Origin of the sequence: Desulfonatronovibrio hydrogenovorans DSM 9292 (assembly GCF_000686525.1) — a bacterium.
Taxonomy (GTDB): Bacteria; Desulfobacterota; Desulfovibrionia; order Desulfovibrionales; family Desulfonatronovibrionaceae; genus Desulfonatronovibrio; species Desulfonatronovibrio hydrogenovorans.
Map to the genome: position 1 here is coordinate 1 of NZ_JMKT01000001.1, position 113,961 is coordinate 113,961.

The following is a 113,961-nucleotide window of genomic DNA, read 5'->3' on the forward strand; positions in this document are numbered from 1 at the left end:
TGGTTTTCTAAGCCGCCTATGCGGCGGTTCACTTCATCCCGCTTGCCATTATCGGCGGCATGGATTTCTAAGCCGCCTATGCGGCGGTTCACATTGAAGTGATGTGGTCTAGGCCAAGGAGGCATTTCTAAGCCGCCTATGCGGCGGTTCACATTAACACAACCACCAACCGGATTGACATCAATTTCTAAGCCGCCTATGCGGCGGTTCACTAGAATATTTAGTTATAACATTCTGTTAAAACAAAAAGTTACGCTGATATTGGCAACAATACCTTCCACTATAGATGCATCAGCTAACAATTTGAATTTATGAAGTAAATTATCAAAACTCCAGGACCAAGGTTAATCAAAAGTATTCCACCCCAGCGGAAGAATTTATGCCAAAGGTGTTGAATCTCCCTTGGCCGGGAGAATCCAGAAAATGACGTTTTATATAGAATGGATAAACATTATTACCCGTGCTTGTACTGCGGATCACGAAAAAGGGGCAGTCAGGAAAAAAATCTTGCTTATAATCAGCGTAGAACTCCTCTGCCTCTTCCCTGGTCATATCATGTCGTTTCATCCTCCTTCTTATGAGTTTTTCTTTACCATGGTCATGTCTGAGCCTGGAATAGGCAACGTAACCTTTAATCCTTGATCCGGGTATCGGCCGTGGTGCAGTAACGTGCAGATAGTCCCGCAGATTGGACAGGGCGCCTGGAATATCCATGGAGGAAAAGTCTTTCTCCCAACCATGGACATATACCTTGTCTCCAAGCACGGGTCCGTCCTCGTCATATCCAGGAAAGGACACGCCAAAAGGAACTGTTTCCCGGCTGTCCTTTATCCGGACAAAATGATTGTGCAAGGCCTGCATAACATGACTCATCAACACCGGACCGGTTACTCCGGACCCCTCATCAGGTATCAAGCTGATCTGGACATACTTTCGCATGGCATTAATCACCCCCCTCTCCAAACACACCGCCCCTGACCAGCATGGCCATCATGTATTTCTGATCGTTGATATCAAGTTCGCTCAAACCCTGCTGCACGGCCTTGTCAAACAAGGTGTAAAAATCATTATTCTTTGGTTCCCGATAAGCCTTTCCTTCATTAGTAACCGCTCCATAAGAATTAATAGAAATAGGCTTGTCCGCCTCTGGATGATACCAGTCATCAATGGTGTGAATTGCGTTGGTCACTTTCTGAGGATGCAGGGCGGCTGCCTGGAAGTCCTTGCCCTGATATTTATAATTCGCCTGAAAAAGATGCTTGCTTTTCTTGCCCTTGCCCCTGGAATTATCCAATACTAACTCCTGGCTTGGATAAACCTCCATCCCTGGAAAACGCTTTACGCAGGCATCTATCTCCAGATTGATATGACTATTTTGACCGGACAGCACGTCAGCCATTTTCTTGCCCAACTCATTAGTTTTTTTTCCCACTTCATCTTCCAACTCGCCGAATTTCGTAAGAGGAATATTTAAAAATACATAGTCCTTGCCATCAGCTTTTATCGTTATTTCAATCTGTTCTGCTCCCAAGCGGTTACGCCACAGGAAACGGCCGTTGGCCAGATTAACAGCATATCTCCTGGCAAGCTCCATAAACCGGTCATTTTTGGCAAACTCGGAAACAATTCCCTCGATTTTTTTCTTCACAGCGGGGTTGTTGCAAGCGCACGGCTCCACTTTTCCAGCCACCTGGATATTAAAACGGACCCTGAGGGTGTCTTCGTCCATGCCCAAGGCGCAGTAGTCAACAGTCTGCAAGTTTGGATTCTCAATACTCGCTTCCACTTTGGTCTGATTTTGATCCTTGTCCTTCAAGCGATTATCAATCACTCCCCGTACTGATTTTTCCTGAATAGGCAGGGGGCGACCAATACCATTTTTTCTTTCATCCCATTTAACACCGAAAAAAAGTGCATTGGAGCTGGACAAACGGCGGTCAAAAGCCAATACAGATGCCTTGTTTTCGTTTTTTGCCATGACTATTCTCCTTTATTTTGATTTGTATAAACATACATTCCATGGGCTTCGTCCACGCTCGGCTGCCATAGAACTTCTCTCAGCCTACCAAGACGAATGGGCATAACAAACTCGCCCAATGTAATTACATTCTCTGCAAAACAATGCAGGCATTCAGGGTCGCGCTGATTTTTAACCTGCCCTGTTTCGGATATAGCCCTGTAGCCGACAGCGATGGGAACAAGCCATCCCGGTTCTTCAGTTTTTCTGCGCCAGCCAACAGTTTGTCCGTTCTCATCCTCCTCACGACGTATTTCCAGATGATCCAGTAAAGCATCCAGAGCGTCCTTACCGTCTTCCATCAATTCTTCTATCAGATCTCTCCTTTCAACAAGGGCAAAGCCGGGCATGAGCAGGCGCAGCAAACGCTTTTCATCCGCCTCATCACCGCAGTTCCGGCAAACAATATTTTCCGCGCCCCAGATCGTTCCTCCGGCAAAACGCATGCTGGGCAAAAGATCTTGCACATCTCTCTTCAACTCACTGAAGTTCAAACCTTCACCCTGGATTTTAATTATCAAGGAAACCCGCATGTCCGCCTTACCCTCCTCAATAAACGGAACACCCTTAAGAAGCCCATTTTTGTCTTTTTCAACGTGTTTCTTGAGATAAGGCGGGTTCTTGCTCAGAGAAAGCCTTGCCTGCCATCCAGTTTTCCGAACACGTGGCTCAAAAAAATGGCAGGACACACCTGCCAGGGGTAGAAGAATCCCAGGATACCCTGATTGCAGCTTTCTCTGCAGGGCATGGACAAATCCCATAATCGCTGGAATCCCAGGGAAGCCATTGACTATGGGAGAGGAATCCATGCTTGCCTCGGTCACATCCATTTTCTGAATTACAAGATAGCTATCCATCAAGATACTCCTTGGCCAATTTGGCTGTCTCCCTGAAAAATGCTTCACCCGGTTCAATTTTCTTTTTTTGTGGATCAGAATGAACCATCCTCTCAAAAGTCCGGCAAATAAAGCGGCTGATCTGCGCTGCTATTTCCTCCTGCCAGTCTGCGCTCTGAACCATGTCATCTTCGTGAGCAACTGGAGCATAAGGATCAAGCCATGCTTTCTGGGCCGGGGGCAGTGCAGCGTATTTGTGTTCCAGGGACCAGCCAGGATCGGCACTGGATATGATTTTCTCCGCAGGCCATATTACTCCACGTTCAATTATTGCCCGAAGAATGCCCTTCTTTTTTCTGCGTGCCCAATGGGTATTGGGATCTTGGAGTAAAGACGAATAGAGCGAAATGAACAGATGGCCAACTCCTTTTTGAGCTTCCTGGGGATTTTTAGGGAGGTAGACCCTGATTTGGTTGAAAAAATTGCGCTTTGGCAATTCATAGTCCCTTCCAAGCGAGGGCGGAAGACATGTCAGCACCCTTACATTGCCGCCGTTTTCATTATTCAGATGGCTGACATTTTGCGGCTTTGTCCCGCCATATTTTCTCACCCAGTGATCCACAAATGAAATCCGGACATTATACTCTTTGTTGTTTTCTATTCTAGTATCCCACTCGCGAGAGTTTATCCGGGACTTCATTTCCCAGATAAGCACGGAACAGGGCAGCAGGGTCATCAGTCTGTACTGGCCATTTTCCAGGGGCAGATAAACCTGTTTAAGCTTAAAATCAGTTCGTGAAGAGAATTTGCCCTGTTTTTCTCTTTCCTGAAAATTTTCCGCCCATCTTTTCAATTCTTTTTCATCAACTGAGGCAATACGCTGTAAATCTGAAGAACCATGCTCTAAGTGCTCCCTTACTGTCCTGCCATCCTGCATCATTGCTTCCATGGTCTTGGAATGTGGCAGGTAAACTGCATTGCCTGTTGCATAATCTTTCAATTCTGCCTTAAAATTGCCGAAACAAACATACCCGCCTTCACATTTTGAATTCTCGCAGAGGATAGACATATCATCCTTAGCCTGGGGATGAGTATACTTCCCGATATGGGTAGCCGGGCGCATCATATTTTTCAGCTCCCGGGCAAGGTTCTCCCTGAGCATCTCGCCAGGGTCCTTTTTTTTCTGTGCGGCCAATTCTTCCAATGTTTGCGGCATAAGCTCACCTCCTTTTGGTTTATTCAAACAGGCTTCCAAAATCCTTTTCCTGCCACAAGCCAAGGTCAGGATTAAATTTAAGCGCTTTCTGCCCGGCCTCCAACATGTAGTCAGGCACTGAGATCTCTCCAAACTTGGTTGCGGCCTGATTAACAGTTAGCCCTAATTCCTGACCGATGTCCTCAAGCTGGGAATAATAGTTTACCGGCAACCAGAGACGCTTTTTCTCTTTCCAGCTCAAGCCCACGTGCTGAAAATTCACAATATCAAACAAGATGAATTTTCCTGAGTCATCCTTTTTATAAAACTTTTCCCTCAGATCTGGCTCTTCTGGAAAAATAAAAAAGTTTTGCTCACGACTTCCCTTTCTGAACGGTCTTGCCCTTTGAGCAATATCTGTCAGATAATATGGCCCATACAGCCACCCGGACACTTTTTTGTAATCACTGTTTTCTCCCTGGGTTAAAAACGAATCCAGGCTGACATGTTCTAGGTGAAGAAGACTTTTCTGTGGATTTGGTTTGCTGATGCGGCCGATTCTCATTCCAGAATCAATCCGTTCGTTTATCATGTGCTCATCCAGGATTTCACGCAGGTCATGACTTTCCAGGCTTAATTCTCCTGATTCGTAACCTGGGCGTGTGTAAGCAATCTTTTCCTTGAGCAAGGCCCGGATATTGTGGCTCAGAACAACGACGTTCGGCGCATTAAGCCTTTGTCTTTTTCTATGTCTGAGGACACGACCTGCCATCTGTACCAGGGACCTGACCGAAGAAGGCTCCAGCACGGCCCAGTCAAAATCATGATCCCGGCCGACTTCCTCCACCGGAGTGGCCACAACTATGAACAGAATGTTCTTTTTCCTTGTCTGCTTAATATGCTTGTATACCTCTGGGTGTTCACAGGCCTTTTCCGGATTCTTGCGCTTGAGTACCGCGTCAAGCATTTTTTCAATATAGTGGCGAGAGATAAGCGGGAACCTGGAATGATATGGAAGAACCTTGATCTCTGTATCCGGAGGAAGATCCGCCTGCAGAAAAAAACGAGCCATTTTCACACATGGTGTAATATTGGCCATGCGCACCACGCCAAAAGACACATTTTTGTTCCTGTAAACACCGGCATGCTGACTGTGGAGTTCCAGTACTGAGTCCAGGACCTGACCGGTAAAATTGTCCACGCTGACAGGCTGGATTGCCCCCTTGCGTTTAACCGGCTGCTTCCGGATTTTTTTGATGCGCAAGGCAGTAAACCTGTCATGTTGTTTTGAAAACTCTGAACCATTTCCAAAGCTGGCAACCCTGGCCCCCATGGTTTCATCAACCCAGGAGCACAACACTTCCTTTTTCCGGCCCCTGGTGTGGGCAAACAGCCTCCAGCCTCCCAGGTAGGAATTAAAGGCACCCTCAGCCACGGCAGGAGGTATGGTAGCAGAGGACAAGAGCACGTTGCGGCCGAGCATTCCGGCTAGATGCACCAAGCGCAGGATGGCCACCAGATCGCTTCCGTCAAAGTCATCCACTTCATCAATAACCAGGTCAGCAGAAAGCATCCGCAACCAAGGCAGAATGTGTCTGCCCCTGCTCACCCCTTCAGTAGCCCCCATGACATGATCAATGGTGCAGACCAGTACCGGGCTGTACAGGATCTGTCTGGCCTGGTGGGTAGCCAGCTTGGTGGACAACTTTTCATCCAGCACATTGGAAGAAAAGATCACCTCTTTCCAATCCGAATAAATATTCCAGCCTGGCTCATCGCGGTCACTTTCCTGATTATTTCGCAATTCGTGCAAATCTCTGAAGGGTCTTGAGCCTACAACTACGGCCAATTCTGAACTGTCCAGGCCGATGCGGTCCCGGTATTCATCCCCGGTCTGCAAAGTCAAACTTCGAAGTCCCAGCGCAAGGGTATATCTCAACCTTCCACCCTGGATAGCATTCATAACCTTGGCATTACCAAAAGTCTTGCCTGTGCCGGTGCTGGCCATGTTCAGGCAAAACACACCTCTTTGCCCTATTCCGGATTCTTTTACACTTTTGCGTACCCTGTCCGCAGCCCGGTCCTGCCAGACAAAATCACCTTTTGATTTCCTCTCAATCGCCTCGGTAGATTCCACACATGCAAGTCTTTGTTCAAAATAGGGGAACAAGTGGCAAAGGGAGAGCGCCTCGGTGGTTGCGTCAAGCAAATGAGAATCAAGCAGGACCGGGGAAGAACCGATTCCCTTTTTCAAGGACTTAGCCCACAGCGCATCTGGCTTGTCGCTTCCTTTGGCTGAATGATTGTTCTCCTTTTTGTTCTTTTCCTGACTTTCCGCCTTGTGGGAGGATTCATGATCGCCGATCATCAAAGCGGTTCGAGCTAATACAGCCATCTGCCGTAGGGACTTGCCCCACTCTGCGTTAAGGAATACTTCTTTTTGCACAAGATTCTTCCCCCGCGCGGCCCATTTAGCAGCCCTCTTGGTCCAGAGGGAGGACCGGCAGGGAAGCCCACGAGAAAAAGACCATCCGCAATGTGTCTCGACCTGCTTCTTCAAAAAACCCCATTCAGAATTCACCGAATGTAGAAGCGATTCATGAAGGCTACACGGCGAAAGCGAACCATCTTTTGGATGGGGCAATAAATGATGGCTCAATATCAGCCAACCTATCAAAATAGAGAGGGGATCTTGCAGGGCCTTGAAGGGAAAACAGTCTTGTTCAAGACAGACACCAGCCCGGTTAATCAACTCCTTTTCCATTGAGACATGGGGGTGTTGCAGATCAGAAAACCATTCTTGCGGCTCCCTGCCCCGGACAAATGCGGCCCAAAAAAGAAGAGAAACAAACTCATGTCGCAGATAGTCGGTATGTCTGTTCTCCCGCAACAAATCCTGGAAAGCATCCCATGCCTTGCCCCAGTCGTGAAACAGTCCGGCCAGTGCCACGCATAATTTTATCGCCTCCAGATAATGCCAGTCGTTATCTAACTGTTTGATTGAATCAATCCGGGAGTAATTCGTGGGGACTATCCCATACCGGTTGAATTTTCTTTTGTTCCCGATAACCCACAACAGCCTGGTATTTCCATATCCAACAACCCTGTGACAGGCCACAGCAGTGTGTCTGCTTGCGTTCCGACTCAAAAGTAACTTTATCGTTTTGAGCCCTTCCATGGTCAAACGAGTTTTCCACGTGCTCTTTCCCACCCTCTCCGCAAAGCTGTCCAAGATCTGGACTGTTCTCTTGCGGGCTTTTTTCTCACATTCGGAAACAAAAAAAACTATCATCAAGGCCGTCCGTATTCAGAACAGATTGCTTTAACAGAATCTATCATCAAATCCAACGCCTTATGGCTCAAGAACAAGTCGATGATTGTATCACGAAACTCCTGTTCCCGATCACCGCGTAAATCACTGATAAACGCTGTAGGCAAAACCAGAGCGTCTTTCACTAGATCAGCTACATCGAAGACCAAAGCTCCCCTCCTGGTTTTACCATGCATAACCGGAAAACCATGGGGAATACCCAAAACCCATAGACATGTTGCTGCCAAACCATAAGCAAGATAATTGCCGTGATTCAAATAATCGTTGGCCCTGTCTCCCCCTTCGTGTTTTCTGGTAAAATCACTAATATCCAGAGCCGTTGCTACATACCTGTATATCCCTTTGGTTGCCCTGGCCTCGATCTGCAATAGTTTCTGCGTATCCCCGGCACCAATGACCTCTTTTCCGGTGCGTTCAAGTATTCGCTGCATGTCCGGGTCATCAGCGTACAGCCCATATTCCTGGTATAGACCTTCATGCTCCCAGATCCGGCGAATGTTATCTACCCGCCTCTGCTGAAGCTTTTTTGCAACTTCCAGGCGGATTCCGGCATCCAGCCAGAATGAGAGCCACTGTTGGACATATTCCGTGGGCCGATACTCGCTTTGCGGTGAAAGCCATTCCACTTCAGTTCCGGCAAATAGCGGACTGCCCCCGCCCCCGCAGAATCCCAGCATGACTCCGGCGGCAGAGAGCATACGCACAGCAGCCTGGGTAATGGAAGTTCCTGTGCCAAGGAGTATCACAGAGGTATTGGCAATGGGAATATTCCAATAGGCCTGCTTGTCCTGATCCTGGGTCAGATATTCAACTCTGCCGCTGTTAACCAATACCCGGCAGTGTTCAAGATAATATATATTCGCCCGTTTGGAGTGCAGGATTGCTTTTAGGTGTTTTTTTTCAGCTAACATATTCATTCCGAACCCCTTTTTAGAGGATGTCCCTCAGGTAAGCTCTCCCGCAACTTCTTTTTAAAAACAGCTGCATCCTTTTGTATTTGATACTGCTTCCTGGATTTTTCATTCAGGTGCCTCTGACCTTTGATTTCTGTATTTTGCAGATGATCTGCCCAAGCCCGGAGCTGGCGGGAACAGCTCTCTGCTGTGGATTTCAGATTTGAAATTTGAGGTTTGAAATTGGCAAAGGAAGAGCGATGTTCCAGAAAACAGAGCATGGAACGTACTTCACCTGCCGACCCTCTGGCAATATACAGAAAAACCAGCAGCTCGCTGGTGGTCCCGCGCTCAAATCCTTCGGCAATATTATTGGACACGGACAGGGCAGCCCGCTCCAACTGATCCCTGAGACTGTAGCTTCCTTTCCAGTCAGGCCCTTCAGTTAAGTTATAAACCTCATCTGCAAGTTTGATGGCTTCCTGCCAGACCGGCAATTCCTCAAAACGATTAAACGTTGCCACGGTTCACCTCGATAAAACTTTTTCCTTGAATCTATTTCCACCCTAGCACACCCGGACCGTCATTTCATGTCTGTCAAAAAACAAATCTTCATTTTTTATAAATCCGGGCCATTTTCTGAATTTCAAAAGCCACTTCCTGCTTCAACTCCTCAGGACTGACCACTTCCACGTCCGATCCGAATGACAGCACCTTCAGCTTGATCTCCCGAAAATCAGCCACCGGGATTTCCAGCTCCAGGGAGCCGTCTTCCAGGTCTCTCATCTTTTGATCCGGATGCCAGATCTGCTCCCTGATCCATCTGGCCCTGAACCGGCTGAACCGCAGAATAACCGGCCTGTTTTCCCGGCCTTGAAAAATGCCAAAACTCTCCTCCACCTGGTACTGCCACTGATCAGGAGGCCGGGGGACAAAAGTCTTGTCCTGCTGCTGCACCTCCTCCATCCTGGACAGATAGAACTTGCGCCAGTCCTTTTTGCCCAGGCAAAAGGCAATAAGCACCCATGACCCCATATAATGCTGTAGATGGTGGGGCTCCACGCTCCGCTTGGTAGTCTGGTTCATGGCCGGAGAAGTATAGGAAAAACACAGGATTTTCTGGTCCAGCAATGCCCTGGAAACATCTTCAAAAACCTGGGCCTGGGCTGGAGAATGCCCGTTCCAGACCACGGAAAAAGACTGCTCCATTTTCTGCCTGGTCAGGCCCATGCGGCTGGTCCCGGCAATCAGCTTCCGGCTGAAGTCTTCAATGGAAGAGCTGATGTACCCCCCAGTGCTCTTTTCCAGGAGGTTCCAGGCCAGGATCAGAGTCAGGATTTCCTCCTGACTGAACCTGGCAAAGGGCAGCTCAAAACCTGGTTCTATGTAATAATACCCTTTTCTGGTCCGGTCGTATTCAATGGGAGCCTGGAATCTGTCCCTGAAACTGGTCACGGTCCGCTGGGCCGTTCTGGAAGAAATTTCAAATTTCCGGGCCAGACCTCCTGGGCTGGGAAAGGCATTCCGGCATATCTGGCTGTGCAGCCACAATATGCGTTCCAAAAAATTCTGATTCATGCCGAATTTCTCCTTCAACTGACCATAGTCAGGTCCATGTTAAATCCGGTGGATACTTTTTCACCCTGACCATTAAGTAACTTTTAAACCGAGTGATTTTCCTGGTCCTTGCAAGCAAAGCAATCTCAGCTGGCTATCCATACTATTGCCCCGCACCTTCGGGGTGCTCGCAGTAACAGCAATCCCGGGCAGTTACATTAAGAAGCCCTCTGTTTAGCAGGCTTGATAAGGACTTTTTCAACCCGCTGTTGGGAAAATAAAAAACCCAGGCCAAACCGAACATAAATATTGTTTTAAATCAAGGTGGTAGCCAGGTTAAGGTCTGGAGGATTCAAGTCCTGGTCAGTCCTGCCCGGTCAGGTACTCATTGCCAAACCCGGAAAACAGACTTATGGGATTTTTTACAGGAAAAATAAGGAGGAAATTATGTGCAATGGTTGCGGTTGCGGACCTGAAAAGGAATCCAAACACCAGAAATATGTTCACACCCATGAACACTCCCACGGAGACAAGACCCATTCCCATCCCCATGAACACGATCACGACCATGATCCCAAGACCGGGGAAGCAATACCCCATTCCCACGACCACAAAAAAGACTAGTCCATAAAAAAGGGAGCCGTAACGGCTCCCTTTTTTTGCCTGGATCTTTCCAGGTTTAATCCCGTTTGTTCCTGGTTCCCTCCAGGATACCCGGATGATGGCCCTCAAAATCCATCTCCTGGATATGGCAGACCGCGCAATTATTGTTGGCCCCGATGGCATAAGGCTCATTCTGATACTGCAGGGGCTGGACATTGTCCCGGTCCAGTCCGAACTTATTCACAGCCGGATACTCGGCATGGGTTGCCCCGTGGCAGGACTGGCACATCAGCCCCACATCATCGGCCCGCAGCCGGTACAGCTCGCCCACCTGCTCGTTCCAGACATTAAAGGCCCGAACATCATGACTCTCCGGCTGTTCAAAGTCCCTGTGACAGGTCAGACAGTCGGGCTGCTGATTCCAGGGGGTCCTGGGGTTGATCTCATCCAGGGAAGCCACCAGCCTGGGCTCGATATGGCGCATCAGCTTGCCGGCCCGCTCAGTCTTGCCCTGTTCATATTCCCCTTTCAACAGGGTCAGGGCGTGATCTTCCAGGGTGCCGTGACAATAGGTGCAGTCCAGCTTGACGGTGGTGGCATGCACCCCGCGCTTGCAGTCGGTGTATCCGTCAGGATGGCTGGGGTGACAGGTATTGCAGGTTTCCGGGCCTTCCCGGTCGGTCAGGTAGTTGGCATGAAAACCGTGGATGGCTGCCGGCAGGTTCAAAAGTTCAGGATCGCCCTCAGCATTGAGCAGGGGATCAGCATGGCAGCTCTGACAGAGTACGGGCTGTCCAGCCTCGGCCCCGGCCATGAGTTCGGTCCTGTTGCGCTTGTCGTGGAGCTTAAGCACATCCGAAGCAGTTTCTGCGGCAATGCCCATGGTCCCCTGGACCCGCCATTCTCCGCCGTGACAGGTATTGCAGCCCATTTCCGCTGATACCGGGGCCACGGCCTTGGTCCAGGCCAGGAGTTCCCCGGTATTCTGGTCCCAGGCTTCCACGTAAAAGAACGGGTACGGATTGATGCTTCCGTCGTCAGCATAGGGTACAACCGGAATCCCTCCGGCCACAAAGGTCATCAGGTCGTCATTCAGGGTGAACCGGCCTTCCATGCCCAGACCGGTGGGTCCGACATTCCTGGAGATTTCCCGGCCCATCAACGACCTGGAATTATCCCAGAATGAGACATGATCAGCCGGGTTTTCAAAACCCTGTTCCACCCGGTAAGTGATTACTACATCGTCCAGAACGATTTCCGGAAACGCATCCCTGCGCACCAGCTGGGCGTACAAGGTATTGCCCGGGGGCAGCATTGACCAGTAATCATCGCAATCGGTTATGCACTTGAGCCCCAGGTTGTTCCAGGCCAGGAGCACGTATTCGTCTGTTTCAGGATCAAAGGGCGGAATTTCAAAGTCAATTACTGCAGGCCGGGGCACTTCAGGGGTAGAAATAGCCCTGGCATGAATATCCTCCACAATAAACCGGGCCAGGGCCAGACGCTCCTGTCTGGTGCCCATGAATCTGGGCATATAGTCGTAGATCTTGCCTATACCATTCAGGGCCGCATCCATGCCGTACAAACCGTACTTGGCTGTAATGGGCCGGATGTCGTTAAGTGGCCCGTCCAGGCTGTGACAGCTGATACACTGCAGGTTGAAGATCTCCCGGCCGGCTGCATTCATGTTGGCCTCGGTGATCTCCCGGTTTTCCACCCACCTGGCCAGGGTCAAAAGACCCTGCTCATTGATCTGCTCTTCCATTTCCACTGGAATGGAATTGGAATACATGTGTTCATAGATGACAAAAGGCCTGCGCCCGGCCTCGCGCATCCATTCAAAGCTGCCCATGTATAAAAGCCCGATGAACAAAAGGACAAAGGCTACCGGACGCTTGATGCTTCCGGGCATGCGGATGGAATACAAAAGCCCGCCCAGGACAATAATTACTGAGAGCCAGATAAAGGCCCGGAAAAAGGGTACGATTTCCGGGGAACGCCCCAGGATCATGGCCTTGGCCCCTTCGGGCACGGCTGAGAGATACCACAGACCGGACAGGATGAGAAAAACAAAAGGTAAAAGCAGCCACTTGGCACAGTAGCGGATCATGGTCTCCCGGAAATCCGGGTCCTTGATCCAGGACGAGGTCACAAACCCGTACAGACCGGCCAGCATCAGGGCGATAAAGGTCCGGAAAAACAGGGCCGGCCAGAAGGTCGGGTTAAAAAAGGCGTGCCAGACATTGCCTGTCTCCAGCCAGGCCCCTGGCGAGAGCATAAAGGCGATGATCCCGTTGATCATGAACAGGGACAGCCAGGCAAAAATAAAATAGAGCCAGCCCACCAGGAGGTGTTTTTTGCGCTCCATTTTGCCGAAAGTATAAAAATAGACAAAAATGGCCACGATCTCGGCCATGAAAAAGACCCATTCAATGGCCCAGAAATAGACAAAGGTATGGATCAGCCTGGACGTGGCTGCCGGGCTGATCAGGGAAATGGCAAACCAGATGCCCACCCCGGACACTGCCCCGAAGACCAGAGTCAGGAGCATGAAGAACTTGGCGTGTTTTTTAGTGTAATCCAGGATCTGCTGCGAGTTTTCCCGGTAGCCTTTTTTCTCGGTCAGCACCAGAAACAGGCCGCCGCCTATGGCAAAATGGGCCACAAACACATGCAGCACAGCTATGATCGCTATCCAAAAGCCCCCGCCCAGAGTATACAGTTCCCATACTGGATAGTTCATTTAGCCCTCCTTTCCTGCCTCAAAGGCCAGCCTGAGCATGTAAAAGACCGCTCCCAGACCCAGGACAAAAACAATCAGGAAGATGAACAGGGGAGCGTATTCCGGAATGACCACCCGTTCCGAGGGATGGTAATAGGGAGCCAGGTAAGCGTTTCTGACCAGGTCCCGCATCAGGACCATAAAGGTAATGGTCAGGATCAGCCCGCCGGCTGTGGCCCAGACCATCTTTTTGAAGCTGAACACAAGGATGAGCCCTACTCCGCACAGCCCCACCAGGAAAATCCCGGTATGAAGCATGGAACCGCCCATGAACAAAAGCATGATCTCCTGGGGCAGACTGATGAGAAACCACAGGCCCACAGCAATCTGAACTATGGTGGCGTATGAAAACCAGGTCATGCCCTGGTCGATATATTCAGTCCCCTTGGGATCAGCTTTGAGTTTCCAGTTGATGGCCATGACCAGGCCGCCCACTGCCACCGAGGCCACCACAAAGTGCAGATACCTGGGAATCAGGGTGGGATCGCCCAGATTGAGCATGGTCCCGGACCGGTTCTCAAAATACCCGGTCCATTTTTCAGGACTGAGCATCAAGGTCATATTATTGGTGAACATAAAGGCGATGACCAGGGCCAGGACCACGGACAGGCCCAGGAAGTAGACCCTCAGCTGGGGCCACTGGTCGTATTTGAAGTCATAAATATAAGCGCTGTAATAAAGAATCACCAGGATCCCTACCACACTCAGCCAGTAAACAGCCATCATGATCGAACTGACGTAGATGAACTGTCCGTAGAGGACCTGGAGGAAAAGCAGAGGAGCCACTCCGAAATTGATGGTAAAGGCAATCTTGTAGGGCAGCTTCAGGGAGAAATCCTTGCATACCGGACAGGCCTCATTTCCCTTCCTGACCAGCCGGACCAGGGAAATGATTCCGGTGCCCAGCATGGCGTTCATCAGCAGAAGATGAAGGATAAAGGTCAGGACCAGAAAAAAATAAAACCATCCCCAGCTGGTCGGGATGGTATCGGCAATGGGGACCAGGCTCCAGGGGTCCATAATCAATCTCCCTTTCAGGTCATGGGTTGCAGAAAAAATATCCCGGACTCTTGCCTAAACAAAGATTAAACACTAAATAAAAACAGAAGGATAATATCAATCCTGATCTTTGGTACAGATAAAAAAATGTATTTTTACCATACTTTATTTTGAGTACCTGTGCAACGAAAAAAATCCTGACCACCTCTTATGAGTGGTAAAATCTTTTATCCCGGACCCAACTTTTGACTTGAGCTGTTTTTTATTTCAACATTAATCCGGAAAAAATATGCAGGATGAAAAAAGAAAAAGATTCAGAATCAGCCTTGATTTGCCGGTAGTCATCAAACAGGGAGATATCCGGCTGGTCTCCATGACCAGAGATATAAGCCTCAAAGGACTCCGGGCCGAGTTCCGCTCTGAACTTGAGGCAGGCTCCCCCTGCTCCCTGAGCATCAGGCTCAGTTCAGGGGTCAGGATTGATATCCAGGCTGTGGTCAAATCAAGTTCGTCAAGGGGAACCAGTTTTGACTTCATCAGGATAAATGAACAGAGCTTTTTCCACCTGCGCAACCTGATCAGGCTCTACTCGGATGACCCTGACCAGGTGGACCGGGAACTCTTCCAACCAGCCTTTGACCCTGATTCCCTGAACCGGACCAGACCATGACCTTACAACCTGGCGGAGATACAACATGCTTAAAAATATAATCAAAATTGCAATCCTTCTTCCAGCCCTATTAATACTTACAGGAAACCAGAACATGGCCCAAGCCCAGGAATACTACATCCTCCCCAATGGAATGGAAGTGCTCATTGACCAGGATGACCGCTTCCCCCTGGTATCGATGCGTCTTTATGTCAGGGCTGGATCAGCCCATGAACAGCCGGGCCAGGAAGGCATCAGCCATTTTCTTGAACACATGGTCTTCAAAGGGACCCAGAAACGGGGTCCCGGGCAGGTGGCTACTGAAATTGAAGAGGCCGGTGGGTATCTCAATGCAGCCACCAGCTTTGACTACACCGTGTACACCATTGACCTGCCTGCCCAAAAGTGGAGGCTGGGCCTGGATGTGCTCCAGGATATGATCTTTGGCTCGGTGTTTGACCCGGATGAACTGGCCAGGGAAAAAAACGTGGTTCTGGCTGAAATTCAGAGATCTCTGGACAATCCCGGAAGCAGGGTTTTCAGGTCCATCCAGTCCATGATTTTCCACGAAACCCCTTATTTCCATCCCATCCTGGGATACCCGGAAACAGTCAAAAGCTTTGAACAGCAGGATCTCAAGGATTATGTCCAGCACATGTACCAGCCCGGATCCATGGTCCTGGCTATCAGCGGCCGGGTTCAGGCCGACCAGGTCCTGGACGAGGCCCGGAAACTGTTCGGAGGACTCCAGAACAGTGACCACCTGACCCTGCCAAGGCCCATACCTGATATCTTTGACCGGGCCATGGCCCCCCAGGACCGGGTCAGAGTGGAACACGGCCCGTGGAGAAAAGCCTACATGGCCATGGCTGTCCCAGCCCCGGACCTCAACTCACCAAAGACGGCAGCCTTTGATGTGCTGGCCTACCTTCTGGGCGGGGACAGCACTTCCATGCTCTTTCGTCAGTTCAAGTACGACCTGGAAATGGTGGACCATATCTCTGCCCAGGTCCTTTCCCTGGAACGGGCCGGCCTGATGTATTTCTACGTCCAGCTGGGTCCGGACAGGATCGAACCCTTCTGGGAACAATTCCTGGACAGACTGACCACACTCAAGGCTGAGGACTTTTCTGCCGGGCAGATCCAGCGGGCCGTGACAAATATCGAGGACAGTCTGTTCCGGGCAAGGGAGACCCTGGGTGGAAAAGCCGGCAGACTGGGATTCAGTCAGCTCTTTGAGCGATCACCCCGGGCTCAGGAGCAGTACCTGCACAACCTGCAGCGGGTCAGCCACCAGGATCTCCAGGATCTAATCGATAATTATCTCTGCCCGGAGCAGATGGTGGTCACCACCCTGACCCCGGAACAGGTCCCCCTGTCCCGGGACCTGCTTGTTTCCTCTCTGGATCAGGCTCCCTGTCCAGACCAGAAGCCTGAGCCTGAACTGCTGCCGGAAGAAGGAGAGACCAGGATCCTGGATCTGGGGTCCGGCAGGACCCTGGTCCTTATCCCTGACCATCACCTGCCCCATGCATCGGTCAACATAGCCTGGCCCGGGGGAAACAGCCTGGTCTCCGGTGACCAGCAGGGGCTGCCCGAACTCTCGGCCAGGACCCTGACCAGGCAGACCCGGGACAGGTCTTTTGAACAGATTCAGGAATTCCTGCGGGACAGGGCCTCTTCAATCACCGCTTCAGCATCCAGGGACAGTTTCAATGTGTCAGCCAGGTTTCCCAGAGACCACAGTTCCCAGATCCTGGATCTGATTTCTGAAATGATTCTGTCTCCGGGATTCGGACCAGGTGAACTGCAGCGGGCTGCTTCCGACCAGATAGCCGACATCAGACAGCAGGAAGACCGGCCCCTGGGTTATGCCTTCAGACACCTGTTTCCCTTTTTGTTCGCTTCCGGGTCTTATGGCTACCTGCACCTGGGAGAGGAGGATTTCCTGGAGCAGGTCACTCCGGAAATGGTCCAAAGCTATTGGGACAGCCAGAGAGCCCAGCCCTTTGTGGTTTCAGTCTGCGGAAGCATTGACCAGCAGGCCCTGGACCGGTTCGTGGATTCCCTGAAAACAATCCAGGTCCGCCAGGAGGAACTGACTCCGGACTTTATCTGGTCTGATCAACGGATTAAGGACGTGGACCTCAAGGACAGGAGCCAGGCCCATATCCTCATGATCTTTCCCATTCCAGGCAAGGAACACGGGCACACTCCCGGCCTCAGCGTCTTGAACAGGGTTCTGGCCGGTCAGGGGGGAGTGCTGTTCAGAGAGCTGCGGGACAAACAGGGACTGGCCTATTCAGTGACTTCCCTTCTCTGGCAGAGTCCTGCCACCGGATTTCTGGCCCTGTATATCGGGACCTATGAAGACAGGGTGGACCAGGCAGTGGATGGATTCCAGCAGGTTATTGCCGGACTCAGGGATCAGGAACTGGGCAGGGATGAAGTGGCCAGGGCAGCCAATCTTATCTACGGAGAATACCACCGGGGCAGACAGACCATTTCCAGCCGGTCCAGCGAAGCCGCTTCCCTGCTGGTACAGGGGCTGGATCTTGAATACAACCTGGAAATGACCGAACTGGCCGCCCAGATCACCCCTGCCCAGATCAAGGAACTGGCTCAAACCTATCTTGATTCTGATCAAAGCTATCTGATGCGGATTCTGCCCAAATGATTATCTGGCCAAGGCCCCTTCACTGGCAAAGAACACGCTTCTTTCGCCGGTCAGGGGCTTGTCCTGGCTGGGCCGGACATATCTGCTTTCAGACAGGTTCATCCGGTAGCCAAAGGTCAGGAAGATATCCCTGGTTACCGGCATCTTTTCCGGCTCCAGCCGGAACTCAAAGGGGATGCCATCCACCGGATCGAGTCTGCGGGTGGAAAAGACCTGATGGTCCCTGGCCAGGACCTTGCCTTTTTCATCGCTCAAATATACAGCCAGCCAGAAATCATGAAGCCATTCTGCCCAGCCCGGCAGGACATCGGTTTTGGGCAGGGCCACCCCGGTGACCACGTAATCCCCGTTTTCCACCATGCTCACATACTCAAAATCCAGGAACCTCATGCCAAGGTGGTCTGTCTGGTTCAGACTGAACGGATTCTTGTCCAGATGTCTGACGCTCAGATGAGAGCACCCGGCCATGAACAGAAGTACTGACAACAACAAAATGATTTTCTTCATCTTTTTCCTCGCTAACCCCTGACCGGTCAGTTAAATCCAGTTAAAGCCCAGACCCTGCCAGAACCGGGTTCAGCGGTTAACTTAGCAGGATAAAGATCAGGCTGAAAGCTTTGGCAGCCCCATAACGATCATCTCGGCCAGGGTCAGATCCACTCTGGGCAGACTTTTGATCTTGGGTCCGACAAAGGCCTGCTCCAGCCCGGCCAGCTCTCTGTAGAACAGGGTCCTGTCCAGTTTTGGGTACTCCCTGAGGTCCCCAGTCTTTTCCACAGACCTGAAACAGCCTGGAAACTCAAGCTGCTGCCCGTCAGGCCGGGTATGAACCGTAGGCACCCCGTGCAGCCTGCAGATCATGAGGCGGTGAGAATAAAGCATGCACAGGCCGTTTTCATTGACCGGACACATGGAATCCGGCTTCCTGCCCTGCTTCAGATCCCTGTCCATCTGCACCACATAATCCCGGGCCCGGGAGATGATCCGGGTGCGCAGTTCAGGAGCACATTGTTCCAGTCCTTTCAGAAAATAAGCCCATTCCACCCTGGTGTGATGCCGGAAATAGCTGGTACAGCAATTTTCCGGACAATCCATGCAGGTGAACCCCATCTCCCGGGCGATCCCGGCATATGCCTCTTCCATCTGCTCATACAGCCTGCCCAGCCTCTGAAAAACCACTCTGGGCATGGCCTTTTTTATCTTTCCAGCCATTTGATTATCTTGTCTGCGTTTTGCTCAGGTCCAGCCAGGTCAGTATCAATGGTCAGCCTGGCATATCTTTTGTACAACGGTCTTCTTTCCAGAAAGACATCAGCCATGGACTGGCCCGGCTTGATGGCCAGCCCCCTGGTGGAGGTGTTTTGAAGCCGCTGCTGGATGGTCTCCAGATCTGCCTTGAGATAGACGATCCTGCCCAGCTCCTCCAGCCTTTTCATGGCCCGGACACTGTAGACCACACTCCCGCCTGTGGAGATGATGGTCCTGAAAAAATTCATGGACTCCACCAGCTCTTCTTCAGCCTTTAAAAAGCCGTCCAGACCCAGACGATCCCGGACAGCCTGCAGGGGCATGCCCCACCAGGACTCCAGGAGGTAGTCCGTGTCCACCCAGGCCAGGCCTGTTTTTCGGCTGATTATCCGGCCCATGGTGGTTTTGCCTGACCCGGGCATACCGATGAGGATCAGACTGCTTCCCAGTTCCGGCTGGCAGCGTTTGATCAGATGTGGGACCATGGCATTATTCTTGTGGCTCATCCTTCTGAAGCAAGATTATGCCAAAATACAGTAAATGAAAAGTCCCGGGCCGGGCAAAAATTCCCGGGATCAATAATTGACCTGCCTCTGTCCAGAACCTATAAAGACAGATGTGTCTCAAAAATAACGGAGAAGAACATGCCAGACAAAGGACTTGAAATCATTCTGGACCATTCCCGCCAGGGAGCTGCAGCCAGGGAGAAATTCTTTGCCGCCCAGGCGGAAACCCTGGTCCATGTGGCCAAAATAGCTTCTGCCTCTCTTGTTGAAGGAGGCAAACTCATGTTCTGCGGCAATGGCGGAAGCGCTGCCGATGCCCAGCACCTGACAGCTGAATTCGTGAACAGGTTCATGATGGAGCGTCCTCCCCTCCCGGCCCTGGCCCTGACCACGGACACCTCTGTCCTCACCTCCATCGGCAATGACTACTCCTTTGACCGGATATTTTCCAAGCAGGTCAGGGCCCTGGGCCGGGAGGGAGATGTCCTGTTCTGCATTTCCACTTCCGGAAACAGCTCCAACCTGACCCGGGCTCTGATCAGGGCCAGGGAAATGAAGATCATAACCGTTGGCTTTGCCGGGAAAAACGGAGGAGAAATGAAGAATCACTGCGACCACCTGCTCCTGGTGGACCACAAATCCACCCCCCTCATCCAGGAGATTCAGATTACAGCCGGGCACCTTTTGTGCCGGCTGGTAGACTATTATCTCTTTGAGGCAGTGGATGAGCTGAAACCATATCTTTAGGAGGAATGACATAAATGCCTTTACATGAATTTTTCTGTTCCAAATGTGCAACAGAGTTTGAAGAGCTGATTTTTAAGGAGGACGACCCGGTATCCTGTCCTGACTGCGGATCAAGCAACGTGGAAAAACTCATTTCCGCATGCAAGTTCAAAACCGGAGGGCCCATAGTGGCCGGGAGTCCGTCAGCCAGTGCCTCCCCAACCCGGTCTTCCAGCGCCTGTGCCGGCTGTTCCGGTGGAAACTGTTCCTCATGCTGATCCAGGTGCTTTGTGTCCCTTTTAATTAAAAACGTTCTCCTGAACAGCCGGGTCCAGGATGTGCTTATCCAGGACAGCCGTTTTACCGCTGTTTGTCCGGACCTGCAGGTCCAGGCCTCCCAGGTCATTGATGGTACCGGGAAGGCCATATTTCCGTCCTTTATCAATGCCCACACCCATGCGGCCATGACTCTGCTCCGGGGATATGCCGACGATCTGGAACTCTTTACCTGGCTCCAGGATCATATCTGGCCCTTTGAGGCCAGGCTGACCTTTGAGGACATCTACATCGGAGCCAGACTGGCCTGCCTGGAAATGATCAAGACCGGAACCACCATGTTCTGCGACATGTACTGGCATATGCCCGCCACCATCAAGGCCGTGGAGGAGATGGGCATCAGAGCGGCTTTGTCCTCGGTATTCATCGACTTCTCCGACCCCAAAAAAGCCAAGGAGTTCCGGGCCAGAACCAGAAAATTCTTCCGTGAAAACAAACCTGACGAGCGAATCACCTACATCTTAGGCCCCCATGCAGTCTATACTGTATCCAGAGACTCCCTGATCTGGCTCAGGGACTTTGCCGCTGATAACAACCTGCTCATTAACATCCATCTGGCTGAGACCCGCAAGGAGGTTGAGGACTGTATCCAGGGGCACGGCTTGAGACCAGTGGAATTTCTGGAAAGCATCGGCTTTTTGGGACCCAACGTGATTTCCGCCCATACCGTATGGGTCAATGCACAGGAGATGGATATCCTGGCCAGCCGGGGAGTCAAGGTGGTCCACAACCCGGTCTCCAACATGAAGCTGGCCTCCGGGGTCTTCCCCTTCAGGGAAATTCACAAACGGGGAATATGCATTGGTCTGGGAACTGACGGGTGCTCTTCCAACAACAACCTGGACATGCTGGAAGAGATGAAGATTGCTGCTCTGCTGGCCAAGTCAGCCGGTCTGGAAGGAGCGGCTGTACCGGCCAATGTCCTGGAATCCGACCTCAGACAGTATCTGGAACAGGTCTACCTGGATCCCACCCTGTTCACTGCGGCCCAGGCCCTTGAATGCGCCACCCTCAACGGTGCCCGGATCTTCGGCCTGGATGCCGGCCGGATCGCTCCAGGCAAGCTGGCTGACTGCATCCTGGTGGATCTTAACCACTACTCCCTGGTTCCAGGCCATGACCTTGTCTCCAACCTGGTTTACTCGGCTTCCAGCGAGTGCATAGACACCACCATCTGCAACGGGCAGGTGCTCATGCAGAACCGAAAAGTCCCCGGTGAAGAGGAAATAATCAAAGAGGCCAGGCAATGGGAAAAAAATATCAAGAACCGGGCCTGATCCTGGTTTACACCGGCAATGGCAAAGGCAAGACCACTGCAGCCGTTGGCCAGGCCGTAAGAGCCCTTGGATCAGGGATAAAAGTGGCCTTTGGCCAGTTTCTCAAGCGTGACGGCCAGGCTGGGGAACAGCTTATCCTCAAGTCCCTGCTGGGCAATGACTTTCTGGCTTCCGGCCACGGATTCTACCGGGATGAAAAGGACCGGGGCCGGCACCGGTCCGGAGTCCTTGACCTGCTGGCCTGGGTCCAGGACAGGCTGGACCAGGACTACCAGCTCATAGTGCTGGATGAAGCTGTCTATGCCCTGAACATGGGCCTTCTGGAAAAAGAAGAACTGACCAGAATCATGGACAGGTCTTCAAGCCAGGGGACCAGCCTGGTCCTGACCGGAAGAAATGTTCCTCAATGGCTCCTGGAACGGGCGGACACTGTTTCTGATATCCTGGAAACCAAGCATCACTTCCAGAAGAATATCAGCGCCCGCAAGGGGATTGAATATTAAACCAGACCAGTCCTTTTTGGTTCTGGTCTGGAAATCCTTCTGCCCGGGCCTTTAACTGGCCGGATCCCTTAAGGCCTGGAGAACATGAGTGCAACCTCTTCAGGCCTGGTGCTGGCAAAGGCAGTCAGGCCGGACTGTTAAATATAAAAATCCTCAGCTCTGATCCAGATCAGTCCCTGTATTGATCACTTGAAGCTTCGCTTGTAGGCCATGGCCAGGAAAAGGGCAAAGACAGCCGCGCCCACCCCTATGAGCACGTCATAGTACGGCGGAGCGGTCAGACTCAGACGCATGAGCAGGGTGGAAATGGCAAAGCCCGAGTTTCTGAAGATATCTTTGAACTGGGGGAAAAAGCTGTGGGATATAAGCACGATAAGCACGTCGCTAAAGACCAGGATGGTGTAGAATTCTGCAAAAAATTCCACTCCGTCATGGGGCATGAACCAGGCTGCTACATTATATGCTGCCAGGGCGGAAAACAGAAAAAGCAGGATCAGGGCCACCATCTTTTTGGCTCCCACAAACTGAAACAAGACCCCGCCTGAACCGGCTTCCTCTCTTTTTACCTGCTGCCTGTAGTAAAAACTCAGCAAGACAAAAATGGTCAGGGCTCCCAGGCCGTATGCACCGATGCGCAGAACAGCATCAAGCTGACCGGCCAGCTTGATGGGCTCGGAAAAATGGATCAGTTCCTTGAAGGCATTGCGCAAAAATATCAGGGCCAGGATCTCAAACTGTTTGCCCACGGCCCTGGAGACCGAGCAGGGCAATATAAAGATCAGACTGATGACCTCGCTGATGAGCAGCAGGGAAAAAGCCAGTTTAACAGCATAAAACGGGTTGGTAGGGATTATTTCAGACAAAAGGCCGGGCAAAAGACTGAACCGGTTCAACTCAATGAGAATAAGGCTGACCAGAAAGACTCCGATCAGGGTCAAGGTCACCATTTTCCTGGTGGTTTTATGCTCCCAGAAATAATGCAGGGGGTCATAAACATGGTGGACTCGTTCAATGAATCTGCTCAAAAGACATCCCGTTACAATCAGTCCGGCAGTGCCCGGAGTGTGTTGATGAATGAAAAAAAGACCGGAACCCGTTGGTTCCGGTCTTTTTTTCATCTTTTTCCGGCCAAGTAAAGGCCGGCCTAAAAACCGGCCAGGACATTGGGCTCAAAATCAGATCCCCCTCCAGGGCCGGCCTGATCCGGGGATCCCCCGGGGTCCAGGGCAAGCCTGTTGTAGGGGAGGATATAGTCAAAAGAAGCCAGAACTGAATGGTCCATGGAACGGATTATCCGGGCGTTGACATAAACCTGGTTGTAAACCACTGAATATGTTCCGGTCAGCACTGCGTAGGCCTGAACATCCCTGGAAAGCAGCTCCGGATCCCTGGAAAGGATCAGCTCTCCCTGCTCCATATCCATCCGCAGACTGGATTTGCCGGTCCGGATATCAATGAAATTCAAGCCGTAGCACGAAACCAGTCTGGACGCTATCTGGTGGGGCAGGACCCGGCCCAGGGGGCTGGAAAGGTCGAGATCATCCAGGCTGACAAATGAAGCGGCCAAAACCGGTCTTTTGCCCAGATCATGGTTTGCAAGCTGGTGCCCCAGGACATCCGCAGCCAGATAGTTCTTCTCCACCAGGCTGAAAACCTGACGTTCAAGAGGGGCTTCCTTCCGGAGGCATCCGGGCATAATCAGCAAAATAATTAATGCCATGGTAACTTGAAAATAAGGTCTTAACATTGTTCTGCCTTTTCAAAGCTGTCTTGATCCGGAGTCCATCCTTGACGATCCGGTCCCTAGTTCAGATCCCTGAATATCTTTTTCTGCACTTCCATGTCCCACCCTTCCCCAGGCAGGCCGTGGTGGGTCCTGAACTTTCTCAGGGCTTCCCTGGATCTGGGTCCCCAGATTCCGTCTATGGGTCCGGTATAATAACCCATCTGGGCCAGCCTGGCCTGAATGACCCTGGCATCTGAACCCACTGCCGGGTTGAGGAACAGGGCCGGGTATTCAACCACAGGAGGCTCTACCGGATCAGGTTCCCGCAGGGTAAAAGGCCTGGCGGTCTGGGTCCGGACCACCAGATCCTCCAGATCCGAATCCATGGGAAAGACTTCATCAAAGGCTGCCAGGATCCTGTTGGATCCAGTATCCAGGATTCTGGCAGATACCTGCATCCATTGACCGTATTTGGAATAAGTCCCAGCTATGACCGCCCGGACCTGATAAGCCTCTGTCAGATTCAGAATATCCCTGGACAAAGCCAGCTCGCCCACTCCTTCCTGGATAATCAGACTGTCCTTGATCAGCCTGACATCCTGCACGTCATAACCGTGCTGGGCAAACCTGGAGGCAAAAAGCTCTCCCAAGGCCCGTCCCAGGGAAGATGTCTCCCTGAGCTGGTCAAGATCCACAAAGCTGGCGTAGGACAGCCTGTCCAGCCGGGTCAGTCCGGGGCTTAAATTGTATTCAAGCATGTCAGCCATGAAATAGGCCTTTTCCCTCAGGGCGTGAGCACCGGCCTGGCTGTTCAGACCGGGCAGATGCCCGGCCCACAGGGTCAATAACATGGCCATGAGCAGGCCTTTAAATATTCTGTTTTTGTTCATGAATCTTCCTGAATCCTTTGTTCCCTGTTCAGTCTTTACTCCCGGACCCGGTCAAGGCTGTAGCGCCTGAGCCCGGGTTCATTGGTCCTGACAAGATGCCTGTAAAGCCAGGCATCCTCCTGATGGACTGGAAAATACCACGTCCCGGCATAAAGGATGGCATCTTCATCCATCATGGCCACCTGGACCACCGCTTCCAGACCTGTGCTTCTGTCCCTTGCCCTGACCTGCTCTTCTCTGGTCTGGTCCTCTTCACTGCACTCTTTTTTTTCCGAGCCATTGGTCAGGGTTACCCGGGGATAGCAGACAGGCTTGTGTTCCGGGCCTGGAACCTGGTGCCTGACCAGATCCACCTGGTGAAAGATCTTTATCCTGCGCGGCTCACCCATGGATACCATCAGTCCCTCACCAGCCAGGGAGGACTGAAGCATCCGGTAGAAAGACCGGTCAAAGTCGGTACTGCCTCCCGGGACCACCCACAGGACCTGGTCCCTGAGAAAATAGTTACTATCAACTACCCTGCGGACCTGGGCCGCTGATTCCTGGGCCAGCTCCTGCCAGCGGTCCACTGAGCCTGCAACCGGAACCAGATCCTGATCTTCAGCTGGATGCCCGTCCTGCTCCAGGGCCCCGGCTCCCACCGGAAGCACCAGAACCATGGCCCAGATCAGACTCAGGCATAAGGCTGCAATCTTTGCTTTTGTCATATGAATTCCCTCTCCAGGGCAGTCAGGTCTCATTGCGGCACCCCCTGGACCATTTATCGGAAATGAACCGGATTTCTTTAACCTCATCACCCTGGAACCTTAATTCCTTGCCAGGCAGCAGATTCCGGGATATTGACCTCTGTTTCAGAGAAAAGTATGTTTCAGGGCTTTTACGTCCAAAATATAATCCCATGGCTCAACCATCAGGACCAGGGCAACGAGGAACGAATGAACAAGGAAAAACGCTTTCTTCCGGACCTGAACCCAGAGCAGCTTGCTGCCCTTCAACTGGAAGGTCTTAAATGGACCGTGGCCCATGCCTGTTCAGGTTCCCCTGCTTACCGGGAAAAATTTGATCAGGCCAGAATAAAGCCTGAAGATATAACCTCCCTGGCGGATATTGAAAAACTGCCTTTTACAACAGTTGAAGACCTGCGCAGGGGCTACCCTCTGCCCCTTTTGAGCGTCCCCCAGGAACAGATAGTCCGGATCCATGCCTCTTCAGGCACCACAGGCAAAAGAAAAATTCTGGCTTACACCCAAAAAGACATTGACACCTGGAAGGTCATGATGGCCAGGTGTTTTGAGCTGGCCGGGCTGACCACTCTGGACCGGGTCCAGATAGCTGTGGGCTATGGACTGTGGACGGCTGGAGTCGGCTTTCAGCTGGGCTGTGAACACTTTGGGGCCATGGCCGTGCCCCTGGGACCCGGCAACCTGGATTTCCAGCTCCAGTTCCTCACAGACCTCCAGCCCGCCTGTCTGTGTTCTACAGCTTCCATGGCCCTGCTCCTGGCCGAACAGGTGGAGAAGATGGGGCTCCAGGACAGGATCAAACTCAAAAAACTAATCTTCGGGGCTGAGCCCCACACTCCCAAAATGCGCCGCAAGATTGAGCAGACCCTGGATCTGGAAGACAGCTTTGATATTCCGGGCATGACCGAGGTCTACGGACCAGGCACTGGACTGGAGTGTTGGGAGCACAAAGGGATGCACTACTGGGCTGACATTTTTATCCTGGAAATAGTTGATCCTGTCTCCCTCAAACCGGTCCAGCCCGGACAGACCGGGGAGATGGTCATAACCACCCTGCGCAAGGAAGGGGTTCCTCTGATCCGTTACAGGACCAGAGATCTGACCCGCATCCTGCCTGATCCCTGTCCTTGCGGATTGAATCTGCCCCGGCATGACCGCATCCTGGGACGCTCTGATGACATGTTCATCTTTCGCGGAGTTAATATCTATCCCGGCCAGATCGCTGAAATCCTGGAAGGGTTCAAAGACATCAGTTCTGAGTATCTCATCACCCTGGACCGGAAAAAGGGCCTGGACTTCATGCAGATCAGTGTTGAACGCAAAGAATCGGCCTCAGCTGACAATGATTCTCACCTGGCCGGGCTGATTTCCGCCCAGATCAGGAAAAAAGTAATGGTCCGGGCCGAGGTGGATATCCAGGGGCCGGGCAAGCTGCCCAGGTCCATGGGCAAGTCCAGAAGAATCCTTGACCAGAGGGATCAGGACTGACTGCAAACAACCCGGACCTGTCTCCCCCTGGAAAAAGTCAGGGCATCAGGGCCTGACTGTCCAGCCCCCAGGCCTGATCAAACCCGGACATGAGGTTGGCGTTGGCCACGGCCTGTCCCGAAGCCCCCCGGCACAGATTGTCTATGGCTGAGACCGTGACCAGCCGGCCGGTCCGTTGATCAACAACTATTCCCAGATCGCAGAACATGGTTCCCCTGACCCATCTTGTTTCCGGCAGGACCCCATCCGGCATGACCCTCACCCAGGGATGCTTTTGGTAAAAAGACCTGTACAGGCTTCTGATCTCATCCAGACTGGTTTTTTTCTCAAGCCTGGCATAGCAGGTGCTTAATATTCCCCTGCTCATGGGCACCAGATGGGGACTGAAAAAAAGGCTGACCTGAGAACCGCAGGCCCTGGACAGTTCCTGCTCCATCTCAGGGGTGTGTCTGTGCCTGCCCAGGTTGTAGGCTTTAAAACTGTCAGCCACCTCGCAGAAAAGGGTGCTGGTCCTGGCTGTCCGGCCTGCACCGCTGGTGCCGGATTTGCTGTCCACTATCAAATCTTCAGGGCTGATCAATCCTTCCTTCAGGGCCGGATAAAGGGCAAGGATCACTGAAGTTGGATAACAGCCGGGGTTGGCCACCAGGTCAGCATCGGTAATTTGAGGGCTGTACAGCTCAGGAATTCCGTAAACCGCCTTTTTCAGAAGGTCCTGGTGCCTGTGCCCGGTCTGGTACCATTCTGAATATACCAGGGGATCATTAAGCCTGAAATCAGCACTCAGATCAACGACCTTGACTCCCAGCCCCATCAAAGAGGCAGCCATGTCCATGGCCTTGGCATGGGGCACGGCCAGAAAAACCAGCTGGGCGTCCCTGGCAATCAACTCGGGCTCAGGTATGGTCACAGGCAGCAGCCCAGGTGCTGTCCCCTGAAAATGGGGAAAGACATCCTGAAGAGCCATGCCTGCGCTGGATCTGGAGGTAACCGCGCTGATTTCAAACCCGGGGTGTCTGGAGAGTATCCTGACCAGCTCCAGGCCCGTATACCCGGTCACCCCTACCACAGCTACTCTTATTCTGTTGTCCATTATCTTCAACTCCTTTTATTCAGACCTGAATTGAAATCCCGGCCAGGCTCACAGCCGGACGGTACTGCTGCGTCCGGACCCGGGACTGGGCACCGGTCCTGGCAAATCTCCACCGCACTTGCTGTCCAGAGTATTGCTCCTTGCCGGTAAAATCAAGCTGAAGGCATTTTCCATCCTTCTGGTTCTTCCGGTCTTTCCCTGCCCGGGTATCCTCTTGACTGATTTTCACCTAGTAAGATAAGCTTGAAAATAGCGTTTTAAAAACTCCAGCCTCCACCAGGTCCCAACCCCAACCCGGAGAAGACCCATGCATCAACCCGATGAAAGCCTTTATCAGGACCATATATGCATCCTGGAAGAAGCGGAAAAGGGCTTCCAGATCGGAATAATCGGCACTGGAGTAGGTTTTGGCTCCATCCTGGAACTGGTGAGCAAGCCTGAGCTTGAAGAATTTTTTCCCAGACTGAACCTGATCGCCCTGGCCCTGGCCAAAAGCGATGACCCCAAAAAAGTTAAACGGGCCCAGTCCATGGGGGCCAGAATCTACAATGATTATAATGATATGCTGGCCAGACACCCGGAAATTAACCTGGTTATAGAGCTTTCCGATCAGCTCCAGCTCATAAAAAAGCTCAGGCAGAGCCTTCCCTCCCGTATCTCCATCATTGATCACACCGGGGCCACTTTCCTCTGCGGGATGCTCATCATGGCTGAAGTCAGCGACAAATGCCGGATCAACCTTTTCCAGCAGCAGGCCATATTTTCAGCTTTATTCGACCAGATCCAGGACGACATCCTGCTCCTGGACATCAGGGGGAAGGTACTGGATGCCAATCAGAGTGTTATCAGAAAACTGGAGAAATCCAAGCCGGACATAGTCGGCAGTTTCTGCTGGGAAGTCTTTTCAGACATGATGCCTGCCTCAGGATGCGACCTGGACACTCCGGACTGTCCTTTCCGAAAAACCCTCAGTCAAAAAAAGCCGGCTGAATCCCTGCAGACCTGGGTGGATAAGCATGGAAGGGCTCATTACTACCGGATCTACACTTACCCGGTCTTTAACGAGCAGGGAGTCCTGACCAAGGTGGTGGAGATGCGCAGGGACATTACCCTGAGGACGGAAATGGAGAAAAGACTTCAGCAGTCGGAAAAACTCGCTGCTGTTGGCGAACTTTCCACCTACATCGCCCATGAGATCCGCAATCCCCTGTTTGCCATTGGAGGCTTTGCCAATTCCCTCCTCAGAAAAGGGGAACTGGACGAACCATCCCGGGAAAAAATCAAGATCATTCTCCAGGAATCCAAGAGACTGGACAATATCCTCAAAAACATCATCAATTTCTCCAGGCCCACCCAGTCTGAAGAGCTCGACGTCAATGTGAACAAGGTTATCATGGACATTATGCAGCTTTTCAGAATGAGCTGTGAAGAACAGAGCATCAAGACGGAAATGGAGCTGACCCCTGATCTGGCCCTGGCCAAGGGAGATCCCGAGCTTATCAAGCAGTGCCTCATAAACCTCATCAAGAACTCCATAGAGGCCATGCCCGACGGCGGAACCCTGACCATGTCCACCAGCATGGACCAGAATTTCATCGTGGTCCGGGTCAAGGATACCGGCCAGGGCATCCCCAAGGATATCCGGGAAAAAATATTCAATCCTTTTTTTTCCACCAAAAAAGGAGCTGGAGCAGGCCTTGGACTGGCCATGACCAAAAAAATAGTTGAAGATATGGGAGGCCGGCTCGATCTTTTCACCCAGGAAGGAAGGGGAACCACTGTGGCTTTGCATCTGCCCCCGTCTCTGGCTGTTGAGGGCGGCAGAACATGAGCATGACCAGAAAAACAGTCATTGCTGTATCTTTGCTGGTGCTTGTTTCATCAGCCATATTTCTCATGGCCTACCGGGCCAATCGCGAACTCCAGGACATGGTCACGACCCAGTTCAACAACCAGCAGCTGACCCTGGCCAGAAAAATAGCCCAGGACATCCGGTCCCACTTTGAATTCCTTGAAACCGCACTGGCCACCTACTCCACCCATGTTGACACCCCGGGTATCCGGGCAAGATCAGAACACCACTTTCAGATTCTCAAGGACTGGCAGGTCCTGGCCCTGGGGGTACTGCACCAGTCAGACCCGCAGGCCCCGTTCATCTCCAGCCCGGATCTGAAATCCCTGGAAGAGATCGGCCTGACCTTTCCCTGGGCTGAATTCAACCAGTATCTGGAGTCTGACAGGCTGCATCCTTTTTTCTACAGCCGGACCATAAGACCGGCTTCCGGTCCCTTTGAGCAATCCTTTATCAAAGTCATTGCCACTCACAGGCATCCGGCCCTGACCGCCCCGGTCCATGCCGGACAGATGGAACACCCCGGGGCCAGGATCAGCTTTTTTATAGTGGATGCCACAGCTGTTGCCGGACGCTATGCCCGGGGAGTGATATCCGGAAAAACCGGCTATCCCTGGGTCCTGGATGAAAACGGATACTTTCTGTACCATGTGGAAAGCGACTTCCAGGGGCAGGATTCAACAACCATCCGCCAGGAAAGAAATCCGGACATATCCTATGAAAGAATCAACACCCTGACCACGGAAAAGCTGCTCAAAGGCCTGGAGGGAACCGACTGGTATATTTCCGGATGGCACTGGGATGTGATCAGAGAAATGAAAAAGCTTCTGGCCTTCAGCCCGGTCAGTCTGCCCCTGTCCCCGGCCCGGGACGCTGAACAGCTATTCTGGTCCGTGGGACTGGCAGCCCCGGAAAGCGAGGTTTACGGAATGATCCAGCCCATTGTCATCCGGCAGTGGGCGGTTGCCGGGCTTTTTTCCTTTTTTGTGGCCTCGGTCCTGCTGGCCCTTTACCTGTTATCCCTTCGCTGGAGCAGTGTGCTGGCCCTGAAAGTTGAAGAAAAGACCCGCCACCTTCTCCAGTCTCAGGATCTGTTGCGCAGGGAAAAGGACAAAGTCGAGCAGGGCATGGCAGAACTGGTCAAGACTCAGCAAAAGCTGGTCCAGTCTGAGCGTTTTGCTGCCATAGGTGAGGCTGCAGCCCATCTTTCCCATGAGATCAAAAACCCTCTCATCCTTATGTCCGGCTTTGCTGCCCAGGTGATGCGCACCCTGCCTCAGGATGACCCCAACCGGGAAAAACTGAGGATCATTTCCGACGAGGCCAAGCGTCTGGAAAAGATGCTCAACCAGGTCAGGGACTTTACCAGGCCCCAGCAGCTCAAGAAAAAAACCGGAGACATTAACCAGCTCATCCGGGAAACCGTCAGGCTGGTCAGTACTGAACTGGACAGTCTGAAAATAGAGTGCAGGCTCAATCTGTCCCCGGACGTTCCGCCCATGGACTTTGATCAGCATCAGATGAAACAGGTCTTCCTGAATCTGCTCAAAAATGCCTGGGAGGCAATGCCTGGAGGAGGCTGGATTACCATCACCACCTCTGTAGAGCGCAGCAGGGTCTTGGTCTGCATTGAAGACACCGGAGTAGGGATTTCAAAGGACAAGCTCAAGAAAATATTCAGCCCGTTCTTCACCACCAAGGACAAGGGAACCGGCCTGGGCCTGGCTGTGATCTACAGGATCATTCACGACCACAACGGGGATATCCGGGTTGACAGCAGGCTCAATACAGGTTCCACCTTTACCCTTTACCTGCCGGTCTCGACTGATAAAATGCGGTCCACCCCAGCCTAGATCAGAATAATTGGATCCAACCGGTTTGATTTTTATAAAGGGTTGTTTTTTCCCACTGAAATGGTTATGTTTACCTGAAATGAATCTGCAAACTTTTTCAAGGAGGAAATCATGAGTATCACCAGGGACGATCTGAAAGCAAAGATTCTAAAACTGTTTCCTGAGATAGAAAAATATGGCCTGGGCTTTGATTTGGAAATGGATGATTCCAAAAACGCCTGGATTGCCAGGTTCAAGAAAGACCAGCATGAACTGGCCACCCATCTTGAAGAAAAGGATGTGCAAGAGTGTCTGGCCGGAATCAAGTGTTTCAACCTGGGGATCCAGCTGGGTCAGTTTATCCGCAATTACTGCGAGGACGGCAAGGACTGCCAGCTTGGCATGTAGCCCGGCCTGAAAAAACTCATAAAAAAAGGCCAGTGCCCGGTCTGAAAGGACCGGGCACTGGCCTTAATATTTATGCGGCACTGCTCTTTGCCCTCCCTGAATATCAGGGACTGGAACAGTCAACTGGCTTTCTGGACGTATTTCATCCTGACCTCGAAAAGAAAATCCTTAAGCATCCTCTCCTCTTCCGGGCTGAGATTACCCCTGGTCTTTTCCTCCAGCATGGCCAGGATATCGATGGTGTGCTTGGCCATGGGCAGGTTGACCCGGTTCTCTCCGGTTTCATGATCAGCGATTTCCCCTAGATGCATCAGCACTGAAGAGCTGAGTGAAAGGACAAACGTGGCAAAATCCACCCTGGGCAGGGGAGTATCCTCTCTGGCTGAAGCCCTTTTGTAATCTTCAGCAGCTTTTTTGCGCTCCATCTTTCTGGCCTGTCCCTCCTGGGGGGCGGCTTTTTCCCCGGTCCCGGGACCTTCATCGTCAAACTTTATCCTTCGGTCAGTAACTTTTATCTTTTCATTTTCATCGCTCATCCTAAACCTCCTGAGAAAATTTACAGCCAATTGCCCAAATGAACCGGGCTGGCCGGACCAAAAAAAGTATCAGCTTAAGGCCTGGTCTGCTGGTCAGTCCACCCTGAAAAATCTCTGGTCATCTTTAGCCCCCAAGGACTTCCTCATAAGCGGCCATAGCCCTTTCCAGATAATCGTCAGCCCCTGAGTAACCCCCGCAGCGGATCAGGCAGGAACGCAGGGCATATAATCCTGCCAGGAGATCGGACCAGTCCACATAGCCCATATGTCCCATCCGGACAATTCTGCCCTTGAGATGATCCTGTCCTCCGGCCATGATCACATTATAATCACTGGCCGCCCTGGTCAGCAGCTTTACTCCGTCCACTCCGGGCGGAAGCTTGATGGACGTCAGGCCCCAAGTATAATTTTCTTGGGCCAGCAGTTCAAGTCCCAAACTGTCGGCTCCGGTCCTGACCAGAGAGGTCATGGCCTGCTGCCGTTTAAAAATATTGTCCAGTCCATGTTTCTGAAAATATTTCAGACACTCTTCCAGGGCCACAATCAGGTTGATGGCCGGAGTGAAAAGGGTCTGCCCGGCAAGGCATTTTTCTCTTTCCTTGAGCAGGTTGAAGTAAAAATTTCCAGGTCCAGCAGCCTGAGCCTTTTCCCAGGCCTTCTGACTCAGACTGATAAAAGCCAGCCCGGGCGGAAGCATTATCCCCTTTTGTGAACCTGTGACAAGGCAGTCTATTCCCCACTCATCCATGGGACAGGGGGAAATACCCACAGCTGATATTCCGTCCACCACCAGCAGTCTGTCCGATGACCTGCACAGACCGGCCAGATCTTTGACTGGGTGCAGAACCCCTGTGGAGGTCTCAGAAGCCTGGACCAGCAGCCCCTTGATGTCAGGGTACCTTGACAATGCATTCTCAACGTCCCTGGGTTTGACTGCCTGACCCCACTTTATGGGCAGGGCCACCACTTCCAGTCCATGGGCCTGGGCTATTTCCGACCATCGCTGTCCGAACTTTCCTGCCTCCACCACCAGGACCTTTTCACCCGGGATAAACAGATTGGTCACTGCAGCATTCATGGCCCCGGTTCCAGAAGAGGTCAGAATCAGAACAGGCTCTTTGGTGCCGAAGAGATACTTTAGTCCCTGCTGCACCCGGTCCATGATCTCCTTGAAATTCGCTTTGCGGTGGTGAATCATATCCCTGGCCAGGGCCAGACGGACATCTTCGGGCAAGGGGGTCGGGCCGGGGGTTAAAAGTCTCAGCTTATCCAAGTTTCTGACTCCTTTATTTTTTATGGTGGGTTGTCCTGTTCAGCCTCTGCAGACCAAAATCATTGGTGAGCCTCAGCCCAATTGACACCAGCCCCCCACTCAACTGCCAGGGGAATGTCAAACTTTTCCACTTGACTCATGATCAGGGCCAGCCTCTGCCCTGCCTTCTTTGCTCCGGCTTCTGGCACTTCAATAAGCAGTTCATCATGGACCTGCAGGATCAGCTCAGCTCCCAGCTCTGCAAGCTCCTGGTCCATATCCACGGCCAGCATGGCCTTTTTGATGATGTCTGCAGCAGAACCCTGGACCACTGTATTGATGGCCATTCTCCTAGCCTGCTGGGCAAGATTGGCATTCCTGGAATTAATGTCCGGTACAAGCCTTCTCCGGCCAGCAATGGTGGTGACGTATCCCTTTTCCTTTGCTAGAGATTCAATATGGTCATAGAACTCTCTGACCCTGCCCAGCTTGCTGAAATATATCCGGATGAACTCCTTGGCTTCTTCCATGGATATGGACAGCTCACGGCTGAGCTTCAGGGGCCCCATTCCATACAGCAGACCGAAATTAATGGTTTTGGCCTTTCTGCGCTGGTCCGGGGTGACTGACGAAATATCCTGGTCAAACAGCAGACCGGCTGTCCGGGTGTGGATGTCTTCCCCCCTGGCAAAGGCATCCAGCAGGTTGGGATCCCCTGACATATGGGCCAGAATGCGCAGTTCAATCTGGGAATAATCAGCCGCAACCAGCACCCTGTCAGCTGAAGGGACAAAGCAGGCCCGCATCCTTGGCCCGAACTCCCCCCGGATGGGGATGTTCTGCAGATTGGGATTGCTGCTGGACAACCTGCCCGTTGCCGTAGCCAGCTGATTAAAGGTGGTGTGCAGCCGTCCGTCTGCCTTGACCTTGCCCGGCAATGGTTCGAGGTAGGTGGACCTCAGTTTTTCCAGGGTCCTGTATTCCAGAATCAACCCGACCACAGGGTGTTCCCGGCGCATTGCCTCCAGCACGGTATTGGAAGTGGAATAAGCACCGCCTGGGGTCTTGCGTCCGGTCTTCAGCTTGAGATCATCAAACAGGACTTCTGCGGTCTGCTGGGTGGATCTGATATTAAATTCTTTGCCGGCCAGGGAAAAGATCTCTTTAGTCAGCTCTTTCAGTCTCTGCCTGACCTGACCCAGAAAATCAGCAAAGGCCTCCAGATCAATCCCTATTCCCCTGGATTCCATCCTGACCAGAACCGGAATAAGAGGCATTTCAAGGTCCTGCATCAGTCTGTCCAGCCCGGCGGATCTGAGGCGTTCATCCAGAAGGGTCCCGATCAAAAGGGCGGCCAGGCCCTTGTTTTCTCTGGGTACATCAACCTCTCGAGAGTATGCCCGGTAAATATGTTCAAAATCGTATTCCCTGGCCTCAGTATTCAAAAGATAGGCCGCCAGGGAGATATCAAAAAAGTCTTTACTTTCAGGATCTATCCAGGCCCTGTCCAGCCTGGCCAGATCCTTGAGGGAAAAAACATAGATCCTTATCCCTGAAAGCCTTTTGCGCATCTTTTCAGGCCCGGTCTGAATCTCCCACTCCTGATCCCCGGCTCCCAGTAAAAAGCCCTGGTCAACGGGATACAGGCCGATTTGGTCCAGATTTTCCATGTCCGGAAACCCGGATTGTCTGGAAACACGCTTTTTCTGGCCGGACATACCGGACATAAAGGACAGCTGCCTTTCTTTTTTAGGAACTGAGCCGGCCAGGTCTCTGGCCAGAGACCTGAATTCATATTTCTGCAAAAATTCCAGCAGTTTCTGGTGGTCGGCTTTTTCAATCTCAAGGTCGCTGGCCTGGACATCATTCTGGCAGTCAAGCCTGAGCCTGGTCAACTGTCTGTAGGTAAAAATGACCTCAAGGTGATCCTGGAGTTTTTTTTGATCCCTGGCTGCAAGCTGGTCAAACCCATGCTTAAGGTCCTCCAGGGTGGGATGGTCCGCCAGCAGGGAGGCAGCGGTTTTGGGTCCTATGCCCGGGACACCGGGGATATTGTCGGAACTGTCTCCCACCAGGGCTTGAAAGTCCGGCCACTGAAAAGGCTCCAGACCGGTCTGCCTGCGAAAGTCTTCCACTGTCATCAGGACTTCCTTTTTTCCTCCTGGATCCCACAAAAAAACGCGGTCATCCAGAAGCTGGCGCAAATCCTTGTCTGAGGCCACAATGACCACTGGATGTCTGTTTTTGAGAACCGAAGCCTGACCAGCTATCAGGTCGTCAGCCTCCACCCCGTTGGATACAAAAGTTCTGAAGCCCAAAAGCTGGACAGCCTCCAGCAGGGGTTTGACCTGAACAGCTAGATCCTCGGGCATCTTGGGGCGCTGGGCTTTGTACTGATCATAGATCTCGTTTCTGAAAGTCGGACCCTTGCCATCCAGAAAAAACGCACCGTACCTGGGCCTCTCTTCCCGAAGGAGCCTGATCAGTATTCTGAGGACTATGAATATGGCGTTGGTGGGAAAACCATCGGATCGCTTGAGGTCGGGAAAAGCGTAAAAGGCCCGGTACAGAAAAGAGCTTCCATCAATGAGAAAGACCGGTTCCTTGCTAAGGGAGAGTTTTTCTTTCAGCACTTTCCTTGTCTCCAGAAATCGGAAAACCATTACCGGCGGACTGTTTTCCCCTGGTTCTTTTCCTGGCGTTGAGTTCAGCCAGGCGCTGCAGAATAAACTGCTGGGCATGCTGTCTGTCTATCTTGTCCAGGGGGATCTCTGCCCTGGCCATCTGTTTGTGCCCTCCTGCCGGGCCCAGGTCCCCGAACATCTGGGAGGCCATTTTGCCCATGTCCTTCCGGAGTCCATCTCCCCTGAAGATGACGACTAGGGAATCCTCATGGATTCCGCTGACCATGCCCCAGGAAATATTGTGCACCCGGGAAAAGAAGTCAGCCAGGATGACCAGGATATCCGGTGATTCAACCTTGCCCATGAATATGCTGGAGCCGTGACCCAGAAGCTTTATTTTCCGGAAAGCCAAGGAAAAATACTTGATCCACTCCTTGCGGAATTCAGAACGGACGATTTTCTGCAAAAGAAGGGGATTATAAAACTTGGTCAGATACCTGAAGGCCCTGACATCCACATCGTTGAACTTGCGCTCGAAACTCTGGGTGTCGGTCTTGATCCCGTAAACCAGGGCAGTGGCCAGAAGCTTGCCCGGTCTGATGTTCAGGTTGTAGAGATATTCAGTCAGAAGGGAGCTGGTGGCCCCGTAATCAGGGTTGATCTCCAGATAATCGGCCTGGGCTGGCTTGTCTTTGGGCAGAGGATGATGGTCCAGGATTACCGAGAACTGGTGTTTTTCAAAGTCCGGATGATGATGGGGCTGGGAATCCACCAGGGCGAACCTGTCGTACTGGGCTGCAAGGGGAGGGGTCAGCTTGAAGAGAGGGATGCGCAGCAGCTTGATCATGGCCAGATTGTCAGGCCTGGAAATATCATTAACATGGGCAATGGCCACGGTCTGGACCTTGCGGTACAGGATACGTTTCAAGGCCATGGCTGATGCCAGAGCGTCCGGATCGGCATTGATAAGGATCAGCAGACGTTGGTCCTTTTTGAAAAGCTCAAGCATCTCCTTGAGCCGGCTGCCGAGATTACGAAAATAAGCCATAATTCCTCATTTAATTTTTACAGGCAGACCTGCCACTACCAGGGTCACCTCGCTGCATATCCCGGCCAGTCTCTGATTCACCTGGCCCAGAAATCTTGAAAAACGGCGGACATAGCCGGATGCCGGAACAGGGCCCAGTCCAACTTCAGCCGATACAAATATGAGTCTCTTTTCCTGCAGCATAGTTAAAACATTGAAAAAATCATGTACATACGTCTCCGGGTGTTCCCTGGAAAAGACATTGAACACCCAGAAATCAATACTGTCCACCAGAACCGCATCCACCCTGGCGCCAAGGTTCTTGAGGCATTCACCCAGGCCGTGATCCACCTCCAGAACCGGAATATCCGGATTTCTGGCAAGCTTATGCTCTAAGATCTGCCGGTTAAACTCCAGATCCCGGGCTTTCCCAGTAACCACCAGGGCAAGTGATCCCGGCTCCTTTTCCAGAAGGCGCAGTCCTGCTTCACTCTTGCCCGACCTTGATCCTCCAAGAATCAGGCTAAACAAAGTCCATCCCCCAAGGATCAGCCATTTGAATCAAAAACTCTTTGGAGTCAAGCAATTCTTCCAGACTGAACACCTCCAGAAGGACCGAAGTACCTTCCCTAACCTGCGACAGAATGAGTTGCAATGTTCTTTTTCCAGTCTCGCTGATCACAGGCAGGGGAGCATGCCCGGCATGATCTTCCCGGCCATAGACATGGACCAGGGAAGTTCTTTCCCAGACCAGATCCTTTTCCAGGATGTGCTCCTGGTCATAGGCCAGAATATGGCCGATATCCAGGCAGATCCCCAGTCCCTTAGATCCAATCACCTCCCAGAGATTGGAAAAGTCCCGGCCATTGATGTTCTCCACCAGTAGACTCCGGGGGTTTAGACCGCTACCTTGCCAGAGAACAGCCAGTTCCTCCAGCTGTTCAGCCCTGGCCGGCGGGTGCAGCACAAATTTATCCGGTCCCAGAAAAGCTGCTTTTTCAACCAGTGCTGAAACCACGTTGAAAACCTCTGGAACACCTTTTTCCCATTTCAAATCAAGGGGCAGGTGAACGTGATAGCTGAGCCCCATCTCCCCGAGAACCAAGGGCAGATCTGTCTGATCATAGCCGAGGCTGGCTTTGGAATCAAAAAAAAGCAGCCCCACTTCACTTACCAGCTCCTTCAGGACCTGGACGTTTTCAGGAATTCCACCCGGAACCACATAGGAGGTCCCGCCAAGAATAAACTTTTTTCTGCTCATACATCTCACCTATCTTTATCAGCAGGTTGTTTCAAATCATTTTTTTCATTCTTCTGGCCGGCTGAAACAGCAGGGAGGCATGGAACATCAAAGACGGGGCAGACTTGCTTGATTCTGAATTTTCAGCCTTGCTGAAGAAATCATCAGCTGCTCATGACCAGACCCTGGAAGTTTCAAGAAAACCGGACATTTTTTCAGCTTCTTGGCAGATCCTGGTCTTGAAGATTACAAGAATTTATGTTTGCTTTTTTTCCGATCCAGGGCTATGTACCCTTGAAATCCTCAAGGCATGCATATTGCAGATTTAAGTACTATGCAAAAAGTAAAATGTTTTTTCCAGCACCACCTGAACCCGCTTCATGTCTATTGTCGTCTGCGGGGGGCAGGCTTGAAGCCGGTCATGGCCCAGAGGATGTGTACCCTCTATGAAAAATTTGTCTATAATCTGATCCTGAAATAATCTCGCCTTTTATCAAGTTGAACTGTTCTGCATATTCATTCCATCCAGCTGCACACCTGACCGGGAAATTTGTATTTCAATCCTGAAATTCAGCTTTCTTCCCCCAAAATAGCCGGACTCACTTTAACTTCAGGGCCTTTTCCTTTTTTTTCCTTAAAATCTTTCCCCGGCTTGTACGCACAGCCTCCTGGGGCAACTCTGCCAGAAATCTTGATTTCTTGAGGTTGACCTGGCGGCCGAATATTCTTCTTGAACCGGAAAGGCTAAGATAAAGACGCTGCTTTGCCCTGGTCAGGGAAACGTATAAAAGCCTTTTTTCCTCTTCCGTGTCCCACCTTTTCTTTTCAGAATCCATCTTTCCCAGCAAAACATCAATTCCGGCAAAAGGGATGATCCCATCCTCCAGACAGGGAAGAAACACAGCTTCAAACTCCAGGCCCTTGGCAGCATGCATGGTCATGATCACCACCTTCTGGGATACGGCCTCCACCTGGGCCAGTTCACTCTCCAGCCTGACCTGGTTGATGAGTCCGGTCCATCCTCCATGTCTGGCGTACTCCTGAACCAGGGTTTTAAAGGCCCTGCTTTGCCAGAACATCCGGTCAAAGGGCGGCATATCATCCAGATACGAGGAAAGGGCTTTTGGTCCTCCAGCCAGAATTTTTTCCGGGCAGTCAAAGGCCTCTTTATCCCCTCCAGTTCCCAGGACCCGGCCTGCGGCCTTGAGAATCAGTTCAATCCTGGGATCCTTAAAATAAGGCAGATCCTCCGGAATACTGACCGGAACACCGAGCCTCTGGAGTTCCTTTTCCAGGGGGGGGATCAGCCCTTTGAACCTGACCAGGACAGCGATGTCCGACGGGGCCAGGACGGAGCGGTCCGGGTCTGCATCGCTCTGCCAGTGGGACGTGCCGCCCAGAAGACCCTTTATTTTCTGTCCCATCCAGTTGGCTTCCTGCGATGAGTGCACGGCCTGGAAAAGACGTATCTCGCCAGGAATGTCTTTCTGAGCCTTGAGCCCTGGATCACCCGGAAACAGGGTCCCGGCAAAATCAAGGATGGACTGGGCTGAGCGATAGTTCCTGGACAGGACCAGTACCTCCAGTTCCGGCCAGAATTTTGACATTTCTTTCCGGACATCTTGGAGGGCTCCCCTGAATCCGTAGATAGACTGCCTGGGATCGCCGATGCCGAAAAAGCCTTCCCCGCTCCGGGGAACCAGCTCCCTGATCAGGGACAGCTGCAGCCTGGACAGGTCCTGAACTTCATCCACCAGAACATGAGTAAAGGGCCGCACAAACTTTCCACTTTTGATCTCTTCAAGCCAGAATTCCAGGAGGTCGTTGTAGTCAACCAGGTTCCAGTCCTGTTTCTGCCGGGCGTAGCTACTCCCTGCTTCTGAAAGCTTGGTCCGCATTTCCCTGGCCAGAGACAGTTCCCTCCAGGCATCCTTCAGGGCTGTGCCTTTCAGTCCGGGATTGGCCATGGAAAAGACCCTGGCTGATTCCTCTTCTCCCAGGATCAGGGGTTGTTCGCCGTAAATATTTTGCCAGTATTCAAAAGCCATGGCATGAATGGTTTCAGCCCGGGGCAAAGCCTGGTCTGGGCCATGCAGAGCGGCCAGTCGTTCCTTCAGTTCTCCTGCAGCCTTGCGGGTAAAGGTCAGGATCAGGATATGCCTGGGATTGATGCCTGATTCAAGAAGTTCACTGACCTTGGCCATCAGAGTCTGGGTCTTGCCGGTACCTGGTCCGGCCAGGACCAGGACTGGGCCATGGACATGCCGGACCGCCTTGATCTGTTCAGGATTGAGGCTGATCTCCTGGTTTTGTTTAACAGGGACAACTCCTGCAAACTGGACCGGTTCTCCAGGTTCATATCGGCCATCATCCCCCTGGGGCACATAGCCGGCCAGCCTTTTCCCTTTTTTAAACTCGTCTCTTTCCCTGGGAGAAAACACCCTTATCCTGCCAAATTGACCGTCAAAGCCCGGCTCCCGGACCACTTCCCCGGACCGCATCCTTCTTAGAGCCTCAGCCAGGACAGAGGAGTGTCTGCTGATGTCTTCCGATGGAACGTGCCTCAGGATGTTCATTTCAGATCCGAACTTTTTGATCGTCTGATTGTAGAAGGCCTGGACCTTTTTGGTTTTAGGGCCAACCCCCAGGAATTCGGATATAAGTTCCTTCAGAGGGATGACTGAAAAGAAGTCAGGCTGAAATGCGGGTTTCTGCGGAGCTTCACGGTCGGCCAGGGATAAGACCCTGTTCAAAACGCCTACAGTCACCTCCTTGCCGCAGACCGGACACAGGCCCTTGCTGGCCAGGGTCTGCCTGGGGTCCATGACCACCCCGCATTTCCGGTGTCCGTCCAGGTGATACTTTCCTTCCTCAGGATAAAACTCCAGGGTGCCCAGGAACCTGTGGCTCAGGCCTTCCCTGCGCAAAGCCCGGTAGATGCCCTCAAAGCTCACTCCACCCTGAAATATGTTCACTTCCCTGCCAAGGTTTTCAGCTGAATGGGCGTCTGAATTGGATACCAGGGAAAACCTGTCCAGTCTGCTCCACATCCAGTTCATTTCCGGATCAGAGGAAAGCCCGGTTTCCAGGGCAAAGATATGCGGTGCCAGATCACCAAAACACTCTTCAATACTGTCAAATCCGGACTTGGACCCGAACAGGGAAAACCAGGGAGTCCAGATATGGGCGGGGATCACATAGGCCATGGGGTGGGTTTCCAGAACCATCTCCAGAAGGTTTCTGGAGTCAAGGCCAAGAATGGGGCGCCCGTCAGACTCCAGATTGCCTACCCTGGCCAGCTTTTCATTGAATTTCAGAACCTCTTCAAAGCCCGGCATGAACACGAGGTTATGGATCTTTCTGACCCTGCCCCCCCTTTTGTAGATGGAACTTATCTCAGCTGATAGAATAAATCTGGTCCTGGGCTTGAGCTGGCCTTCATAGCCCGGCACCATGGAACTGAGATCAGGTTCACCCTTCAGATGAAGCAGGCCGTCAGAGTCCTGATACAGATGCTCCTCCAGCATCTGAAGCCATCCCGGGTGGGTGAAGTCACCGGTCCCAACCACGCTGATACCTTTGACCTGAGCCCAGGCCGCCAGTCCGGCCGGGTCCAGGCTCTTGCTGGTGGCCCTTGAATAACGGGAGTGAACATGCAAATCTGCAAGAAATATATCCATTTACGATCCTGTAGCACAGTCCATCGGGTCTCCCTGCAGCTTTTTAAGGGCGTGTTTCAGAGAAGGAACAATGGGAGCCAAATTTTCACGAACTCCTTTTGGACTTCCAGGAAGATTGATGATCATGCTTTGCCCCAGAGTCCCGGCCACTGCCCTGGAAATGGCGGCATGGGAGGTTATAGTCAGGGAATGGGCTGTCATGGCCTGTTCAAAGCCGTGGAGCCGCTGATCCATGACTTTTAAAGTAGCCTGGGGAGTGATGTCCCTGGGACCAAGACCTGTGCCGCCTGTGGTAATGATCAGGTCATAACCGGCTCCAAGGGCCAGGTGAACCAGAAGCGACCTGAGCAGGTCACCATCATCAGGGATCATGAATCCCCTGGCAAGGTCAAGCTCTAAGCTTGAGCCAATCATATCCCGGATCAGAGGACCGCTTTCATCCTCCCTTTGCCCCCTGGCCCCTTTGTCGCTCAGGGTTATCCAGGCCAGGGAAAAAGCCTTTTTTATCATGGCCAGATCAATAGTTTTTTCAATCAGGAAATCATCCAGAGACCGGAGTTTAAGGAAAATTCCCCCGGAATCCGACTGATCAGCGCTCCAGAACTTGTCCAGGACCTGGAATCTGGGCCTGTCAGCCACCAGAAGAGTTCCAGCCCTTAAGGCCTTGATTCTGCTGTAATCCAGGCAGTAGCCTCCAGGACCTGGCCCGGGCCTTTGAAAACCCAGCAGGTAATCGTGGTCACAGACATAGGATCCCCTGGCTGTTATGCTGATTACTCCGGTCGACACTTGATCCCCCTGGTCATATGATTCTGAAGAAGTCCCTGGGCAGGTTCCGGGCCTGTAATTTCACCAATGAAGCCCATCTTTGCTCCAGTTTAAGGAGCTATTGATGGGCTTCATTATCCGCCCAGGTAGGCCTTGCGTACTTCTGGGTTTTTCAGCAGCTTGTCAGCCCTGTCCTCCAGGACTATCCGGCCCACTTCCATCACATATCCCCTGTGGGCCAGTTTCAGGGCGGCCCTGGCATTTTGCTCCACCAAAAGCACGGTAACTCCGCTTTCATTGATCTGCCTTATGGTTTCAAAGATGGACTTGACCAGGATGGGAGCCAGGCCAAGGCTTGGCTCGTCCAAAAGAAGAATCTTGGGATTGGCCATGAGTCCCCTGGCAATGGCCAGCATCTGCTGCTCTCCCCCGGACAGGGTACCTGCCAGCTGTTCCTTTCGTTCCTCGAGCCTGGGGAACAGGGTAAAGATCCATCTCAGGGTCTTTTTGGTCAGGTCTTTGTCGGAAATGGTAAAGGCTCCCAGATCAAGATTCTCCTGCACAGTCAAGGTGGAGAAGACCCTCCTGCCCTCCGGCACCTGGGCTATGCCATGGCTGACAACTTCGTGGGCCTGGAGCCTGCTGATTTCCAGATCCCTCAGGAAAATACCCCCTTTTACCGGAGGTACCAGCCCGCTGATGGTCATAAGGGTGGTGGACTTGCCAGCCCCGTTGGCCCCCAGGATGGTGACAATCTCTCCGTCCTCCACTTCCAGATTTATACCGTGCAATGCTTCCACATTGCCGTAGTTCACATAAAGGTCCTTAACGGTTAAGAGCATGGTTAATCCTCATCCTCGTCTATTCCCAGATAGGCCTCAATGACCCGCTGATTCTGGGTGATTTCCTGGGGGGTGCCCTGGGCTATTTTAGCACCGTGTTCAAGGACCACTATGTCTTCACAGATGCGCATGACCAGGTTCATGTCATGTTCGATCAAAAGAACTGTCAGACCCCTGTCCTGCATTTTACCTATCAGCCCTACCAGCAGCTGGGTTTCATAATCATTCATACCCCCGGCAGGCTCGTCCAGGACAATGAGCTTGGGATTGGTGGCCAGAGCTCTGGCTATTTCCAGAAGTCTCTGATTGCCGTAGGACAGGTTCATGGCCTTGGACTCAAGGTGCTCCCTGAGACCAACAAATTCCAGTTCCTGCAGAGCCCGGCCCAAGGCCATTTTTTCTTCTCTGCGCTGGGACGGCAGACTGAGCATGGCAGAAAGAACTCCTGAACGCATCCTGCAGTGGCAGCCGGCCAGGACATTCTCCAGCACGGACAGATTCTTGAACAGGCGAATGGTCTGAAAAGTTCTGGCAATACCCAGGGATACGATTCTGTTGGTCTTAAGTCCGACAATATTCTGGCCGTCAAAGAGAATCTGGCCCTGGTCCGGAGCATAGTTACCGGTAATGAGATTAAAAACCGTGGTCTTGCCTGCGCCGTTGGGTCCGATAAGGCCTACGATCTTACCCTTTTCAACTTCAAAGTCGACATCATTTACCGCCATCAGTCCGCCGAACTTCTTGGTCAAATTTTTGATGCTCAGCAGCGTCATAAGGTCTTGTCTCCGGGTTTTATTTTATGAAGGGGATATTTACGGGACAGCGGAGGCAGGAAGCCCTGGGGTCTGAAGACCATCATGGCCACCATTGCTGCACCGAACACCAGCATCCTGGCCCCGGCAAACTGTCGAAAAATCTCAGGAAGGCCGATTATCAGAAATGCACCCAGAATAACTCCTCGAATACTTCCCGAGCCTCCCAGAATAACAATGACAAACAAAATGACCGATTCCCAGAAATTAAAGGATTCCGGGGAAATAAGCATCATCTTGGAAGCATAGATATTGCCCACCATGCCCGCCCAGAATGCGCCCAGGACAAAGGCGATCAGCTTGTAGTAGGCAATATCGACTCCGCTGCCTTCTGCAGCAACTTCGTCATTTTTTATGTAATTCAAAGCCCGGACAAAACGCGATTTTTCCAGTTGGTGAAAAAGAAAAACGCTCAGAGCCAGGAACGCCCAGATATAATAGAAAAACTCATGAGGCCTGCGGATAGTGAAGCCAAAAAACTCCGGCCTGGAAATGCCGAAGATTCCGTTGGAACCACCGGTAATTCCGAAAACATTGTTCACCAGCGCAATGCGGACCACCTCGACAATGGCGATGGTCACAATGAGCAGATAATCCCCGCGCAAATGAATTATGGGCCTGGCCACAAGATAGGCAAAAAGGGCTGCTGCAGCCCCGCTCACCGGAAGCAGCAGCAGAATGGGGACACTGTAGGACGTGTTCAGAATAGCCGTGGTGTAGGCCCCCACAGCAAAAAAAGCAGCATGGCCCATGTGAAAAAGCCCGGTGTAGCCCACAATAAAATTCAGACTCAGGGCCAGAATGGCGTACAGGCCGATATTGTTGATGACGTCAATCCAGTAGGCATTGAGGAAAAACGGACAGGAAAATATCGCCGCTGAAAAGGCCAGGACCAGGATGGTGTTTTTGTGTTTAAGCATGCTTTGCTTCCTGCTTGGATTTAATAGATCAGACCTTGTCCGCGACCCGTTCCCCCAGAATTCCGGTGGGCCGGAAAATGAGGATCAGGATGAGCACCATGAAGGCGATGCCGTCTTTCCAGGCAGTGGAAATAAAAGCTGCTCCCATGGCCTCAATGACCCCCAGCAGGAGACCGCCCAGCATGGCTCCGGGGATATTGCCGATTCCCCCCAGCACAGCCGCGATAAAGGCCTTGAGTCCGTACGACCAGCCCATGGTAAAGTTGACCTGGCCGTAATACAGGCCGACCATGACTCCAGCTGCTCCGCCCAGGGCCGGTCCGATAAGAAAGACCAGGGAGATGATCCGGTTGACGTTTATACCCATCAGCCTGGCAGCCCCATGGTCAATGGCCACCGCTCTGATGGCTGTTCCGGTTCTGGTTTTCTGAACAAAAAAGTACAGGATGCCCATGAGCACAATGGAGGTCACCAGGACAAGTATGCGCAGCAGGGGTACGTCAAGCCCCAGGATATTCAGGGTAATCCTGGGAAGGATATCATCCGGGTAGACCCTGAACCTGGGACCCCAGATAAGCATGACCATATTGGAAAAAAAGATTGATGCTCCAAGGGCGGAAACCACTGCGGAAAGCCTGTCAGCCTGTCTCACCGGACGGTAAGCCACTCTTTCCAGAATCACTCCGACAATACCCACCAGGGCCATGACCATCATGATCAGGATCAGAATCCCGAAAAAGGGATTGAGAAAGGCTGTCACCGTGTACGCGGTAAGGATGGTCAGCCCCAGGTATGAGCCGATGGTAAACAGATCACCGTGGGCAAAGTTGATGAGCCTCATTACACCATAGACCATGGTGTAGCCCAGGGCGATAAGGGCATAGATCCCGCCTACGGCCAGACCGTTTATGAGCTGTTCAAAGAAAAATTCCATTTCTTTTTATCCGGAGTTAGATGATGCAAAGGGACAAAACATCAGCGGGCCATATGTGAGTGCCCGGCTGCAGCCGGACTTATAAGCAGCAAAAGGAATGAAAGGCGCACCAGAAAAGTCCGGTGCGCCTTTAAAGTCAGGTCAGTTAGTCCTGCATGACAAAGTTGCCTTCACCGTCAACCCGGTACAGGCGGTACAGTTCACCCACCCGGTCCCCGTGCTGGTCAAAGGCAATATTTCCGGTCAGGCCTTCAATGTTCAACTCATTATGCATGTAGGCGGCCAGCTCATCCTTGTCCAGGCTGCCTGTGGCCTTCATGGCTTCAGCCAGGACCAGAAAGCCGTCCCCGGCCAGAACCGCCCAGATGGAGCCCGGGTTGGAGCCGTGCTTGCTGTTATATGCAGCCAGAAAATTCTGAGCCTGAGGTGTAGCCAGATCCTGGGGCACAGGCGGACTCAAAAAGTAGAAGCCCTCAGCAGCAGCCCGGCCGGCAATGGCCACCAGATCGGGATTATTGGTGGCGTCACCCCCGATAAAGGGAACATCCCAGTTCATTTCATTTTTCTGTCTGAGAAGAAGCCCGGCCTCGGGAAAATATCCGGTAAAAAAGACCACTTCAGGGCCGGCATTTCTCAGTCTGGACAAAATCGTACTGTAATCGCGCTCACCTGGGGTCAGGGCGTCGAAAAACACTATTTCCTTGTTGTCCTGCTCCAGAAGCCCCCTGGTTTCATCGGCCAGGCCCCGGGCATAGGATGTGCTGTCATGGAGAATGGCCACTTTATTATAGCCCATGGCCGCAATGGTCTCGGCAGCAACCCGCCCCTGTTCGTCGTCCCTGGGGGAGGTGCGGAAAAAATACTTGAGGCCTTTCTGGGTCAGACGGATGGAGGTCGCACCGTTGGCGATCTGAATAATGCCATAATCATCATAGATGTTCTGGGTTGCCTCGGTGATGGACGATCCATAGGTTCCGATTACAGCTGCAACGTTCCGGGTGGCCAGCCTGTTGGCTGCAGAAACAGCGGTCCTGGGATCGCCGCCATCATCCTCCACCAGGATCCTGACCTGCTGACCGTTGATTCCCCCTGCTGCATTGACTTCCTCAGCCAGCAGCTGGACAATATCCCTCATGTCCTGACCTTCACTGGCCCAGGAACCGGTCAGAGGGCACATGAGACCGATGCGTATTTCTGCCCAGGCATTACCTGCGCCAAAGAATAGAGCCATTGCCAGGGATAAAACCAGGAGTTTGATCCGTGTCTTCATCTACTGCCTCCTAAAACAAGGTTGAAAGTTTTACCTGCCTTGAGTTGCCAGACCATGGGGATGGGGCCAGATCACAAAATTGTAAATAAAATCTCCATGGTAACTGATATCTGATAATAGAAATAACGGATCAAATCAAGAATAAATCAACATCTGAAGTTGCCCTGCCAAAGAATGTCAGACCAGTTCTATCTTCTTGATGATAACAGGCTCCTTGGGCACGTCATCATGAAAGCCCCATTTCCCGGTCTGGACCTGGGCCATCTTGTCCACAACATCCATGCCCTCGACCACTCTGGCAAATACCGCATATCCGAAGTCCCTGGCCCCATGGTCCAGGAAATGATTGTCCGCAAGGTTGATGAAAAACTGGCTGGTGGCGCTGTCCTTGTCCTGGGTCCTGGCCATGGCCAGGGTGCCGCGCATATTCAAAAGGCCATTTTTGGCCTCGTTCTTTATGGGCGGATCAGTCTTTTTTTCAGCCATACCCTCGGTCATGCCCCCTCCCTGGATCATGAATCCGGGAATGACCCGGTGAAATATGGTCTCATTATAAAAGCCCTTTTCAATATAGTTCAAAAAATTCTCAACCGTGACCGGAGCCCGGTCAGCTTCCAGCTCAATAGTAACATCTCCGTGATTCGTCTGCATTAGTACCTGCATTGTTTTCTCCAAGTAAAATGTTTATGATCTATATTAAAGATCCAGGCCAACAGGCTCAAAAAATATTAGCTTTATGCCGGCTGTTTTGCAATCCGCTATTTGTCCGGCCTAACAGTGTATTGAAAAAGTCATTATCAGACAGGCTGTTCAAAAATTCCAAGGGCAAGAAACAAAAAAGTTCAAGGTTGCAGCGTAATTATCCATACGTAAGAGTTTGAACTTTTGGAGCGACCAAGCCAATTGGGAGAATTTCAACAGTCTGCTAAGGACTGCCCTGTTGTCCTCCCCGATCCAGAGACAGAACCCGAAAAAAGCCCGGCCGGGCAAAAGGAAGCATTATGAGTCACAGGTTTGATTATGATCTGGGAATAATCGGTGGTGGAGCTGCCGGCCTGACTGCTGCCTCGGGCGCGGCCCGGCTGGGTGCCAAGACCCTGCTCATTGAAAAAGAAGAAAAACTGGGTGGAGACTGTCTGCATTACGGCTGCGTTCCCAGCAAGGCCCTGATTCATTCGGCCAAGGCCCTGCATACCATAAAAGATTCGCAGAGGTATGGCTTGCCCAGGGTGGATCCCGGCCCGGTGGATTATGCCCGGATCAGACAGAGGATAATAGATGTCATTTCCGTAATCCAGAAGCATGATTCAGAAGAGCGGTTCTGCCGGCTGGGCGCTGAGGTCAGGTTCGGCCGGGCCAGATTTGTGGACGAACACAGCATCCAGCTGGAGAGCAGAAAACTGTCCGCTGCAAAATGGCTCATAGCCACGGGCTCTTCCCCGGCTGTTCCCCCCATACCCGGCCTGAACAGGACATCCTATATCACCAACAAGGAACTATTTTATCTGGACCGCCTTCCGGAGTCCATGATCGTCCTGGGCGGTGGACCCATTGCCGTGGAAATGGCCCAGGCCATGAACAGGCTGGGGGTAAAAGTATCGGTTATTCAGAGAAGCCCGCAGATCCTGACTAGAGAAGACCGGGACATGGCTGACCAGCTGCTTCAGATCCTTCAGGCAGAAGGAGTCGATTTCTATCTTGGGGCATCAGCTGCAGGAGTCAGAGACCATGGCCGGCAAAAGGAAATCCTTTTTAAACAGGCAAATGGAGATGAAAAAAGAGTCACTGCTGAAACAATCCTTGTTGCCCTGGGCAGGACTCCCAATACAGAGGGGCTTGACCTGGAAAATGCCGGGGTCAAATTCGGTCCCAGGGGAATTCAGGTGGATGCCAGGCTCAGGACTTCTCAGAAACATATCTTTGCTGCCGGGGACATAACCGGTGATTATCAGTTCACCCACACGGCCGGATATGAAAGCGGAATTGTTCTGGCTAATGCGATTTTTCGTCTGCCCAGAAAAGCAGACTACACCATTATGCCCTGGTGCACTTATACGGATCCGGAACTGGCCAGCGTGGGCCTTAACGAAAAAAGGGCGGCCCTGGCCGGCATTGATCATACAGTCTGGACCGAGGAATTTTCCGGCAATGACCGCAGCCTGACCATGGGCAACACTAATGGTAAGATCAAAATGATCCTGAATAACCGGGAAAAAGTAATCGGGGTCCAGATCCTGGGGCCAAGTGCAGGTGAACTCATCAATGAATGGGTGGCGGCCTTAAGCGGCAAAATAAAGCTTACCACCCTGGCCTCGGCTGTTCATCCGTATCCTACCCTTGGCGAGATCAGCAAACGGGTGGCTGGATCATACCTGGCTCCAAAGATCTTTTCCAAAAAGATCCAAAAAGGACTCAAATTCTTTTTCAGCCTTAAGGGCCGGTCCTGCAGCTGAACAGACCTGCAAAGGATCAACCCTTAGTGTCCAGACAGTGCACCAAAGGATAAAATTTCAATCTACCCATTGACTTTTTCTATGGAATATTCTGTTTTATATTCAATGCGCCAATATGTTTGTCTCAGGTTCTTTATAACCCTGCGACAGTACTCCTTAAGGAGGGTTGCTTATGAAAAATGATGATCTGAAAAAAATGCTGACCACCATCTGCCTGACCGGACTTCTGGCCGGCTCAGGCATTGGAATATCAGCATGCAATGCCAGCGGATGAGGATCTTCCAACAGCAATGCGGTCGGCAATGCCAATGGAAGCGGCTGAGGAGCAACCAACGGAGACGCAGGTAGCGCTCCAGCAGGAAGCGGTTGAGGTGCAACTGACATCGGTGCCGGGGGCACCGATGATAGTGACCAGGAACCCAAGCCAACTCCCGCACCCAGCGGTTGAGGCGGAGGCTCCAATTAGCGCAGTTGGCGCTGATTTCCAACGCTCAGGGCGGCGGCATCAGGCGCATTTGCTCCGCCCATCCTGAAAAAAATGCCGGACAAAAATACCCTAGAAACAGCCTGCCCATCCTGCCGGGCAATACTGGGCCAGGACGCGTGGTCTCAGGTCTGTGCCCGATATCTCCTTGACAGCCCTGATGATTTTCCTGATTTCCTGGACCAGCTTGAAACCCTTCCTCCGGGCCTAGCTTTTATTCCGGACCTGGCCAGGCTTGAGCTGGCAGTGGCCAGGATAGCCGAATGTATTCCAGCTGAACCTGTGGGCAGTCATGATGTAAACACCTGCCTTGAACTGCTGGATCTTGACTGGTCCGGCCTCTGCTCCCTGGTAAAAAACAGAAACAGGGAGAAAACCAGTCCACCCAGAAACATCAAGGAAAAGGTCCTGGTGTGGAAACAGGGTGATGAAATTCTATTCAGGCCGGCAACTGCCAATGATCTTCTGGCCCTGAAGCTGGTCCTGGAGAACATAAACATCTCTGAAGCAGCAAAAATTGCCAACCGCCCTTCTTCTTATATCTGGCCGGTGATCAATGAAGCCAGGCGTAATGGCATCCTGGTGGGGGAAAAAACCAGAATAGCCAGAGACCCTGAAGTATTTGAAGTCAAATCCCACCTTGCCCCCAAATATCAGCAAGCAGATGTGTTCACCCTGCAGTGGCACATAACTCAGGCCTGTGATTTAAATTGCAAACATTGCTACGGCAGGGAAAGCCGGAATCATCTGGACCTGGACAGTGCCTTGAGGATACTGGATGAATTCCAGCACTTCTGTAAAAACAAGAATGTCCATGGCCAGGTCAGCCTGACCGGGGGTAATCCACTTCTTCACCCTGATCTGGAAACAATCCATGCAGCAGCTTCAGGCATGGGCTTTACAGTAGGCATCCTGGGCAATCCCACTTCAGAAGATCAGCTGAAAAAGCTGCTGAAAAAAGGACCGATCTCCTTTTTTCAGGTCAGTCTGGAAGGCCAGGAAGAACACAATGACTATATCCGCGGCCAAGGACATTATAAAAAAGTCCTGGGGTTTTTAGATGTCTTGAAAAAACTGGATATATACTCCATGGTTATGCTCACCCTGACCAGGGCCAATGCAGGCCAGGTCCTTTGCCTGGCCCGGGAGATCCAGGACAGGGCTGACCTCTTCACCTTCAACCGGTTGTCAATGGTGGGGAGTGGAGCTCATCTGACTCCGGCTGGGCAGGATGAGTTCAATGAACTTCTGGCCGACTACCAGGAGCAGGCCAGAACCATGTCAGTCATGGGATTCAAGGACAATCTGCTTAATCTTTTCAGGTTCAGGCATGGACGCCAGCTATTCGGCGGCTGCACCGGTTATGGGTGCGGCGCAGCCTTTAATTTTGTTTCCGTGCTTTGCGACGGAGAGGTTCACGCCTGCAGGAAATTTCCCTCCAGGCTGGGCAGTATTTATGATAACAGCCTGGAACAGATTTATGATTCCCAAGTTGCCGCTAAATACAGGAAAGGATCAAAAGGGTGTGTTGGCTGCGCCATCAGACATGTCTGCGGAGGATGCCTGGCAGTGACCTACAGCCATGGCCTGGACATATTCCAGGACCGTGACCCCTATTGCTGGATGAACCAGAGCCAGGAGAAGTTCAGATAAAGTGAACATGCTGCTCATGGATCAGGAGCTGGTCATCAGACTCAGCTTTTTTCTAGGGATTTTTTCAATTATGGCCCTGTGGGAAAACAGATATCCCAGACGAAAGCTGACCCAGCCAAAGTGGAAAAGATGGCTCAACAACCTGGGCCTGACCCTGTTCAATTCTGTTCTGCTCAGGATTCTCTTCCCTGTGGCTGCAGTAGGTGTAGCCATCCTGGCCCAGAACAATCAGTGGGGGCTGTTCCAGCAGCTGGCTGTTCACCAGATCCTGGCCGGAATTGTATCCATAATCATCCTTGATTTTGCCATTTATTCCCAGCACCTTATTTTCCATAAGGTTCCCATTTTGTGGCGCCTGCACCGGATGCACCACACTGACCTGGATATTGACGTGACCACCGGGGCAAGGTTTCACCCGGTTGAAATCATTCTGTCCATGCTCATCAAGATCGGGATTGTTCTGGCCCTGGGAGCTCCGGCCTGGTCTGTGGTTGTTTTTGAGGTTATCCTCAATGCCACGTCCATGTTCAATCACAGCAATGCATACCTAAAGGCTTCCATTGACCGTTTCCTGAGGCTCATGGTGGTGACCCCGGACATGCACCGGGTCCACCATTCTGTGCTCATCAAAGAGACAGACAGCAATTACGGTTTTAACTTTCCCTGGTGGGACCGGCTGCTGGGAACCTACACCGATCAGCCTAAAGCTGGACATGATAAAATGACCATTGGCCTGGCCAACTACCGTGATCCAAAATGGCTCAGGCTGGAATGGATGCTTTTCACTCCTTTTGCCCGCTGGTATCGCTAAAACAACAACTGTCTGAATCAACGGTCCTGCTGTATAAGTATCCTGTCTCCAGACTGCTGCCCGTCTAAGCAGACGGCTTAAGGTCAAAGCCTTTATATTGCCTGAGTTTTATGGCATAGAAATCCTGGAGTATCTCAAATTTCTTGTTCAATCCTATGGTATTATACTGAACCTTCAAGACAAATGAGCTTTATCACTTTCATCCAGTTCAACTCCGGGCTGATCCTGGAATACACCCTGAACCACATTTCCCTGGTCCTGACTGTCCTGGTTTTTTCTCTGGGCCTGTGGATCTTCACCGGTCTGGTCATCAGCAGGTATGACCGGCTGGCCGGGACAATCATCAGCCTGAGCAACATACTTTTCTGCATCCCCAGCATATCCCTGTTCGGCCTGCTCATGACCGTTCCAGGTCTTGGACTGGGCCGGAGGACAGCGGTCCTGGTTCTGGTGCTTTATGCCATGATGCCCCTGGTCCGCAGCGTTTATCTGGGCATCAAATCCGTAGATCAAAGTGTCATGGAAGCCGGAAAGGGCATGGGCATGACCCGGACCCAGATATTGTTCAGAATCCAGATACCCATGGCCTGGCCCATGGTCTTTACAGGCATCCGGGTTTCTCTGGTCCTGATCACCGGCATTGCCACCATGGCCACCTTTATCGGGGAAAAAAACCTCGGCCGGCTCATCCATCAGGGCATTACCAGAGGCAATGCTGATATGATTATTGCCGGAGCAATCATGGTCTCCATAATCGCCCTGGCCCTGGACTTTATCATGGGACGCATTGAAAAAAGGATCATTTCGCCCGGACTGAGATACCAGGCTGGTGACAGGTAACATGATAGTACTGGACAAGATATGCAAGACCTTCCCCGGAAGTCGTACTCCAGCGGTTGACCAGATCAGTTTTCAGGTCAACCAGGGCAATATCTGTGTGTTTGTCGGTCCTTCCGGATGCGGCAAGACAACTATCCTGCGCATGATCAACCGCCTGGAAGAGCCGGACAGTGGTCAGATAAGCGTCAACAACCGTAATATTAAAAATCTGAATCCTGATATTCTGCGCAGGACCATGGGATATGTAATTCAGCAGATCGGGCTGCTGCCCCATAAGACCATTGAACAAAACGTCTCCCTGGTTCCGGAATTGCTGGGCTGGTCAAAAAGCAAAACCGCGGCCAGGGTCCTGGAACTGCTGAGCCTGGTTGGGCTGGATCCCGATCAGGTCAGACATAAGTATCCCCATCAGCTCAGTGGAGGGCAGTCCCAGCGGGTGGGTGTGGCCAGGGCCATGGCTGCTGACCCGCCCATAATGCTCATGGACGAGCCTTTTGGTGCAGTGGACCCCATTGTCCGGGTCCATCTTCAGGATGAATTCATACGTCTGCAGCAGAAACTGAAAAAAACCATCTGCTTTGTTACCCACGACATCAACGAGGCCATCAAGATGGGCGATTACCTGATAGTTCTCAACCAGGGCCGCCTCATCCAGATGGGAACTCCCATTGAAGTTTTAACTGAACCAGCTGATGCCTTTGTCTTGGACCTGCTGGGCAATGACCGCGGGGTCAAGATCCTGGATCTGACCAGGTCCGAAACCCTGATGGAGCCCCTGGACCAGACCCCGGAAAATCTCGACCCATGCCTGGTTCAGGCTCTTGAACCGGTCAAAATCGCCCTGGAGCTGATGATGAAGAACAACACCGACCAGGTCGGGGTGTGCAGGAACGGACAGCTGGTTGGCATTCTCAGCTGGAACAGGATCAAACAGTACATCAACCGGGTCAGCGGAGAAGGAACATGAACTTTGACATGAACCTGTTCATGCACGCCATGACCAGTCAGGCTCCGCAATACCTCATCGAACACCTGCAACTGGTCATCATTCCTCTGGGCATTGCCGTACTCATCTCTTTGCCTGTGGGGATCATCCTGACCAGACCTGGCCAGGCCCATCTTGCCGATAGAATCATGATCCTGTTCAACGCTGGCCAGACCATCCCCCCTTTAGCGGTGATTGCTGTCTTTTTTCCCTTTCTGGGCCTTGGTTATGGTCCGGCCATCCTGGCCCTGACCATTTACGCCCTCCTGCCCATAGCCCGAAACACCATTACCGCTATTTCAGCTGTTCCCCATGAAGTCAAAGAAGCTGCCCGAGGCATGGGCATGACTCCAGGGCAGATCCTGTTCCGGGTGGAACTGCCCCTGGGCGTTCCAACCATCATGTCCGGAATCAGGACCTCGGCAGTGCTCACAGTGAGTACTGCTGTTCTGGCCGCACTGGTGGGAGGCAAAGGCATGGGTGCAATAATCTTTGCCGGAATCAACTTTTTCCGGGCTGAACTGATCCTGGCCGGGACAATATTCATCGGCCTGATGGCTATAGCCTTTGAGCGGTTCATTACCCTGCTTGAACGGCTTTTGGCTCCGGCCCATTTGAAATAATCCAGGACATGAAGTAGGCATTAACTGACTGGCCGACATTTCAGTCCGCTAGGAGTGTCTGCTGATCAACCCACTGATTTTTGAACCTCAGCCAAGGAGGACTTGTGAAAACCCTGAACATTCTCGTCATGACCTTGCTTTTGGTCACTGTAATACTATCCGGCTGCGCATCAGAATCAGACCCTGATGGCAAAAAGACCATCAAACTGGCCACCTCTGCAGAATGGACCCAGCGCGCCGACGGCCTGCCCCACTTTCAGGAACACTATGGATTTGAATTTCCGGAGCTGGCAGTTGTTGATCTCGGTCTGGCTTACCAGGCAGTCGGAACCGGTATGGCCGATGTAGGGATTGGCGATGCAACCGAAGGTCGAATCATTCAGTATGATCTTGTGGTACTTGAAGACGATCAGCTTTTTTTCCCTGCCTATAACCCGGCTCCTGTTGTCCGTTCAAAACTCCTCAAGACTTATCCTGAACTTCCCGAGGTCATCCACGAACTCTCTTCCCGTCTGGACCTGGAAACCCTGACCAGGCTGAACAAGATGGTCTCAGTGGACCAGACCATGCCCCAGGAAGCTGCCAGAAAATATCTTCTGGAACAGAATCTGATCCAGGATCAGTCACCGGAAAAAGACCCTCAAAAAGAAATTCCCATCGTGGTCAGCAGCAAGACCTTTACCGAGGCCCTGATTCTGGGATACTTGACCAGTTACCTGCTTGAGGACCGGGGCTATACCGTTGTTGATGAAATCGGGCTGGGCGAAACAGCTGTGATCACTCCAGCCCTTTTTTCTGGTCAGATTGATCTTTATTGGGAATATACCGGAACCGGACTGATGAATGTCATGAGACATACTGAAGTAGTCACCGATCCCCGGGAATGCTATGGACTGGTTAAAAACTGGTATCTGGAAAACCATGATGTGCTCTGGCTGGACTATGCCCCGGCTAATAACACTTTTGTCCTGTTTACCTCCAGGGACCTGCATGAACAATACGGATGGAACAAAATCTCAGACTTGGGTGTATATCTGAGCCAGTAGCTAAAAATGGTCGCCCCGGCCATAGGCACAAGCCAAGACCTGCCATAATCCTCCCTGGAATCCTCAGGGCACCATCCCAAGTTGAGCCCGGCCCGGAACACCCGAAACCACCAGGCCGGGCTTCTTTTTCAGGCTGTTTCTTGCCCACCCTGGCCATGTGCTGCTCAATCTGCACAAAAGTGCATAACCTTGCACCATTGCCAGGACAATGTCCAAATCAATCAAAACTGGCTGTCTGGAAAACCTCAGGGTTGTCCCCTGATCCTGATCTCCAGAGAAATCATTTGGCAGACAACTCTTCCTTACGTTAACACCCCTGGCTCTTTAACATGAATACATGATAATATTCAGACATATTATCTTCTCCGTAGTAGGCCATAACCCCAGGCCGACTCCAGCAACCAGGAACAGCAACCTCCATCTGAGCATGGCATGCAGATTGCTATTCAATCTTTCGGGCCGTGCTTTACCCAGTGCCTGCTGACCTGGCTTCAGGCTGGATGAATATTTCCGGACCAAAGTTTACTTTGCCAGGCAGAATGCTTATTGTCTTTTACCTTATTTTGTGCCCTTAAATTGCCTCAGGAATAGTCAATGAAAAAAATCTTTGGATATGTTGTGCTTGCTGCCCTGGTCTTTTTTCTGGTCCAGAAAATCTATGTTGAGGTTTTCCGTCAGACCGATGCTCCGGGCAGATCAGGCATGCCTGCCCAGGCTGTACAGGTCCAGCCGGTCAGGATCGCCACCCTCTATCATACTGCCCAACTGACCGGCAGCCTCAGGGCGGAAAATGAATTCATTCTGGCCCCCAAGGTTTCCGGAAGGCTGGACAAACTCTATGTGGACATTGGAGATCAAGTCAGAAAAGGGGATGTCATCGCCAGGCTGGACAATGAAGAATACCAGCGTCAGGTTCAGGTGGCCCAGGCTGAACTGGAAGTGGCCAGGGCCGGCCTGGGGGAGAGTGCCAGCGAACTTGAAGTCTCCCGCCGGGAACTGGACCGGGCCCTGCGCCTGGCAGCAAGTGACAGCCTTTCCCAGTCCGAGCTGGATCAGGTCCAGGCCAATTTTGATGTACGCCAGGCCCGGCATGAAGTTGCCCAGGCCCAGGTCAGACAAAAGCAGGCCGCACTGGAAGCGGCCAGGATCAGGCTGTCTTATACCATTATCAGGGCAACCTGGGAGGGCGGGGCTGAAGCCCGCAGGATCGGCCAGAAATTCGCCAACCAGGGTGCCATGCTCCAGGCCAACGAGCCCATTGTCTCTATTATCACCTCTAAAAACCTGATTGCTGTGGTCAATGTTATTGAGCGCGACTTTCCTTTCATCCGGACCGGTCAGACTGCCAGAATCAGGGCAGATGCCTATCCGGACCAGAGTTTTGAGGGACAGGTGATCCGCTTTTCTCCTGTTCTGGATGAAGCCTCCCGCCAGGGCCGGGTTGAGGTACTGGTACCCAATCCAGATGGGATCCTGGCTCCGGGCATGTTCGCTCGGGTATCCATCCGTTTTTCAGAACATCCGGATGTAACCGCAGTCCCGGCTGAGGCCCTGGCCAGACGGCAGGGATACCAGGGGGTGTTCATGGTTGATGAACAGAGTATGCAGGCCAGTTTTGTCCCGGTCACAGTCGGGCTTGTTGACGGCGGTCTGGCCGAAATCAGGGAGCCCGACCTGGAAGGAGTAGTGGTCACCCTGGGCCAGCACTTGCTGGAGGACGGCATGCAGGTGATCATTCCTGAGCAGCATCCCCGGCAGGAGGCGGTTCAAAACTGATAAGCATTAACAGCACCTTAGCGACAGAGTGGACCAGGACCACCAGGCTGGAAACAATTCTGTTCTCCCGGCCCTTGGCTGATCTTTTGCAATGATGTACAACCCCAAAGTTTAAATGAAAAATCTGACCATATTTTCCGTTGCCCGGCCGGTATTCGTGACCATGGCCACCTTCATTGTCCTCATCCTGGGCGCAATTTCCCTGTCCAGGGTGCCCATTGATCTCATGCCGGACATCACCTATCCCACCTTGAGTGTTCGGACCAGCTATTCCCATGCCGGGCCTGAAGAGGTGGAAACCCTGATCACCCGTCCTCTGGAACGGGCCTTCAGTGCTGTCCCCGGGGTGGAAGAAATATATTCCCGTTCCACTGAAGGCTTAAGCGATATCCGGATCACCTTTGCCTGGGGCACGGACCTGGATGCAGCAGCCAATGATCTGCGCGACCGGCTGGACCGGGTCATTGCCAGTCTTCCGGATGATGCCGACCGTCCAGCCCTGCGCAAATTCGATCTGGCCAGTTTTCCCATCCTCATTCTTGGTGCCTCCAGCAGACTGGATCCTGTGGAAACCAGGCGGCTCATCGAAGACGAAGTCCGCTACCGGGTGGAACGGGTTCCAGGGGTAGCTTCCCTGGACATCCGGGGGGGGCTGGACCGGGAAATCCATGTTGACCTGATCCCGGGCCGGATTCAGGCCCTGGGCCTGACCCTGGATGAAATAATCCGCAAAGTCAGGGAAGCCAATATCAACCTTCCTGCCGGAATCCTGGAAAGCGGACCCAGGGAGATCTCCATCCGGACCCTGGGCGAATTCACAGACCTGGATGAGCTGGGCCGGACCATTATTGCCGTACATGAAGGCTCTCCAGTCAGGCTCAGGGACATTGCTGACATAAAAGATTCCTGGGAACGGGTGACCAGGATTGTCCGGGTCAATGGCCAGGACGGGGTCAGACTGGCTGTGAACAAACAGTCCGGGACCAATACCGTGGAAGTTGCCAGCCAGGTCCTGCAGGAGATCGAACGCATCAACCAGGACATCCCCCAGCTGCGCATCATCCCCATTATTGACACTTCCCAGTATATCCAGAGATCCATTTCCAATGTCACCGGCGCCCTGTTTTACGGCAGTTTTTTCGCGGTCCTGGTCCTGCTCTTCTTCCTGCGCAGCATTCGCGGCACAGCCATTGTCGGTGCAGCCATCCCCATTGCCATTGTAGCCACATTCATCATCATCTATTTCGGAGGCTTTACCATCAACCTCATGACCCTGGGCGGTCTGGCCCTGGGCGTAGGCATGCTGGTGGACAACTCCATCGTGGTCCTGGAAAATATTCACCGCCACCGGGAAGGAGGCACACCCCCTGTTCAGGCGGCCATCAAGGGATCAGGCGAAGTGGCTGCAGCCATCACCGCCAGTACCCTGACCACCCTGGCAGTTTTTGTCCCTTTGATCTTTGTCCGGGGCATGGCCGGGGTCATGTTTTCCCAGCTGGCTTATGTAGTCGGTTTTGCTCTGCTCTGCTCTCTGGCTGTGGCCCTGACCCTGGTGCCCATGCTCTCCTCCAAGTTTTTGATCCCCGTCACCAGGGATAAATCCCAGGACCCCTGTCTGAAGAACAGACTGTACGCCATGTCCTGCAGATTCTTTGCAAGCCTGGATGAGTCCTACAGGTCCATTTTAAGCTATTGCCTCAGGCACCGCTTCCAGACTATCGGGCTGGCCGGCCTGCTTTTGGCGGGCAGCCTGGCCCTGATTCCCCTTATCGGAACCGAAATGATGCCTCAGACCGATGAAGGGGAGGTCAGAATCAACCTGGAAATGGATGTGGGGAGCAAGCTGTCCGATCTTGATGCTGCAGCCCTGCAGGTTGAGCAGATCATCAGAAACCAGGTCCCTGAGATCGACAGTCTGATCACCATGCTCGGCGGAGCAGGCTGGCGGTTTTCCGGATCCCACCTGGGCGAAATCAGGATCAGCCTCAAGGAACAGCGCTACAGAGAGCGGTCCAGCCAGGAGGTGGCAGCTGACCTGCGGAGCAAGCTGAACCGGATTCCAGGAGTAACCATCAGGACCAGGGCCGGTCAGGGTCTGTTCATTCTGCGTCTGGGCACTTCCGACGGTGACCGGATTGAAGTGGAAATCCGGGGTTATGATCTGGATACAGCCCAGGCCCTGGCCGAACGCGTCCAGGAAATTGTGGAGAATGTCCAGGGCGTAGGTGTTGCCACCATCAGCCGGGAATCAGGCATGCCTGAGGAAAGAATCATCGTCAACCGGGACCGGGCTGAAAGCATGGGGGTCACGGTTTCCACTGTAGGCAACGCAGTGCAGACGGTTTTGTCAGGCACGGTGGCCGGAAACTTCAGAGACCAGGGCGATGAATATTCCATTCTGGTCAAACTGAAGCAAGCTGAACTTTTGCCTCTGCATGAACTTCTGGACATAACCGTTGCCGGTCTCGGTGGACACCCTGTTGCCCTGCGCAACCTGGTGGATGTCCAGTCCGGGTTCGGACCCATGAGCATTGAAAGAAAGGATCAGGAAAGAATAATCACCATTTCCACGGACATGACCGGCAGAGACCTGAGTTCAGTCATCAGCGATGTCCGTCAGGAACTGAACATGCTGCCCGTACCCCAGGGCTTCAGCATCTCCTTTGGCGGGGATTATGAAGAACAGCAGAAAGCCTTTAATGAGCTGGCCCTGGGGCTGATCCTGGCCCTGGTACTGGTCTACATGGTCATGGCCTGTTTGTATGAATCCCTGCGCGACCCGTTCATAGTCATGTTTTCCGTGCCCCTGGCCATAATCGGGGTGGTCCTCATGCTCTTTCTGACCGACACTACCTTTAATATCCAGTCATACATCGGCTGCATCATGCTTGGCGGGATCCTGGTCAACAATGCCATCCTCCTGGTGGCCCAGACCAATATGGTCCGCCAAGAAGAAGGCTATGAAATGTTTGCTGCCATTGAAGAGGTCGGACGCAGGCGGCTCAGGCCCATCCTCATGACCGCCCTGACCACCATCTTCGCCCTGATCCCCCTGGCCCTGGGCGTAGGTGAGGGAGGAGAGGCCCAGGCCCCCATGGCCAGGGCCATCATCGGCGGTCTGACCAGCTCCACCCTGATCACCCTGGTCTTTGTTCCGGTCATGTATACCTTCATCGCCAGAAAGGATGAACCTGGAAACAGGGCCCAATAAAAATGGCCCGCTTGGAAGCGGGCCATCAGGTTGACAACGGTCTAGAGGTCCTTGCCTGCGGTCATTGGCTAGCCCACGACAAACTTGAACAGAAACAGGACTGCAATGATGATCACCGGGATGGTCAGATCCCTGAACTTGCCGCTGAACATCTTAATGGCTGCGTAGGAGATGAAACCGAAACCGATTCCAGTGGCAATGGAAAAGGTCAGGGGCATGGCCAGGACCGTGACAATGGCCGGAACATATTCAGTAATATCCTTCCAGTCGATATCCATGAGATTCCTGGCCATGATGCAGGCCACAAAGACCAGGGCCGGGGCTGTGGCATAGGCTGGAATGGCTCCGGCCAGAGGGGCAAAGAACAGGCAGAGCAGGAAAAGCAGGGCTACCACCACCGCAGTCAGGCCGGTCCGCCCGCCTGCTTCAACACCAGCCAGACTTTCAATGTAACTGGTGGTGGTGGAAGTACCCATGGCCGCACCAGCCACAGTTGCAGTACTGTCAGCCATGAGCGCCCTTTTCAGCCTGGGCAGCCGGCCCTTTTCATCCAGCATGCCTGTTCCCTGGGTCACTCCCACCAGGGTGCCTGCGGTGTCGAACAGGTCGGTCAGCAGAAAAGTGAACACCACTATGAGCAGGCCCAGCTCCAGGGCTGCCATGATATCCATCTGCATGAAGGTCGGGGCCAGGCTGGGAGGCAGGGACATCAGGCCTGGGGCGGGGGTAATCTTGAACAGGACTCCGACAAGAGTAGCCGCCAGAATACTGATCATGATCGCCCCTGGGATGCGGTGGTGGGTCAGACCGACCATCAGTCCAAAGGCCAGTACAGCAATGATGACTGTAGGTTCAGTCAGACTGCCCACTGTAACCAGGGTGGCCGGGTGGGCCACAATGATCCCGGCGTTTTTCAGGCCGATGATGGCCAGAAAAAACCCGATACCACCGGCAATGGCGACTTTCAGGGTCCTGGGTATGCTGTTGATCAGCCACTCCCGGACCGGCAGGATGCTCAGGATGAAAAAGAGTACACCGGATATGAACACAGCACCCAAAGCGGTCTGCCAGGGCACTCCCATTCCCAGGACAACAGTATAGGCAAAAAAGGCATTGAGCCCCATGCCCGGGGCCTGGGCAACAGGATAGTTGGCAAGCAGGCCCATGATCAGTGTTCCAATGACTGCGGCCAGACAGGTGGCCACAAATACTGCGTCGCGGTCCATGCCGGCATCAGCCAGGATGGCCGGGTTGACAAAAATGATATAGGCCATGGTCAGAAAAGTGGTCACCCCTGCAATGACTTCCCGTTTGACCGTGGTCTTGTTTTCAGTAAGTTTGAAATACGAATCCAGCATCTTCTCTCCTACTCCTGGTTGGTATTGACGAACACTCTGCCTCCCTGCCTCCATCTAAAGGAAGGATCACCCCTGACAACTCCAAATAGCCAATCAAAAAACTTTAAGCTCCTGACCCGGTCTATTCCCAAAGCCCGACCACCTGGAACCGGCTAACATCCACCAGTCCCTGATCCGTCAGCTTGAGTTCGGGAATGACCGGAAGGGCCAGAAAAGACAGAATCATGAATGGATTTCCGTCCAGTCCCATGTCCAGGCAGGCCCTGTCCAGGGAGTGCATGGCCTCCACCACCTGATCCAGGGGCAGGTCACTCATGAGCCCGGCAATGGGTAAAGCCAGACTGGCTGCAACTTTGCCCTTCTGGACCACCATCAGACCGCCGCCCATAACCTGGGCCGCTCTGGCTGCAGCCAGCATGTCTGCGTCATTTGTCCCGGCAATGATCAGGTTGTGGGAGTCATGGGCCACAGTGGAGGCTATGGCCCCGTGCTTAAGGCCCAGACCGCGGACAAAGCCCAGCCCGATACTGCCTGATGCCCGGTGCCGCTCCACAACTGCCAGCTTGGCCAGATCATTATCCACATCTGCCTGGGCCAGGCCCTCAACTATCCTGGGCTTAACCAGGGCTTTTCCAGTCACGATCTGGCCGGGCAGAATATCTATGGCCCGGACCTTTTGTCCGGCTGCCGGGATATCAAAACTGGTTTTGGACAGTCCGCTGATATGCATGGAATTGCCAGGAGGGACCTGACTGCTTTTAAAATCAGCTGTCTTGAGCGGTTTGCCCTGGAGGTAGGTTTCAATCACCTCGAAATCCTGTAAATCCCTGACCAGGACCATGTCTGCGACAAAACCCGGGGCAATTGCCCCCCGGTCCTTCAGACCGAAATATCTGGCCGGATTGATGGTCACCAGCTGCACTGCCCGGACCGGATCAATGCCCAGGGCAACAGCCCTGCGCAGGTTATGGTCCAGGTGACCCAGGTTGACCAGGTCATGGGGGTGCCGGTCATCCGAGACCAGAGAAAAACTGGGCCAGTTATGGTCGTTGACCAGGGGGATCAGGTCCTGCAGGTTGTGTTCGGAAGTGCCTTCCCGGATCATGACATGCATGCCCTTGGCCAGCTTTTCCGCAGCTTCCTCCAGGCTGACGCATTCGTGGTCGCTTCGGGGACCGGCCAGGATGTAGGTGTTGAGTTCCTTGCCCTTGAGACCAGGAGCATGGCCATCGATTGTCAGTGACCGGGCCATGTCCAGCTTGGCCATTACCCCGGGCTCCTGATTGATGACCCCGGGGAAATTCATCATCTCGCCCAGCCCCAGGAATCTGTCCGGATACTTGTAGTAAAGTTCTCTCAGGTCGTTGGCAGCCAGGGACGCTCCAGCGGTTTCCATATGGGTGGCCGGAACACATGAAGGCAGCATGAAATATATGCGTACCGGCAGGTGGGCAGTGGATTCCAGAAAGTATTCTATGCCTTCAGTTCCAAGCACATTGGCTATTTCATGGGGGTCACAGACCACAGTGGCTGTGCCCCGGCCGGCTGCAGCCCGGGCAAATTCAGGGGGTGAAAGAAGGGTGGATTCCACATGGATATGGGCTTCAATAAAGCCGGGACAAAGATAAGCGCCCTGGGCGTTGATCACCTTTTCAGCCCTGTATTCCTCAAAACCCAGGACAATCCCGTCCTTGACAGCAACACTGCAGGCCTCGATTCCACCGGACAGGGTGTTGACCAGATTAACGTTGGTCATCAACAGGTCTGCAGGTCCATCTCCTTTGGCGGCTTCCAGGAGTTTTGAGCTGATGCGGGTGGAAACAGGCAAGATCATCCCCCTTTGCTAAAGAAAGATTGTCCCTGGACCGTGGACAGTAAGTCCGAAGCAGGCACCGGGTTAATTCCCCGGACCCGGTCCGGACAAATGAACCCCTGCAGCCCGTTGCAGGCAACCCGGCCTTGATAAACCCGTTTATAATTAATTTCAAGAGGAACAAAACCAGGTTCTGGTCAATGACTGGCAGCAGGCAGGAACGGACAACCGGTCATGTCCGGGGCTGATTTTACCGGTCAACCTTCAAGGGCCGGACCTGCAGAGTGAGGCCTGTGTTGTCCTCAACCACCACCAGGGTTCCGGGTTCCAGCAGATCACCGTTCAGATTAACAGCCTGCCAGATCTCACCCCGCAGAGTCACCTGCCCCTTTGGGTCCAGGGCTGTGCAGACAACTGCCCGGGAACCGTGGAGCCTGGCAATGACGCTTTGGGGGCTGGATTTGAGAGCTTTTCTGTAAAGAGGGTAAAAGGCAATGTCTTTGATGATCCAGGCCGACACAATCAGCCAGCCAGTCCAGGCTGAGATCCAGGCCTGATCCCAGACAAACCGGACTATGATCCCCAAAAGGAGAAAGCCGGGGATCTGAAGCAGGGTATATAAAACTGGAGGCTTCATATCAGGCTGGTACCTGGTACTCTGTGTGGATTACAACCCTTGAAGTTCATGATAACGGCCTTTAATCCAAAAATAATCTGTCAGCCTGAACAGGCCGGAATTCCATTGATTCTTTACCGGATTTTTCCAGTCTTTTTGGGAGTAAACCGCATCCACTTGGATGTGCAAACATGTTTATTGTGGCTGCAGAACTCGATCCTTGTCCAGGACCTGGGCTTTTGATAAATTTATACTTGAATTATCGTTAGTTATCAAGGGCGTTCAACTGCCAGGACCAGGTGACCTTATTGCGGCAAATGGGCCCTGGTTGACTGATTCAAGTTTTCATTCTGATGGAGACACATAATGATTTTGGCGCGGTTGAATTTTTTGCTGTGGACACCTTTGCTGCAGGGATTTACCGGACCTGGCTGGGCCCTGGGTGAGCCAGGGGTTGCTGCCCGGCTGGGATCAATCCTGATGCTCTTTATCCTGGTTCTGATGCTTATGGAAAGATGGTCCAGGAAGGGCAAAATGACTTATACTGTTGGCTCGTATAAAAGGCTTCCCAGGTATTCCCTCTCCAGGTCCGGATCAGCTTTCAGCGAAGTTAATGAACTGGAAGGGGCAGTTACGGGAGGTGAGGTTAAAACAGTTTTTGGTGCTGTTCCGACCAGAGACAAGGAAACAAAGTGTCCCTGAGACTCGATTTTAAAAGGACATTTGTTTTCGCTGCAGTCAAGTCTGGTATATCTTTATCCAGTGAACCGCCCCGAACATGCACAGCTTGAACAGGCTGTGTTTCAGCTTTCCATTAAAAACATGATCAAAGAGCAGCTTAACCGCCCTGCCATTGATAAGCCTTGTTTCAGCAGTCCCTGACCAATGGTAAAGGACTGCTGCCATGCCCATGGCTGTCAGCTTCAATCACTGGATCGGTCATAACTGGTTCATGCCTTCAAGCTGATCACCTTGTCCATGTATTTCAGTCCGGCCTGCCTGTGATTGATGAGGATTACGGTCTTGCCCTGCATGACCTCGGCCAGAGTCTTCCAGAGTTCATCCTCAGTAGCAGGGTCCAGTCCTTCAGTGGGTTCATCAAGAAAAAGTATCCTGGATTTTTTGAGCAGGGTCCTGGCAATGCTTAAACGTCTGCCCTGCCCTCCGGACAACCTGGTTCCAGCCTGGCCCACCAGGGTATCCAGGCCATGGGGAAGTGAACGGACATAGTCTTCAAGTTTTGCTGTCCCCAGGGCAGCGTAAAGGTGCCGGTCTGAAGCTTCAGGGTCAGCCAGCAGAAGATTTTCCCGGATGGTAGCATTAAACAGGTAAGTGTCCTGGGCCACAACCCCGATCCAGGAACGGATCCTCCAGGAATCATACTTGCCAAGCTCATGTCCCCCCAGAAAAATCTGCCCTTGGTCCGGGACGTAAAACTTCAGAAGCAGGTTAACAAGGCTGGTTTTCCCGGATCCTGTCGGACCTGTAATCCCTACTTTCTGACCTGATTCAATCCTGAAGCTCAAGTCCTGATGCACTGGAACTGTTCTTCCTGGATAGACAAAGCTTACCTTTTTAAATTCAATGTCCCATTTATCAGGTTCGGGCATGACTGTCTGGGGTTCTTTTATAACACCAGGCTGGTTGATAATGGAAAACAGTCTTTCTGCAGATGCCCTGGTTCTGCCCCAGGCCTTAAGGGCTGATGGCAGCTGCTGAACGCCTTCAAAGCTGAGGAGCGCCAGAACCGCCAGCATGGGCAGATTCTGGGGGGACAAGGTCCCGGCCTCCACCAGGGGGATGGATATAATCAGGACACCCCACAGGGCCAGGCCTGTAAAGAGAATCAGGCCTGACTCGGAAAGGGCTTCTATGCGCATAAGTCCTGTCTGAATCAGGGCCTGGTTTCGATTCTCCTGCAGGAGTAATTTGGCCACATTGCGGGTCTGACCAAAGACTATCAGCTCTTCTAAGCCCCTTGCCAGATCTATGGCCGTAGTACGCATCAAAACAAGGGACTGGACCTGAGCCCTGCCTTTGGAGGACCCCAGGTGCAGGGTGGCCAGGGGCAGGGCTGCACCGGCCAGGGCCCACATCAGACCAAGATGCAGGGCCATGGCCAGACTGAAATTAAGGACAAAGATGAACACCAGAGACAGGACAAGAACAGCTGAAAGTACCGGGAGAACAAAGCGCAGATAAAATTCATCCAGGTTGTCAATGTCGGACTTGATCCTGGAAAAGATGTCCCCACTGTGCAGGTCCTTGATTCCAGCCGGGGCAATGGGCTCCAGCCGTCTGAAAAACCAGACCCGAAGCCATGTCAGCAGTTTGAAGGTGGCCTGGTGAGAAACCAGTCTTTCAGCGTATCTGCCAAGAGTACGCACTATGGCCAGGGTTCTGATCCCTCCTGCAGGCAGGTGGTAATTAAAGGGGACCCCGCTTATTCCAGCCAGGGCCATACAGGCCAGAAACCAGGCTGCAAGGCTTAAAAGTGCGGCATTGGCCAAGAGGGTGATGGCTGAACAGACAACTCCCAGGAGCATCCACTTCCACTGGGAAAGCAAGAGTCTGAGTAATGGATAGAGCACGTTCATGATATGTCTTCCAGGCCCTGTCAGGTAATCCGAACTATGTTTCGGGCCCTGGGAAGTATTTCCTCATCGTGAGCAACCATAATTACGCATTTTGTCCGGGCCATTTCCAGAATGGATTCATAAATCATGTCTCTTACTTTTTTATCCAGGCCTGCACCAGGTTCGTCCAGAAGAACCAGGGGAGCATCCCGGATAAAGGTTCTGGCCAGGGCCACCCTTTGCCGCTGCCCTCCTGACAGATGGGCCCCGTCTTCTCCGGCAATGGTTTCATAGCCCTGGGGCAGAGAGTCAATTTCCCTGTGGACCCGGGCCTTGACTGCGGCATCCCGGACCTGTTCCAGAGGTGCTGCTCCGCGGCCTGTTCTGATATTGTCTGCAATGCTCCGGCTCAGCAGGTGCGGTTTCTGGGGAAGAAACGCAACATGTTTTAGCCATGAGGCTTGATCTAAACTGTGCAGGTCCATCCTGTTCACCAGGACCTTTCCTGAGTCAGGTTTAAGCAGTCCGAGAATCAGCCGGAGGCTGGTTGTTTTTCCGTGTCCACTGGTCCCGATCAGGCAGGTCAGGCCAGGGCCTGGAGCCTGGAAGCTGAGATTGGAAATGATTTTTTGACCACCCGGATATGCATAAGAGACCCGGTCAAACTCAATTTCAACTGAGCCAAACCCGGCTGTGATGGTTCCTGATCCAGGGGAGTGTTCTGGCAGATCCAAAAAATCAACCACTTTTTCCGCAGCAGAAACAGCCGACATTTTAGAATGAAAATGGGTCCCAAGGTTTCTTAAAGGCAGGTAAAATTCAGGGGCCAGGATCAGAATAAAGAACGCGCTTCCAAAAAGCATGTCCCCCCAGAGCAGTCTGAAACCGATGATTACAGCCACCACAGCCACACTGACCGTGGCCATGAACTCCAGGACCAGTGAACTCAGAAAGGCTACCTTAAGCACCGACAGAGTACTTTGGGCGTATTCACTGGATACCTGCTCAACAACCTTGGCCTCTCTTTTCCCGGCATTAAACATTTTCAGGGTTGTCAGACCCTGGATGGCATCAAGAAACCTGTGGCTCAGGCGGTTGATTCTCTCCCACTGGGCCTGATTCAGGGATTCTGCTTTTCTGCCGATGACAATCATGAAAAAAGGGATAAATGGTGCAGTAAGAAGCAGGATAAGCCCGGACACCCAGTCCAGGGGAAAAATGAAAAATAAGATGGCCGGGGGAATCATGGCTGCCAGGGCCAGTTGAGGCAGGTATCCGGAAAAGTATCCGTCCAGGGATTCAACTCCGTCCACCATCAGATTGACCATCTCACCGGAAGATTTGAGGCTGGTGTTGACCGGATCCAGAGAGTGCAGTTTCCTGAAAAGGGTTTCCCGGATTGTTTGCTTCACTTTGACTGCAGCCAGGCCTGAGAAATATCTTGAGCACCAGATGAGCCCGGTCCTGCAGACAATCAACCCCAGGATAAGCCAAAGTCCGGGCAGGACATCTACAAGCCCGTGATCATCAAAGATCACATGGTGGACTGTCCAGGCCAGGACAGAAGCCTGAATGATCAGCAGAATACCTGCACCAAGGCCTAAGCCTGTTGATAGTACAAGGCAGGTTGAGGCCGGTCTGATAAATCCTTCCAGCCACTTTTTTACTCGCAAGTCAGGCAATTTCTTTCCTGTTACAAGGAGGGAATAATGGCTCTGCCCAGCCGGGCAGGATACCCGGCTGGGCAGAGTCGGGCCTAATAAGCCTCTTCATATTCAAGGTCTTCCTGAGTGATCTTATGACCGAAGCGGATATGCACCCAGGCCTGGTAGGCAATAACCAGAGGCACAAAGGTCAGGGCCACCCCGAGCATGATCTGGAGGGTAAGGGTGCTGGAAGCTGAATTGGCAATGGTCATGCTGTACGCCGGATCAATGGTGGAAGGCAGGAGTTTGGGAAAAAGCCCGATAACCCCAAACAGAGTTACTCCAATGATGCCTGCAGCCGATGATGCCCAGGCCTTCCATTGTTCGCCATTATCCAAGTATTTCCTGGTAAGGACCAGACCGGTGACCGGGAGAAGCAGGACAATGAACAGGGCCGGATTATTCAGGTAATTGTCAAAAAGGCTGGTATACAAGAGGCTCAACCCCAGAAAAACAACAACCATGACCAGTACAGCCACCCACATCTTTCTGGCCAGGCTGGTTGCTCTTTTTTCCAGTTCTCCACTGCTTTTCACAGCCAGCCAGAGACTGCCGTGCATGGAAAACATGACCACAAAGAGCACCCCTCCGGCCAGTCCGTATGGATTGAGCAGGGTCAGCAGGTTGCCTTCATTGATCTGCTGGGCATTGAGGGGAATGCCCATAAAGATATTGGCAAAGGCCACCCCGAAAAGAAGGGCCGGCAGAAAACTGCCCAGTACATTACATCCATCCCAGAACTTCCTCCACGAGTCACTGTCTACTTTGCGTCTGAACTCATAGGACACGCCCCTGAATATAAGTGCGAAAAGGAGCAGAAGCAAGGGAGTGTAGAGGCTGCTGAAAAGAACAGCGTAGGTTGCAGGAAAGGCTGCAAAGGTCACTCCCCCGGCTGTGATCAGCCAGACCTGATTACCGTCCCAGAACGGACCGGCAGCATTATAGATAACTCGTTTGTCAGTCTCTCCCTGAGCCAGAAAAGGCATGTTCATGCCCAGTCCCAGATCATATCCGTCCAGGGCGAAATAGACCGCCCATAATATTCCCCAGAGCAAAAACCAGGTGGTCTCAAGCATGGGTTACCTCCCAGTTAAAATGTTTGTTAACAGCATGGTAATTGGTTTGATGCGGGTTAATAATTGTTGAATGTCCGCCGGGCTATTCCTGGACTGCTGGTTCCGGTCCTTTGCGTCCGTATTTGGACAAAAGAAACACGCACAAAGCCACCAGAAGTCCGTAGATGGCCATGAAGCCGGCAAGGGAACCGGCAACCTGGGCAGTGGTAATACCTGGAGAAACAGCCTCTGAAGTCCGCATCATGCCATAAACAATCCAGGGTTGTCTGCCCATTTCAGCCACAATCCAGCCCAGCTGTATAGCAACATAGGGCAAAGGGATGATCCAGGGCAGAATTTTGAGCAGCCCGGGAGAATCCTCAGGCACCTTGCGCCTGAACCAGACCCAGGCTGCCAGTATGGGAAAGAGAAATCCAAGCCCAACCATGGTCCTGAAAGAGAGAAAAGTGGTCATCACAGGAGGGTGGTCGTCTCTCGGAAAATCGTTGAGTCCTTTTACTGCTGCATTGAAATCATGATAGGCCAGCAAGGACAGACCACCGGGGATTGGGAACAATTCAAGTCTGTTGCGCTGGTTCGAAGGATCAGGAATTACCAGCAGGTACTGCGGGGCCTGAGTTCTGGTCTCCCAGTGGGATTCCATGGCAGCAAGCTTTTCCGGCTGGTACTTGGCCACTGTGGCCCCGTGGGAATGTCCCTGAACAACGACAACAATGGCGAAAATCAAGGTAAAGGGTGCAGCAATGCGAAAGGATTTCTTAAAAAAGTCAACATTACTCCCTTTGGCAATGTGGTAGGCGGAAATGCCCAGCACAAAGAACCCGCTTAAAACATAAGAAGCACTGAGGACATGGATGAACTGGTGCCAGGCGAATTCATTGCTTATCAAGGCCATGAAGCTGCCCAGCTCCGCCCTTCCCTCTCCAAACACATAGCCCACAGGATTCTGCATCCAGCCGTTGGCCATAATGATCCAGAAGGCTGAGAGGTTGGCAGCCAGTGCTACCAGCCAGATGGCAGCATTGTGCATTTTAGGAGACAGTTTTTTCCAGCCAAAGATCCACACCCCAAGAAAGGTTGATTCCAGAAAAAAGGCCAGGGTAGCTTCAATGGCCAGCAAAGAACCAAAGATATCGCCAACATAGGCTGAATACCTGGACCAGTTGGTTCCGAACTGAAACTCCAGGGCAATGCCGGTTACTGCTCCAAGAGCAAAGTTGATTAAAAAAAGTTTCCCCCAGAACTTGGCCATGCGCCGGTAGGTTTCATCTCCGCTGCGGACGAATTTGAACTCCATGTAGGCCACCAGCAGAGACAGGCCAAGGGTCAGAGGCACAAAAATAAAATGGACAAAAGTAGTCATGGCAAATTGCAGCCGAGACAACAGCAAAACATCCATAAGCCTTCCCCTGTTTTAGATTGTTGAACAGAATTTATTTTTTACAGAACTCTCCCCTGGCAAGCTGTTCAAAATCAGCCTCAGCCAGGGTATCTCGAAGCCTCTGTCTTGCTTTCTGCCAGATCTGGTGCACTCCGCACAAGGGAGATCGAAGGCAGGAGTCAGGGCTCATAACGCACTCATTAAGAAAGATTTCACCGTCCACCGCTTCAACCACCTGCAGCAGGTTGATCTCATAAGGTTTTCTGGTCAGCCGGTAGCCTCCCCTGGCTCCCTGGCGAATCTGAATCAGTCCTGACTTTGCCAGGCTCTGGGCTACTTTGGCTAAATACGCATCCGGAAGTCCCATAGCCTCAATAATCTCTTTTTTGGGCACGATCCTTTCCCTGTCCTGCAAAGACAGATAAAGTACGCAGCGCACAGCATATTCTCCGGCTCTGGTCAGCATCATGGCACACAAACCCCCTTAGAGGACAAATAAGATACGATTAGTCCTAAATGAGACAAAACCTGCTGTCAATCACTTTTCTGAAAACTTCAGCCGATCAGGAAATTATGGGAAGGCAGGCCCGGGTGGACTGAGTCGTAAGCCCGGGCCAACATGGCTGGCACCGGGGTTTATGCCCGGTTTGGGGTCTTTAGCTGGTTGCGAAATAAAGGGCTTTTCCCTGCCAGGACCCTAATCAGTCTGGCCGAGCTACAGCAATATTTTTACTACCGCTTTAATCCTGACCGGACTGGCCTGGTGAAACACGATTGACAAAGGTTAAACAGAAGCCCTAGTCATTAAGGGGTATAAGCAGGATGCAAGTGGACCACCCCATGGGTGCCTTTTATTTTGCCATCAACCATAGGTAATAACGGGATAACCACAACTTCCCCTATTCTTTCATCATGGATAACCCACTGCACACCAGAACTGACCTAATATCTGAGGGCTGGGCAGTAAGGACCGGGCTAGCCATGAAACTGTCCATAAAGAACCTTGAACAGAATAATTCACCAGTCCAAAAACCCGAGTCCGGCTCCAGGCTTTATGAGTTGAATATGAAAAAATTATTATACCTGATGCTTATTATCTGCACTCTTGTTTCCCTGTCCTGCTCAGCTGCCAGGATAAGTGACCAGCAGCAATTGACTTACCTGGATCAATTGCCGCCCTTGCTGGACAGGGAGCTTTTCTTTGACGATGCCGAGGTTGATGGGGCCAGGCTGTCCCCGGATGGCAAGTCCATTATGTTTCGACAAAGATATAATGGAGTTATGAATATCTGGGTCAAAAGCATTGATGAGCCGTTTGAAAAGGCCAGGCCCATGACTGCTGACCAGCGTCCAGTGCATGGCTTCTTCTGGAGTAGAGACAGCAGGCTTATCCTTTATGTCCAGGACCAGGATGGCGATGAAAATTATAATCTGTATGCAGTAAACCCGGCTGATGAACCTGATCCAAAGACCGGCCTGCCTGAACCAAAAATAATCACAGAATACCAGGGTGTTCAGACCAGGATCTTATCGGTTCCCCGTGAAGACCAGGAGCATATTATCATTGGTATTAATGAGCGCGACCCCTCACTGCACGATGCTTATCAAGTCAATCTTCGTACTGGAAAGCGGGAGCTGGTTTTTAAAAACAAGCACAATATTACCGGCTGGACTTTTGATGATTATGGGAAATTGCGTTTTGTTTCCAGGCAGACCCCGGATGGAGGATCTGAAATCCTGCAGGTCAAGGATGATGAGCTTAAGCGGGTTTATCAGGTGGATTTTGGTGAAACCGCCAGGATCTCAAGGTTCTGCAAAGATAATGAGCGGGTCTACATGGTCACCAATAAAGGTGCTGATGTTGACCTTACCAGGCTGGTCATTTTTGAACCTGAAACCGGCCATAAAGAGCTGGTGGAAAAAGATCCTGAAGGTGAGGTCGATTTTGGCGGAGCCATTTTTTCAGATATCAGCCATGAACTGCTGGCCACAACTTATGTTGGGGATAAGGCGCGTATCTACTTTCATAATCAGCAGTTCCAAAAAGATTATGAAAAGATCAGAGCCCGGATCCCTGAAGGAGACATTCACTTCAGAGCAAGAAGTGCTGATGAAAACACATGGCTCATAGTAGTCAGTCGCGATGTTGATCCGGGCAGTGTTTATATTTTTGACCGCAAGGCCCAGGATGTTACTCTGCTTTATAGATCCAGACCTGATCTGCCTTCAGAGCATCTGGCCCATATGGAGCCTGTCAGATACAGCTCCAGGGATGGCTTGTCCATTCCTGGATATCTGACCCTGCCCAGAGGCCCTGAACCGAAAAATCTGGCCCTGGTGGTCCTGCCCCACGGCGGCCCCTGGGTCCGGGATACCTGGGGCTATGATCCCCAGGTCCAGTTTCTGGCCAATCGGGGCTATGCTGTTTTGCAGCCCAATTTCAGAGGGTCTTCAGGTTTTGGCAAGTCCTTTTTGAATTCCGGCAACCAGCAATGGGGCACTGGCTACATGCAACATGACATAACAGATGGAGTCAAATACCTGATTGACAAGGGTCTGGTCGATCCTCAGCGGGTTGGTATTTATGGGACTTCATATGGCGGCTTTGCCGCACTGTCCGGCCTGGCTTTTACCCCGGATCTTTACCAGGCAGGCATCTCCAATGTTGGGCCTTCCAATATCATTACTCTGATTGAGTCGGTTCCGCCCTACTGGCTTCCAGCCATCAAATCATTCCACTTACGGGTAGGAGACCCGGATGATCCTGAAGACCGGGCCAGGCTTAAAAACCAGTCTCCATTATTTTCCGCTGCCCAGATTAAGGCTCCCCTGCTTGTAGTACAGGGCGCCAATGATCCCCGGGTCATTCAGCGTGAATCAGATCAGATTGTGGATGTTTTGCGGGAAAAAGGCAGGCAGGTATACTATCTGGTGGCTCCGGATGAAGGACACGGTTTTACTGCCAGGGAGAACAGACTGGCGTTTTTTGTTAAAATGGAACGCTTTTTTGCCCAGCATCTTGGCGGGCGATATCAGAAAGGAGTTGCTTCAGATATCCAGCAGCGGCTAAAGGAGATCACGGTTTATCCTGAATGAATCTCTGGTCTTTTTTGATCAGCCCTATCCATGCTGGTTACCAAAACTCAACTTGAGCCGGTCATGGCCAGCACCTTAACCGGCCCCATCAATTGGGCCATACCTGCCTCAGCCTTTGAAAAAAGACCGCCATGCTTTGCGCCCAGGCTTAGCCCTGCCTGAATCATCCACCTCTCTTGGGCCAGCCTTGAAAATGACTGACAAGACCAGGCCATGGCCAACACCTTGACCAGACCCGTCTTGGTCCAGCCAATGGAGGAAGCCTGACCACTGCAAACAAAGTTGGCTTGACTTCTCCACCCCGGACCAATTAATGGCAGCAGATGGTCATAAAATGCTCTTAACCATGCCAATCCAGTCAAGCATCATCCCTTGGCCTGACATTTGCTATATGAACCATATCAGTTTGTCTTTGCAAACACACCCAGCCCCAAGAAACTTTTCAAACCAACTGATAAATGGAGATGATATGAAAAAGATTACCGCCACCTTCCTTGGCAACGTCCTGATCCTGCTCTTCTGCTGTTCCCTTGCCTTTGCCCAGACACTGCCCCTTCAAGAAGCATACAATGCCTGCCTCCAGAACTGTTCAATGAACGCTGATGACTGCAAGCAATGCTGCGACCATTATTTTAATCCTGTCACCAAAGAATGTCAGGCCAGATTTCTGAGTTGTCTGGACACTACCAACCATGATGCCGGAGTTTGTGCCTTTCGCCTCCAAAACTGCGGCGCAAAAACCAGCTACAGCTGCCCCTGACAACATCCAGATTGATCCGGTCCTGGCTGTTCTTTTTCAGCTCCGGCCAGGTTTTCTTACCCTGATCAAAAATAATCCCCAAAAAAGGCCTGCATCTGTCTAGATGCAGGCCTTTTGAACCTCATGACACCTGAGGACAAGATTGATCTGAAGTGGTCCCCATGTACCGGACAGTTAGGCAGCATTTAAGGGCCGAATCCTTGCCACTTCGGATTTAAGAGCCTGGTTAGCTTCCCACAGATCAACCGCCAGTTGAGCATTAAGCCAAAATTCTGCTGAATTTCCAAACAACCGGCCAAGCCGGATAGCCATTTGAGGACTGACAGCTCTCCGTTCCCGTATAAGTTCATTAATCGACTGACGTGAAACCCCCATCGCTTTGGCCAGTGCAGAAACACTCAACTCATAATCAGGCATGAAATCTTCACGTAGCATTTCACCTGGGTGAGAAGGTCGGCGTTTTATTCCAGTATTGTTGATAGCCATGGCCTTACCTCCTTTTAATGGTAATCGCATACCTCTACATCATATGCGTCACCACCTTTAAACCGGAAACAGATACGCCACTGATCATTAATAGCAATGCAATGCTGCCCTTCACGGTCATCTGTAAGTTTGTGCAACCTGTTTCCAGGTGGAACCTTGAGATCATCAAGACAAATAGCCAGATTCACATACTCCAGCTTCCTTGAAGCCCGTCTTTGAATATCTGGGGGAAGTTTTTTGGACTTCCCAGTTTCATATAAGGACTTGGTGAGCTTATTCGCAAAGGTCTTGATCATTAAGGTCAACGTAATGCGTCACGTGACATAAATCAATAGCATTTTCATTGTTATCATGAAACAAGGATATGGTTGATTTTGGCAGCATATGAACTGAACAATTCAAGCTTTCTTTGTCAGTCTTCAGGATAATTGGAAAGGACTACGCTATGTCCATAGCCGGAGCCTTGTATCACGCCAAGCGTAGCCGGGTGACTTTAGAGCGCCAGCGGAAAAGCCGACCTGCTTTAACGCTATGGCTAGGCGTTCACTCATGAAGCCATGGTGCATAGCTCAGTCCCACCAATACACCTTCGGGACTCATGAACCTTGCGACTATCTGTCCCCACGGTTCAGTCCGGGATTCGTGTACAAACTCCTGCCCATTCTCTTTCATTTCCTGTACTGCCGCCTCCACAGCAGCGGCATCAGCCAGCTCGAATTCTATAGTTGCTGTGGGCTCAGGAACACTCTCCGGCCATTCATCCTGCCCAAAACAAGACTGGGCGGCCATTGATAAGGGCCATACACCAAAATGATTCGCTCCAGGAAACTTATCCATAAAACGATAATCGCCCATCGTTTCAAGCGGCAGGCCTAGCGCCTTCTGGTACAGGGACTCACTTGCTGCCGGGTCCTTTGTTATTGTAGCAAAACCGGCAATACACATAACTTCCATTGACCCCTCCCTTGCTTAAATTCTCAAATGGTCGGTGTCTCACTCTCATTGGCACAGAGGGAATCCTAAAAAAAGCAACCAACTGAATCGTTACTAAGCATATCTGAAAGCCATTATCAAGTCAGTCCTGGCTCTGGGAAACTGAAAAATCACCCTATGGTGTGTAAGCCTACATGCATCAGGGCTTTGTCTCCCATATCCCCCAACACCCTGCCAGTCCTTGTTTTCAAACCATAGGGTTCCTTTCCTGGTCCGTCCGGACCTGGAAGGCATTAAAAAAAGGACAGCTGTCTGATCTGAACTAAGTACCAGAGAGGTCTTGAAAGGGATGCTTTGCAGGAATGGCCTGGCCAGGGCTGAACAGTCCAAAAAAAAGCCCCCAAAGCTTTGGCTTCAGGGGCTTAAAATAACTTGCAGCCGGTACTGTCACCGGCATTATCTATGGTAACCAGGCTTGCAGCCTGCTGAAAATCTTTGGCGTCCCCAAGGGGGTTTGAACCCCTGTTTTCGGCGTGAGAGGCCGACGTCCTAGGCCACTAGACGATGGGGACGAACTGACTTAAATGGTGGGCCGTGCAGGGATCGAACCTGCGACTCTCTGCTTAAAAGGCAGATACTCTACCGGCTGAGTTAACGGCCCACATGTGAAAGGGACTTTGGATACCCGCCTTGTCCAGGGTTGTCAACCAAAAAAATAACCAGAAACAGATTCCCGGACCGCCCTGCCTTCAGGCTGCTCATGATCCGGATCCAGCCGGACAGACAGGATCAGGCCACCACATCAGCTATCTGAAAGATGGGAAGGTACATGCTGATGACCAGACCGCCCACAATTACCCCCAGGATCACAATCATGATCGGTTCGATAAGCGAGGTCAGGGTATCCACTGCCACATCCACTTCATCGTCAAAAAAATCAGCAATCTTGCCCAGCATATTGTCCAGGGCTCCGGTGGACTCACCTATGGAGATCATGTGGATGACCATGGGCGGAAAGATCCCGGTATCATCAAGGGGCTCTGCCAAGCCCTGGCCTTCGGATATGCTTTTTTTGGCCTGCTGCACCCCAAGCTCAACAGTCTTGTTGCCTGATGTCCTAGAAACTATATCCAGGGCGCTCAGAATCGGGACACCGGAAGAAATCATGGTGCTCAGGGTCCGGCTGAACCTGGCCACAGCCACTTTGCGCAGCAGCGGCCCAAAGACCGGAACAAAAAGAATCCAGTTATCAACAATAATCTTGCCCCGTTCCCAGCGGTAAAAAAGCCTGAACGCAATCACTGCTCCAATGGCCCCCAGGATGATATAAAGAAAGTTGTCCTTGGAGAACCGGCTGAGATTGATAACAATCTGGGTGGGAGCCGGCAGAGTTCCGCCGAATTCAGCAAACATCTGCTCAAAGGTCGGGATGACAAAAATAAGAATTATGGCGATAACCGCCACTGCCACTGCAATGATCACCCCGGGATAGATCAGGGCACTCTTGACCTTGGCCTTGAGCCTGGCTGCCTTTTCAATATACTGGGCCAGCCGCTCCAGGACCACGTCCAGGACTCCTCCTGTTTCTCCGGCATCCACCATGTTGGTGTACAGGTCGTCAAAAACATCCTTATGCCTGTTCAGCCCGTCATAAAGAGAGGCTCCGCCTTCAATATCACTTTTGATCTCATAGAGTTTTCGCCTGAGTATCTTGTTTTCAGTCTGTTCGCACATGACCTGCAGGGATTGGAGAATGGGAACGCCTGCATTGATCATGGTGGAGAACTGTCTGCTGAATACCACCATGTCCCTGGAAGTGACCCTTCCTTCAAGAAAGGTTCCTTCAAGAATGTCCTTGGGCTTGGGTTTGACCCTGATTTCAGCCAGTCCCCTTCTGCGCAGGACGTTTTCCGCCATGTCCAGGCTGGGAGCATCGAGATCTCCCTTGATTTTCCTGCCTGTCCTGGTCCTGGCCTTGTAGATGAATATCGGCATGTCTCGGTTGGGACTCCAGGTTAATGATTGCTGCCAAAACTAAAGGATCTGCAATTTTTACGGCCCAGCATCAATGCTTTTGCGAGCACCCCGAGGGTCCGGGGCAATCTCATGAAAACCGGCTGAAATTCTTACCCTGCCCGCAGCAACAATAAAAATCTCAGCCCGGGTGTTATTTTAACTGGCTGTACTTCTAAGCACCTCTGAAGCTGAGGTTATCCCTTGGACCATCTTGTTCAGACCGCTTTTACGCATGGTGATCATGCCCTCCTGCACCGCCTTTCTTTTCAGCTCGGCTTCGGAAGCCCTGGCCAGGATCAGCTCCTGGATCTTCGGGCTCACAGTGAGCACTTCATACAGCCCTGTTCTTCCCCTGTAACCTGTCTGACTGCACTGGGAACAGCCTGCAGACCGGAAGATCTCGGCTGATTCCGCTTCCTGGGGGTCCAGGCCCATATCCATGAGGTACTGGCCATCCAGTTCATCAGGTACTTTGCAGGAAGGACAAAGCCTGCGGACCAGACGCTGGGACATGATGGCGTTCACTGCTGACGCTGCCAGAAAATCGTCCACTCCCATGTTCACCAGTCTGGACAAAGTTGAAACAGCATCATTGGTATGTAAAGTGGCCAGGACCAGATGGCCTGTCAGGGCTGCTTTGACCGCTATCTCAGCTGTTTCCAGATCACGGATTTCACCCACCAGGATGATGTCCGGGTCCTGACGCAGAAACGAACGCAGAACTGCTGCAAAGCTAAGTCCGACCTCTTCTGCCACCTGAACCTGGTTCACCCCTTTAAGGCTGAATTCCACTGGATCTTCCACAGTGGAGATGTTCACCCCTTCCCTGTTCAACTCCATTATGGCCGAATAAAGGGAGGTGGTCTTGCCAGATCCGGTCGGCCCGGTAACCAGGACCATCCCATACGGTTTTCTTATGGCCGCTTCAAAGGCCCTGAAGGATTTCTCCTCCAGGCCCAGCCTGACCATGTCCACGTTCAGGGCGGACTTGTCCAGAAGGCGCATGACCACCTTTTCACCGAACAATGTGGGCAGGATGGAAACCCTGAACTCCAGACTCATGCCCTGGGATGTCCTGACCTTGATCCGTCCGTCCTGGGGCAGCCTTTTTTCAGCAATATTAAGCTGGGCCATGATCTTAAGCCTGGATATGATGGCGTTTTTCATGGACATGGGCGGATGCATCATATCCTTGAGGATGCCGTCCAGGCGCATCCTGACCCTGAATTCCTGTTCATAGGGCTCGATATGAATGTCCGAGGCCTGTCTGGCAATGGCCTCCATGATGATCAGGTTGACCATCTTGACCACCGGGACCTGGGAGGCCGCCTCAAGGCTGGCAGCATCATCTGTCTGGCTGTCAGCCTCCTGTATTGGCCCGTCCTGATCAGCCATGTCCGCCAGAAGATCTTCAAGCCCCTGGCCGGGCCTTTTTTTAAAATTGGCCAGGGCTCTGGCTATGGAAGACCTGGTGGCCAGGTGAACCATTGGTTCCAGCCCGGTCATGAACCGGATGTCGTCCAGAGCACTGATCCTGCCCGGTTCAGAACAGGCCAGGTAAAGCTTTTGGTCCTGGACAAAAAAAGGAACTGCCTGGTACTTTTCCCAGCTCTCCCTGTCCAGCAGGTCCATGACCTGTTCAGGAATATTCAGAGCCCCTGGCTCCACCACAGGCAGTCCCAGGGCCATGGCCATGTGATCCCGGTATAATTCCTGAGTGATAAGCCCCAGGACCAGAGCTGCCCTGGCAAAGTCAAGTTTTCTGTCAGCCTGTTCCTGCTGAACAGTTCTGACCTGATCCCTGTCCAGGCCTGCCTGCTCAATCAATTTTCGGGTCAAGGAATGGTGGTTCATGCTTCAATGCCAGTCTTTCCAGGATCTCTTGATCAGCCGGCAGAAAATCCCTGGTAACGGCTTCAGCCGGATCAAACCATGCCATCTCCTGCCTTTCCCTGGCCACAATATTTCCGTCATAACCGGTGACCATATAGAAATGGACATGGGCGTTGATATGATCATAACTCTTTTTCAGGCTGGTCCACAACCAGAAATCCCTGGGGATTATACCCAGTTCTTCATATAATTCCCGGACCAGGGCCTCTGCCACCGGTTCTCCAGGCTCGGCCTTGCCTCCGGGGAACTCCCAGAATCCGGCCAATACCTTGCCCTGGGGCCTTTGCACCCCCAGGACCAGACCGTCTCTGACCACAATGCCTGCTGCAACACTTATCCAGCTCATGACCGGATTGGCTCCTGTTTTTCAGGGTTTTCTGGATTCCAGGCTTCCGATCTCCTGCTCCAGTTTCTCCAGCCTGGCCATGAGCATTTCATTCTCCTCCACCAGGGCCTGATACTCCAGGTTCAGGGTTTTGAATTTTTCAGGCTCCTGATAGGTCTCTGGCCGGGCCATAATGGCCTCCACCTCTTCCTGCCTGGCCAGGCACTCTTCCAGCCGGCTTTCTTTGTGGCTGTATTCTGCTTTCAAGGGCTTGAGCAGCCTGTAGGCCTGGTTTCTGGCCTGGGCTTCCTGCCTGCGCCTTTGTTTCTGGGAAGTCCCTTCCTTTTTATCCCTGCTGACAGCCGGCCCCTTTTCCTGAGAACAGCTTTCCCGGCCTTTGGTCAGGAGATTATCATAATAGAGATCAAACCCGTGTCCATGCTGAGTGATCCCCTGGTTTTCCATTGTCCACACCTCTCCAGCCACCTGGGACAGCAGATAGCGGTCATGGGCGATGATGAACACTGCCCCGGGGAAATCCTTTAACGCTGCAATCAGGGCCTCCCTGCTTTCCATGTCCAGGTGGTTGGTGGGCTCGTCCAGGAGAAGCAGATTGGCCCGGGTCAGAAACAGGGAAGCAAGGATCAGTCTGGATTTTTCACCTCCGCTGAGGCTCATGGCCCTGCGCTCCCAAAACGATTCATCCAGCATGAACAGGCCCAGGACTGAACGGATCTCTTCTTCAGTGGGATTGCCTGTGGCCAGCCTTCTTATCTCAGTCAGAACCGTGTTCTCCAGGACCAGGGTCTCGGTCTGATGCTGGGTAAAATAACCGGGATAGGTGTTCCGGCCGAGCCTGACATACCCCTGTTCAGGTTCTAAGCAGTCCATGATAAGTTTAAAAAGGGTGGACTTGCCCGAACCATTAGGACCCATAAGGGCGATCTTCTGGCCATGAAAGAGCTGGAAGCTCAGATCATCCAGCAAAACAGGCTTGCCCGGATGGGTAAACTTAAGACCAGCGCAGGTTATGGCCACCCGGCTGGCCCTTCTTGGTGCCGGCCAGGAAAAATTCAGGGATTTTCCTTTCTGATCCTCCTGAAAATCCTTTATCCCTGAAGACAGCTTGTTGATCCTGTTCAGCCTGGCCTGGGCCTGCCTGGCCTTGGTGGCCTTGTATCTGAACCGGTCCACAAAGGACTGCAGATGTTTTATCCGGCCCTGGATCTTGTCCCTCTCCTTTTCCTTCAAAAGCTCCCGTTGTTCGTGCCAGTCCACAAAAGAAGAATAATTGCCAGGACGGAAATATGGCCGGTCAAAGCCCAGATGCAGGATATGAGTTACCACCCGGTCCAAGAAAAAGCGGTCATGGGCCACCAGGACCAGCATCCCTGAAAAACTCAGCAGGTAATCCTCCAGCCAGAGCACAGCCTCCATGTCCAGATGGTTGGTGGGTTCGTCCAGGATGAGCAGGTCTGCCCCCTGCAGCAGGACCCTGGACAGTTTGGCCCGCTCTCTCCACCCTCCGGACAAAGACCTTAAAGGAGAGCCAAAGGTCTTTTCTTCAAAACCAAGGCCGTTCAGAATTTTTTCCGCCTTGTACTCCGGATTGTAGCCATAGGCCTGCTCCATTTCAGCCTGGACATGAGAGAGTCTGGTCAGCTGGTCACTGTCCTCCCGGGCAATGGCCTGTTTCCACTTCCGCCAGAATTCACCCCAGTCAGGCAGGACATCCAGGACATACTCCAGAAGAGGGGTCTTTAGATCCTGACTGTCCAGTTCCTGAACCACATAGCCTGTTTTCAGCCCCCTGGGCAGATTGATGGACCCGGTATCCGGACCGGCCAGACCGGCCAGCATCCGAAGCAGGGTGGTCTTGCCGCATCCGTTGGGTCCGGTCACGGCAAGCCGGTTGCCGCTGTTGATCTCAAAGCTGAGATCTTTAAACAGATCCTCTCCGCTGTAACTCTTGGATATATTATTGATTGTTATCTTCATTTAATCATCTTCTGGATATCCTCAAAGGCAGTCATGGCTGCTGCTGCCCCCTGACCTGCAGCTGTGACGATCTGCCTGGGACCGCTGGTCACATCTCCGGCTGCATACACCCTGGGGATGCTGGTCCTGCCTCTTTGGTCAGTGCTGATAAAACCGTCCTCATCCCTGTCCAGGCCCAGGTAGTCAATAAAATCCGCATTGGGATTGATCCCTATGGCCACAAATACCCCTTGAACATCCATCACCTTTTCCCGGCCTGATTTCTCCTCCACCAGAACCACCTGCTCAACTGTTGACTCTCCCAGAACCTCTTTGACCACGTGACTCCAGTCCACAGGTATACCCAGGTTTTGCACCTGATCCTTGAGGTGTTTTTCCCCCCGGAACTCATCCCGGCGATGGACAATCCTCACCTTTGCCCCAAGATTGCTCAGGTGCAGGGCATCGGTCAGGGCCGTATTTCCCCCGCCCACCACCAGGACGGTCTTGTCTTTGTAGAAAAAGCCATCACAATGGGCGCAATAGCTGACTCCCCGGCCATGAAACCGGTCCTCACCAGGAACACCCAGTTTTTTCCAGGTCCCGCCAGTAGCCAGTATTACGGCCCGGCCCAGATATCCCCCCCTGGTGGTGGTGACCTCAATGTCCCGGCCCAGCCTGACTTCCAGCACTTCTTCCCCGGTCCTGGTCTGAAAATACTCCCTGGCCTGGGCCTCTATCATTTCCATGAGCCCTTTCCCGGGAATACTGGCAAACCCGGGGTAATTCTCAACCACCGGGGTCAGGGCCACCTGGCCGCCCACCACGGACTTTTCCAGGACAACGGTCCTGAGTCCGGATCTGGCCGCATAGATGCCTGCAGTCAGACCGGCCGGGCCAGCCCCGACTATGATCAGATCATACTTTTCAAGATCCGGGCTGCCCGGATAGGCAAAAATGGTCTGACCCGAAGTCAGGGTCACCAGCTCGGATGCAAAGGTCTCTTCAGCCACCAGGCCCAGGGTGGCCAGCTTGCCCTGATCATACACTGTATGCGGGACTGAACCGACATCATACTCCTTGGCCGCGTCAGGATACTGACCGACTTCTATGCATTCCATGCTGACCAGTCCGGGCAGTTCCACAGCCGCTTTCAGGGCATTGACCACCTGGGCCGGACAATAGGGACACTGGGGATTGACAAAGACCTGGACCGTCCTTTTTTCCTTCAGCCTGGCCAGGATCTTTCTGCTGGACGGGGCAAGGGAGCTGTCCCCGGTTGAGGCCATGATCACGGCCTGGATGAATGATTGCCCCTCTTCCCCGGATGGAGCCCCCATGAACCTGATTCCGTATTTTTCCGGAGCCACGTCCAGGACCAGAGGCCCTCTGACCTTGGCTGAAACCGCCTTTTCATCTTTTGAATCAAGGACCTCAAAGGTAATTTTCTGGTCCAGCCGGCTGAGATCCCGGACAAAATTAACAGCAAACTGACTATAAGGGTCTTTTTGATTGTCCGTGAATATTCTGATGGCCACTTCATGAACCAGGACCTGGGAAAACAGTTTTTTCAGATAGTCCTGCTGCTCCTGGTCCAGGACCCATTCGTCCTTTTTCTTTTTTGAAAAAAAAGCACTCATATTTTTCTCCGTAACCCTGAAGCTAATCGAGTTCAGCCTTAAAATCAATTTCCCCCTGGCCTGGTACCGGTATTTTGCCATTGTTTTTTCACATCCAACCATGTAAACAGACAGATGCAAACAAAATACAAGCTAATTCGGAGGTCATGCTTCATGATACCTAGTGAACTTCTTTACTCCAGATCCCATGAATGGGTCAAAGTTCAGGACCAGACAGCCCTGACCGGGATAACCTTTTTTGCCCAGGAACAGCTGGGAGACATTACCTTTGTGGAGCTGCCCCAGCCTGGAACAGACCTTGAAAAAGGACAGGAAATGGGCGTGGTGGAATCAGTCAAGGCAGCCAGTGAAATCTATGCCCCTGTTTCCGGTCAGGTGGTGGAGGTCAATCATGAACTGGAAAACTCCCCTGAACTTATCAACCAGGATCCCTATGGCCGGGGATGGCTGGTTAAGATCAAAGTCCTTGGTCCGGTAACCGGGCTGATCAGTCCTGAAGAGTACGCCGGACTGGTAGAGGGTGATTAACCTGGATTCAACCCCGGGCCCAATTGCTTTAACCTCAATCTAAACCCAGATATTTTAAGATGCCATACATACCCCACACCCAGGATCAGCAAAAGGAAATGCTTGAAACCATTGGACTCGGTTCCATGGACGAGCTTTTCCAGGATATCCCTGAGACCCTGACACCGGAAAAATTCGACCTGCCCCGGGGCAGGAGCGAAATGGAGGTCACGACTTTCCTGAGGCAGCTGGCCTCCCGGAACAGGACCGGACTCAAAAGCTTTCTCGGGGCTGGATTCTACGACCATTATATACCTGCGGCAGCCCCGGCCCTGGTCTCAAGATCTGAATTCTACACCGCATATACTCCTTATCAGGCTGAAGCCTCCCAGGGCAGCCTGCAGGCCCTGTTTGAATACCAGACCGCCATGGCCCGGCTCATGGACATGGATTATGCCAACGCCTCGGTCTATGACGGCGGAACAGCCATCTACGAAGCCATGATGATGGCGGTCAGACATACCAGACGCAAGAAAATTGTCATTTCCAGCGACCTGAGCCCCATTTACCAGCACATGCTCCAATGCTACACCAAAAACCTGCACCTGCATCTGGAAACCGTTGATCAATCCAATGGTCTGCCCGATACAAAAGGCCTGGCCCGGGCTCTGGATCAGGAGACCGCAGCCCTTATTGTTCAAAACCCCAATTTCTTCGGGAGCATATCCGACTACTCCGATCTTTTCCAGCAATGCGCAGCCATGGGGGCAGTCTCCATAATTTCTGTCTACCCGGTTCTGCAAAGCGTACTTAAAACCCCGGGTGAAATGAAGGCGGACATTGCAGTGGCCGAAGGTCAGTCCCTGGGGCTTCCCCTGAGTTTCGGCGGTCCGTACCTGGGGATAATGACCTGCTCCCGGAGTCTCATCCGTCAGATGCCTGGAAGGATCGTGGGCAAAACCAGGGATTCCCGGGGAAGGGAAGGATTCGTTTTGACCCTGCAGGCCAGAGAACAGCATATCCGCCGGGAAAAGGCCACTTCGAATATCTGTTCCAACCAGAGCCTGTGCGCCCTGCAGGCCCTGGCCTATATCTGCCTGATGGGGCCTGCCGGACTGGAGCAGACTGCCCTGAAAAGCATGGAGCTGGCCCGCTATGCTGCGGACAAGCTGACCTCCATTCCAGGAGTAAGCCTTTTGAACAAGGCCCCTTTTGGCAATGAATTCGCCATCCGCCTGCCTGTAAGCGCCTATGACCTCGTCGACAGCCTGGTACCCCGGGGATTTGTCCCGGGCTTTCCTCTGGGCAGGTACTATCCAGGCCTTGAAAACTGTCTGCTCATGGCCTGCACTGAAAAGATCAGTCCAACAGACATAGGCATGTTGTCCGAGCTCATCAGGGGGGCCCTGTAATGGCTTGCCTGCAGTCCGGCTGCTTTGTCTGAACTTTAATGTTCAGCTGGGTCTTTACAGACCTGTTTTAACCATCAAGGACCGTTTTAAAACACCATGAAGACAATATTTCAAAAATCAATTCCCGGCCGGACCAGCGCCCAGCAAACCAGGACCGGACCAGCACGCCCTGAACTCATTCCCGAATCCCTGTCCAGACAATCCCCGCCGGATCTGCCCAGGGTGAGTGAACTGGACGTTGTCCGTCATTTCACCGGACTGTCCAGACAAAACTTTGGAGTGGATTCCAATTTTTATCCTCTGGGCTCCTGCACCATGAAGTACAATCCCAAGTTCATGGAACAGGTGGCTGCACTCCCGGGCTTTACTGATCTGCACCCTTTGCTTCCCCAGCTCAAAGGAGCCGGGCTTTACACCCAGGGGGCCCTCCAGGTGATCTATGACCTGGAAGACCTGCTCTGCAGGATAACCGGCATGGACGCCTATACCCTGCAGCCCATGGCCGGAGCCCATGGAGAGCTCACCGGAGCCATGCTCATGGCTGCTTATCACCGAAAAAAAGGAAACCGCAAAACCAGGCTCATAGTTCCGGATTCAGCCCATGGAACCAATCCGTCCTCTGCTGCCATTGCCGGATATGAAGTGGTCAGCATCCAGTCCAAGGACGGGATCATCGATCCTGCAGCCCTTAAGCAGGTTCTGGACGAAAACGTGGCCGGAATAATGATGACCTGCCCCAACACCCTGGGGCTTTTTGAAACCCATCTGCCGGAAATAGTGGACCTGATCCATTCGGTGGATGGTCTTCTGTACTATGACGGAGCCAACCTGAACGCCATCCTTGGCCGGATGCTACCGGGCCGGGCCGGTTTTGACGTGGTCCATCTCAATCTGCACAAGACCTTTGGCACCCCCCACGGCAGCGGTGGACCAGGTTCAGGACCAGTGGGTGTGAATAAAAAGCTTGAGCCTTTTCTCCCGGTATCCAGGGTTGTCCGTCTGGAAGACGGCCAGTTTTTTTTAAAATACGACTATCCTGATACCATCGGGTATATTGCCCCCTTTTATGGAAACTTCTCTGTCATGCTCAAGGCCTATGCCTATATCCTGAGGCTTGGCCGGGAAGGACTGCTCCGGGTTTCAGAAAACGCTGTTCTGGCGGCCAACTATCTCAGGAAAAGACTGGAAAAACAGCTTGTCATACCCTACAACCGGATCTGCATGCACGAATTCGTGGCCTCAGCCGTGAACCAGGCTCAAAACGGGGTCCGGGCCGTTGACATAGCCAAGGCCCTGCTGGACAAAGGCCACTATGCTCCAACTGTGTACTTTCCCCTTATTGTCAAAGAGTGCCTGATGATCGAGCCCACAGAAACCGAAACCAAGGAAACCCTTGACACTTTTGTGGACGACCTTCTGGAAATCCTGACCAGGGCTGAAACCGACCCTGAAGCAATCAAGTCTTCTCCCAAGAACCTGCCGGTTACCAGGCTGGATGAAGTCCTGGCAGCCAGAACCATGCACCTTTGCGGATGATGGATCATGAATTTTGAACTGGTCATCATCGGTGCCGGACCCGGGGGATATGCAGCAGCCCTTGCAGCAGGCCGGAACGGCCTGAAAACAGCCCTGGTGGAATCCGGCCCCCTTGGAGGAACGTGTCTGAACAAGGGCTGCGTCCCTACCAAGCTCCTGCTGGGCACTACCAGTCCGGAAGCTGAGCTGGATGGCCAGAAAAGGCTCAGACTGGCCCGGGGTGAGATCAGCTTTGATCTGGCAGCTGTTCAGAACCGCAAAAAAATCCTGATCAGTGCCACCCGGAAATCCATGCAGGACAGCCTGGAAAAGGCGGGAATAACCATTGTCCAGGGCCGGGCCAGACTGGATGGTCCGGGCCGGCTGGTGGTGGAGGATGAGACCATAAAGTACTCCAGCCTGATTCTGGCCATGGGTTCCAGAAGCGGCAGCCCCCCTGCTGTTTCTCCGGACCATGACCGGATCCTGACTTCCACCAGCGCCCTGGAACTGGAGACTGTGCCTGAATCCTTGGCTGTCATCGGAGCCGGACCTGTAGGCATTGAACTGGCTGAGATTTTTTCGCGGCTGGGTACGGAAATCACCCTTATTGAAGCCCTGGACTCGGTGGCTCCCCACGAAGACCCGCAAATCGGACTTGAACTGACCAGATACTTTAAAAGAAAAAAATGGGTCCTGAAAACAGGGGTCAGGGTGGAATCCGTCAGCCCGGGCAGCTCCGGCCTGGTCATCCGCCTGGACAGCGGCCAGGAGGTTGAGGTGGAAAAGTGCCTGGTGGCTACAGGCCGGCTCCCGGCCGGCTCCGGCATGAACCTCAAGTCCGCAGATATTCAGACTCAGGGGCCGGGCTGGATAAAGACCGACCAGTACCTCCGGGCTGCCCCGGGGATCTATGCTGTGGGGGATGTCAACGGAAAATCAATGTATGCCCATGCTGCATCCCACCAGGCTGAGTATGCAGTAGCCCATATCCTGGGTGCTCAAACCAGCCCCTATCCTTTTCCGGCCATTCCCTCCTGCATCTATGGTTCCATGGAGGTTGTCCGGACTGGAATTCTTCCGGACCACCCCTGGCTCCGGGAAAAGGAGATAAAGGTCTCCAAAGCCATGACTGCGGCCAATCCCATTGTCCAGGGACACGGACTGATCCAGGGTTTTATCAAGGTATTCTGGTCCCAGGGCCGGGTGACAGGCATCACCGGTGCAGGTCACGGGCTGTCCGGACTGGTCAACCTCTGCCAGGTCATCACTCAGCAGCAATGGACGAAGCAAGAGGCCAGACAGTATATTTTTGCTCACCCCACCCTGGATGAGACATTAAAAGAGGCCCTTTTAGCCCCCTGGCTTGAAAACGGATGACTCTGCCTAATTACAACTTGACTAAAGCTCAGCAGGTGGATATTTTGCTTATTTACTTTTTTTAAGGAGAAGAGATCATGAAAAGAACATATCAGCCCAGCAGGATCAAAAGAAAAAGGACCCATGGTTTCCGGGTCCGGATGAAGACCAAGAACGGTCGGGCCGTGATCAACCGCAGAAGGGCCAAGGGAAGAAAGAGATTGTCCGTTTAACCTTTGGCAGGCATTTACGCATAACCAAACGGCCCCTTTACCAGGAGTGCTACTCCAGGGGCCGTCGCTATTTTACACCAAGCTTCATTGTTTTTATCCGGGCCAATCACCAGCCCTCATGGCGCCTGGGAATAGCAGTTTCCGGCAAAGTGGGCCCGGCAGTCAAGCGCAACAGGGTCAAAAGGCTTATCAGGGAGTTCTTCAGGGTCAACCAGCACAGCATTGGACTCAAGGCTGACTTTGTTGTGGTCTGCAAAAAAAGCATTGATCTGGACAACCTTACTCAGCAGCAGGTCAACCAGGAAATCACTGATCTGCTTTCCCGGATCGGCAATCAAATACTTTGACCGGGAAAACCAAACTTCCCGGCCCGGCAGGGCTTTGGAGAAGTAAAATCTATGCCGCCAATGAGATGCGATATATTTTTATAAAATTGATAACCTTATACCAGACCGCATTGTCGCCCCTTTTCCCCTGTGTTTGCCGTTTCCAACCCACGTGCTCGGAATACTCAAGAGAGGCGATTCAGGCTCACGGGGCCATCAAGGGCCTGGCCCTGACCATTTTTCGCCTGGCCAGATGCAACCCTTTATTCAAGGCCGGGCTGGATCCAGTCCCGGAAAAATTCTCATTCCGGGCTTTGTTCAAAGCACTCCCTAATCCGGACTCCTCCTGCCCGCGGTCTGTCAAATCCATTCTTAGGAGCCAGAAAACATAATGGAAATTCATAGAGTCCTTATCGCTGTTGTCCTGTCCCTGGGTGTCCTGCTGCTGTGGAATTTCCTGTTCCCTCCTGCTCCGCCCCAAAGGGCCACCACTGATGAGCCTGTTGCAGAACAGCGCATCTCTCCTGATGCGCTCCAGCCGGACTATGTTGCTCCTGGAGAGCTCAGACCAAGGGAAGCAGCCCGGTTTGAAGCGGTGGAGGGCAGACAGATCGTGGTGGAAACACCTCTTTACCGGGCCACCTTCAACAGTTCAGGCGGAGTTCTGGAGCACTTTCTGCTCAAACAGTTCAGCCAGACCATTGACCCAGACTCTGCCCAAATCGACCTCATCACCCCCAGATCTCTGATGCGGGGCCCCATGGGTATCTCCTGGAACAGAGTTCCTACATGGATCGAAGGAGAATGGTCCTTTGAAGGCGATGATATAAACCTTGGGCCCGGCGAAGAAAAAAGCCTCATTTTTACCGGACGGGTAGGCGGGGTTGAAATCATCAGAAAGATGACCTTCCTGGCAGACACTTATGAAATCAGAGAAGAAATAGAGGTTATCAACACTACCGACTCCCAGGTGGTGGGTGAACTGGGCAATATCCTGGCCACGCCTGCTTTTTCCGATGACCGCTACAACCCGACCAGGGTGGCCTATTTTGACCAGAGCGGGCTGAGCCATGAAAAAGACCGCCAGCTCAGGGACGGCTTCACCCATCAAAACGGCTTAAAATGGGGGGCCATCGGCAACCATTACTTTCTTCTGGCCTTTGTTCCCCAGACTGCCCAGGATTCCACCCTCAGGGCTGACCTGGAGAATGAAATCTACCGGATCACCGTGTCCGAAAGTTTGTATATCGAACCCGGCATGGCCAGGATCATGGCCAACACCTATTATATCGGCCCCAAGGACCGGGAATTTCTCAGGGACGCCCCGGCCGAGCTGCACAGGGCCATCTATTACGGCTGGTTCAATATTATTGCCAAGCCTCTGATCATTTCACTGAATTTTTTCCACAGTCACACCGGCAACTACGGGGTGGCCATCCTCCTGCTGACCCTGGTGGTCAAAATCATCTTCTGGCCTCTGGCCCAGAAGAGTTATAAGTCCATGAACCAGCTCAAGAAGCTGCAGCCCATGATGGCCAAAATCAGGGAAAAATACAAAGACGATCGTCAAAAGATGAATGAAGAGATGATGCGTCTGTACAAGACCTACAAGGTCAATCCGGCTGGCGGCTGCCTGCCCATTCTGGTCCAGATACCAGTGTTTATTGCCCTGTACCAGGGACTGATGGGTGCGGTTGAACTGCGGCATGCTGCATTCATCTATTACCTGCCCTTTACAGACATCGTCTGGCTGGCTGATCTGTCGGCCAGAGATCCGTTTTACATAACTCCCCTGGTGATGGGGGCCACAATGTTTTTACAGCAGAAAATGGCTCCGGCACCGGGCGATCCACTTCAGGCCAAGATAATGCTTTTTCTGCCCCTGGTCTTTATATTCATTTTCATCACCTTCCCTTCAGGGCTGGTACTTTACTGGCTGGCCAACAATGTGCTTTCCATTGGTCAGCAGTGGTGGGTGCTCAGAAGTGCCGGCAATAAGCCCCTTGTGAAGGCCGATGACCAGAAAGATGAACCCCAGGTCGAGGAAAAGCAGGACAAGCCCAAGCCGTCACCAGCTCGCAAGGCGGCCAAAAAGAGGAAAAAGAAATAACCCTGACTGCCGGATCAGAATGCCTGCAGCGATCCGGCCCAAAAACCTGTTCTTTGAAATCACACTAATCAGGCAACTCACTGACCGGACATGCCATTGATGTTCACCTCGGTCCAGATTGAACACCTTTCTGCCCGGGGCGGACTGAAAGCGCTTTCCCTGTTTTGCCCGACTCGGGCCTGACGGCGCTTAAAAGCCCATTTTATCCATGTCTGGTTGAATGCAGTCTTTTAAGGAGCAACAATGGAAGATTACATTGAATTCTCAGGCAAGGACGTTGACGACGCTATTGCCAACGCCTGCACCTACTTTGGAATTGATCGCGACAAGCTGGAGATTGAAATCGAGAGCGGAGGCTCTTCAGGCATATTCGGACTGGTAGGGGTCAAAAAGGCCAGAATAAAGGCCAGGAAAAGGTCCCGGATCAACGATGACCAGCTGGACCGTCCCCGGAAGAATGCCCAGCCTAAGGCACCTGAAACCGGGCAGGCCAATGCCAGGCAGCCCGAAAAGGAGCCTGTTCCTCCGCCTGAACCTGCTCAAATGGAAAAAAAACCCCAGGAGCCCGATCACTCCCAGACTGAACCCGAAATCCAGGATGCTGAACCTGAAAAAGCCCCTCAGGCAAAGGAAGTTTATCCCCAAGATCCTGAACTCAAGGAGTTCATATCCAGCCTCATGGTCCAGCTGATCACCCCACTTTCGCCGGACGCCAAAATCACTATTGATGATCAGACCAGGCCCATCAGCGTGGTGATCAAGGACCAGAGCTCGTCTGAACTGCTTATTGGCCGGGATGGACAGACCTTGAGCGCCATCCAGTACATTGCCAACCGGATCATAGCCAAAAGCAGGCCCGGTGCAGCCAGGGTCCAGCTGGATACTGAAGATTTTCTGGAAAAGCAGAATGAAAAACTCCAGCAGAATGCCTATCAGCTGGCCACCAAGGCCAAAAAAATCGGCAAGACCATGAGCACCAAGCCCTTGAGTTCCTACCATCGCAGGATAGTCCACATGGCCCTGCAGAGCGACAAAAAAATTCGGACCAAGAGTAAGGGCGACGGTCCAATGAAAAGAGTACTCATCGTGCCCAAACAGCGACGGAAAAAACCTTCCCAGGAATAATCCGGATAAAGCGGGGCGGAGAAACATTCTCCGCCCCTTTTTTTATTCCAGGCAACTTGCATGAATCACCAGAAAGACACCATAGCTGCCATTTCAACCCCGGTAGGCCTGGGGGCAGTGGGCATTGTCAGGCTGAGCGGACCGGATGCCCTGGCCATAACCGGCAAAATCTTTACCCCGGGCAGAAAAAAGAAAAGCCTTGAGCCCTACAGGCTTGTCCACGGCTGGATTGCCAGCATCAGCGGGGAAGCTCTGGATGAAGTGCTGGTCAGCTTCATGCCCGGGCCGGGATCATATACAGGGGAAGACACCATTGAAATCAACTGCCACGGAAATCCTGCTATTCTGGAAGGAGTGCTGGAGGCAGTGCTGGCCCTGGGAGCCAGGATGGCAGAACCTGGTGAGTTCACCAAGCGGGCCTTTTTAAATGGCAAGATGGACCTGACCCGGGCCGAAGCAGTCATTGAATTGATCAATGCCCCCACTCAGGCCGGAGTATTCATGGCCAGAAACAAGCTCCAGGGACTTCTGGCCGAAAAAATCCAGGGACTCAGACAGAGCCTTGAGGAACTCAAAAAACAGCTCTGCCTGGCGGTTGACTTCCCTGAAGAGGAAATTGAATGCCTTTCCCAAAAGGACCTTGCCGGCCAAGCCCTTGCCTGCTGCACTGATCTCAGAGGGCTGATCACTGATTCGGACCAGAACAGGATCTGGACTGATGGAGCCCTGGTGGTCCTGACCGGACGGGTCAATGCCGGCAAGTCAAGCCTGATGAACGCCATACTGGGCAGGGAAAGAGCCATTGTCACCGAACTTCCCGGAACCACCAGGGACTACCTGGAAGAAGGGCTGAATCTGAAAGGTTTGCCAGTAAGGCTGGTGGATACAGCCGGACTCAGGGCCACAGCTGATCAGGTGGAAAAAAAAGGTATGGAAAGGGGCTGGGAACTGATCAGGTCGGCTCATGTCCTGGTGCTGGTCATGGACGCCACCCTTGCTCCTTCCCCCCAGGACCAGGAAGTCCTGGCCCAGACAGACCCTGAAAAACTGATCATTGCCCTGAATAAATGGGACCTGGCAGCATCGCCTCTGCCCTGGATCAAAACTATTGAACATGATTACCCGGATGTCCTGAAAATTTCCGCCAAAACAGGGCTCGGCCTGGAACAACTCCTGTCCAGGATCAGGCAGAAAGCCTTAGCTGGGCAGGAGCTGGACCCCGGGGGTTGTCTGCTGCCCAATTTGAGGCAGAAGTCCTGTCTGGAAAAAGCCGTTCTTGAGCTTGAAGCCCTGGCTGGGGAAGCCCTGGCAGGAATTCCTTATGATCTCCTGGCTGCCAGACTTGATTATGCATGCGCTGAACTGGACCAGATCACCGGGAGGATCACTCCGGATGAAGTCCTTGATTCGATCTTTGACAACTTCTGCATCGGCAAATAACCTGTTCACCATGAAAATAACAACCATCAAGTCAGTCCCTGAGCTTAAGACCGCTCAGGAGCAGGAATTCGATATGGAAACCCTGTACGTGGAGTGCAGCCGGTGCGGGCGTCCCCTGGTCTGGGCCAGGGGGACCACCACTCACCTCATCAGACATTCAGGTGTCAAACAGGAGCTGGGACCTGAGTGGATGCTGCTGTCCCGGGGATGTCCGTCATGCGCCCCGGATCAGGAAGAGTTCGCCCTAACCCTGAAAATGCCTGAAAAAAGCCTGACCAGAGCCTGGGCCGGAAAACAAAGATTCAACTGATACTGGAGCCTGGTTTTGATGAAGAAAAAACTGGTCTGGATGAATGTCTGTGAAACATCTGCAGATAATTACGGTGCCAGGCTCATGGCTGAACTGAAAAGGCGATCACCCGGTCTTGAAATCATGGGCATGGGAGGTCCGGCCATGCGCCGGGCCGGGCTGCAGACGGTTTTCAGGTCCGAGGATCTCTCCCTGGTGGGTTTGACCGAAGTCTTTAGTGCTCTTCCCAGAATTCTGGGCTATCTTAAGACCATTAAAGCCCGGTTAAAGGCAAAAAGGCCTGACATCCTCATCCTGATGGATGCCCCTGATTTTAATTTTCGCCTGGCCCGGATGGCCTTTGAGCTGAATATACCGGTCATCTACTATATCGCACCCCAAGCCTGGGCCTGGCGCAAGTCAAGGGTTGATTTCCTGAGAAAATACGTGGATCAGGTGGCATGCATCCTGCCATTTGAACAGGATTTTTTCAGAAAACACCGGGTCAGGACGACCTTTGTCGGCCATCCGGTCATGGAAACCCTGGATTTGCCCAGCCTGGAAAAAATCAGGCCTGAACCGGACCGTATCGCCATTCTGCCCGGCAGCAGGAAAAAGGAAATCTCCTCTCTGCTGCCCTTGTTCGTTGCTACTGCTGCCCAGCTGCGCCGGGAAAATCCCGGTTTGATCTTCAGCCTTATCCAGGCCCCGGGGATCAGCCAGGAGTACCTGCAGGAATTTTGCGGATCAGCCCCCTGGCTGGAGTTCATATCCCCAGAAAACCGATATGAATACCTGAAAAAAAGCAGGCTGGCCCTGGCTGCTTCCGGGACCGTGACCCTGGAGTGCGCCATCCTTGAAGTCCCTGCTGTTGTGGCTTATAAACTTTCCTGGATCAGTTACCTGGTGGGTCGGCTGCTGATTCATGTCAAAAATATCAGCATGCCCAACCTGATTCTGGGCAAAACCGTTTTTCCGGAGTTGATCCAGGATCAGGCCAACCCGGAAAAGATGCTGTCAGCCGTCAGGACCTGGCTTTATGATCCGGAAAAGACCAGACAGGTCATGGAAGATCTCAAAACCATCAAGTCCATACTCGGAACCAGGTCCGCCGCCCAAACCACGGCTGATCTGGCCTTGAAAATCATGAACAAAAGGAAAGTCCATGGACAAGCTTAAACTGGGTGTCGTGGGGGTAGGCCATCTGGGAAAATTCCACGCCAGACTGGCTGCTGAAATTGAGATCATCGACCTGGTCGGAGTCTACGACATCAACCAGGATCAGGCTGCAAAGGTTTGTGCTGACTGCAACTCCACCCCCTTTGCAGAACTGGATGAACTCCTCTCCCGGGTGGATGCCGTGAGCATTGTCGTTCCCACCAGCGAACATTTCAAAGTGGCCATGGCCGCCCTGGAGCAGGACTGCCACATTTTCATAGAAAAACCCATCGCCACCTCGGTCCAGGAAGCGGATTTGATCATTGCCAGAGCTAGGGAAAAAAACAGAAAAATCCAGGTAGGACATATTGAGAGGTTCAACCCGGCCATGCTGGCCGTAAAGAACTACAACCTGGCTCCCATGTTCATCGAGGCCCATCGGCTAAGCCAGTTCAATCCCAGGGGATGCGACGTGAGTGTGGTCCTGGATCTGATGATCCATGATCTGGATCTCATTTTGTACATGGTCAACAGTCCGGTGACCCATATAGACGCCTGCGGAGTGGCCGTGGTTTCAGATACCGAGGACATAGCCAATGTCCGGCTGAAATTTGCAACCGGATGCGTGGCCAACCTGACCAGCAGCCGGATCTCTCTCAGGTCCATGCGCCGGATGAGACTTTTCCAGAAAAATCAGTATATTGCCATGGATTTTATGGAAAAAAAATCCGATGTTTTTATGCTGAATCAGGACCAGGGGCAGGAATCAGACGGAATGGTGGTCAGCCAGATCGGGGTGGGAGAAAAGGCCAGAAACATAGTTTACCAGAAGCCTCAGGTCCCTGAAGTCAACTCTTTGAAAATGGAGCTTGAGGAATTTGCCAAAGCCGTGCTCCTGGACCTGGCACCCGAGGTCCCAGGAGAGCAGGGCCGGCAGGCTCTGGAGGTTGCCAACACCATCCTGGATAAGATAGCAAGACCTTAAGGATTTCTTTTTGCAAAACCATCAACTCATTTTCCACCGGGGGCTCAGTTGAACGTACCCTTCATCGACCTTAAGACCCAGTTCAGCCTGATCAAAGATCAGGTCCAGACCAATATGGACAGAGTCCTTGATCACGGCGCCTATGTCATGGGGCCTGAAATCAGGGAACTGGAAAAAAGGCTGGCTGATTTCTGCGGACAAAAGCACGCCCTGGCCTGCTCTTCAGGAACCGACGCCCTGGTCCTGGCCCTGCTGGCCCTGGACCTTAAGCCAGGAGACGGTGTCCTGACCACCCCGTTTACTTTTTTCGCCACAGCTGAAGCCATAGCCTTTATTGGCGCTGTCCCGATCTTTGTGGATATTGATCCCCGGACCTTTAATATTGATCCGGCAAAGCTGACCCAGACCCTGGCCGCCCTGAAAAAAAGAGAAAAAAATGGTCCGGCCCTGCCCAGATCCGGAGGGAAAAGCCAGCTTGGACACCCTGTTCCAAAAGATCCGGTTCCAAGGGCAGTCATCAGCGTGGACCTGTTCGGGCTGCCCTGCGACTATGACCAGCTGGAGGAAATCGTCCGGTCGGAAAACCTCAAACTCATTGTTGACGCGGCTCAGTCCTTTGGAGCTGAATACAAGGGCCGCTCCACCTGTGCCATCGGAGACCTGGCCTGCACCTCTTTTTTTCCAGCCAAACCCCTGGGATGTTACGGTGACGGAGGCATGTGCTTTACCAGCCATACTGCCACCCACCAGCTCATGGAATCCTTGCGGGTCCATGGACAGGGCCGGGACAGATATGAGAACGTCCGTCTGGGCCTGAATGCCCGTATGGACACCCTGCAGGCCGCAGTTCTGCTGGCCAAGATGGAAGTTTTCCCCCGGGAGCTGGAACTGCGCTGCAAAGCTGCTGAAAATTACAACCGATTATTTGAAGGATCCGATCTGGCCGTACCCCGGATATTCCCTGACCGGAAAAGTGCCTGGGCCCAATACAGCCTCCTGGCCAGGGACAGGGACCACCGCCAGGCCATTTTCAAAGAACTTGAGAAAAACAATATACCCTGGGCCATCTACTATCCTCTGCCCCTGCACCGGCAAAAGGCCTTTACCTATCTTGGCTATGAAACCGGGGATTTTCCAGTGAGCGAAGATTTTTCCGAACGCATCTTCAGCCTGCCCATGCATCCGTATCTGGAAAGCCACGTCCAGGAAAAAATTGTCCGGACAGTTCTGTCGGCATGATATGGATCAAAGGCTGATAATTTTCAGGATTTGGCCTGGATTCTAATCCAGGCCAACAACATGATGATCAGACAGACTTTTTTGGATTACCTCAAAAGGAAAAAAAACTATGGAAAGCAAGATATTCAATCTGGGCCTGTCAGTGGAGGCCATTTCCCTTTACCTGATTCTCTTTGACCTGGATTTTTCAAAGGTTTCTCTGGAAATGGAGAACATTGAACCCCGCTGGAACGCACCCCGGGACCTTCTGGAAAAGGCTGTGGATGAACTGGAAATGAACCGGGTGATCAGCAAAAAAGGCCAGGCCCTGGCCATCAACCCGGCAGCGGTCTGGACCGAGACCAAATCAGCCTGACCAGCAGGTCCATGTTTTCCCTTCCTGACCTGTGGTCAGGCCTTTTCTTCCCCCTGCTCAAACTCGGCTTTTTCATCTCCCTGGGCGTTTTCGTGGGCAACCTCATCGAGGCCATGAACTGGACCAGGGCGATGGCCATGCTGGCCACACCCCTGGTCAGGGCCGGAAGACTTAAAGATATTTCTGGGGCAAGCTTTTCCATGGCCTTTTTTTCAGGGATTACGGCCAACACCATGCTGGCCGAGGCCTATGAACAAAAAAAGCTGAACCGCAAGGAACTTGTCCTTTCCAACCTGTTCAATTCCCTGCCCACTTATTTCCTGCACCTGCCCACAACCTTTTTCATCATCGCCCCTTTGATCAAGGCTGCAGCAGTGCCTTATCTTCTGCTGACAATTTCTTCGGCCGTACTCAGAACCTTGGTGGTAATTTTCATTGGGCGGTTCATCCTGCCAGCCAAAAAAGACCAGTGCATCCGATGTGAGCTGCCGCCATCGACCAGGCTGGTCTGGTCCGAAATCCTGGCCAAAGTCCGGCTCAGGTTTGGAACAAGATTCAAGAAAGTGATGATGTTCACGGTGCCCATCTACACTCTGTTCTATATTCTGTTGAATACGGGCTTCTTTGCCCTGGTGGAACAGTTCATGGCTGACCACGTCAGTGCTCTGAGCTTTCTGCCGCCCCAGGCCATTGGCGTGGTGGTCCTTCAGCTGGCTGCAGAATTCTCCGCCGGTCTGGCAGCTGCCGGAGCCCTTCTGGACAGCGGAGCCCTGGGGATCAAGGAAATAGTCCTGGCCCTGATCACCGGAAACATACTCTCATCACCCATGAGGGCCATCCGGCACCAGCTGCCGTATTACGCAGGCATCTTCAGCCCGGCCCTGGCCCTGAGGCTGATCATTTACAACCAGACCCTCCGGGCCGGCAGTCTTATGGTCGTGGGCTGGGGCTATTATGTCTGGGGTTGATTCAGGGTGGGCCTGTCAGGTCCGGACTTCAACCTTTTCCAGGAATCCAAGTTCCTTGAAAACCTTGATAAAGTTCGATGATAAACCTGAAATGGCTACCTGAAGGTTCCTCCTGGCCGCATCAGTAATGATCTCTCCCAGGGCAGCCATGCCTGCTCCGTTGACCGAAGCACTGTATCTGAAAACCAGGCTGACCTCGCTGACCTTTTTTTCCAGGCAGGTGTTATAGGCCTCCCACAGGTATGGTTCGGAAAAGGCATTGATATTCCCGTCAAGGACTATCCTGGCCTCGGACTGTCCGGGGAATTCAAGATAGATGGACTTTTTTCTGGTCTGACCCAGTTCAAGGCGCTGGCCAGCTCTTTTCAGGGCTTTTTCCAGGCTTTCCCTTTTAATGGGTTTATTGATGAAATCCGTGGCATCATAATTCAGGGCCTTTACAGCCAGCTCCATATCGCCGTAGCCGGTGATGACAATGACCTCGGTCATGGGAGCCAGGGATTTGATCTGTCTCAGCACTTCCAGGCCGTCCATGCCCGGCATCTTGATATCAGTAAATACAATGCCCGGTTTTTGAGTCCTGAAGATCTCAAGCCCCTGTTCCCCGTTCTCAGCCTGGAGAGGCTCATAACCGTAAGCCTCCAGGAACATGCAAAACAGGTTCCTGGTTGAAGATTCATCATCAATTATCAGAATCTTTTCCGGTTCATTGACCAGGCCTTTTTTACCGGTGTTTTGATCAAGTTCCGCCATCAGTAAAAACCTCTTTTCCGACCACGCTAAAACCAAACCAATTCAGAGGCAATATCCCGGGCCTGAATTATTGACCCTGGAGGCCAAAAAAATGAAAACATCTTGACTTTTTTTTTACTTTCTTTTCCAGTCGAACTAAACAATCTTTTAACCAGGATCAGGAAAAACTCAGCCCCTGCACCTGAAGACCAGATTTTAAAGGATTCGGATATACCCCCATTAACCTGTCCACAGACCCAGCACCTCTGAACCCGGGACTTTGGTCACCCTGGTCAGAGCAGCCGGCCCGGAGCGATATATGAGCCATGTAAGACTGATGCTTCGCATACTTTTCTGTCTTTTGGCAGTTCTGGCAATCCTTGCCTGTTCGTCGGAATCCAATGAAGACCAGAACGAGCAGGTACTGCACGGAGTAACCGATGACCGGATCTACATCGGTTCATCCCTGGCCCTGACCGGCCATGCCAGCTTTCTGGGCACCCAGACATTGAAAGGGGCTAGGGCCTATATCAACCATATCAATGAGCAGGGCGGAGTCCATGGGAGAAAAATCGAAATAATCGCCTATGATGACGGATACGATCCTCCCCAATGTCTGGCCAATACTCAAAAGCTGATCATCGAGGACGAAGTGTTCTGTCTTTTCAGCTACGTGGGGACCCCCACCACTGTCAAGGTCCTCCCCTTGATTTCCGAGGCCAGAATCCCCCTGGTGGGCATCTTTTCCGGAGCCAATGACTTTCGGGAACCTTTTAACCGCTACATAATCAATGTCCGCCCCTCGTACTATGAGGAAACCAGGGAAGCGGTCAAATACTTTGTGGAAGAGCTGGGACTTGAACGAATTGCCGTGTTTTACCAGTATGATGCCTATGGTTTTGACGGACTTAAAGGAACTGAACTGGCCCTCAAGGAATACGGCCTGGCCCCGGTGGCCAGAGGCAGCTATACCAGAGGCACCATGGATATTGACGAGGGTCTTGACAATATCATCCATTCAGGTGCTCAGGCCGTGGTCATGATCGGGACTTACGATGCCTGTGCCAAATTCATCCAGACCTCCAGAGAAAGGGGATTCAACCCCATTTTTCACAATGTCTCCTTTGTAGGCAGTGAAGAGCTGGCCAGGATCCTGGGGCCGGAAGGCAACGGGGTCATCATAACCCAGGTTGTCCCCCTCCCGGACTCCCTGGAGTCCCAGGCCCTGCTCTGGGGCGTTCAGGAATTCACCGAACTCTACAGACGGTACTATCCGTATGAACAGCCGAACCTGGTGGCCCTGGAAGGGTTTATCAACGCCAGGGTCCTGGTTGAAGGGCTGGAGCGGGCCGGGCGAAACCTGAACCGGGAACGGTTCATCGATGCCATTGAGTCCATCCAGAACTATTCCCTGGGTATTGCCAACACTCTGTCCTTCAGCCCTGACAATCATCAGGGGCTTTCCAGAGTCTATTTCACCATAATCTATGACGGAAGGCTGGCCCTGCTCACTGACTGGCAGAAAGTCAGGGAAATCTATGGTATTCATTAGACAATCTTTCAGACATCAATCCCAACCACCCGGCGGAAACTCATGTTCAGATTCCAGGACATCAGTCTAAAAAACAAGATCTTTTTTTCCACCCTGGCCATGGTCCTCATGCTCAGCATCGCCATTGCCATATTTGCCAGGTGGATACTTGTTTCCAGTCTGGTGAACGAGTTGACCATCCGGGGAATAGCCATTGCCCAGAGTATTGCTGACCAGGGCCGGGGCTACGTCCTGACCAGAGATCATCCCAACCTGGTCAGCCTGGTATTTGATGCTTCTCAGCTGGGGGAGCGACAGATCCTGGTGGATTACATCTTTATCATTGATGACGAGAAAAAACTGCTCTCCCACACTTTTATCAAGCCGTTTCCTGAAGAGCTGATTCATTCCAATCCCATTCCAGGCGACAGAAACTACAGTGTGCGCAAGCTCCAGGTGGCTGATTCCAGTGCCTACGATATTGCCGTGCCCATCTGGGAGGGAATTTATCAGATAGGCACGGTGCGGGTCGGGCTGAAGGAAAAGCACATCCATCAGATCATTCACAAACTGAGGATAACTTTCCTGGGGTTCATCTTCGGAACCATCATCATCATTTTTCTCCTCAGCCACTGGCTGGCCAAGTATATCACCAAATCCCTGTCCCAATTGACAAAAATGGCCGACGAAATCAGCCAGGGAAATCTGGACTTCAAGCCCCTGGCCCTGTTCAAGGATTCCCACGACAACCGGGAAGAGCATTGTCCGGCCTACTACAATACTGACCTGCCCTGCTGGCATGTTGACAAGGTCATGGACGTATCCTCGGACAGTGAACATATTCCGGAAAAAGCCTCATACTGCACCGACTGCATGGCCAAACGAAAAAAAGTGGGCGACGAAGTCCAGCAGCTGGCTGATTCATTCAAAAACATGGTCAGAAGTATCAAACTCTACCGCAGCCGGGTCCGGGAGTCGGAAAGCAAATACCGCTCCCTCTTCAAAAGCGGTCCGGCCCCCATCTTTGTCCTCAGCTGCGGCACTCTGATCATTCTGGATGCCAACCCCAGTGCCCAGCAGACATACGGTTACACCCGCGAGGAGCTGGTCAACATGCCCTTCACCAAACTGGCACCGGAATTCAAGAACAAGTTCATCTCCTATTTTGAGGCCTACCCTGAAGATGAAAGCTTTGTCTATGCCAAGGCCATTCATTATAAAAAAGGTCAGATCCCTTTTTACACCAATGTTGAGGCCTGCAGGACCAGATATCGGAACAAGGATGCCGTCATTGTGGCCACCACCGACATCACAGAAATGATCGACAAAGATGCTCAGCTTATTCAGGCCAGCAAAATGACCAGCCTAGGTCAGCTCTCTGCAGGAATTGCCCACGAACTGAACCAGCCCCTCAATGCCATAAAGATGGGCAGTGAGTTTCTGAGCATGATGCATGAAAACAAGGAAGACATCTCCAGTGAACAGATGGAAAGGATCACCAGGGAAATCAGCCGACAGGTGGACAGAGCCACGGAAATCATCAATAATCTGCGTGAATTCGGACGCAAATCAGACTTTACCAAAGAAAAGACCGACATCAACAAGCCGGTCCATAATGTACTGTCCATAACCGCCCAGCAGTTGAAGCTGCAGAATATCACGGTCAAGCTCAACCTGACCAATGACCTGCCGCCCATCATGGCTCACAAGAATCGTCTGGAGCAGGTCATCTTTAATTTGATAACCAATGCAAGAGATGCCATAATCCAGAAGCAAAGCGATGACCCCGGAGCAGGATCCGGTGAGATAGTCATTTCCACCAGTCTGGAAGATGACCAGGTGGTCCTTGCTGTATCAGACAACGGCACCGGTATGCCCGAGTCGGTCAGAGAAAAAATATTCGACCCCTTCTACACCACCAAACAGACCGGCATGGGCATGGGGCTTGGCCTGTCCATCTCTTATGGAATAATCAAGGATTATGAGGGTGAAATCGACATTCACAGTGTGGAGGGGTCAGGAACGACCTTTAAGATATCATTCCCCAGGCTTAAGAAAATCCCTGTGCTTGTGCCTGGGTGAACAAGGCCTCGGTTCAACAAAAAGACAGCTCAGAAGACCTTGCCAAATCAACAATCAGGTCCGGCCTGACCAACTTGCCGGAGTAAACTGGGGGACTGGAACATATGCGCAAAATCCTGGTCATTGACGACGAAAAACCCACCCTGAGCATGTTTCAGCTTTTTTTAAAGGTCTACGGCTATACTGTATTTACTGCTGAAAACGGTGAAGAAGGGCTGAAGATATTTCAAAAGGAAAAACCTTCCATGGTTATCACCGACATCAAGATGCCCGGCATGGACGGCCTGGAGGTCCTGAAAAAAATCAAGGAGTTGAGTCCAAAGACAGAGGTGATCATCATCACCGGCCATGGGGATGTGGATCTGACCCTTGAAGCCATGAATCTCAATGCCACGGACTTCATCAACAAGCCCATCCAGAAAAAGGCCCTGGATTCGGCCCTGAAAAGGGCCCAGGAAAGAATCAGCCTCCTGGAAAGCAATGAAAAGGAAGTATCATGGTCAATGCTGGATCATATTGCAGTGGTGGATATCCAGGGCAATATCAATGCCTCCCATGAAGACCTGCTCATGGAGATCTACGATGAAGTGGAAAAAAACAAAGACACCCCGGTTCTGCTGCGCTTCAGTGAAAACTCGTCTGTGAGTGGAGCCGGCATCGGGATACTTATTCAGATCCTTTCCAGAAGCCTGGAAAATCAACAGAAAATGGCCATGACCGGCCTTTCCGACAATATGAACAAGTTTTTTGAAATCGTTGGGATAAACAAACTGGCCCGAATATTTCCAACCCAGGAGGAGGCTGTTGCTTATCTCAAAGGTCATGAACCTCCTCCCAAACCTGCAGCGGAGTAGTAAATCATGGCTAGACCCATACACCTGACCCAGGCCCTGTTCATGGTGCTGCTTATTGCCATGTCGGCTGCCCATGTTTCAGCCAAAAATATCATCAGCGTGGATGAATACCTGCCGGAATTCGTATTTCAGGCCCCATACGGACAGGAAGAAAAAAAATACCTGGGGCTGGATGAAAAAGAAGATTTCATGCTCTCAGAGCTTGGTCCCAGCTACTTTCTCATTGAAGTAGTCGGAGCCTACTGCCCAGTGTGTCATACCCAGTCAGCCGAGGTCAATCAGCTGTTCAACCGGATAAAACGGGATGAGATGCTCAGGGAAAAAATACTCATGTTTTCCATTGCTCCGGGGGCTACGGCCATGGAGATAGAATACCTCAAAGGCACCTGGAACGCACCCTATCCCATTCTTGGGGATTATGAATATGACTTCCATAAAACAATCGGCAGTCCGGACACACCCTTCACCCTGATTGTTTCCAGGGATGGAAAGGTTTTGTACGCCCATTTGGGCAGGATTCCGGAACCAGCGGTTCTGATGGAAAAAATCAGGGGCATAATCAGCTTGTCCCTGTCCAACCCTGATTAAACTGCTAAGCACGACAAACCATCCGGTTCTCCTTCAGCCGGACAGATATGCAACCATGACCACTGACAAGGCTTTTACACCTGACCGGACAGAACTTGAAAAACAGCTTGTCCGTCTGGAGCGCCAAGCCTACCACCTGAACATTATCAATGAGTCCCTGAGGGAACTCACCCTGCTGGAGGACCAGGAAGAGATCCTGGAAAAATTCCTGCTGACCCTGATGGGAGCCATGGGCACGGCCTGTGCCTTTGTAATCAAGATTGAACAGCATGGAGAGTCGACTTGTTCTGAAACCAGGGGAATCAGCGAACAGGAAGCCTCCCGCCTCCAGACTGCAGGCAGTGAAATATATGCAAAATTCTTCAGCCACCTGGATTCCCAGGAAGATGTTCTGCCCAAACAGGTCAGGCTGACAGCTGTCAACGAGTATCCTGAAGTCAGCGGACAGGACATTATCTGGCCGGCCCGGACCAGGCTGCTTGTCCAGTGGACCCTGGACTCGGAATGCTTCGGCTTTATCGGCCTGGGTTCCAAAATTGACGAAACAGATTATTATGACCGGGAAACCGATTTCCTGCTCAGCATGACCGAAGTGCTGATGGATTCCCTGAAACTGGCCCGCTCTTCAGCCCAGGTCAGGATGCTGAACAATGACTTGATGCTTAAAAATCAGCAGCTGGGCAATGCCCTGTCCCAGGCCCGCAAGGCACAGATGGACCTGGACAGGCAGCTTTTCCATTTCAAAGCCCTGTCTGAGACATCAAGGGAACTGAGTGGAATATTCGACAAGAAAAAACTTCTGGACAACTTTCTGCTCATGGCCCAGGGAACCATCAGCGCCCGCTCAGGATTCATAATCCTCTTTGATGCCCTTGAAAATACATCCATTCTGTCCAGACGGGGCGACCAGACCAGGGAGCTGCAAAATATTGATAAAGAACCTCTGAAGAAGTTCGTTCTCTCATTTTATCCATCTCCTGCATGCTTTTCCCTGCCGGACTTCAAGGTTCAATCCCTCAAGGAAAGCATTGCCTCGGTCAGAGCCCTGAATCTTCCGGTTGACACGGGAATCGTTTTCAGCCTTGATGAAAACTATTACGGAATCATGGGCTTTTCTTCCAAAATCACCCAGCAGGAGTTCACTGCTGACGAGGAAGACCTGCTGGTTTCTCTGTGCAGGAATTTTCTGCTTTCCCTGGAAAACGTTCTCTCCTTTGAGATCATTCAAAAGCTCAATCTGGACCTTGGCCGGAGAAATTACGAGCTTTCCAAGACCATTGAAGAACTCAGGCAGGCCAGGGACAGAGTCAATGTCCTCCAAAAGGCCAGGAACAGAATCAGCGGTCTGGTTCAAAAGGAAGCCCTGCGCCTGGAACGGGTAGGCGTCCTGGACTTTGCGTTCATCATCGTCCTGACTCTGGTCCTCAGCCTGACCTATAATCTGTCAAGCCCGGCCGGGACCAGCCCTATTCCTGAAACATGGACCTTTTCCACTCCTCCCTCCATTGAAACCGACTGGGCAGCCTTGAAGCACAGAAACAAGGCCTCGATATTTGTCGATGCCAGACCCAATGAATTTTACAACCAGGAAAGGATTGCCGGAGCGGTCAGCCTGCCCCTGAACCTGTTCGACTTCATCTACATGATGCGATTTGCAACTATGGACCCTCAAAAGGAAATCATTGTCTATGGCCGGAACATCAGCCGGAGATACGATGAAAAGGTCGCCCATGAACTGATCCTGCGGGGACATAAAAATGTGCTGATCCTTCCCGGTGGTCTGAGGGAATGGAAAAAGCTCAATCTGCCGGTGGAGCCCTGAAATGAGTAGTGTTTCAAAATACCTGGGTAAATTTCTGACCAGCCCTTATCTGGCCTTGATCCTCAGGGTCTATATCGGCGGACTCTTTATCTACGCCAGCATGTACAAAATCAACTACGGGGCCGAGTTCGCCGAAACCATTGCCGGTTATCAGCTGGTGCCCTACTGGTCGGTCAATCTTCTGGCCATCACCATGCCCTGGCTGGAACTCATCTGCGGTATCATGCTTGTGGCCGGATTCAGGGCCAAATCAGCCACAGTCATCATTTCCTTTCTTCTGGTCCTGTTCACCATAGCCGTGTTCATCAACCTGCTGCGCGATTCCCCCATCAGTTGCGGCTGCTTCAGCAGCGCTGACGCACCCATCAGCTGGATGACCGTAGTCAGGGATCTTGTCTGGCTGGGGATGTGCATTCATATTTTCTTTTTCGACAAAATATTTCATGTTGAAAACAGGTTCACAGCCATGCTGAAAAAAATCTGACCTGTAGGGTACAAGGAATCACCATGTTTAATACCATGATCAAGCTAATCCCTGTAGTGCTGCTGCTGATCGTCATCAGTGCCTGCACTGACCAGTCTGCCATGACCGGCACCTATAAAGGAGCAGAAAAAGACGCTCCTGGTGTCCAGTCTCAGATAGTACTCAAAGACAACGGCGAGGGCACCTGGGAAACCGACATCGACCTGGTCCAGTTCAGGTGGAAAGTCAGAGGAAGCGAAATCTGGCTGCACACCAAGACCGGAGGGGTCATCCTGGGTACCCTGACCCCGGATGGATTCCACCTCGATCTGCCCAATGTGGGAACATTTGTTTTCATCAAGCAGAGCCCATGAACTGATCCGGCCAAAGGTCAAACCAACCAGTACCCCAGCAATCGTCCCGGCCAGACCCACCCACCATATCCAGATCCGGTGTCGCTGTCAGAACACATCTAAACCTGCTTCTGCCCTTTGCACCACTACTTAATAGACAAGCTGAACTATCTATCCCAGAGGTCCTGAAGATCCAGTTGCCTTTCCAGAAAGAACAACTTATGCTTAGCGCAAGATATTGCACTGCTACCGGACTTGCGCCATGAGACTAAATACCTATGAACACATAATAAAATCAAGAAAATCTGCCCATAAGTTTCTGTTGAAATTTTGCTGGAAAAACCATCAGAGGTTCTGCCCCAGGTGCAGCAACAGAAAACTGTACAGTCTGGGTTCAGGAAGACGGAGGTGTTCCAGGTGCAAGTATACTTTCCACGACTTCAGCCTGAGATTCATCAACTTTGCCCGACTGTCCCCCAGGCAGTGGCTGAGATTCATCAAACTCTTTGAGCTGGAGGTTGATCCGGACATGATGGCTGATCAGCTGGGGGTCAGCTACAACACCATCCGCAAGGCCCTGACCATCTCCAGGCTTTCGGTTCTGGCCGGCTCCCTGGACGGTCCCCAGATAATCAAAAACCTGAAGCTGGTATCTCTTCTCAGAAACAGCAGCGCCCCTGATTTTCCCTCTCCGGTCCTGGGGATCCTTCCCAGCCGGGGCAAGGTGTTTATTGATTACATCCCTGACCTGACTCTGGAAACCCTGCTCCATTTCAGGCTGAACTTCTTTCTCCGGACCAGGTGCATGGGTAGAATCATCTATACGGCTCCCTATAAAAAATATCTGAGTCTCATCGCCTGGGATGACGGCTTTTTCTCACATCGCAAGATCAGCTATGAGCGGGATAAACTGCCCTTGGATACGCACAAAGAATTCTGGCCCTATGCCAGTTCCAAGCTGAAAAAATTCAGAACCGTAAACCCGTTGCGGCTCCTTCTATATCTCAAAGAGCTTGAATTCCGGTTCAACCACAGTAACGAGGACCCGTTCCCGGCCTTGTGCTCCCGCCTCTGCTCCTTTGTGCCAGATCTTGAATAAAAAAAACCTTTTGACTTTTCCCCCCTGCTCACCAATCAGTTATCATAAGCAAAAGGCCAAAGACCTTTTGCCCGGTATTGCAGTAAAGGCCGGCCACATTTTTTAATCCTTTTATAAGGAATGGCTATGCTGAATCAATTCACACCTTTTACCGGTCTCGGCTTTGACCTGACCATGGCGACAGAGAAATGCCGGGACATGATCCTTTCCCGGTTTGAAGACCGGGATCAGCCTTTTTTCCAACATGATTACACTCCCTGGGGATTTGATCTTCTCATTCATCTCAACAGGGAGACTGGAGGCAGTTAATGTTAATCAACTTGCAGGAGGAATTATGAAACTAGGCCGAAGAGAATTCATCAAACTGTCGGCTACAGCCACAGCTGTAACCGCCTTTGGCGGACTGGGCTTCAATTTAAAGCCCACCGTTGCCCAAGCCCAGCTCCTTCAAATCAACTGGGCCAAAGAGAGCACCACCATCTGCTGTTACTGTTCAGTCGGATGCGGTCTTATTGTCCACACCGCTCAAGAAGGTCCGGGAAGAATCATCAACACCGAAGGTGATCCTGATCACCCCATTAACGAAGGCTCCCTCTGTGCCAAGGGTGCTTCAGTCTATCAGCTGGCTGAAAATGACAAGCGGGTCACCCAGGTCCTTTACCGGGCCCCTAAAAGCACCAAATGGGAAGAAAAAACCTGGGAGTGGGCCCTGGACCGCATCGCCCAGAAAATCAAAGAAACCAGGGATGCGACCTTTACTGAAACCAATGCCCAGGGCCAGATGGTCAACAGGTGCAACGGCATTGCCTCTGCCGGTTCTGCTGCCCTGGACAACGAAGAACTCTGGCCCTATCAGTCCATGCTCAGGGCTCTGGGCCTGATCTATATCGAGCACCAGGCCCGTATCTGACACAGCGCAACTGTTGCGGCTCTGGCAGAGTCGTTCGGACGCGGTGCAATGACCAATCACTGGATCGACCTTAAAAACAGTGACTGCATACTCATGATGGGCAGCAACCCTGCCGAAAACCACCCCATCTCCTTTAAATGGGTCCTCAAAGCCAAGGAAAAGGGCGCTAAACTGATCCATGTTGATCCCCGGTATACCAGGACAACCAGCCTGTCTGATCTCTATGTCCCCCTGAGGTCCGGCTCGGATCTGGCATTTCTGGGTGGCATGATCAAGTATCTTCTGGATAATGACCTTTATTTCCGGGACTATGTAGTCAACTATACCAATGCTTCCTTTATTGTCGGCCGGAGATACAGTTTCACCGACGGCATATTCTCCGGTTTTGATCCCAGAACAGCCACTTATGACAAGTCCTACTGGGCCTTTGAAACCGACAGAAGAGGAGTGCCCCAGCGGGATAACACCCTGCGCCATGAGCGCTGTGTGTTCAACCTCATGAAAAAACATTATGAGCGCTATGACCTGGATACTGTATCCCAGGTCACTGGAACCACCCAGGAGGAGCTGCTCAGCGTTTATCAGGCCTATGCCGAAACCAGGAGGCCGGACAAGGCTGGGACAGTCATGTACGCCATGGGTTGGACCCAGCACACCACAGGCGTCCAGATCATCAGGGCCATGTCCATGATCCAGCTCTTGCTGGGCAATATGGGAGTAGCCGGCGGCGGAGTGAATGCCCTGCGAGGCGAGTCCAATGTCCAGGGTTCCACAGACCAGGCTCTGCTCTACCATATAATTCCTGGCTACAATCCGACCCCGAGGGCCACAATGCCCACCCTGGCCGACTACAACAAGGCCAATACACCGGTGAGCAATGATCCCAAGAGTGCCAACTGGTGGCAGAACAGACCCAAGTACATTGCCAGCCTCTTAAAGGCCATGTATCCTGATGCTGATCTGGATCAGGCCTATACCTTCCTGCCCAAACTCGACGCAGGACAGGACTGCTCCTTTCTGGTCATGTTTGATGAGATGCTCAAGGGCAATATCAAGGGATTTCTCTGCTGGGGCCAGAATCTGGCCGGATGCCTTTCCCACTCCAACAAGAACCGGGAGGCCATGACCAAGCTGGACTGGATGGTGGTGGTGAACATTTTCCACAATGAGACCTCTTCATTCTGGGAAGGTCCGGGCATGGATCCAAAGCAGATTGACACTGAGGTCTTTTTCCTGCCCTGCGCAGTCTTTATGGAAAAAGAAGGCTCTGTAACCAATTCAGGCCGGTGGATGCAGTGGAGGTACGAGGCTGCCAAACCCCTGGGCAACACCTGGCATGACGGGGACATCATGTACGGCCTCATTGAGCGGGTCAAAAAGCTCTACCAGAATGAAGGCGGAGCATATCCCGATCCCATTGCCAGCCTGGATACAAGCCAGTGGGTTGACGACACCAAACACTTTGATCCGCACAAGGTTGCCAAGCTCATCAATGGCTACTTCCTTAAAGACACCACCATCGGCACCACCACCTACAAGGCCGGGACCCAGGTTCCCAGCTTTGCCCTGCTCCAGGACGACGGCTCAACCTGTTCCGGAAACTGGATCTACTGCGGTTCATACACCGAACAGGGCAATATGGCTGCCCGAAGGGACAAGACCCAGACTGAAATGCAGGCCAAAATCGGCCTATTCCCCAATTGGTCATGGGCCTGGCCGGTCAACCGCAGAATCATCTACAACCGGGCTTCCTGCGATCCAAGTGGCAGGCCCTATGCTCCGGACAAGGCTGTTGTGACCTGGGACGGGTCCAGCTGGGTCGGTGACGTGCCCGATGGAGGCTGGAAACCGGGAGAAAAGCATCCATTTATTATGCGGGCCCATGGTTTTGGACAACTCTACGGTCCAGGCCTTAATGATGGACCATTCCCGGAATATTACGAGCCCCTGGAATGCCCCTTTGAAGAACAGCCCTTTTCCAGTGTCCTGCACAACCCCACAGCCCTGACCTTTGAACTGGACAAGATCGCCAGCTGCGACCCCAGGTACCCCTTTATCTGTTCAACTTACAGGGTTACCGAGCACTGGCAGACCGGGCTTATGACCCGCTGGACACCATGGCTTCTGGAGGCCGAGCCCCAGAACTTTGTGGAAATCAGCCCGGAGCTGGCCAGATTGCGGGGCATAGAAAACGGGGACATGACCATCGTGGAAACAGTCAGAGGAGAAATAGAAGCTGTGGCCATGGTTACCCACAGGGTAAAGCCCTTTACCATCATGGGCCAGACTATCCACCAGATCGGGGTTCCCTTCCATTATGGATGGGTTCATCCCAAATACGGTGGAGACTCAGCCAATCTGCTCACTCCTTCAGTGGGCGACCCCAACACCGGTATCCCGCAGACCAAAGCCTTCATGGCCAATGTGCGTAAAAAGTAAGGAGGAATGACTGATGGATGGAAAAGGTTTTTTTATAGATCTTACCAAGTGCACAGCCTGCCGTGGATGCCAAGTCGCATGCAAGCAGTGGCATAAGCTGCCGGCTGAAGAAACCCGTAACTGGGGTTCTCACCAGAATCCCAAAGATCTCTCGTTCATCACCTACAAGGTAGTCCGCATGAACGAAATAGTTGAAGATAATAAACTCAAAAACTGGGTCTTCTTTCCGGATCAGTGCCGCCATTGCCTGAGCCCGCCCTGTAAAATGGTCGGGGACATGGACGATGAACAGGCCATCCTGGAGGACTGGAACACAGGAGCTATCCTGTTCACCCAGCGCACCCAGAACCTGTTCTTTGATGAAATCCGCAATTCCTGTCCCTATGACATACCCAGGGAAAACGAAAAAAGTCTGATCATGTCCAAGTGTGACATGTGCAATGACCGGGTCACCAACGGAC

The 113,961-nt window shown here is 52.3% G+C and carries 102 protein-coding genes and 2 tRNA genes; 52 read left to right on the forward strand and 52 right to left on the reverse strand.

Annotated elements, in window-relative coordinates; translation table 11 throughout:
• Positions 1-348: 348 nt before the first annotated feature.
• The 8 genes from cas6f to P771_RS0100040 all read right to left on the reverse strand — a co-directional run bounded on the left by cas6f (position 349) and on the right by P771_RS0100040 (position 9,850).
• On the reverse strand, positions 349-951 hold the full coding sequence (gene cas6f, locus P771_RS0100005) for a type I-F CRISPR-associated endoribonuclease Cas6/Csy4 (protein WP_150112088.1): 603 nt from the start codon (positions 949-951) through the stop codon (positions 349-351).
• On the reverse strand, positions 944-1,978 hold the full coding sequence (gene csy3, locus P771_RS0100010; RefSeq protein WP_028573524.1) for a type I-F CRISPR-associated protein Csy3: 1,035 nt from the start codon (positions 1,976-1,978) through the stop codon (positions 944-946). Before csy3 ends, cas6f begins: the two co-directional genes overlap by 8 nt.
• 2 nt (positions 1,979-1,980) lie before the next feature.
• Positions 1,981-2,874, reverse strand: coding sequence for a type I-F CRISPR-associated protein Csy2 (csy2, locus tag P771_RS0100015; RefSeq protein WP_028573525.1), 894 nt, complete (start codon positions 2,872-2,874; stop codon positions 1,981-1,983).
• Positions 2,867-4,069, reverse strand: a complete 1,203-nt coding sequence (locus P771_RS0100020; RefSeq protein WP_028573526.1) for a type I-F CRISPR-associated protein Csy1 — start codon at positions 4,067-4,069, stop codon at positions 2,867-2,869. The genes csy2 and P771_RS0100020 overlap by 8 nt, the downstream gene beginning before the upstream one ends.
• 19 nt (positions 4,070-4,088) lie before the next feature.
• Entirely contained in the window at positions 4,089-7,340 is a 3,252-nt protein-coding gene (gene cas3f / locus P771_RS0100025; protein ID WP_028573527.1) for a type I-F CRISPR-associated helicase Cas3f, read from the reverse strand.
• Positions 7,340-8,296, reverse strand: coding sequence for a type I-F CRISPR-associated endonuclease Cas1f (gene cas1f / locus P771_RS0100030; RefSeq protein ID WP_028573528.1), 957 nt, complete (start codon positions 8,294-8,296; stop codon positions 7,340-7,342). The genes cas3f and cas1f overlap by 1 nt, the downstream gene beginning before the upstream one ends.
• Positions 8,293-8,796, reverse strand: coding sequence for a four helix bundle protein (locus P771_RS18035; protein WP_051617005.1), 504 nt, complete (start codon positions 8,794-8,796; stop codon positions 8,293-8,295). Before P771_RS18035 ends, cas1f begins: the two co-directional genes overlap by 4 nt.
• Positions 8,797-8,884: 88 nt before the next feature.
• Positions 8,885-9,850, reverse strand: a complete 966-nt coding sequence (locus P771_RS0100040; protein WP_028573529.1) for a helix-turn-helix transcriptional regulator — start codon at positions 9,848-9,850, stop codon at positions 8,885-8,887.
• Between the two features lie 426 nt (positions 9,851-10,276).
• Between P771_RS0100040 and P771_RS18855 the strand changes: the two genes are divergently transcribed.
• On the forward strand, positions 10,277-10,453 hold the full coding sequence (locus tag P771_RS18855; protein WP_153304069.1) for a hypothetical protein: 177 nt from the start codon (positions 10,277-10,279) through the stop codon (positions 10,451-10,453).
• Between the two features lie 55 nt (positions 10,454-10,508).
• On the opposite strand, the gene P771_RS0100050 is transcribed toward P771_RS18855, so the two are convergent.
• On the reverse strand, positions 10,509-13,175 hold the full coding sequence (locus tag P771_RS0100050; RefSeq protein WP_028573531.1) for a cytochrome ubiquinol oxidase subunit I: 2,667 nt from the start codon (positions 13,173-13,175) through the stop codon (positions 10,509-10,511).
• Positions 13,176-14,234, reverse strand: a complete 1,059-nt coding sequence (locus P771_RS0100055; protein WP_028573532.1) for a hypothetical protein — start codon at positions 14,232-14,234, stop codon at positions 13,176-13,178. It abuts the gene before it with no gap.
• Between the two features lie 268 nt (positions 14,235-14,502).
• On the opposite strand from P771_RS0100055, the gene P771_RS0100060 reads away from it, so the two are divergent.
• Both P771_RS0100060 and P771_RS0100065 read left to right on the forward strand, forming a co-directional pair.
• Positions 14,503-14,883: a PilZ domain-containing protein gene (locus tag P771_RS0100060; protein ID WP_028573533.1), complete on the forward strand. Its 381-nt coding sequence runs from the start codon at positions 14,503-14,505 to the stop codon at positions 14,881-14,883.
• Positions 14,884-14,908: 25 nt separating this feature from the next.
• Positions 14,909-17,539: a M16 family metallopeptidase gene (locus P771_RS0100065; RefSeq protein WP_051617006.1), complete on the forward strand. Its 2,631-nt coding sequence runs from the start codon at positions 14,909-14,911 to the stop codon at positions 17,537-17,539.
• Here P771_RS0100065 and P771_RS15885 read toward each other — a convergent pair whose 3' ends face one another.
• The 3 genes from P771_RS15885 to thrB all read right to left on the reverse strand — a co-directional run bounded on the left by P771_RS15885 (position 17,540) and on the right by thrB (position 19,293).
• On the reverse strand, positions 17,540-18,046 hold the full coding sequence (locus P771_RS15885; protein WP_051617007.1) for a hypothetical protein: 507 nt from the start codon (positions 18,044-18,046) through the stop codon (positions 17,540-17,542). It lies immediately after the preceding gene.
• Between the two features lie 96 nt (positions 18,047-18,142).
• A complete protein-coding gene (locus P771_RS0100075) occupies positions 18,143-18,751 on the reverse strand; it encodes a hypothetical protein (RefSeq protein WP_244147262.1) in 609 nt (202 codons plus the stop codon).
• Positions 18,736-19,293 (reverse strand): homoserine kinase, encoded by a 558-nt coding sequence (gene thrB, locus P771_RS0100080; RefSeq protein WP_084301533.1) that lies wholly within the window; start codon positions 19,291-19,293, stop codon positions 18,736-18,738. Before thrB ends, P771_RS0100075 begins: the two co-directional genes overlap by 16 nt.
• A 138-nt stretch (positions 19,294-19,431) precedes the next feature.
• Here thrB and P771_RS0100085 point away from each other — a divergent pair, with 138 nt between their 5' ends.
• From P771_RS0100085 to P771_RS0100100, 4 genes are read left to right on the forward strand one after another with little or no spacing between them, the layout of a single operon-like run.
• Positions 19,432-20,040 (forward strand): D-sedoheptulose 7-phosphate isomerase, encoded by a 609-nt coding sequence (locus P771_RS0100085; protein ID WP_028573537.1) that lies wholly within the window; start codon positions 19,432-19,434, stop codon positions 20,038-20,040.
• 14 nt (positions 20,041-20,054) lie between these two features.
• Positions 20,055-20,297, forward strand: a complete 243-nt coding sequence (locus tag P771_RS0100090; protein WP_028573538.1) for an FmdB family zinc ribbon protein — start codon at positions 20,055-20,057, stop codon at positions 20,295-20,297.
• Positions 20,298-20,309: 12 nt separating this feature from the next.
• Complete coding sequence (locus tag P771_RS0100095; protein ID WP_028573539.1) at positions 20,310-21,632, forward strand: amidohydrolase; 1,323 nt, start codon at positions 20,310-20,312, stop codon at positions 21,630-21,632.
• Positions 21,602-22,135: a cob(I)yrinic acid a,c-diamide adenosyltransferase gene (locus P771_RS0100100; RefSeq protein ID WP_244147263.1), complete on the forward strand. Its 534-nt coding sequence runs from the start codon at positions 21,602-21,604 to the stop codon at positions 22,133-22,135. Before P771_RS0100095 ends, P771_RS0100100 begins: the two co-directional genes overlap by 31 nt.
• Before the next feature lie 185 nt (positions 22,136-22,320).
• On the opposite strand, the gene P771_RS0100105 is transcribed toward P771_RS0100100, so the two are convergent.
• From P771_RS0100105 to P771_RS0100120, 4 genes are all read right to left on the reverse strand, one after another.
• Positions 22,321-23,253, reverse strand: coding sequence for a hypothetical protein (locus P771_RS0100105; RefSeq protein WP_244147264.1), 933 nt, complete (start codon positions 23,251-23,253; stop codon positions 22,321-22,323).
• A 26-nt stretch (positions 23,254-23,279) separates the two neighbouring features.
• Positions 23,280-23,855 carry a FlgO family outer membrane protein gene (locus P771_RS15890; protein ID WP_150112089.1) on the reverse strand — a complete coding sequence of 192 codons (576 nt, stop codon included), beginning with the start codon at positions 23,853-23,855 and terminating at the stop codon, positions 23,280-23,282.
• 83 nt (positions 23,856-23,938) lie between these two features.
• Positions 23,939-24,751 (reverse strand): FlgO family outer membrane protein, encoded by an 813-nt coding sequence (locus tag P771_RS18040; protein WP_051617010.1) that lies wholly within the window; start codon positions 24,749-24,751, stop codon positions 23,939-23,941.
• 35 nt (positions 24,752-24,786) lie between these two features.
• A complete protein-coding gene (locus tag P771_RS0100120) occupies positions 24,787-25,458 on the reverse strand; it encodes a hypothetical protein (RefSeq protein ID WP_150112090.1) in 672 nt (223 codons plus the stop codon).
• 228 nt (positions 25,459-25,686) lie between these two features.
• Here P771_RS0100120 and P771_RS0100130 point away from each other — a divergent pair, with 228 nt between their 5' ends.
• A complete protein-coding gene (locus P771_RS0100130) occupies positions 25,687-26,982 on the forward strand; it encodes a phenylacetate--CoA ligase family protein (RefSeq protein WP_028573543.1) in 1,296 nt (431 codons plus the stop codon).
• Positions 26,983-27,019: 37 nt separating this feature from the next.
• Here the strand turns inward: P771_RS0100130 and argC are convergent, their stop codons facing one another.
• Complete coding sequence (gene argC / locus P771_RS0100135) at positions 27,020-28,075, reverse strand: N-acetyl-gamma-glutamyl-phosphate reductase (RefSeq protein WP_028573544.1); 1,056 nt, start codon at positions 28,073-28,075, stop codon at positions 27,020-27,022.
• Positions 28,076-28,382: 307 nt separating this feature from the next.
• Here argC and P771_RS0100145 point away from each other — a divergent pair, with 307 nt between their 5' ends.
• The 3 genes from P771_RS0100145 to P771_RS0100160 all read left to right on the forward strand — a co-directional run bounded on the left by P771_RS0100145 (position 28,383) and on the right by P771_RS0100160 (position 32,167).
• Positions 28,383-29,906: an ATP-binding protein gene (locus P771_RS0100145; RefSeq protein ID WP_028573546.1), complete on the forward strand. Its 1,524-nt coding sequence runs from the start codon at positions 28,383-28,385 to the stop codon at positions 29,904-29,906.
• A 2-nt stretch (positions 29,907-29,908) separates the two neighbouring features.
• On the forward strand, positions 29,909-31,780 hold the full coding sequence (locus P771_RS0100150) for a sensor histidine kinase (protein ID WP_028573547.1): 1,872 nt from the start codon (positions 29,909-29,911) through the stop codon (positions 31,778-31,780).
• Between the two features lie 111 nt (positions 31,781-31,891).
• Positions 31,892-32,167 (forward strand): hypothetical protein, encoded by a 276-nt coding sequence (locus tag P771_RS0100160; RefSeq protein ID WP_028573548.1) that lies wholly within the window; start codon positions 31,892-31,894, stop codon positions 32,165-32,167.
• Between the two features lie 119 nt (positions 32,168-32,286).
• Here P771_RS0100160 and P771_RS15900 read toward each other — a convergent pair whose 3' ends face one another.
• From P771_RS15900 to cbiR, 6 genes are all read right to left on the reverse strand, one after another.
• Positions 32,287-32,703: a DUF1844 domain-containing protein gene (locus P771_RS15900; protein WP_028573549.1), complete on the reverse strand. Its 417-nt coding sequence runs from the start codon at positions 32,701-32,703 to the stop codon at positions 32,287-32,289.
• Between the two features lie 124 nt (positions 32,704-32,827).
• Positions 32,828-33,976, reverse strand: coding sequence for a pyridoxal-phosphate-dependent aminotransferase family protein (locus P771_RS0100170; protein WP_035243665.1), 1,149 nt, complete (start codon positions 33,974-33,976; stop codon positions 32,828-32,830).
• 59 nt (positions 33,977-34,035) lie between these two features.
• Positions 34,036-36,588, reverse strand: coding sequence for a DNA polymerase I (gene polA / locus P771_RS0100175; RefSeq protein WP_028573551.1), 2,553 nt, complete (start codon positions 36,586-36,588; stop codon positions 34,036-34,038).
• Complete coding sequence (locus P771_RS15905; RefSeq protein ID WP_051617011.1) at positions 36,563-37,627, reverse strand: DHH family phosphoesterase; 1,065 nt, start codon at positions 37,625-37,627, stop codon at positions 36,563-36,565. Before P771_RS15905 ends, polA begins: the two co-directional genes overlap by 26 nt.
• A gap of 6 nt (positions 37,628-37,633) precedes the next feature.
• Positions 37,634-38,137, reverse strand: a complete 504-nt coding sequence (locus tag P771_RS0100185) for a bifunctional adenosylcobinamide kinase/adenosylcobinamide-phosphate guanylyltransferase (RefSeq protein WP_028573552.1) — start codon at positions 38,135-38,137, stop codon at positions 37,634-37,636.
• Complete coding sequence (gene cbiR / locus P771_RS15910) at positions 38,130-38,867, reverse strand: cobamide remodeling phosphodiesterase CbiR (protein ID WP_051617012.1); 738 nt, start codon at positions 38,865-38,867, stop codon at positions 38,130-38,132. Before cbiR ends, P771_RS0100185 begins: the two co-directional genes overlap by 8 nt.
• A gap of 313 nt (positions 38,868-39,180) precedes the next feature.
• Here cbiR and P771_RS18990 point away from each other — a divergent pair, with 313 nt between their 5' ends.
• Positions 39,181-39,327 carry a hypothetical protein gene (locus P771_RS18990; RefSeq protein ID WP_162832162.1) on the forward strand — a complete coding sequence of 49 codons (147 nt, stop codon included), beginning with the start codon at positions 39,181-39,183 and terminating at the stop codon, positions 39,325-39,327.
• A 118-nt stretch (positions 39,328-39,445) separates the two neighbouring features.
• Here P771_RS18990 and P771_RS0100205 read toward each other — a convergent pair whose 3' ends face one another.
• The 8 genes from P771_RS0100205 to P771_RS15920 all read right to left on the reverse strand — a co-directional run bounded on the left by P771_RS0100205 (position 39,446) and on the right by P771_RS15920 (position 48,735).
• Positions 39,446-42,526 (reverse strand): UvrD-helicase domain-containing protein, encoded by a 3,081-nt coding sequence (locus P771_RS0100205; RefSeq protein ID WP_028573555.1) that lies wholly within the window; start codon positions 42,524-42,526, stop codon positions 39,446-39,448.
• A complete protein-coding gene (locus tag P771_RS19070) occupies positions 42,527-43,315 on the reverse strand; it encodes a MogA/MoaB family molybdenum cofactor biosynthesis protein (RefSeq protein WP_244147265.1) in 789 nt (262 codons plus the stop codon). It abuts the gene before it with no gap.
• Positions 43,316-43,428: 113 nt separating this feature from the next.
• Positions 43,429-44,136 (reverse strand): ABC transporter ATP-binding protein, encoded by a 708-nt coding sequence (locus P771_RS0100220; RefSeq protein WP_028573556.1) that lies wholly within the window; start codon positions 44,134-44,136, stop codon positions 43,429-43,431.
• A gap of 2 nt (positions 44,137-44,138) precedes the next feature.
• The gene (locus P771_RS0100225; protein ID WP_028573557.1) at positions 44,139-44,909 is read right to left on the reverse strand and encodes an ABC transporter ATP-binding protein; all 771 of its coding nucleotides are present in this window, start codon (positions 44,907-44,909) and stop codon (positions 44,139-44,141) included.
• Complete coding sequence (locus P771_RS0100230; protein ID WP_028573558.1) at positions 44,906-45,868, reverse strand: branched-chain amino acid ABC transporter permease; 963 nt, start codon at positions 45,866-45,868, stop codon at positions 44,906-44,908. The genes P771_RS0100225 and P771_RS0100230 overlap by 4 nt, the downstream gene beginning before the upstream one ends.
• 28 nt (positions 45,869-45,896) lie before the next feature.
• Positions 45,897-46,802, reverse strand: a complete 906-nt coding sequence (locus P771_RS0100235) for a branched-chain amino acid ABC transporter permease (protein ID WP_028573559.1) — start codon at positions 46,800-46,802, stop codon at positions 45,897-45,899.
• 145 nt (positions 46,803-46,947) lie between these two features.
• On the reverse strand, positions 46,948-48,072 hold the full coding sequence (locus tag P771_RS0100240; RefSeq protein WP_028573560.1) for a branched-chain amino acid ABC transporter substrate-binding protein: 1,125 nt from the start codon (positions 48,070-48,072) through the stop codon (positions 46,948-46,950).
• Positions 48,073-48,249: 177 nt separating this feature from the next.
• Complete coding sequence (locus P771_RS15920) at positions 48,250-48,735, reverse strand: peptidylprolyl isomerase (protein WP_035243668.1); 486 nt, start codon at positions 48,733-48,735, stop codon at positions 48,250-48,252.
• A 338-nt stretch (positions 48,736-49,073) separates the two neighbouring features.
• Between P771_RS15920 and P771_RS0100250 the strand changes: the two genes are divergently transcribed.
• The 10 genes from P771_RS0100250 to P771_RS0100310 all read left to right on the forward strand — a co-directional run bounded on the left by P771_RS0100250 (position 49,074) and on the right by P771_RS0100310 (position 61,954).
• Positions 49,074-50,525, forward strand: coding sequence for a dihydrolipoyl dehydrogenase family protein (locus tag P771_RS0100250; RefSeq protein WP_028573561.1), 1,452 nt, complete (start codon positions 49,074-49,076; stop codon positions 50,523-50,525).
• 172 nt (positions 50,526-50,697) lie between these two features.
• Positions 50,698-50,973, forward strand: a complete 276-nt coding sequence (gene sbtA, locus P771_RS19030) for an SbtA family thio(seleno)oxazole RiPP natural product precursor (RefSeq protein WP_208595922.1) — start codon at positions 50,698-50,700, stop codon at positions 50,971-50,973.
• A 90-nt stretch (positions 50,974-51,063) separates the two neighbouring features.
• Complete coding sequence (sbtM, locus tag P771_RS0100265) at positions 51,064-52,662, forward strand: thio(seleno)oxazole modification radical SAM maturase SbtM (protein ID WP_028573563.1); 1,599 nt, start codon at positions 51,064-51,066, stop codon at positions 52,660-52,662.
• Positions 52,663-52,669: 7 nt separating this feature from the next.
• Positions 52,670-53,473 (forward strand): sterol desaturase family protein, encoded by an 804-nt coding sequence (locus P771_RS15925; protein WP_035243670.1) that lies wholly within the window; start codon positions 52,670-52,672, stop codon positions 53,471-53,473.
• A 183-nt stretch (positions 53,474-53,656) separates the two neighbouring features.
• The gene (locus P771_RS0100280; protein ID WP_028573564.1) at positions 53,657-54,313 is read left to right on the forward strand and encodes an ABC transporter permease; all 657 of its coding nucleotides are present in this window, start codon (positions 53,657-53,659) and stop codon (positions 54,311-54,313) included.
• Between the two features lies 1 nt (position 54,314).
• Complete coding sequence (locus P771_RS0100285; RefSeq protein WP_028573565.1) at positions 54,315-55,280, forward strand: ABC transporter ATP-binding protein; 966 nt, start codon at positions 54,315-54,317, stop codon at positions 55,278-55,280.
• Positions 55,277-55,921 carry an ABC transporter permease gene (locus P771_RS0100290; RefSeq protein WP_028573566.1) on the forward strand — a complete coding sequence of 215 codons (645 nt, stop codon included), beginning with the start codon at positions 55,277-55,279 and terminating at the stop codon, positions 55,919-55,921. Before P771_RS0100285 ends, P771_RS0100290 begins: the two co-directional genes overlap by 4 nt.
• Positions 55,922-56,025: 104 nt before the next feature.
• Positions 56,026-56,967 carry a glycine betaine ABC transporter substrate-binding protein gene (locus P771_RS0100295; protein WP_028573567.1) on the forward strand — a complete coding sequence of 314 codons (942 nt, stop codon included), beginning with the start codon at positions 56,026-56,028 and terminating at the stop codon, positions 56,965-56,967.
• Between the two features lie 594 nt (positions 56,968-57,561).
• Positions 57,562-58,743: an efflux RND transporter periplasmic adaptor subunit gene (locus tag P771_RS0100305; protein WP_028573568.1), complete on the forward strand. Its 1,182-nt coding sequence runs from the start codon at positions 57,562-57,564 to the stop codon at positions 58,741-58,743.
• A 115-nt stretch (positions 58,744-58,858) separates the two neighbouring features.
• Entirely contained in the window at positions 58,859-61,954 is a 3,096-nt protein-coding gene (locus P771_RS0100310; protein WP_028573569.1) for an efflux RND transporter permease subunit, read from the forward strand.
• A gap of 68 nt (positions 61,955-62,022) precedes the next feature.
• Here P771_RS0100310 and P771_RS0100315 read toward each other — a convergent pair whose 3' ends face one another.
• The 3 genes from P771_RS0100315 to P771_RS15930 form a co-directional block, all read right to left on the reverse strand.
• Positions 62,023-63,312: an NCS2 family permease gene (locus P771_RS0100315; protein WP_028573570.1), complete on the reverse strand. Its 1,290-nt coding sequence runs from the start codon at positions 63,310-63,312 to the stop codon at positions 62,023-62,025.
• A 121-nt stretch (positions 63,313-63,433) separates the two neighbouring features.
• Positions 63,434-65,146: an adenine deaminase gene (gene ade, locus P771_RS0100320; protein WP_084301539.1), complete on the reverse strand. Its 1,713-nt coding sequence runs from the start codon at positions 65,144-65,146 to the stop codon at positions 63,434-63,436.
• Positions 65,147-65,375: 229 nt separating this feature from the next.
• A complete protein-coding gene (locus P771_RS15930; protein WP_035243672.1) occupies positions 65,376-65,762 on the reverse strand; it encodes an NfeD family protein in 387 nt (128 codons plus the stop codon).
• A gap of 345 nt (positions 65,763-66,107) precedes the next feature.
• On the opposite strand from P771_RS15930, the gene P771_RS0100335 reads away from it, so the two are divergent.
• Positions 66,108-66,443, forward strand: coding sequence for a hypothetical protein (locus tag P771_RS0100335; protein ID WP_028573572.1), 336 nt, complete (start codon positions 66,108-66,110; stop codon positions 66,441-66,443).
• Positions 66,444-66,479: 36 nt separating this feature from the next.
• Here P771_RS0100335 and P771_RS18860 read toward each other — a convergent pair whose 3' ends face one another.
• The 6 genes from P771_RS18860 to P771_RS15940 all read right to left on the reverse strand — a co-directional run bounded on the left by P771_RS18860 (position 66,480) and on the right by P771_RS15940 (position 72,949).
• Positions 66,480-66,653, reverse strand: coding sequence for a hypothetical protein (locus P771_RS18860; RefSeq protein WP_153304070.1), 174 nt, complete (start codon positions 66,651-66,653; stop codon positions 66,480-66,482).
• Positions 66,654-66,691: 38 nt separating this feature from the next.
• The gene (cydC, locus tag P771_RS0100345) at positions 66,692-68,338 is read right to left on the reverse strand and encodes a thiol reductant ABC exporter subunit CydC (RefSeq protein WP_028573574.1); all 1,647 of its coding nucleotides are present in this window, start codon (positions 68,336-68,338) and stop codon (positions 66,692-66,694) included.
• 20 nt (positions 68,339-68,358) lie between these two features.
• Positions 68,359-69,999, reverse strand: coding sequence for a thiol reductant ABC exporter subunit CydD (gene cydD / locus P771_RS15935; RefSeq protein ID WP_051617013.1), 1,641 nt, complete (start codon positions 69,997-69,999; stop codon positions 68,359-68,361).
• Positions 70,000-70,073: 74 nt separating this feature from the next.
• On the reverse strand, positions 70,074-71,099 hold the full coding sequence (gene cydB / locus P771_RS0100355; RefSeq protein WP_028573575.1) for a cytochrome d ubiquinol oxidase subunit II: 1,026 nt from the start codon (positions 71,097-71,099) through the stop codon (positions 70,074-70,076).
• An 82-nt stretch (positions 71,100-71,181) separates the two neighbouring features.
• Positions 71,182-72,498 carry a cytochrome ubiquinol oxidase subunit I gene (locus tag P771_RS0100360; RefSeq protein ID WP_028573576.1) on the reverse strand — a complete coding sequence of 439 codons (1,317 nt, stop codon included), beginning with the start codon at positions 72,496-72,498 and terminating at the stop codon, positions 71,182-71,184.
• A gap of 34 nt (positions 72,499-72,532) precedes the next feature.
• Entirely contained in the window at positions 72,533-72,949 is a 417-nt protein-coding gene (locus tag P771_RS15940; protein ID WP_035243675.1) for an RrF2 family transcriptional regulator, read from the reverse strand.
• 512 nt (positions 72,950-73,461) lie between these two features.
• Here P771_RS15940 and P771_RS15945 point away from each other — a divergent pair.
• Together P771_RS15945 and P771_RS18770 are read left to right on the forward strand one after the other, a co-directional pair.
• Positions 73,462-75,576 carry a S9 family peptidase gene (locus P771_RS15945; protein WP_244147266.1) on the forward strand — a complete coding sequence of 705 codons (2,115 nt, stop codon included), beginning with the start codon at positions 73,462-73,464 and terminating at the stop codon, positions 75,574-75,576.
• A gap of 469 nt (positions 75,577-76,045) precedes the next feature.
• Positions 76,046-76,336 carry a hypothetical protein gene (locus tag P771_RS18770; RefSeq protein ID WP_150112092.1) on the forward strand — a complete coding sequence of 97 codons (291 nt, stop codon included), beginning with the start codon at positions 76,046-76,048 and terminating at the stop codon, positions 76,334-76,336.
• Positions 76,337-76,510: 174 nt separating this feature from the next.
• Here the strand turns inward: P771_RS18770 and P771_RS0100400 are convergent, their stop codons facing one another.
• The 10 genes from P771_RS0100400 to P771_RS0100455 form a co-directional block, all read right to left on the reverse strand.
• Positions 76,511-76,822: a HigA family addiction module antitoxin gene (locus tag P771_RS0100400; RefSeq protein ID WP_028573578.1), complete on the reverse strand. Its 312-nt coding sequence runs from the start codon at positions 76,820-76,822 to the stop codon at positions 76,511-76,513.
• Positions 76,823-76,836: 14 nt separating this feature from the next.
• The gene (locus P771_RS0100405; protein ID WP_028573579.1) at positions 76,837-77,118 is read right to left on the reverse strand and encodes a type II toxin-antitoxin system RelE/ParE family toxin; all 282 of its coding nucleotides are present in this window, start codon (positions 77,116-77,118) and stop codon (positions 76,837-76,839) included.
• A gap of 247 nt (positions 77,119-77,365) precedes the next feature.
• Entirely contained in the window at positions 77,366-77,776 is a 411-nt protein-coding gene (locus P771_RS0100410) for a VOC family protein (protein WP_028573580.1), read from the reverse strand.
• Positions 77,777-78,251: 475 nt separating this feature from the next.
• A tRNA-Glu gene (locus P771_RS0100420) sits at positions 78,252-78,327 on the reverse strand.
• 13 nt (positions 78,328-78,340) lie between these two features.
• Positions 78,341-78,416: transfer RNA gene (locus P771_RS0100425), tRNA-Lys, on the reverse strand.
• Between the two features lie 128 nt (positions 78,417-78,544).
• Entirely contained in the window at positions 78,545-79,750 is a 1,206-nt protein-coding gene (locus P771_RS0100435; RefSeq protein ID WP_028573582.1) for a type II secretion system F family protein, read from the reverse strand.
• A gap of 177 nt (positions 79,751-79,927) precedes the next feature.
• Entirely contained in the window at positions 79,928-81,625 is a 1,698-nt protein-coding gene (gene pilB, locus P771_RS0100440; RefSeq protein ID WP_028573583.1) for a type IV-A pilus assembly ATPase PilB, read from the reverse strand.
• Positions 81,591-82,010, reverse strand: coding sequence for a (deoxy)nucleoside triphosphate pyrophosphohydrolase (locus P771_RS0100445; RefSeq protein WP_028573584.1), 420 nt, complete (start codon positions 82,008-82,010; stop codon positions 81,591-81,593). Before P771_RS0100445 ends, pilB begins: the two co-directional genes overlap by 35 nt.
• A 21-nt stretch (positions 82,011-82,031) precedes the next feature.
• Positions 82,032-83,987, reverse strand: a complete 1,956-nt coding sequence (locus P771_RS0100450; protein WP_028573585.1) for an ABC-F family ATP-binding cassette domain-containing protein — start codon at positions 83,985-83,987, stop codon at positions 82,032-82,034.
• Positions 83,984-85,606, reverse strand: coding sequence for an FAD-dependent oxidoreductase (locus tag P771_RS0100455; RefSeq protein ID WP_028573586.1), 1,623 nt, complete (start codon positions 85,604-85,606; stop codon positions 83,984-83,986). The genes P771_RS0100450 and P771_RS0100455 overlap by 4 nt, the downstream gene beginning before the upstream one ends.
• A gap of 153 nt (positions 85,607-85,759) precedes the next feature.
• Here P771_RS0100455 and gcvH point away from each other — a divergent pair, with 153 nt between their 5' ends.
• The 16 genes from gcvH to P771_RS0100540 all read left to right on the forward strand — a co-directional run bounded on the left by gcvH (position 85,760) and on the right by P771_RS0100540 (position 100,627).
• Positions 85,760-86,134 carry a glycine cleavage system protein GcvH gene (gene gcvH, locus P771_RS0100460; RefSeq protein WP_028573587.1) on the forward strand — a complete coding sequence of 125 codons (375 nt, stop codon included), beginning with the start codon at positions 85,760-85,762 and terminating at the stop codon, positions 86,132-86,134.
• A 59-nt stretch (positions 86,135-86,193) separates the two neighbouring features.
• Positions 86,194-87,525, forward strand: a complete 1,332-nt coding sequence (gene gcvPA / locus P771_RS0100465; RefSeq protein ID WP_028573588.1) for an aminomethyl-transferring glycine dehydrogenase subunit GcvPA — start codon at positions 86,194-86,196, stop codon at positions 87,523-87,525.
• A 96-nt stretch (positions 87,526-87,621) separates the two neighbouring features.
• Complete coding sequence (gcvPB, locus tag P771_RS0100475) at positions 87,622-89,061, forward strand: aminomethyl-transferring glycine dehydrogenase subunit GcvPB (protein WP_028573589.1); 1,440 nt, start codon at positions 87,622-87,624, stop codon at positions 89,059-89,061.
• Between the two features lie 6 nt (positions 89,062-89,067).
• Positions 89,068-90,420, forward strand: a complete 1,353-nt coding sequence (locus tag P771_RS0100480; protein WP_028573590.1) for a dihydrolipoyl dehydrogenase family protein — start codon at positions 89,068-89,070, stop codon at positions 90,418-90,420.
• A 74-nt stretch (positions 90,421-90,494) separates the two neighbouring features.
• The gene (rpmH, locus tag P771_RS0100485) at positions 90,495-90,632 is read left to right on the forward strand and encodes a 50S ribosomal protein L34 (RefSeq protein WP_435050730.1); all 138 of its coding nucleotides are present in this window, start codon (positions 90,495-90,497) and stop codon (positions 90,630-90,632) included.
• A complete protein-coding gene (rnpA, locus tag P771_RS19075) occupies positions 90,620-90,979 on the forward strand; it encodes a ribonuclease P protein component (protein ID WP_028573592.1) in 360 nt (119 codons plus the stop codon). The genes rpmH and rnpA overlap by 13 nt, the downstream gene beginning before the upstream one ends.
• Positions 90,980-91,044: 65 nt before the next feature.
• Positions 91,045-91,350, forward strand: coding sequence for a membrane protein insertion efficiency factor YidD (gene yidD / locus P771_RS18590; protein ID WP_084301545.1), 306 nt, complete (start codon positions 91,045-91,047; stop codon positions 91,348-91,350).
• The gene (yidC, locus tag P771_RS0100500) at positions 91,350-93,068 is read left to right on the forward strand and encodes a membrane protein insertase YidC (protein ID WP_028573594.1); all 1,719 of its coding nucleotides are present in this window, start codon (positions 91,350-91,352) and stop codon (positions 93,066-93,068) included. Before yidD ends, yidC begins: the two co-directional genes overlap by 1 nt.
• 243 nt (positions 93,069-93,311) lie before the next feature.
• Positions 93,312-94,193: an RNA-binding cell elongation regulator Jag/EloR gene (gene jag, locus P771_RS0100505; protein ID WP_028573595.1), complete on the forward strand. Its 882-nt coding sequence runs from the start codon at positions 93,312-93,314 to the stop codon at positions 94,191-94,193.
• A gap of 60 nt (positions 94,194-94,253) precedes the next feature.
• Positions 94,254-95,633 carry a tRNA uridine-5-carboxymethylaminomethyl(34) synthesis GTPase MnmE gene (gene mnmE, locus P771_RS0100510; RefSeq protein WP_028573596.1) on the forward strand — a complete coding sequence of 460 codons (1,380 nt, stop codon included), beginning with the start codon at positions 94,254-94,256 and terminating at the stop codon, positions 95,631-95,633.
• A 10-nt stretch (positions 95,634-95,643) separates the two neighbouring features.
• Entirely contained in the window at positions 95,644-95,943 is a 300-nt protein-coding gene (locus P771_RS15950; protein ID WP_051617015.1) for a hypothetical protein, read from the forward strand.
• An 18-nt stretch (positions 95,944-95,961) separates the two neighbouring features.
• Positions 95,962-97,101 (forward strand): lipid-A-disaccharide synthase, encoded by a 1,140-nt coding sequence (lpxB, locus tag P771_RS0100520; protein ID WP_028573597.1) that lies wholly within the window; start codon positions 95,962-95,964, stop codon positions 97,099-97,101.
• Positions 97,088-98,065, forward strand: a complete 978-nt coding sequence (locus tag P771_RS0100525; RefSeq protein WP_028573598.1) for a Gfo/Idh/MocA family oxidoreductase — start codon at positions 97,088-97,090, stop codon at positions 98,063-98,065. Before lpxB ends, P771_RS0100525 begins: the two co-directional genes overlap by 14 nt.
• A 48-nt stretch (positions 98,066-98,113) precedes the next feature.
• A complete protein-coding gene (locus P771_RS0100530; protein ID WP_028573599.1) occupies positions 98,114-99,304 on the forward strand; it encodes a DegT/DnrJ/EryC1/StrS family aminotransferase in 1,191 nt (396 codons plus the stop codon).
• Positions 99,305-99,413: 109 nt separating this feature from the next.
• The gene (locus P771_RS0100535) at positions 99,414-99,659 is read left to right on the forward strand and encodes a hypothetical protein (RefSeq protein WP_028573600.1); all 246 of its coding nucleotides are present in this window, start codon (positions 99,414-99,416) and stop codon (positions 99,657-99,659) included.
• An 11-nt stretch (positions 99,660-99,670) separates the two neighbouring features.
• Positions 99,671-100,627, forward strand: a complete 957-nt coding sequence (locus P771_RS0100540; RefSeq protein WP_028573601.1) for a membrane protein — start codon at positions 99,671-99,673, stop codon at positions 100,625-100,627.
• Between the two features lie 15 nt (positions 100,628-100,642).
• Here P771_RS0100540 and P771_RS0100545 read toward each other — a convergent pair whose 3' ends face one another.
• Positions 100,643-101,380: a response regulator gene (locus tag P771_RS0100545; RefSeq protein ID WP_051617016.1), complete on the reverse strand. Its 738-nt coding sequence runs from the start codon at positions 101,378-101,380 to the stop codon at positions 100,643-100,645.
• A 298-nt stretch (positions 101,381-101,678) separates the two neighbouring features.
• Between P771_RS0100545 and P771_RS15955 the strand changes: the two genes are divergently transcribed.
• The 11 genes from P771_RS15955 to P771_RS0100610 all read left to right on the forward strand — a co-directional run.
• Positions 101,679-102,911: an ABC transporter substrate-binding protein gene (locus tag P771_RS15955; protein WP_035243677.1), complete on the forward strand. Its 1,233-nt coding sequence runs from the start codon at positions 101,679-101,681 to the stop codon at positions 102,909-102,911.
• A gap of 42 nt (positions 102,912-102,953) precedes the next feature.
• Positions 102,954-104,972: an ATP-binding protein gene (locus P771_RS15960; RefSeq protein WP_035243679.1), complete on the forward strand. Its 2,019-nt coding sequence runs from the start codon at positions 102,954-102,956 to the stop codon at positions 104,970-104,972.
• 104 nt (positions 104,973-105,076) lie between these two features.
• Positions 105,077-105,826: a response regulator gene (locus P771_RS0100565; protein WP_028573603.1), complete on the forward strand. Its 750-nt coding sequence runs from the start codon at positions 105,077-105,079 to the stop codon at positions 105,824-105,826.
• A 6-nt stretch (positions 105,827-105,832) separates the two neighbouring features.
• A complete protein-coding gene (locus P771_RS0100570; RefSeq protein ID WP_028573604.1) occupies positions 105,833-106,414 on the forward strand; it encodes a peroxiredoxin family protein in 582 nt (193 codons plus the stop codon).
• A gap of 55 nt (positions 106,415-106,469) precedes the next feature.
• Complete coding sequence (locus tag P771_RS0100575; RefSeq protein WP_028573605.1) at positions 106,470-108,236, forward strand: rhodanese-like domain-containing protein; 1,767 nt, start codon at positions 106,470-106,472, stop codon at positions 108,234-108,236.
• 1 nt (position 108,237) lies between these two features.
• On the forward strand, positions 108,238-108,720 hold the full coding sequence (locus P771_RS15965) for a MauE/DoxX family redox-associated membrane protein (RefSeq protein ID WP_035243681.1): 483 nt from the start codon (positions 108,238-108,240) through the stop codon (positions 108,718-108,720).
• Between the two features lie 23 nt (positions 108,721-108,743).
• Positions 108,744-109,073 (forward strand): hypothetical protein, encoded by a 330-nt coding sequence (locus P771_RS0100585; protein WP_028573606.1) that lies wholly within the window; start codon positions 108,744-108,746, stop codon positions 109,071-109,073.
• A 241-nt stretch (positions 109,074-109,314) separates the two neighbouring features.
• Positions 109,315-110,151, forward strand: a complete 837-nt coding sequence (locus P771_RS0100590) for a transposase (protein ID WP_028573607.1) — start codon at positions 109,315-109,317, stop codon at positions 110,149-110,151.
• A 126-nt stretch (positions 110,152-110,277) separates the two neighbouring features.
• Positions 110,278-110,460: a hypothetical protein gene (locus P771_RS0100595; RefSeq protein WP_028573608.1), complete on the forward strand. Its 183-nt coding sequence runs from the start codon at positions 110,278-110,280 to the stop codon at positions 110,458-110,460.
• A gap of 25 nt (positions 110,461-110,485) precedes the next feature.
• Entirely contained in the window at positions 110,486-113,500 is a 3,015-nt protein-coding gene (fdnG, locus tag P771_RS0100605; RefSeq protein WP_084301543.1) for a formate dehydrogenase-N subunit alpha, read from the forward strand.
• 13 nt (positions 113,501-113,513) lie between these two features.
• A partial coding sequence (locus tag P771_RS0100610; RefSeq protein ID WP_028573611.1) for a 4Fe-4S dicluster domain-containing protein occupies positions 113,514-113,961 on the forward strand: 448 nt, incomplete at its 3' end.

Excerpts from the sequence above, each read along its gene's own strand:
- csy3 (WP_028573524.1), bottom strand. The coding sequence starts at position 1,978 with ATGGCAAAAAACGAAAACAAGGCATCTGTATTGGCTTTTGACCGCCGT.
- csy2 (WP_028573525.1), bottom strand. The coding sequence starts at position 2,874 with ATGGATAGCTATCTTGTAATTCAGAAAATGGATGTGACCGAGGCAAGC.
- P771_RS0100020 (WP_028573526.1), bottom strand. The coding sequence starts at position 4,069 with ATGCCGCAAACATTGGAAGAATTGGCCGCACAGAAAAAAAAGGACCCT.
- cas3f (WP_028573527.1), bottom strand. The coding sequence starts at position 7,340 with ATGATAGTTTTTTTTGTTTCCGAATGTGAGAAAAAAGCCCGCAAGAGA.
- cas1f (WP_028573528.1), bottom strand. The coding sequence starts at position 8,296 with ATGAATATGTTAGCTGAAAAAAAACACCTAAAAGCAATCCTGCACTCC.
- P771_RS0100040 (WP_028573529.1), bottom strand. The coding sequence starts at position 9,850 with ATGAATCAGAATTTTTTGGAACGCATATTGTGGCTGCACAGCCAGATA.
- P771_RS18855 (WP_153304069.1), top strand. The coding sequence starts at position 10,277 with ATGTGCAATGGTTGCGGTTGCGGACCTGAAAAGGAATCCAAACACCAG.
- P771_RS0100050 (WP_028573531.1), bottom strand. The coding sequence starts at position 13,175 with ATGAACTATCCAGTATGGGAACTGTATACTCTGGGCGGGGGCTTTTGG.
- P771_RS0100055 (WP_028573532.1), bottom strand. The coding sequence starts at position 14,234 with ATGGACCCCTGGAGCCTGGTCCCCATTGCCGATACCATCCCGACCAGC.
- P771_RS0100060 (WP_028573533.1), top strand. The coding sequence starts at position 14,503 with ATGCAGGATGAAAAAAGAAAAAGATTCAGAATCAGCCTTGATTTGCCG.
- P771_RS0100065 (WP_051617006.1), top strand. The coding sequence starts at position 14,909 with ATGCTTAAAAATATAATCAAAATTGCAATCCTTCTTCCAGCCCTATTA.
- P771_RS15885 (WP_051617007.1), bottom strand. The coding sequence starts at position 18,046 with ATGAAGAAAATCATTTTGTTGTTGTCAGTACTTCTGTTCATGGCCGGG.
- P771_RS0100075 (WP_244147262.1), bottom strand. The coding sequence starts at position 18,751 with ATGGCTGGAAAGATAAAAAAGGCCATGCCCAGAGTGGTTTTTCAGAGG.
- thrB (WP_084301533.1), bottom strand. The coding sequence starts at position 19,293 with ATGAGCCACAAGAATAATGCCATGGTCCCACATCTGATCAAACGCTGC.
- P771_RS0100085 (WP_028573537.1), top strand. The coding sequence starts at position 19,432 with ATGCCAGACAAAGGACTTGAAATCATTCTGGACCATTCCCGCCAGGGA.
- P771_RS0100090 (WP_028573538.1), top strand. The coding sequence starts at position 20,055 with ATGCCTTTACATGAATTTTTCTGTTCCAAATGTGCAACAGAGTTTGAA.
- P771_RS0100100 (WP_244147263.1), top strand. The coding sequence starts at position 21,602 with ATGGGAAAAAAATATCAAGAACCGGGCCTGATCCTGGTTTACACCGGC.
- P771_RS0100105 (WP_244147264.1), bottom strand. The coding sequence starts at position 23,253 with ATGAAAAAAAGACCGGAACCAACGGGTTCCGGTCTTTTTTTCATTCAT.
- P771_RS15890 (WP_150112089.1), bottom strand. The coding sequence starts at position 23,855 with ATGGCATTAATTATTTTGCTGATTATGCCCGGATGCCTCCGGAAGGAA.
- P771_RS18040 (WP_051617010.1), bottom strand. The coding sequence starts at position 24,751 with ATGAACAAAAACAGAATATTTAAAGGCCTGCTCATGGCCATGTTATTG.
- P771_RS0100120 (WP_150112090.1), bottom strand. The coding sequence starts at position 25,458 with ATGACAAAAGCAAAGATTGCAGCCTTATGCCTGAGTCTGATCTGGGCC.
- P771_RS0100130 (WP_028573543.1), top strand. The coding sequence starts at position 25,687 with ATGAACAAGGAAAAACGCTTTCTTCCGGACCTGAACCCAGAGCAGCTT.
- argC (WP_028573544.1), bottom strand. The coding sequence starts at position 28,075 with ATGGACAACAGAATAAGAGTAGCTGTGGTAGGGGTGACCGGGTATACG.
- P771_RS0100145 (WP_028573546.1), top strand. The coding sequence starts at position 28,383 with ATGCATCAACCCGATGAAAGCCTTTATCAGGACCATATATGCATCCTG.
- P771_RS0100150 (WP_028573547.1), top strand. The coding sequence starts at position 29,909 with ATGACCAGAAAAACAGTCATTGCTGTATCTTTGCTGGTGCTTGTTTCA.
- P771_RS0100160 (WP_028573548.1), top strand. The coding sequence starts at position 31,892 with ATGAGTATCACCAGGGACGATCTGAAAGCAAAGATTCTAAAACTGTTT.
- P771_RS15900 (WP_028573549.1), bottom strand. The coding sequence starts at position 32,703 with ATGAGCGATGAAAATGAAAAGATAAAAGTTACTGACCGAAGGATAAAG.
- P771_RS15905 (WP_051617011.1), bottom strand. The coding sequence starts at position 37,627 with ATGGCTTATTTTCGTAATCTCGGCAGCCGGCTCAAGGAGATGCTTGAG.
- cbiR (WP_051617012.1), bottom strand. The coding sequence starts at position 38,867 with ATGAGCAGAAAAAAGTTTATTCTTGGCGGGACCTCCTATGTGGTTCCG.
- P771_RS18990 (WP_162832162.1), top strand. The coding sequence starts at position 39,181 with ATGCAAAAAGTAAAATGTTTTTTCCAGCACCACCTGAACCCGCTTCAT.
- P771_RS0100205 (WP_028573555.1), bottom strand. The coding sequence starts at position 42,526 with ATGGATATATTTCTTGCAGATTTGCATGTTCACTCCCGTTATTCAAGG.
- P771_RS0100220 (WP_028573556.1), bottom strand. The coding sequence starts at position 44,136 with ATGCTCTTAACCGTTAAGGACCTTTATGTGAACTACGGCAATGTGGAA.
- P771_RS0100225 (WP_028573557.1), bottom strand. The coding sequence starts at position 44,909 with ATGACGCTGCTGAGCATCAAAAATTTGACCAAGAAGTTCGGCGGACTG.
- P771_RS0100230 (WP_028573558.1), bottom strand. The coding sequence starts at position 45,868 with ATGCTTAAACACAAAAACACCATCCTGGTCCTGGCCTTTTCAGCGGCG.
- P771_RS0100235 (WP_028573559.1), bottom strand. The coding sequence starts at position 46,802 with ATGGAATTTTTCTTTGAACAGCTCATAAACGGTCTGGCCGTAGGCGGG.
- P771_RS0100240 (WP_028573560.1), bottom strand. The coding sequence starts at position 48,072 with ATGAAGACACGGATCAAACTCCTGGTTTTATCCCTGGCAATGGCTCTA.
- P771_RS15920 (WP_035243668.1), bottom strand. The coding sequence starts at position 48,735 with ATGCAGGTACTAATGCAGACGAATCACGGAGATGTTACTATTGAGCTG.
- P771_RS0100250 (WP_028573561.1), top strand. The coding sequence starts at position 49,074 with ATGAGTCACAGGTTTGATTATGATCTGGGAATAATCGGTGGTGGAGCT.
- sbtM (WP_028573563.1), top strand. The coding sequence starts at position 51,064 with ATGCCGGACAAAAATACCCTAGAAACAGCCTGCCCATCCTGCCGGGCA.
- P771_RS15925 (WP_035243670.1), top strand. The coding sequence starts at position 52,670 with ATGCTGCTCATGGATCAGGAGCTGGTCATCAGACTCAGCTTTTTTCTA.
- P771_RS0100280 (WP_028573564.1), top strand. The coding sequence starts at position 53,657 with ATGAGCTTTATCACTTTCATCCAGTTCAACTCCGGGCTGATCCTGGAA.
- P771_RS0100285 (WP_028573565.1), top strand. The coding sequence starts at position 54,315 with ATGATAGTACTGGACAAGATATGCAAGACCTTCCCCGGAAGTCGTACT.
- P771_RS0100290 (WP_028573566.1), top strand. The coding sequence starts at position 55,277 with ATGAACTTTGACATGAACCTGTTCATGCACGCCATGACCAGTCAGGCT.
- P771_RS0100305 (WP_028573568.1), top strand. The coding sequence starts at position 57,562 with ATGAAAAAAATCTTTGGATATGTTGTGCTTGCTGCCCTGGTCTTTTTT.
- P771_RS0100310 (WP_028573569.1), top strand. The coding sequence starts at position 58,859 with ATGAAAAATCTGACCATATTTTCCGTTGCCCGGCCGGTATTCGTGACC.
- P771_RS0100315 (WP_028573570.1), bottom strand. The coding sequence starts at position 63,312 with ATGCTGGATTCGTATTTCAAACTTACTGAAAACAAGACCACGGTCAAA.
- ade (WP_084301539.1), bottom strand. The coding sequence starts at position 65,146 with ATGATCTTGCCTGTTTCCACCCGCATCAGCTCAAAACTCCTGGAAGCC.
- P771_RS15930 (WP_035243672.1), bottom strand. The coding sequence starts at position 65,762 with ATGAAGCCTCCAGTTTTATATACCCTGCTTCAGATCCCCGGCTTTCTC.
- P771_RS0100335 (WP_028573572.1), top strand. The coding sequence starts at position 66,108 with ATGATTTTGGCGCGGTTGAATTTTTTGCTGTGGACACCTTTGCTGCAG.
- P771_RS18860 (WP_153304070.1), bottom strand. The coding sequence starts at position 66,653 with ATGGGCATGGCAGCAGTCCTTTACCATTGGTCAGGGACTGCTGAAACA.
- cydC (WP_028573574.1), bottom strand. The coding sequence starts at position 68,338 with ATGAACGTGCTCTATCCATTACTCAGACTCTTGCTTTCCCAGTGGAAG.
- cydB (WP_028573575.1), bottom strand. The coding sequence starts at position 71,099 with ATGCTTGAGACCACCTGGTTTTTGCTCTGGGGAATATTATGGGCGGTC.
- P771_RS0100360 (WP_028573576.1), bottom strand. The coding sequence starts at position 72,498 with ATGGATGTTTTGCTGTTGTCTCGGCTGCAATTTGCCATGACTACTTTT.
- P771_RS15940 (WP_035243675.1), bottom strand. The coding sequence starts at position 72,949 with ATGATGCTGACCAGAGCCGGAGAATATGCTGTGCGCTGCGTACTTTAT.
- P771_RS15945 (WP_244147266.1), top strand. The coding sequence starts at position 73,462 with ATGAAACTGTCCATAAAGAACCTTGAACAGAATAATTCACCAGTCCAA.
- P771_RS18770 (WP_150112092.1), top strand. The coding sequence starts at position 76,046 with ATGAAAAAGATTACCGCCACCTTCCTTGGCAACGTCCTGATCCTGCTC.
- P771_RS0100400 (WP_028573578.1), bottom strand. The coding sequence starts at position 76,822 with ATGGCTATCAACAATACTGGAATAAAACGCCGACCTTCTCACCCAGGT.
- P771_RS0100405 (WP_028573579.1), bottom strand. The coding sequence starts at position 77,118 with ATGATCAAGACCTTTGCGAATAAGCTCACCAAGTCCTTATATGAAACT.
- P771_RS0100410 (WP_028573580.1), bottom strand. The coding sequence starts at position 77,776 with ATGGAAGTTATGTGTATTGCCGGTTTTGCTACAATAACAAAGGACCCG.
- P771_RS0100435 (WP_028573582.1), bottom strand. The coding sequence starts at position 79,750 with ATGCCGATATTCATCTACAAGGCCAGGACCAGGACAGGCAGGAAAATC.
- pilB (WP_028573583.1), bottom strand. The coding sequence starts at position 81,625 with ATGAACCACCATTCCTTGACCCGAAAATTGATTGAGCAGGCAGGCCTG.
- P771_RS0100445 (WP_028573584.1), bottom strand. The coding sequence starts at position 82,010 with ATGAGCTGGATAAGTGTTGCAGCAGGCATTGTGGTCAGAGACGGTCTG.
- P771_RS0100450 (WP_028573585.1), bottom strand. The coding sequence starts at position 83,987 with ATGAAGATAACAATCAATAATATATCCAAGAGTTACAGCGGAGAGGAT.
- P771_RS0100455 (WP_028573586.1), bottom strand. The coding sequence starts at position 85,606 with ATGAGTGCTTTTTTTTCAAAAAAGAAAAAGGACGAATGGGTCCTGGAC.
- gcvH (WP_028573587.1), top strand. The coding sequence starts at position 85,760 with ATGATACCTAGTGAACTTCTTTACTCCAGATCCCATGAATGGGTCAAA.
- gcvPA (WP_028573588.1), top strand. The coding sequence starts at position 86,194 with ATGCCATACATACCCCACACCCAGGATCAGCAAAAGGAAATGCTTGAA.
- gcvPB (WP_028573589.1), top strand. The coding sequence starts at position 87,622 with ATGAAGACAATATTTCAAAAATCAATTCCCGGCCGGACCAGCGCCCAG.
- P771_RS0100480 (WP_028573590.1), top strand. The coding sequence starts at position 89,068 with ATGAATTTTGAACTGGTCATCATCGGTGCCGGACCCGGGGGATATGCA.
- yidD (WP_084301545.1), top strand. The coding sequence starts at position 91,045 with ATGCGATATATTTTTATAAAATTGATAACCTTATACCAGACCGCATTG.
- yidC (WP_028573594.1), top strand. The coding sequence starts at position 91,350 with ATGGAAATTCATAGAGTCCTTATCGCTGTTGTCCTGTCCCTGGGTGTC.
- jag (WP_028573595.1), top strand. The coding sequence starts at position 93,312 with ATGGAAGATTACATTGAATTCTCAGGCAAGGACGTTGACGACGCTATT.
- mnmE (WP_028573596.1), top strand. The coding sequence starts at position 94,254 with ATGAATCACCAGAAAGACACCATAGCTGCCATTTCAACCCCGGTAGGC.
- P771_RS15950 (WP_051617015.1), top strand. The coding sequence starts at position 95,644 with ATGAAAATAACAACCATCAAGTCAGTCCCTGAGCTTAAGACCGCTCAG.
- lpxB (WP_028573597.1), top strand. The coding sequence starts at position 95,962 with ATGAAGAAAAAACTGGTCTGGATGAATGTCTGTGAAACATCTGCAGAT.
- P771_RS0100525 (WP_028573598.1), top strand. The coding sequence starts at position 97,088 with ATGGACAAGCTTAAACTGGGTGTCGTGGGGGTAGGCCATCTGGGAAAA.
- P771_RS0100535 (WP_028573600.1), top strand. The coding sequence starts at position 99,414 with ATGGAAAGCAAGATATTCAATCTGGGCCTGTCAGTGGAGGCCATTTCC.
- P771_RS0100540 (WP_028573601.1), top strand. The coding sequence starts at position 99,671 with ATGTTTTCCCTTCCTGACCTGTGGTCAGGCCTTTTCTTCCCCCTGCTC.
- P771_RS0100545 (WP_051617016.1), bottom strand. The coding sequence starts at position 101,380 with ATGGCGGAACTTGATCAAAACACCGGTAAAAAAGGCCTGGTCAATGAA.
- P771_RS15955 (WP_035243677.1), top strand. The coding sequence starts at position 101,679 with ATGAGCCATGTAAGACTGATGCTTCGCATACTTTTCTGTCTTTTGGCA.
- P771_RS15960 (WP_035243679.1), top strand. The coding sequence starts at position 102,954 with ATGTTCAGATTCCAGGACATCAGTCTAAAAAACAAGATCTTTTTTTCC.
- P771_RS0100565 (WP_028573603.1), top strand. The coding sequence starts at position 105,077 with ATGCGCAAAATCCTGGTCATTGACGACGAAAAACCCACCCTGAGCATG.
- P771_RS0100570 (WP_028573604.1), top strand. The coding sequence starts at position 105,833 with ATGGCTAGACCCATACACCTGACCCAGGCCCTGTTCATGGTGCTGCTT.
- P771_RS0100575 (WP_028573605.1), top strand. The coding sequence starts at position 106,470 with ATGACCACTGACAAGGCTTTTACACCTGACCGGACAGAACTTGAAAAA.
- P771_RS15965 (WP_035243681.1), top strand. The coding sequence starts at position 108,238 with ATGAGTAGTGTTTCAAAATACCTGGGTAAATTTCTGACCAGCCCTTAT.
- P771_RS0100585 (WP_028573606.1), top strand. The coding sequence starts at position 108,744 with ATGTTTAATACCATGATCAAGCTAATCCCTGTAGTGCTGCTGCTGATC.
- P771_RS0100590 (WP_028573607.1), top strand. The coding sequence starts at position 109,315 with ATGAGACTAAATACCTATGAACACATAATAAAATCAAGAAAATCTGCC.
- P771_RS0100595 (WP_028573608.1), top strand. The coding sequence starts at position 110,278 with ATGCTGAATCAATTCACACCTTTTACCGGTCTCGGCTTTGACCTGACC.